Origin of the sequence: Nostoc sp. (genome assembly GCF_036917555.1) — a bacterium.
Lineage (GTDB): Bacteria > Cyanobacteriota > Cyanobacteriia > Cyanobacteriales > Nostocaceae > Nostoc.
Genome location: NZ_JBALDD010000051.1, coordinates 1 through 90,381 on the forward strand (window position 1 = coordinate 1; position 90,381 = coordinate 90,381).

At 42.2% G+C, this 90,381-nt stretch carries 78 protein-coding genes and 3 pseudogenes; 37 read left to right on the top strand and 44 right to left on the bottom strand.

Annotated features, from left to right (window positions below):
* Positions 1-70: 70 nt before the first annotated feature.
* From V7K60_RS19920 to V7K60_RS19930, 3 genes are all read right to left on the bottom strand, one after another.
* Entirely contained in the window at positions 71-256 is a 186-nt protein-coding gene (locus tag V7K60_RS19920) for a hypothetical protein (protein WP_334927604.1), read from the bottom strand.
* A 152-nt stretch (positions 257-408) separates the two neighbouring features.
* The gene (locus V7K60_RS19925; protein ID WP_334927606.1) at positions 409-933 is read right to left on the bottom strand and encodes a hypothetical protein; all 525 of its coding nucleotides are present in this window, start codon (positions 931-933) and stop codon (positions 409-411) included.
* A 354-nt stretch (positions 934-1,287) separates the two neighbouring features.
* Positions 1,288-1,602 carry an RNA recognition motif domain-containing protein gene (locus tag V7K60_RS19930; protein ID WP_334927608.1) on the bottom strand — a complete coding sequence of 105 codons (315 nt, stop codon included), beginning with the start codon at positions 1,600-1,602 and terminating at the stop codon, positions 1,288-1,290.
* Between the two features lie 403 nt (positions 1,603-2,005).
* Between V7K60_RS19930 and ilvA the strand changes: the two genes are divergently transcribed.
* Positions 2,006-3,517 carry a threonine ammonia-lyase, biosynthetic gene (gene ilvA, locus V7K60_RS19935; protein WP_334927610.1) on the top strand — a complete coding sequence of 504 codons (1,512 nt, stop codon included), beginning with the start codon at positions 2,006-2,008 and terminating at the stop codon, positions 3,515-3,517.
* Positions 3,518-3,677: 160 nt separating this feature from the next.
* Here the strand turns inward: ilvA and V7K60_RS19940 are convergent, their stop codons facing one another.
* The 3 genes from V7K60_RS19940 to V7K60_RS19950 form a co-directional block, all read right to left on the bottom strand.
* Positions 3,678-4,718, bottom strand: a complete 1,041-nt coding sequence (locus V7K60_RS19940; RefSeq protein WP_334927611.1) for a hypothetical protein — start codon at positions 4,716-4,718, stop codon at positions 3,678-3,680.
* A 10-nt stretch (positions 4,719-4,728) separates the two neighbouring features.
* Entirely contained in the window at positions 4,729-4,974 is a 246-nt protein-coding gene (locus V7K60_RS19945; protein ID WP_334927613.1) for a hypothetical protein, read from the bottom strand.
* A gap of 600 nt (positions 4,975-5,574) precedes the next feature.
* The gene (locus V7K60_RS19950; protein ID WP_334927615.1) at positions 5,575-7,047 is read right to left on the bottom strand and encodes a TonB family protein; all 1,473 of its coding nucleotides are present in this window, start codon (positions 7,045-7,047) and stop codon (positions 5,575-5,577) included.
* 347 nt (positions 7,048-7,394) lie between these two features.
* Here V7K60_RS19950 and V7K60_RS19955 point away from each other — a divergent pair, with 347 nt between their 5' ends.
* From V7K60_RS19955 to V7K60_RS19965, 3 genes are all read left to right on the top strand, one after another.
* Positions 7,395-8,063: a MotA/TolQ/ExbB proton channel family protein gene (locus V7K60_RS19955; RefSeq protein ID WP_334927617.1), complete on the top strand. Its 669-nt coding sequence runs from the start codon at positions 7,395-7,397 to the stop codon at positions 8,061-8,063.
* Positions 8,050-8,454 carry an ExbD/TolR family protein gene (locus tag V7K60_RS19960; protein WP_334927619.1) on the top strand — a complete coding sequence of 135 codons (405 nt, stop codon included), beginning with the start codon at positions 8,050-8,052 and terminating at the stop codon, positions 8,452-8,454. The genes V7K60_RS19955 and V7K60_RS19960 overlap by 14 nt, the downstream gene beginning before the upstream one ends.
* Before the next feature lie 404 nt (positions 8,455-8,858).
* A complete protein-coding gene (locus tag V7K60_RS19965) occupies positions 8,859-10,778 on the top strand; it encodes a hypothetical protein (RefSeq protein ID WP_334927621.1) in 1,920 nt (639 codons plus the stop codon).
* Positions 10,779-10,780: 2 nt separating this feature from the next.
* Here the strand turns inward: V7K60_RS19965 and V7K60_RS19970 are convergent, their stop codons facing one another.
* Positions 10,781-11,368 (bottom strand): Uma2 family endonuclease, encoded by a 588-nt coding sequence (locus V7K60_RS19970; protein ID WP_334927622.1) that lies wholly within the window; start codon positions 11,366-11,368, stop codon positions 10,781-10,783.
* Complete coding sequence (locus V7K60_RS19975; RefSeq protein WP_334927624.1) at positions 11,319-11,690, bottom strand: hypothetical protein; 372 nt, start codon at positions 11,688-11,690, stop codon at positions 11,319-11,321. The genes V7K60_RS19970 and V7K60_RS19975 overlap by 50 nt, the downstream gene beginning before the upstream one ends.
* A 15-nt stretch (positions 11,691-11,705) precedes the next feature.
* On the opposite strand from V7K60_RS19975, the gene V7K60_RS19980 reads away from it, so the two are divergent.
* The 3 genes from V7K60_RS19980 (at position 11,706) to V7K60_RS19990 (ending at position 15,403) form a co-directional block, all read left to right on the top strand.
* Positions 11,706-12,524, top strand: a complete 819-nt coding sequence (locus V7K60_RS19980) for a PD-(D/E)XK nuclease family protein (protein ID WP_334927625.1) — start codon at positions 11,706-11,708, stop codon at positions 12,522-12,524.
* Between the two features lie 80 nt (positions 12,525-12,604).
* Complete coding sequence (locus V7K60_RS19985) at positions 12,605-14,809, top strand: Piwi domain-containing protein (RefSeq protein WP_334927627.1); 2,205 nt, start codon at positions 12,605-12,607, stop codon at positions 14,807-14,809.
* Positions 14,810-15,031: 222 nt separating this feature from the next.
* Complete coding sequence (locus V7K60_RS19990; protein WP_334927629.1) at positions 15,032-15,403, top strand: nuclear transport factor 2 family protein; 372 nt, start codon at positions 15,032-15,034, stop codon at positions 15,401-15,403.
* A 505-nt stretch (positions 15,404-15,908) separates the two neighbouring features.
* Here the strand turns inward: V7K60_RS19990 and V7K60_RS19995 are convergent.
* From V7K60_RS19995 to V7K60_RS20025, 7 genes and pseudogenes are all read right to left on the bottom strand, one after another.
* Entirely contained in the window at positions 15,909-16,271 is a 363-nt protein-coding gene (locus V7K60_RS19995; protein ID WP_334927631.1) for a hypothetical protein, read from the bottom strand.
* Positions 16,272-16,299: 28 nt separating this feature from the next.
* Complete coding sequence (locus V7K60_RS20000; protein WP_334927633.1) at positions 16,300-16,509, bottom strand: hypothetical protein; 210 nt, start codon at positions 16,507-16,509, stop codon at positions 16,300-16,302.
* A gap of 626 nt (positions 16,510-17,135) precedes the next feature.
* Positions 17,136-17,623, bottom strand: a pseudogene (locus V7K60_RS20005) (ketosteroid isomerase family protein); the annotation flags it as partial.
* A gap of 41 nt (positions 17,624-17,664) precedes the next feature.
* Positions 17,665-19,194 carry an anthranilate synthase component I gene (trpE, locus tag V7K60_RS20010; protein WP_334927634.1) on the bottom strand — a complete coding sequence of 510 codons (1,530 nt, stop codon included), beginning with the start codon at positions 19,192-19,194 and terminating at the stop codon, positions 17,665-17,667.
* A gap of 95 nt (positions 19,195-19,289) precedes the next feature.
* On the bottom strand, positions 19,290-19,715 hold the full coding sequence (locus tag V7K60_RS20015) for a photosystem I reaction center subunit II PsaD (RefSeq protein ID WP_334927636.1): 426 nt from the start codon (positions 19,713-19,715) through the stop codon (positions 19,290-19,292).
* A gap of 242 nt (positions 19,716-19,957) precedes the next feature.
* Positions 19,958-21,967, bottom strand: a complete 2,010-nt coding sequence (locus tag V7K60_RS20020; protein ID WP_334927638.1) for a DICT sensory domain-containing protein — start codon at positions 21,965-21,967, stop codon at positions 19,958-19,960.
* Between the two features lie 653 nt (positions 21,968-22,620).
* Positions 22,621-22,779, bottom strand: coding sequence for a hypothetical protein (locus V7K60_RS20025; RefSeq protein ID WP_334927640.1), 159 nt, complete (start codon positions 22,777-22,779; stop codon positions 22,621-22,623).
* 95 nt (positions 22,780-22,874) lie between these two features.
* Here V7K60_RS20025 and V7K60_RS20030 point away from each other — a divergent pair, with 95 nt between their 5' ends.
* The 3 genes from V7K60_RS20030 to V7K60_RS20040 all read left to right on the top strand — a co-directional run bounded on the left by V7K60_RS20030 (position 22,875) and on the right by V7K60_RS20040 (position 26,944).
* The gene (locus V7K60_RS20030) at positions 22,875-23,423 is read left to right on the top strand and encodes an RNA-guided endonuclease InsQ/TnpB family protein (RefSeq protein ID WP_334927642.1); all 549 of its coding nucleotides are present in this window, start codon (positions 22,875-22,877) and stop codon (positions 23,421-23,423) included.
* Positions 23,424-24,131, top strand: a complete 708-nt coding sequence (locus V7K60_RS20035; protein WP_334927644.1) for an RNA-guided endonuclease InsQ/TnpB family protein — start codon at positions 23,424-23,426, stop codon at positions 24,129-24,131.
* Between the two features lie 521 nt (positions 24,132-24,652).
* Positions 24,653-26,944 (top strand): amylo-alpha-1,6-glucosidase, encoded by a 2,292-nt coding sequence (locus tag V7K60_RS20040; RefSeq protein ID WP_334927646.1) that lies wholly within the window; start codon positions 24,653-24,655, stop codon positions 26,942-26,944.
* Positions 26,945-27,052: 108 nt separating this feature from the next.
* Here the strand turns inward: V7K60_RS20040 and V7K60_RS20045 are convergent, their stop codons facing one another.
* The 4 genes from V7K60_RS20045 to V7K60_RS20060 form a co-directional block, all read right to left on the bottom strand.
* On the bottom strand, positions 27,053-27,733 hold the full coding sequence (locus V7K60_RS20045; RefSeq protein ID WP_334927648.1) for a hypothetical protein: 681 nt from the start codon (positions 27,731-27,733) through the stop codon (positions 27,053-27,055).
* The gene (locus V7K60_RS20050) at positions 27,733-28,146 is read right to left on the bottom strand and encodes a RusA family crossover junction endodeoxyribonuclease (RefSeq protein ID WP_334927650.1); all 414 of its coding nucleotides are present in this window, start codon (positions 28,144-28,146) and stop codon (positions 27,733-27,735) included. Before V7K60_RS20050 ends, V7K60_RS20045 begins: the two co-directional genes overlap by 1 nt.
* Positions 28,147-28,253: 107 nt before the next feature.
* Positions 28,254-28,550, bottom strand: coding sequence for a hypothetical protein (locus V7K60_RS20055; protein WP_334927652.1), 297 nt, complete (start codon positions 28,548-28,550; stop codon positions 28,254-28,256).
* The gene (locus V7K60_RS20060; RefSeq protein WP_334927654.1) at positions 28,540-28,836 is read right to left on the bottom strand and encodes a BrnT family toxin; all 297 of its coding nucleotides are present in this window, start codon (positions 28,834-28,836) and stop codon (positions 28,540-28,542) included. The genes V7K60_RS20055 and V7K60_RS20060 overlap by 11 nt, the downstream gene beginning before the upstream one ends.
* A 390-nt stretch (positions 28,837-29,226) precedes the next feature.
* Between V7K60_RS20060 and V7K60_RS20065 the strand changes: the two genes are divergently transcribed.
* The 4 genes from V7K60_RS20065 to V7K60_RS20080 all read left to right on the top strand — a co-directional run bounded on the left by V7K60_RS20065 (position 29,227) and on the right by V7K60_RS20080 (position 32,644).
* A complete protein-coding gene (locus V7K60_RS20065) occupies positions 29,227-30,285 on the top strand; it encodes a chlorophyll a/b binding light-harvesting protein (RefSeq protein WP_334927655.1) in 1,059 nt (352 codons plus the stop codon).
* 83 nt (positions 30,286-30,368) lie between these two features.
* Complete coding sequence (locus V7K60_RS20070) at positions 30,369-31,892, top strand: chlorophyll a/b binding light-harvesting protein (protein ID WP_334927657.1); 1,524 nt, start codon at positions 30,369-30,371, stop codon at positions 31,890-31,892.
* A 184-nt stretch (positions 31,893-32,076) separates the two neighbouring features.
* Complete coding sequence (locus V7K60_RS20075) at positions 32,077-32,352, top strand: hypothetical protein (RefSeq protein WP_334927659.1); 276 nt, start codon at positions 32,077-32,079, stop codon at positions 32,350-32,352.
* Between the two features lie 46 nt (positions 32,353-32,398).
* Positions 32,399-32,644, top strand: coding sequence for a DUF7219 family protein (locus V7K60_RS20080; protein ID WP_334927661.1), 246 nt, complete (start codon positions 32,399-32,401; stop codon positions 32,642-32,644).
* Positions 32,645-32,646: 2 nt separating this feature from the next.
* Here the strand turns inward: V7K60_RS20080 and V7K60_RS20085 are convergent.
* The 3 genes and pseudogenes from V7K60_RS20085 to V7K60_RS20095 all read right to left on the bottom strand — a co-directional run.
* Positions 32,647-32,845: pseudogene (locus V7K60_RS20085) on the bottom strand (hypothetical protein); the annotation flags it as partial.
* Between the two features lie 155 nt (positions 32,846-33,000).
* Positions 33,001-33,330 (bottom strand): DUF2973 domain-containing protein, encoded by a 330-nt coding sequence (locus V7K60_RS20090; RefSeq protein ID WP_104905415.1) that lies wholly within the window; start codon positions 33,328-33,330, stop codon positions 33,001-33,003.
* A gap of 308 nt (positions 33,331-33,638) precedes the next feature.
* On the bottom strand, positions 33,639-33,956 hold the full coding sequence (locus V7K60_RS20095) for a DUF2605 domain-containing protein (RefSeq protein WP_334927663.1): 318 nt from the start codon (positions 33,954-33,956) through the stop codon (positions 33,639-33,641).
* Positions 33,957-34,539: 583 nt separating this feature from the next.
* Here V7K60_RS20095 and thrS point away from each other — a divergent pair.
* Positions 34,540-36,375, top strand: coding sequence for a threonine--tRNA ligase (thrS, locus tag V7K60_RS20100; RefSeq protein WP_334927665.1), 1,836 nt, complete (start codon positions 34,540-34,542; stop codon positions 36,373-36,375).
* A gap of 141 nt (positions 36,376-36,516) precedes the next feature.
* Here thrS and V7K60_RS20105 read toward each other — a convergent pair whose 3' ends face one another.
* A complete protein-coding gene (locus V7K60_RS20105; RefSeq protein ID WP_334927667.1) occupies positions 36,517-36,834 on the bottom strand; it encodes a hypothetical protein in 318 nt (105 codons plus the stop codon).
* A gap of 201 nt (positions 36,835-37,035) precedes the next feature.
* Between V7K60_RS20105 and V7K60_RS20110 the strand changes: the two genes are divergently transcribed.
* Positions 37,036-37,575 (top strand): hypothetical protein, encoded by a 540-nt coding sequence (locus tag V7K60_RS20110; protein ID WP_334927669.1) that lies wholly within the window; start codon positions 37,036-37,038, stop codon positions 37,573-37,575.
* A 250-nt stretch (positions 37,576-37,825) separates the two neighbouring features.
* A pseudogene (locus tag V7K60_RS20115) lies at positions 37,826-38,020 on the top strand (GMC oxidoreductase); the annotation flags it as partial.
* Here V7K60_RS20115 and V7K60_RS20120 read toward each other — a convergent pair.
* Both V7K60_RS20120 and V7K60_RS20125 read right to left on the bottom strand, forming a co-directional pair.
* On the bottom strand, positions 37,998-38,264 hold the full coding sequence (locus tag V7K60_RS20120; protein WP_334927671.1) for a hypothetical protein: 267 nt from the start codon (positions 38,262-38,264) through the stop codon (positions 37,998-38,000). The pseudogene V7K60_RS20115 and the gene V7K60_RS20120 sit on opposite strands and share 23 nt — an antisense overlap.
* 99 nt (positions 38,265-38,363) lie before the next feature.
* The gene (locus V7K60_RS20125; protein WP_334927672.1) at positions 38,364-41,249 is read right to left on the bottom strand and encodes a HEAT repeat domain-containing protein; all 2,886 of its coding nucleotides are present in this window, start codon (positions 41,247-41,249) and stop codon (positions 38,364-38,366) included.
* 337 nt (positions 41,250-41,586) lie between these two features.
* Between V7K60_RS20125 and V7K60_RS20130 the strand changes: the two genes are divergently transcribed.
* Complete coding sequence (locus tag V7K60_RS20130; RefSeq protein WP_334927674.1) at positions 41,587-42,468, top strand: Rpn family recombination-promoting nuclease/putative transposase; 882 nt, start codon at positions 41,587-41,589, stop codon at positions 42,466-42,468.
* 166 nt (positions 42,469-42,634) lie between these two features.
* On the opposite strand, the gene V7K60_RS20135 is transcribed toward V7K60_RS20130, so the two are convergent.
* Together V7K60_RS20135 and V7K60_RS20140 are read right to left on the bottom strand one after the other, a co-directional pair.
* Positions 42,635-42,973: a hypothetical protein gene (locus V7K60_RS20135; RefSeq protein WP_334927676.1), complete on the bottom strand. Its 339-nt coding sequence runs from the start codon at positions 42,971-42,973 to the stop codon at positions 42,635-42,637.
* Positions 42,974-43,114: 141 nt separating this feature from the next.
* Entirely contained in the window at positions 43,115-45,664 is a 2,550-nt protein-coding gene (locus V7K60_RS20140) for a sigma 54-interacting transcriptional regulator (protein WP_334927678.1), read from the bottom strand.
* Between the two features lie 303 nt (positions 45,665-45,967).
* Here V7K60_RS20140 and V7K60_RS20145 point away from each other — a divergent pair, with 303 nt between their 5' ends.
* Positions 45,968-46,189 (top strand): hypothetical protein, encoded by a 222-nt coding sequence (locus V7K60_RS20145; RefSeq protein WP_334927680.1) that lies wholly within the window; start codon positions 45,968-45,970, stop codon positions 46,187-46,189.
* Between the two features lie 21 nt (positions 46,190-46,210).
* Here V7K60_RS20145 and V7K60_RS20150 read toward each other — a convergent pair whose 3' ends face one another.
* Together V7K60_RS20150 and V7K60_RS20155 are read right to left on the bottom strand one after the other, a co-directional pair.
* Positions 46,211-46,858: a response regulator transcription factor gene (locus V7K60_RS20150; protein WP_334927682.1), complete on the bottom strand. Its 648-nt coding sequence runs from the start codon at positions 46,856-46,858 to the stop codon at positions 46,211-46,213.
* Complete coding sequence (locus V7K60_RS20155) at positions 46,836-48,071, bottom strand: sensor histidine kinase (RefSeq protein ID WP_334927684.1); 1,236 nt, start codon at positions 48,069-48,071, stop codon at positions 46,836-46,838. Before V7K60_RS20155 ends, V7K60_RS20150 begins: the two co-directional genes overlap by 23 nt.
* Before the next feature lie 371 nt (positions 48,072-48,442).
* On the opposite strand from V7K60_RS20155, the gene V7K60_RS20160 reads away from it, so the two are divergent.
* The 8 genes from V7K60_RS20160 (at position 48,443) to V7K60_RS20195 (ending at position 60,619) form a co-directional block, all read left to right on the top strand.
* On the top strand, positions 48,443-48,826 hold the full coding sequence (locus V7K60_RS20160) for a hypothetical protein (RefSeq protein ID WP_334927686.1): 384 nt from the start codon (positions 48,443-48,445) through the stop codon (positions 48,824-48,826).
* Positions 48,827-49,011: 185 nt separating this feature from the next.
* Positions 49,012-50,292, top strand: coding sequence for a S41 family peptidase (locus V7K60_RS20165; RefSeq protein WP_334927688.1), 1,281 nt, complete (start codon positions 49,012-49,014; stop codon positions 50,290-50,292).
* A 39-nt stretch (positions 50,293-50,331) separates the two neighbouring features.
* On the top strand, positions 50,332-51,240 hold the full coding sequence (locus V7K60_RS20170; protein ID WP_334927690.1) for a hypothetical protein: 909 nt from the start codon (positions 50,332-50,334) through the stop codon (positions 51,238-51,240).
* A 20-nt stretch (positions 51,241-51,260) separates the two neighbouring features.
* A complete protein-coding gene (locus tag V7K60_RS20175; RefSeq protein WP_334927692.1) occupies positions 51,261-52,238 on the top strand; it encodes an RNA polymerase sigma factor, RpoD/SigA family in 978 nt (325 codons plus the stop codon).
* A gap of 239 nt (positions 52,239-52,477) precedes the next feature.
* Positions 52,478-54,067: an efflux RND transporter periplasmic adaptor subunit gene (locus tag V7K60_RS20180; protein ID WP_334927694.1), complete on the top strand. Its 1,590-nt coding sequence runs from the start codon at positions 52,478-52,480 to the stop codon at positions 54,065-54,067.
* Entirely contained in the window at positions 54,064-57,186 is a 3,123-nt protein-coding gene (locus V7K60_RS20185; RefSeq protein WP_334927696.1) for an efflux RND transporter permease subunit, read from the top strand. The genes V7K60_RS20180 and V7K60_RS20185 overlap by 4 nt, the downstream gene beginning before the upstream one ends.
* A 56-nt stretch (positions 57,187-57,242) precedes the next feature.
* Positions 57,243-57,425, top strand: a complete 183-nt coding sequence (locus V7K60_RS20190) for a hypothetical protein (RefSeq protein ID WP_334927698.1) — start codon at positions 57,243-57,245, stop codon at positions 57,423-57,425.
* A gap of 68 nt (positions 57,426-57,493) precedes the next feature.
* Positions 57,494-60,619: an efflux RND transporter permease subunit gene (locus tag V7K60_RS20195; protein ID WP_334927700.1), complete on the top strand. Its 3,126-nt coding sequence runs from the start codon at positions 57,494-57,496 to the stop codon at positions 60,617-60,619.
* A 310-nt stretch (positions 60,620-60,929) separates the two neighbouring features.
* Here the strand turns inward: V7K60_RS20195 and V7K60_RS20200 are convergent, their stop codons facing one another.
* Entirely contained in the window at positions 60,930-64,796 is a 3,867-nt protein-coding gene (locus tag V7K60_RS20200) for a beta strand repeat-containing protein (protein WP_334927702.1), read from the bottom strand.
* Between the two features lie 797 nt (positions 64,797-65,593).
* On the opposite strand from V7K60_RS20200, the gene V7K60_RS20205 reads away from it, so the two are divergent.
* Positions 65,594-66,052, top strand: coding sequence for a M67 family metallopeptidase (locus V7K60_RS20205; protein WP_334927704.1), 459 nt, complete (start codon positions 65,594-65,596; stop codon positions 66,050-66,052).
* Positions 66,053-66,192: 140 nt separating this feature from the next.
* A complete protein-coding gene (gene moeB, locus V7K60_RS20210) occupies positions 66,193-67,365 on the top strand; it encodes a molybdopterin-synthase adenylyltransferase MoeB (protein WP_334927706.1) in 1,173 nt (390 codons plus the stop codon).
* Positions 67,366-67,451: 86 nt separating this feature from the next.
* Here moeB and ftsH4 read toward each other — a convergent pair whose 3' ends face one another.
* From ftsH4 to V7K60_RS35345, 3 genes are all read right to left on the bottom strand, one after another.
* A complete protein-coding gene (ftsH4, locus tag V7K60_RS20215; protein ID WP_334927708.1) occupies positions 67,452-69,317 on the bottom strand; it encodes an ATP-dependent zinc metalloprotease FtsH4 in 1,866 nt (621 codons plus the stop codon).
* 559 nt (positions 69,318-69,876) lie between these two features.
* Positions 69,877-70,959, bottom strand: a complete 1,083-nt coding sequence (locus V7K60_RS20220; protein ID WP_334927710.1) for a peptidoglycan-binding domain-containing protein — start codon at positions 70,957-70,959, stop codon at positions 69,877-69,879.
* Positions 70,960-71,131: 172 nt separating this feature from the next.
* Positions 71,132-71,344 (bottom strand): hypothetical protein, encoded by a 213-nt coding sequence (locus V7K60_RS35345; RefSeq protein WP_442944432.1) that lies wholly within the window; start codon positions 71,342-71,344, stop codon positions 71,132-71,134.
* Positions 71,345-71,618: 274 nt separating this feature from the next.
* Between V7K60_RS35345 and V7K60_RS20230 the strand changes: the two genes are divergently transcribed.
* Positions 71,619-72,275 carry a class I SAM-dependent methyltransferase gene (locus V7K60_RS20230; protein WP_334927712.1) on the top strand — a complete coding sequence of 219 codons (657 nt, stop codon included), beginning with the start codon at positions 71,619-71,621 and terminating at the stop codon, positions 72,273-72,275.
* 85 nt (positions 72,276-72,360) lie between these two features.
* On the opposite strand, the gene V7K60_RS20235 is transcribed toward V7K60_RS20230, so the two are convergent.
* Positions 72,361-73,317, bottom strand: a complete 957-nt coding sequence (locus tag V7K60_RS20235; RefSeq protein WP_334927713.1) for an aldo/keto reductase — start codon at positions 73,315-73,317, stop codon at positions 72,361-72,363.
* A 204-nt stretch (positions 73,318-73,521) separates the two neighbouring features.
* Between V7K60_RS20235 and V7K60_RS20240 the strand changes: the two genes are divergently transcribed.
* A complete protein-coding gene (locus V7K60_RS20240; protein ID WP_334927715.1) occupies positions 73,522-74,262 on the top strand; it encodes an SDR family oxidoreductase in 741 nt (246 codons plus the stop codon).
* 112 nt (positions 74,263-74,374) lie between these two features.
* Here the strand turns inward: V7K60_RS20240 and V7K60_RS20245 are convergent, their stop codons facing one another.
* Together V7K60_RS20245 and V7K60_RS20250 are read right to left on the bottom strand one after the other, a co-directional pair.
* Entirely contained in the window at positions 74,375-76,126 is a 1,752-nt protein-coding gene (locus tag V7K60_RS20245; RefSeq protein ID WP_334927716.1) for a serine/threonine-protein kinase, read from the bottom strand.
* A gap of 383 nt (positions 76,127-76,509) precedes the next feature.
* On the bottom strand, positions 76,510-77,436 hold the full coding sequence (locus V7K60_RS20250; protein WP_334927718.1) for an AraC family transcriptional regulator: 927 nt from the start codon (positions 77,434-77,436) through the stop codon (positions 76,510-76,512).
* Positions 77,437-77,623: 187 nt separating this feature from the next.
* Here V7K60_RS20250 and V7K60_RS20255 point away from each other — a divergent pair, with 187 nt between their 5' ends.
* Positions 77,624-78,394, top strand: a complete 771-nt coding sequence (locus V7K60_RS20255; RefSeq protein ID WP_334927720.1) for a glucose 1-dehydrogenase — start codon at positions 77,624-77,626, stop codon at positions 78,392-78,394.
* A gap of 195 nt (positions 78,395-78,589) precedes the next feature.
* Positions 78,590-79,756 (top strand): alpha/beta hydrolase, encoded by a 1,167-nt coding sequence (locus V7K60_RS20260; RefSeq protein ID WP_334927722.1) that lies wholly within the window; start codon positions 78,590-78,592, stop codon positions 79,754-79,756.
* Between the two features lie 257 nt (positions 79,757-80,013).
* Here V7K60_RS20260 and V7K60_RS20265 read toward each other — a convergent pair whose 3' ends face one another.
* Positions 80,014-81,567 carry a YcjF family protein gene (locus V7K60_RS20265; protein ID WP_334927724.1) on the bottom strand — a complete coding sequence of 518 codons (1,554 nt, stop codon included), beginning with the start codon at positions 81,565-81,567 and terminating at the stop codon, positions 80,014-80,016.
* A gap of 510 nt (positions 81,568-82,077) precedes the next feature.
* On the opposite strand from V7K60_RS20265, the gene V7K60_RS20270 reads away from it, so the two are divergent.
* From V7K60_RS20270 to V7K60_RS20280, 3 genes are all read left to right on the top strand, one after another.
* The gene (locus V7K60_RS20270) at positions 82,078-83,514 is read left to right on the top strand and encodes a carotenoid oxygenase family protein (RefSeq protein ID WP_334927726.1); all 1,437 of its coding nucleotides are present in this window, start codon (positions 82,078-82,080) and stop codon (positions 83,512-83,514) included.
* A 237-nt stretch (positions 83,515-83,751) separates the two neighbouring features.
* On the top strand, positions 83,752-84,234 hold the full coding sequence (locus tag V7K60_RS20275) for a hypothetical protein (RefSeq protein WP_334927728.1): 483 nt from the start codon (positions 83,752-83,754) through the stop codon (positions 84,232-84,234).
* Between the two features lie 274 nt (positions 84,235-84,508).
* Complete coding sequence (locus tag V7K60_RS20280; RefSeq protein ID WP_334927730.1) at positions 84,509-85,366, top strand: lysophospholipid acyltransferase family protein; 858 nt, start codon at positions 84,509-84,511, stop codon at positions 85,364-85,366.
* A 68-nt stretch (positions 85,367-85,434) separates the two neighbouring features.
* Here V7K60_RS20280 and V7K60_RS20285 read toward each other — a convergent pair whose 3' ends face one another.
* The 5 genes from V7K60_RS20285 to V7K60_RS20305 all read right to left on the bottom strand — a co-directional run bounded on the left by V7K60_RS20285 (position 85,435) and on the right by V7K60_RS20305 (position 87,654).
* Entirely contained in the window at positions 85,435-85,695 is a 261-nt protein-coding gene (locus V7K60_RS20285; protein WP_099103963.1) for a MoaD/ThiS family protein, read from the bottom strand.
* Between the two features lie 136 nt (positions 85,696-85,831).
* Positions 85,832-86,122 carry an Asp-tRNA(Asn)/Glu-tRNA(Gln) amidotransferase subunit GatC gene (gene gatC / locus V7K60_RS20290; protein ID WP_334927731.1) on the bottom strand — a complete coding sequence of 97 codons (291 nt, stop codon included), beginning with the start codon at positions 86,120-86,122 and terminating at the stop codon, positions 85,832-85,834.
* Between the two features lie 91 nt (positions 86,123-86,213).
* Positions 86,214-86,735 carry a photosystem I assembly protein Ycf3 gene (locus V7K60_RS20295; protein ID WP_334927733.1) on the bottom strand — a complete coding sequence of 174 codons (522 nt, stop codon included), beginning with the start codon at positions 86,733-86,735 and terminating at the stop codon, positions 86,214-86,216.
* On the bottom strand, positions 86,710-86,949 hold the full coding sequence (locus V7K60_RS20300; protein WP_334927735.1) for a hypothetical protein: 240 nt from the start codon (positions 86,947-86,949) through the stop codon (positions 86,710-86,712). The genes V7K60_RS20295 and V7K60_RS20300 overlap by 26 nt, the downstream gene beginning before the upstream one ends.
* A gap of 3 nt (positions 86,950-86,952) precedes the next feature.
* A complete protein-coding gene (locus tag V7K60_RS20305) occupies positions 86,953-87,654 on the bottom strand; it encodes an SOS response-associated peptidase (RefSeq protein ID WP_334927743.1) in 702 nt (233 codons plus the stop codon).
* 197 nt (positions 87,655-87,851) lie between these two features.
* Between V7K60_RS20305 and V7K60_RS20310 the strand changes: the two genes are divergently transcribed.
* Positions 87,852-88,463, top strand: a complete 612-nt coding sequence (locus tag V7K60_RS20310) for a glutathione S-transferase family protein (protein ID WP_334927738.1) — start codon at positions 87,852-87,854, stop codon at positions 88,461-88,463.
* A 121-nt stretch (positions 88,464-88,584) separates the two neighbouring features.
* Here the strand turns inward: V7K60_RS20310 and V7K60_RS20315 are convergent, their stop codons facing one another.
* Both V7K60_RS20315 and V7K60_RS20320 read right to left on the bottom strand, forming a co-directional pair.
* On the bottom strand, positions 88,585-88,812 hold the full coding sequence (locus V7K60_RS20315; RefSeq protein WP_334927740.1) for a DUF167 domain-containing protein: 228 nt from the start codon (positions 88,810-88,812) through the stop codon (positions 88,585-88,587).
* Entirely contained in the window at positions 88,790-89,206 is a 417-nt protein-coding gene (locus V7K60_RS20320) for a ribosomal maturation YjgA family protein (RefSeq protein WP_334927742.1), read from the bottom strand. The genes V7K60_RS20315 and V7K60_RS20320 overlap by 23 nt, the downstream gene beginning before the upstream one ends.
* Between the last annotated feature and the right edge of the window lie 1,175 nt (positions 89,207-90,381).

Genomic DNA, 90,381 nt, shown 5'->3' on the forward strand with positions numbered 1-90,381 from the left:
AGTTTTAACTCAGATTCTGAATGAGCAAATCTCCTCTGACGATTCTTGGGGTTGGTTTGTCCACTGTAGTCTATTCATCTGAAAACTGCTGTAAGCTGAAACTCCTTTTCAAATCTCGTTTCCAGCCAGAGGCTGGAAATACTACTCCTGGCGGCAGAGCCGCCAGCAAGGGAGGCGGAGCCTCAAGGATAAGCATTCCCAGTCGGAGACTGGGAACGAGACAATATCTAAAAGCTTGTTCTCGGCTGGCTTTCACGTTAAGTTGACACCAATGGGCACTGCCGTGCCCCTACACCCCACGATATAATGTTGTACCGCATCTGAGTGGGAACCGCTATATAGCAGTCCGAAATCATTCGTGAAAATTTGAGATAGTTATAACCACCTTATAGTCCTGATTCATCAATTTCAAGTTAACAGACTACTATTGGGGGATATTGTCGAATTTGCTAAGAGCCAAGCTGTTTCAGTCCAGGCGTTATTAAATAATCTGACCTCTGACACTTTTAATTCAAATGAATGGGGTGGTGATTCTAGCAACAAGGGCGAACCTTTATCATGGGCCTCAACTAAGTTAACTATCCAGGGAAGAAAGTCTAAGATTTCTTTTGGTAGTACAGTTAACTCGAAATCCCACAACAAATTTAGACCTCGGCAGACTTGTCCTTTTCTGGTCACTGTCACTCTACCAGCACTCTTGTTAATAGCCACTCGCAGAATGAATGGGCGGAATGGGACAAATTCATCGGGTGCTGTATAAGCATATATATTTATATAGTTGAGTCTCTGCCTATGATCCATCCAAGATGCGATCGGTGAATTACTACTATAAGATGTACCAGTTACGATCACCGGCATATTCATAGCAGTAGCAAAGTTAGAGTAGAACTTATGCCTTAGTTCGTTAACAATATGTTTAACTTCTGGGTTCATGGTTGCTATACCTATTACAAAAACGATACCTGCGGTAAGCTACCCTAACGCATGGCTTCATAAAAATTATTTCTTAAAACCTCCTGCATCTTGCTCTCTGCCTTTCTTCGTTTAACCGAAGCACAAAAAAGGCAGACAAGAAGTCTGCCTTCAAGACCTGAGAGTTAAATTTTTGGTTTTATATCAAGTTCGGGTAATTACTTATAATAAAATCTATCAATGTAGGTTGGGTTGAACGGCAGTGAAACCCAACATAAAGAAGGAAAATGTTGGTTTACCCTTCGCGGATCTTGCTACGTTCCTCAACCCAACCTACAGATATTATAAGTGTTTAACCGAACCTGATATTAGACTTTAATAGCGGCCACCACCACCACCACCACCACCACCATAGTTTCCTCGTCTACCACCAGAGGAACCGCCGTCTGTCTTGGGCTTGGCTTTATTAACTTTTAAGCTTCGACCCATCCATTCAGCATTATCAAGAGCATCAATTGCTGCTTGTTCTTGTGCGTCTGATTCCAATTCCACAAAGCCAAAACCCCTCATCCGACCTGTTTCTCGGTCGATTGGCAATTGAACATTTTTTACAGTTCCATATTCTGCAAAGACTTGCCGGAGGTCATCTTCTTTAACCTCATAAGATAGATTACCAACGTAAATTGACATAGAATGTCTCCAGAATCAGGGGATATAGAAATTTAGATCCGGAGAGGTCTGTAATACAAGTATATATAAAAACAAACTGTACAGCCGAATTTCATCTTCCACGCATACTTTAACATAAATTGAGAAGTTATGTTCTTAAGTAACACTATACTTAATCTATCAATCTAAATACTCGGATAGTTGGCAAAACTAGTTTAAAATCAACCTACCAGCGATCGCATGAAATTTGCAGTCATCAAAAAATTTCCATAACTGAACTTATTTCTCTTCAAAGAGTATTAATTAGTAATTTTTAGATTTTATTCAATCAAAATTTCGAGAGAGAACAATTCAATAAAAGCAGTGCGATCGCTTGTAACGTAAAATTAATTTCCATCCAGCATTTGCTAACAGCTTGACGCCCATGTTTTGCGACTACCTCATCCAAATCCTCACTGCCCGTGTGTATGATGTTGCCCAGGAAACACCACTGGAGTATGCTCCAAATTTGTCTGCGCGGCTGAATAATCAACTCCTGTTGAAACGTGAGGATATGCAGTCAGTATTTTCCTTTAAACTGCGGGGTGCTTATAACAAGATGGTGCAACTGCCACCAGATATATTGGCAAAGGGTGTAATTGCAGCGTCTGCGGGGAACCATGCTCAGGGAGTCGCCCTTGCAGCCCAACGCTTAGGAACCAAAGCGATTATCGTCATGCCAGTAACCACACCCCAAGTCAAGGTAGATGCAGTGAGAATGAGGGGTGGAGCAGTCGTGTTACATGGAAACACTTATGACGATGCTTATAGCTATGCCCGTGAATTAGAAGTAGAAAAAGGATTGACCTTTATTCATCCCTTTGACGATCCCCATGTAATTGCTGGACAGGGAACGATTGGGATGGAAATTTTACGGCAATATCAACAACCCATCCATGCAATTTTTGTCGCAATTGGGGGCGGCGGATTAATTTCTGGAATTGGGGCTTATGTGAAACGGTTGCGTCCCGAAATCAAGATTATTGGGGTTGAGCCAGTAGATGCTGATGCGATGTCTCAATCACTAAAAGCCGGACATCGGGTGCGCTTGTCCCAAGTCGGGTTATTTGCTGATGGCGTGGCGGTGCGGGAAGTAGGTGAAGAAACCTTCCGTTTATGTCAGCAGTATGTAGATGAAATTATTTTGGTGGGTACAGACCATACTTGTGCTGCGATTAAAGACGTGTTTGAGGATACGCGATCCATTTTAGAACCAGCTGGTGCATTAGCGATCGCAGCTGCCAAAGCCTACGCCGAACGAGAACAAATCGAGGGACAAACCTTAATTGCTGTCGCCTGTGGTGCAAACATGAATTTTGATCGCCTCCGCTTTGTAGCAGAACGCGCAGAGTTGGGCGAACGCCGCGAAGCGATCTTTGCAGTCACAATTCCAGAGCAACGGGGAAGTATTCGCCAGTTTTGTGAATGTATTGGCAACCGTAATCTGACCGAGTTTAATTATCGCATTGCCGATGAAAAAACAGCCCATATTTTTGTCGGTGTGCAAATTCAAAACCGTGCTGATGCTGTAAAAATGGTAGAAACCTTTGAAGCTCATGGATTTGAAACCCTTGATTTAACCGACGACGAACTAACTAAACTACATCTGCGGCACATGGTAGGTGGACACTCTCCCCTAGCTCATAATGAATTGCTCTACCGTTTTGAGTTTCCCGAACGTCCCGGCGCATTGATGAAGTTTGTTACTTCCATGAGTCCCGACTGGAATATTAGTCTTTTTCACTACCGCAACAATGGTGCAGACTACGGACGAATCGTTGTTGGTATTCAGGTTCCCCCCCATGAGATGCAAGATTGGCAAGCTTTTCTCGACCACCTGGGCTATCGCTATTGGGATGAGAATAAGAATCCGGCATACAAGCTGTTTTTGGGATAGGAGAGGACTGGGGACTGGGGAGATGAGGGAGATGAGGAGAAAAGGGAGACAAGAGGACAAGGGGACAAGGAGATAAACAGAACTCTTAACTCCTAACTCTTAACTCTTAACTCCTAACTCAGCACTCAGCACTTCTAACGCCCAATCCCCAATGCCCAATTTAACGAGAACTCCCCTTCAATATCAGATTTGAGTCCCAAGTATAGAAGCCGATTTGATTAGGAACTCTAGCGAATCTACCTGTCCGATAGCCTCTAGATAGTTCATTCAGCACTTTATTTTTGATCTCTCTAATTTGCTGAGAATCTAGTTCTCCATAAATTCCGGCGATCACTTCAGCAACGCTGAAAACTTTACCTGGATTTTCTTCCAAGAGAGAGGTGAGGGCATCAATTAAGAATTGACCCTCAAAGGGTTTGAGCATCAGTACTGTTTTTGTCGGGGGTACGAAAGGTTTCTTGTTTTTGTTCTTGATACTCCTAGAAGCACCATTACGATTACTTGGGGCTACCAAACTTAAATCCAGAGTATAACAACCTGGCTCATCGGGAATAGTTACCCAGTAATTCCTTTCTCTGCCTTGGGTGAGGGAAGATTGCACCCTACCTTTAACTACTTTAAATAAATGGGAATCTAACTCTCCATAGAGCGATCGCACGATAAAATCGATATGACAAACAGTACCTATCTGTTCTTGCAATAGCTGTTTTATGGCTTCCATGCGCGAGATAGCGTGCTGATACTGAGGTAGCATCGGAATTTCCACTACCTTCGTTGAACTATCGTTGTTCTCTAGGGCGATCTTTGGATCTGTTGATGTCGTTAGAGATTGGCTCTCTTTTGTATCAACAGCAGCAGAAAAAGAATTATTTATCTCAACTCGATCTGAGTCATTTCGTACTGACTCTAAAGATTCCAGCAAGTTGATTTCGCCGATGTCATCAAGGGGTGATAAAAACCGCAGAGAACTTTCCCCAGAAAGATTTGAGGTTTCATCAGTCGCCGTTAATCTTGATATCTGCTTATTGGTATCAGAAAAAGACCAGTTAGACAACAACGCTTCTACATGATCGAGCTGCGATCGCGCCTGCACAAAGAGGCGTTCATACTCTTCTGTAAGGCGAGCATAATAGTCTCGTAATTCCAAGAGTGGTGAGACAAAGGTGCCTGGAGGCGGTTCTAATTGTCCATTTTGAGTCATAGGGCTTTAATCAATTTAAATCGATGTCACTTTTATAAGACATTGCTCTGGGTTTTGCTTTGTGAGATGCTGGCTGGGATTTCTTAGGCGGTTGGGGAGGGCGACATTTCTCACAATATAAGGGTCGAGGTCCGAAAGTCTCGCGCTTTGTCAGATCGTTACACTCTTTACAGACAAACTGAAAAACACGAGTATGAATCTGTCTTTTGTGCGCCCTGACAGTATATTCCCTAACATCAATAAATTTACTTGCCATAATCAGGAATTGTGAATTGCCGTCGGATCAATGTCTTATCAATATAGCTATTCAAGCAAATCAAACCGCATCAGTGTGTGTTTATGTAGAAGTTTTATTCAAATCAGTGAATTTGACGCCTAGCGTCAAGTGCAGATGAGCAACTTGAGAGTTAGCCATTGACTATATCTCTCAGCATATAATTAGTGATGAGCAAACATTACTCCCATTCTTTAGGCGCAGGCGATTTACATTGCCCTGATCAGAAAAATGGGTAGGGGAAAGTGCAGGATTATTCACTTCCACTTCTATTAATTGATCAATCAAGCGATCGCCAGCCTATCTAATTGCCCATCATAAAATTACCGCACTCCTAACCCCTCTTCCTCATGGTAGATGGGTAATGGTTAATGAAGCCATTTCTATCTAAAGAACAACCGCCTCCTAAAAACAGGAGGCGGCGATCGTTGTTAATCAAAGTATGATTCTAATAAGTTTTATCCCTCTACTAGTAGTCTGTCAAGCAAACTTCACTAGGTCAATAAGTTCGTAGTCAGGACTTTAGTCCTTTGTTAAGCGCTCAAGCGCTGATTACTAACCCATCAATTTCAACTTGACAGACTACTGCTGACTGGGAGCAGCAGGTTGCGATTGAGGTTGTTGGCGTAAACGGCGCAAAGAGTCCCGCAATTTATTCTGGCTAGTGTTATCTCTTCGCCGCCGCCGATTTGTAGTTTCTTGTGGCTTTTGTGATGAATCGGTAGCCGTTTGCTCACGCCGGATGCGGCGTAAGGACTCTCTTGCACTTCCTTGAGTGCCAGTTGTCCTAGCTCCAGATGATGAGTTTCTCGCAGGACTTTCCGTTCTTTGAGGTTCCAGTCGCCGACTAAATCCAGATATTGCTGGTCTTGTGGCTCTAGCTTCATTAGATGAGGGTGGTGTAAACTCTCGTCGCCTACGTCTTGAAGTTTCCTGTGTGGAGTTAGCAGCTGCTGTCTGCTGGGTTTTCTCTTCTGCTTGTCTTTGTGCTTGCCGTTCTTGAACTTGGCGCGATCGTCGTGAACCTTTTATGGCAAATTCAGTTGCTATAGATACCCCTTGTCTACCACCTTCTACGGGTTTTAATTTCCAGTCACGCGCTTGTCTCTTAGTTTCTTCATCCAAGTCGCGGTTTCCACTGGAGCGAGCAATCCGCACATTAGTAACATTGCCTTGTGCATCAGTATCTACAGCTACTTCTACTCTGCCTTCAACTCCTCGCCGTCTTGCTCCTTCTGGATACTTGGCATTACATTCGCGGCAGGCTGCACGACCATTAGCATTACCTGAACTGTTAATTTTTGGAGGTGTTGGCGCTGTTGGTGCTGTTGCTACTGTTGGACGGTTTCCTACTCCATTGCCTATACCAGTGCCGCTACCAATTCCACTGCCAGTCCCACTACCGATGCCACTGCCAGTTCCACTGCCAGTCCCACTACCAATGCCGCTACCAATGCCAGTGCCAGTCCCACTACCAATGCCACCGCCAGTACCAGTACCAGTACCTCCACCGGGGCCAGTACCGCTGCTTGTACCTACAGCAATACCACTACCTGAGCCTAAACCAACACCAGAGCCGCCGCCACCACCACCACCGCCACCGCCACCTGCCGAACTTGCTTTGGAATCTTCAGACAGAGGCGATCGTGGAACAGATGCAGATTTCACAGCAACTTCCGGCTTGGTAGCAATTGCTTTTGGCGGCGTATTTATCGGCTGTGGCTTCTGAGCAACTGCTGTAATCTGTTCTTGCTGCTGAATTTTTTCTACTGGTGGAGTTTCTATAGGCTGTTTTTGGACAACTTCTGGTTCTTTTTTTATTTCTTCTGGAATCTCTGCGATTGGTTTTTCTGGTTCCGCAGTCGGAGCATCAACGATCGCCACCTCTATTGGTTCTTCTTCTCCTGTAGGCACTCTCGTCAAATAATGACTTATACCAGAAGACAGTACGCCGATATGCAGCGCCAGTGAACCTATCAGACTGTAAGTCAGAAAAGACTTGAGAGCCTCAACTTCTTTGGAACGTTGCTCGACAGTAGTGCCGGAAAAACTCATAGCTATTGCTACCTATTCTCACTAATTCTAGTTATATTAGAATGCATGGTTACAAATATCAAGTAAAAAATTAAAATTATTTCGGGCACTGTTACGAACAGCATACTTAATAAAAATATCTTTGAAAAATACTGTTGATTAAACCGATTTTTAGATAATATTAATTTTTGTGTTATGTATTAATTAAATTAATTTATGTAAAACAAAAAAAGATTAAATAAAAATAATGATAATTATGTTTGAAAAAACTACCATTATATTTTAAACTTTCTTGAGAAAAAGTTTCATTTTTGCGCTTGATTCTGGTAGTCTGATTTTGTATTGTTGATGACGTTTAGAGGCACTACATGGGAATTCAGAATTTGTTTGAAGCAGGCGGTGTGGTCATGTTGCCCCTGCTGGCGTTTTCGGTGTTGGCAGGGGCACTAATGATTGAGCGGGCGAAGTTTTGGATACAGATTGGTAAGCGTCAAAACCGGGTGGTGCGAGAGGTTTTAAATCTTTATCGACTTGATAATCTCGTTAGTGCTGTGGATAAGCTGCAAAAAAATGTAGATTTACCCATAGCACGCATTTTTCTGGCTGGACTACAGCTAGAAAGACCGACTCCAGAAAAATTTCGTTTGGCTTTGAAAAGCGAGGCACAAGCAGAAATCCCTACGCTCAAGCGGTTTCAAGCTGTATTTGACACGATTATCGGTTTAGCGCCTCTGTTGGGACTTCTCGGCACAATTTTAGGATTAATTCGCTCATTTGCTGGACTGAATATTGGTGATGTCGGAGGTACTAAAACTAGTGCAGTCACTAGTGGTATTAGTGAAGCTTTAGTTGCTACCGCCTCAGGATTGGTTGTGGCTATCTTTGTGCTTTTAGGAGCCAGCATTTTCCGGGGACTATACCAGCGGCAGATAACAATGATTCAAGAGTACGGCGGACAGCTAGAAATACTGTTTCTTGACCGTTATGACCAACTCGATCGCTACGAACAACAGGAGAAGTCCTATGGATCTAGATGATAATGAACCAGATTTACAACCATTTATAAATGTAGTACCTCTGATTGATGTAATGTTTGCCCTTTTGACATTTTTTATTATGTCAACGCTGTTTTTAACACGATCGGAAGGGTTGCCAGTAAATCTACCGAAGGCAGCCACGGCGAAGGAACAGCAAATTCCCACTAAAGTTACCATCACAGTAGATGAAAAAGGTCAGGTAAGCCTAAATCGCGATCCAATAGCAGTTAATGATTTAGCAGCGCGAGTGCGGACTTTAGTTGGTTCTAACCAAGATACATTGGTGATTATTAATGCCGATCAAAAAGTCTTGCACGGTGAGATAGTGGGGATAATGGATCAAGTACGTCAGGTGAAGGGTGCAAGGCTAGCGATCGCTACCCAAAGATAAGAAATAGATATATTCTGCATAAGAAGTTCAGAGAGTCAGAAAAATTCTCTATTCTGACTCCTTCTTGTCTAATAGACATAGGAGTGAAATTAATTATGTGTTGCCTGAAATCCTTGCTATGCACAATTCATGTAGCCGAAGGCTTCCCGTACCAGTTCGTGGAAGCAAGCTACGCGTAGCGGCGATTTTAAGAGAAGGGTATTTTGCCTACCTCATTTTCACCAGATGTTTGATTCTAACGGAAGTAAATTTTCTTGGTATATGTTTTGCCAAGGTCAAGTTTAAGACGAATGCTTCCATTCTAGTATCTACAATCACGACATAATCCAAACTGACTTGATAAATTGCTAATTACACGAACAAAATAAGGCATAGCAAATTTATACAAGCAGGTAGATTATCTGATGACTATTCCAGAGTCAATTAAAAAATTCATTACATGGATACAAGGTTTTGACCATCGTGTTTTACGAAATGAAGATGATGTAAAAGAAAAGTTGATTTTGCCAATGTTTCACTATCTCTGCTATCCAGAGATATGTCATTGTGAATACTCTTTGAAAACATATCAATCAGAAACCTACGCCAGAAATCCAGAAATTGCTCAGATTTATTTTGCAACAGATGATGTTAAAAAACAAAATACAGACACATCACTGATTTTTGTAGCGATAGAACCGCAAAAAACCAAGTTAAATGAGGCTATTGAGCAAGCTAAATTTTATAGTAATCATTTTAAAACACTATTTTTTATTGTCACTAATGGATATGAAATCAAGGTTTTTCAGCGTCTGTATTACAATCAAGAAAAATTAGTATTTGATCTAAATATAGATACTTTAAAAAATAAAGATGTTGCCTCAAAATTTTATAATAAACTCAATTTTGATTTAGTTAAAAATATCGATAAAAATACAGCAGATATTTTTACGTATACTAAATGTAACTTAATAGTATGCAATCCAGATTTACAGGATTTTTTAGAAAAATGTGATTTTGAGCCTTCTATAACGCGAGAAGGCTGCCACTTAGTTGTTGTTAAACCAAAAGTAGCGATCGCCTGTAATTTACCCAAAGCTTTTGGAGAAGGTAATTGTCAAATAGAATTCAGTAGTATTCTTTTTAAAGGTCTAAAAATTCGCTTAAATCATCAAGATATTTTAGGTCAATTAATGACTGGATTACACACCCAGCCTGATTGGGGTTGTCGTCGTTTTTTGAAAGAATTAGATAAAGATAATTTTACAGTAAATTTTGGTCAAATAACAGTCAATTTATCAAAACTAGAAGCAACAGACTTGTGTTTGTGTGTTGATGAAATTTGTCAAGAATATCAAAATTTAATAATTGAATTTGAGAATGCTTTAGAAACATGGGATTTTGAATTCGTAAACTTTTCAGAAATTCGCGGTTTTATCCTTTTTTCTGTAAGACAAGAATTATGGGAGTTCATGCAGCAGTTCGCTAATGAATTTGATTATAAAAAAGGCAAGTCAGAATGGCATCTATTTCATAGAGAAAATATATCGATTCGAGTGAGTCGAGGAATTTGCGATCATGCATTTGTCTTCCCCAAATTTGACAGAGATTTATCTTTATTACCTAGCAATAAAGTTAATATAATCTACGAACTCAATGATATAAATTTACAATCTATTGAAACAGCTAAATTTAGTTTATGTCTGCAAAATATTGGAGTAAGAGGAACTTGGACAGCTAAATATACCAAACAGTGGTTATTAAATAAATGTCTTCTCAAGGTTATTGATTACTATTCAGAAAAATCTCAATTATCTGAAGCTGAATTGCTAGCAAAAATAATAAATTACAGAAGTGAACGTACACTGATTAAAGAAATTGATAATATCAAAGACTTAGTACCTTATCTTCGTGATATCCAATCTTGGCTACATATCTATGTGGAAAATATTGCAGCTTCGCAATTGAAACCATATTACCAAGCCTATACAAATTTAGTGCGTAACACAGATTCTTCCATAACAGGCATAGACTATATTTTCAGAAATTTGCGGAGAGTTGAGTGGAAAAATACGCCAGAAGAAAATTATAGCAATTCCACAGACTGGAAAAACTTGACTTTTAAATATGCTATAGATTGCTTAGATCGGCAAGTAGTAAGAATAAATAATAGTGAATACGAGAATAGTTTCAAGGCAGATTTAATAACTCGGATATTTATTTGGATTATAGAAAATGGTAAAATATCTTTTTCACAAGCTCAGTTAAATGCTGCTAAACAGGCTTTAATACCACTTTGGGAACAAAGTCGCTTTGAAATGCGCTATATCTATCCTAATCGATAAAACTACATAATCTGCTGTAAATCTAACACAAACCCAGGTAGTACATTTTCTCCTGATAAACTAGCAGGATTGTCTAATACCTCTACATCTTTACCTGGACGATAAATTTCTACTCGCTTGTTTTTCCGGTCAATTAACCAGCCTAATTGAGTGCCATTTTCGATATACTCTTGCATTTTCTCTTGCAATTCTTTCAAGGAATCAGTACGAGAACGCAACTCTACTACAAAATCAGGACAAATGGGGGCAAATTTTTCTTGTTGTTCTGGGGTTAAAGCATTCCATCGCTCAATTTTCACCCAAGAAGCATCAGGAGAACGTTCTGCACCATTGGATAGGGTGAAACCAGTTGAAGAGTCAAAACCTTTGCCTAATTTAGTCTGTTTATTCCAGATTCCTAATTCAACAACCATATCAAAGTTACGATTGCCAGTATCACTACCTGTAGGTGGCATAATTAATAATTCCCCTGATGCTGTACGCTCAAATCGATAATCGCGGTTTTTCTGACACATTTGGAAAAATTGCTCATCAGTCAAGTCAATTTTCAATTTGAGTGTAGAAGGGAAAGTGGTTGTAGTAGCGTTCATAGGCTATTCTGAGCATCTTACTTTCTAGTGTAATGCTGTGTGGGGTGCGATCGCTGCCAGGAGATGATGGAGTGCGATCGCACCACACAACTTGCAACAAAACGTAAAGTACTAACATACACAAGCGTAGTATTAGTGATGGAATTACATAAATAATTATTGGCAAAAATTCAATTTCCAAATATAGCATATAGTTTTTGTTGCTAAAAGTTTTGATCGCTAACCATAAGATGGTGTATAGTTTCTTGTTAACTAAATACAGAGAAATTCTGTCTATGATTCGAGATTTAGTGCAGGTAAGCCAAACACCAGCTTGCATCATAGGAAATTGAAACTTATGAGACAAGCTCGGCTACCATCTGCAAGTTATAATCTTTGGTCTTTATCAGATTCACGAGTGGGTCAAGAATTCTGGTTTTGTGATATGAGGCGAGGCTTTAGCAAGGTTCGTAACAAAGAACCCCAAGTTAAAGCTTTGTTAGAAGACAACAAACATCAGCGAATTGGTAAATTAGCACAAGCGGGGATTTATGAATTTTATCAAGATCCTCAACTTTTGTCCCAGTCTGAGGGTGTGGAACAAGTTGCAGCTATTCTAAAACTAAATCAGGAGCCAGAGGAAGTTCAAGAGAAAATTATTGGCATTCTGAACAAGTATTATAAAAAACCTATTTTAGTTGGCAAGCAAATTACTCAGTTGAGCAAAGGTGATGAGGGGTTTCCTATACCGATAACTATCCAAGAAGGTAATTATTCTTTCGCTCTATATGCACCAACTGACTGCACTTTTAAACAGCAAGATGGTACTATTCATATTTTAGATTTCAAGACAGGTAAATCAGACTTTGACCGACGACAGGCTTATGTCTACCTTTTAGCCGCTAGCTATCTCTATCCTCAACAACCATCTGTTGCGTCTTTCTACAACTTAGAATCTGACTTGGCATCTGACATCATTACAGCCACTCCTGAACAACTTAAATTTGTGCAGATAGAGTTAGCAGATATAGCAAAACGGTATGAGCTTGAAAAAATACATCATGGGAAAAACCCAAATGATTTTGATACAATATTCCCTCCTAATCCTGGTATTGCCTGTAGGTACTGTACCTTTAATTCAGTTTGTGAATTTTCTGTAAGTGAGGTTTCTAGGTGATTGCTACCGCAAATTTTCGTGAAATAAAAACCCTTTCCTCTAGCGAGATTTTCCGTTTAAATTTTTCAAATATCAATATAATGTGCTTTCAACTTAAACCTGAGATTGAACAGGACGAAGGCATTAGTTTGAGCTTCCATCTTAGTCGTATTTTACCCCACATGGTCGTCATTTGGGATAAGCCATATTTTTATGCTCTTGGTAAATTCAAGAAAGATATGAGGTATTGGCAGATTTTTAAGATAGAGTGGGAATCTATACTAGAACAAATTGCTGCGGAAGGAATAAAAGATTTTAGCGATCGCACTTGGCAATTCCAAGAAGTTCCACTCACTAAAACAGTCTCAGCAAATGTCATTTCCCTATTAGCTTATCAGGTACTAAAGACATCTAAACCATATCCCTTTTCATCCATAACTGCTCTGTCTAAAAATGGTGTGCAAGTAAGACGTGAGGCAAAATTTTGGGCAGAACCTATCGAAATAGATGGAACTTCACAAGCGGCTATTACTTTAACCTTTAAAAGCAAGTTCTTATTAACAAAAACTTTAGCTGATTTTTATCTTAATCATCCTAATAAGGATAATCCAGAGAAGCTTTTAATTGATTTGAATGTCCGCTCTCTTTCTGGTGATATCCAAGGTAATGGTACTATCACACAGCTTATTAAAGAGCCTTCTTTGATACACAAGCAAAAACTTATTCATCTAGCCAAGAGTGAAATTAGTAAGCAAGCTCTGCAAGATAATCTATCTAATAAACTCCTGGTAGCTGTGAAATTTGGTAAAGGTAAAAAGCTGTATGAATATGGCATCACTGCTTTGCGTCCCTGTGTTACACCTGAAACAGCTAGTAAGTTTGGGGTTAACTGGGGAGACTTGCTTAAGGAAGCCAAAATTCCTTACAAAAAACGAACAGAATTATTAGCTATTTACAAAGAAGAAGCTGAAAATGCTTTAAATAATTATGGATTTGAGTTAGGACTCAGCATCAACAGCCGTCACTATCCAGAGTTATTTTGGCAACCACAAGTTCCGATTGAAAATACACCCCTGCTGTTTGGCAATGGATTTATTGGCGTTCAAAGTAAAATTCTCACAGGTCTTTCTAGAGGTGGTGTTTACCGCCGTCACAATAAATTTTCTGATCCATCCAGACCAATTCGGATTACTGTTCTGAATTTTTGTGAGATGGGGTTAGATTACTTTGTAGAACAACTTAAACAACGGTTAAAAAGCTATAAATTTGATAGCCTATTTGTTACCAACCCAATATCGCTAAAAAATTTCAGTGGGACTAAGGCAAGAGCAACAGTGGAGGAAGTAGTTAATGAATTAGAAGTAGTCAATGAATTAATAGAAATTCGACCTGACATAGTTTTGGCGTTTTTGCCCCAGAGTGATCGTAACGGTGATGAGGAAGAGGGTGGTAGTCTTTATCACAAAATATATGATCTATTGCTTCGTCGCCAGATAGCTAGCCAGATGATTTATGAGGATACATTGAAGAATCCTGATTATTACAAATACAAAAATATTCTCAATCAGGTGGTTCCAGGAATTCTCGCCAAGGTAGGTAATTTACCTTTTGTTCTGGCTGAACCTCTAGCAATAGCTGACTATTTCATTGGTTTGGATATTTCTAGAGAATCTAAGTCAAGACTGGCTGGAACGGTTAATGCTTGTGCAAGTATTCGTCTTCATGGGAAGCAAGGAGAGTTTATTCGCTATCATCTAGAAGATGCTTTGATTGAAGGTGAAGAAATCCCTAAAAGAGTACTAGAAAAATTGTTACCAGCAAAGGAACTAGTAGGAAAAACCGTACTTATTCATCGTGATGGGCGCTTTTGCGGACAAGAAGTTGCTAATCTCCTAGAATGGGCTGAAGCTATTGGCTGTAAATTAATATTAGTAGAGTGTAGAAAGTCTGGTAGTCCTCGACTATATAATTTTGTTAATAAAACCATAGCTGCACCAGAAAAAGGTTTGGCGTTGCGTATTTGTTCTACTGAAGCAGTTCTGGTAACTACTCAAGTAACTGAAGAGATGGGTCTTGCTGATCCTTTACGCTTGACAGTTATCACTGGAAACCACCCAGCTTTAATTTCTCCTCCCATAGAACAAGTGATTGAAACTACTTTGAAACTGACCTTACTGCATCATGGAGCATTAAAAATGCCTCGCTTACCAATGCCAGTATATGGAGCGCATAAGACTGCTAAGTTACGATTAAGGGGGATTTATCCAAGCAGTATGTTAGAAGGCGATCGCCAGTTTTGGTTGTAGAATTAAAATCAACGCTACAGACATTCTGCATCCAATCAAAACCTGACTTTTTGCAAGAGCGATCGCAATGGAAACAACTTCTGGTTAAATGTTACAAATGCTCTATAGCTTGATACTTGAAAGAGTAAAAAAATCTAGATGTTTTGGTTATCTCAATGGCTAGTGTTAGGAACTATATTTGTTAGCTTAACTTTTAGCACACCTTTATTTGTCATTCAGTCTATGAACCAACAAGATATGCAGATATTAATAGAAAAAGCTAAAGATGCATGGGTTGCTCAAGATGTCGATGCTCTTGTACAATTGTTTACAGTTGATGGAGAATTAATCGTGCCTGGTCAATGCTGGCGGGGGCAAGAAGGAATTCAAGAAGGACTTACCCATTTTAAACAACAGTATTTAGATATCAAAATAGATATCCAGCGGATTATCATTGGAGCAAGTCAGGCAGCAGTAGAGTGGTACTACGAAGATACAGAAAAGGCAACAGGTCTTCGTAATAAAGCTGATGACGTAATTGTTGTAGATTTCAAGGATAGTCAAATTAGTCGTTGGCGTGAATATTTTGACACACAAACGCCAACTAACAGATAGTTGCACTAGTCGTGACACTTCAATCTCTTTAGTTCAAAATGAATTAAGGAGATTGAAGTGCAAAAATTAAGTTGTAATGTAAAAAACACAAGACGTTTATCACCTCAGACCGCTCTGATAAAGAATTTAACCTTCCCTTGGTGATAATGAAGTGGAGGAAGCGACAAAAACTCCACACCGTCAACGCATTTAATTTACACTGTTCAAACATCTGCGGTCGCTCTCCTTCGATGTTTGATGATGGGCCACAGCGGCATAACACCCATACAGTGTTGTTTGTTTTCATAAATTAGAATAGCTGACAGTTGGATGAAAAACTCTCTCTCTCAAGTATAAACACTAGCTAGCCAAGAGATATAGCTATATTGTTTATACAAACTTGTCTAAAGTAAGATTTTAATTCTTTATAACTTTAGCTAGTCATTTGACGCCGTTGGGACTGTGCTTGGTTAAACTGCTTTTGTTGTGGTGTTAATTGGTTATAATCACTTGAAGATTGCATATCTCATTGTAATTCTGCTAGTAACAATAAGCTAACGGTCATAATTAGCCCCGTTGAGAGAAATTGCATGACACCGCAGTACGGCAAAACTAAAATTCCTAGCAAATGAATAAACCCCATCAAAATAAATGTGCGTGAACGCATTCCTACCCCGGTGCAAAGGTAGCTGATGGCACTTAATCCTAACCACAGTGGACACAAACGGATCAATACCTCTCCCCATCCCAAAAAAATGCTCAGATCGGTCAAGATTAAACCCGTTATGATTAAAATCGCCCAGCTATAAACAACCCAGCGTAGCTGTTCTACAGTTGCCCAAAACCAAGTTAAACTTACCATACCGACTGCACCGAATAAGGTAAGCACTGACCACAAAATCGCTTGAATACTCCAGCTAATAGGTAGAAACTGGGCGGTTACGAAAATCCCAGATTGAAATTAGTCCCCAAACAATAAATGCTTGATCGACGCGAGTATAAAACTTTGAAAAGAGGATGAAATTTCCAATTTGGTAGTTTAGACAGACTAGACCTTGAATATCTTGAAAATCTAGCTCTTGCTGTTTTTCACGCAGGAGCGGCTCAGAGAAATTGAAAAAAGTCATTGATAATCTATTACTCTTGGTAGATGAATAAATTATTACTCTATCCAAAGATATATTATTATTTAAATATAAATAAGTAAAGAATAGTTGAAATGCTCTTGAGCGAGAAAGGTTCTAGAAGTTAATACTACTTGTTCTAATTTCGTATATTCTGAGACTTAAAAAAACTCCACATTCACCTGAAAACTATTTAATAATCTTTTAAAAGATCGCTGATCGAATCGGTTGTTTTCAATAGCAATCGCAACATAAAGATACCAAAAAAGCCGTTATCAGTTTCTTTTGCTTAAGCGTGGTGAAGTAGCGATGTCTATGACAGGCTAGGCTTACTAGTCTGTCAAATTTAAATTGATGGGTAAGCAAGTTCGTAGTAAGCACTTTAGTCCTTGATTTTCTAAGCACTAAAGTGCTTACTACAAACTTTTCATTACTAGCTTAGACATTGTACTACGCCCGTTTACTCATCCACGCTTAAGCAGCAACTAATTTAGTGGTTTGTCCCAAAAGTTTTGATAGGTAAATCAGTTTTAAATTTATCTTCTTTACCTCTTTTAATTCGCGCTCTTTGCGTCCTTTGCAATTCGTTCTCTTATCCATCAAAACTAATGGGACAGACTACTAGTCCTCTATTTACGTACTAGGTTCAGCAGTTCTTTAAGAGAAGCCAGCAAGTCAATCGCTACAAAGAATATTTTGCCTTGAGGATCTACCAAAAACCGCCATGCAATATTCATGCCCACACTGGCACTGAACCAAGGGGTTTGGACTTTGCCTGTAACTTGTAACTTGGGTATAGCCATCTTCCACAGGCTCAGATACGCTGCGCTCTGGCAGCATCTTCAATCCCTGGCATTCTTCACGCATATAAGCGAATTGCGTCTTGACCAACAATTGGTCTCTCAAAGGGAGGTTGCAAAGCACCTTCGGAGGTAAAAAGAGAAACCGCAGCGTCAAAGTCATTGGCATTCATGTTGTTGATATAGCCCAACACTGTAGGATTATTGATGCCCTCAATGGTGACTTTAGTCTGAAATGCTGGTGCAGTAGGAGGAGCCACGGGTTCTAAAACTTTTTTATAACTACCAGGAGCATTCGGGTCAAATCCCATGCTAATAGCGAATAATCTGTACCCTATTCCCTTCTTCAGTCCCTACTTCAACGCAAACAACGAATCGCCTCTAATAGACCTCTAGCTTTATTCAGCGTCTCTTCGTATTCTTTCTCTGGCTCAGAATCAGCTACCAAACCTGCACCTGCTTGTACACTGACCGTCTGATCATGCACTACCATTGTGCGAATTGCGATCGCAGTATTTAATTGTCCTTCAAAATCGTAATATCCATACACACCGGAATAAACACCCCGACGACTAGACTCTAACTCGTGGATAATTTCCATCGCCCTAATCTTGGGTGCGCCACTTACCGTACCTGCTGGGAAGGAAGCTTTCAGTAAATCCCATGCTGTTTTACCAACTGCTAATTTACCCACAACATTGCTAACAATGTGCATCACATGGGAGTAGCGTTCAACCACCATTAATTCATCGACTTTGACGCTACCACTTTGACAAACACGCCCCAAATCATTCCGCCCTAAATCTACAAGCATCACGTGTTCGGCAATTTCTTTGGGGTCTTGGAGTAAATCTTGAGCGAAGGCTGCATCTTCCTTAGTGGTTTTACCCCGTGGACGCGTCCCAGCAATTGGGCGTACTGTCGCTATTACTCCACCATCTGAATCGGTTTCGGCTTTCACCATTACTTCGGGACTGGAACCGATAATTTGCCAATCTTGGAAGTTAAAGTAAGCCATGTAAGGCGAAGGATTTATCTGACGTAGCGACCGATAAAGGGCAAAAGGGTCGCCTGTGTATCCTGTTGATAGTCGCTGGGAAATTACTACTTGAAAAATATCACCCGCTTTAATGTAATCTTTCGCCTTTTCAACGCTGGCACAAAAATCAGGGCGGGTTAAATTACTCTGATACTCCTCTGCGCCTCTGCTCCCCTGCTCCTCTGCTCCTCTGCTCCCTGGCGGTTTCCATTCCAATCGAGTTTTTTCTGGCGATAGGGGTAGAGATAGCTTTTCGAGCATTTGGGTGACGCGATCGCTAGCTTGTTGATATGCTGCTTTGAAATCTACATTCGGGTCACGTAAATCAGCATAAGCGAGCGCCCAAATTTTCCGCTTCACCTGGTCAAAAATCAACAAGTGGTCTACCTGCATCCACAACCCATCAGGAATATTCCGCTCATCTTGTGGATAAATGGGCACACGCGGCTCAATCCACTGAATTAATTCATAGCCCCAAAACCCAAATAAACCGCCAATTCCTGGCGGCAGCTGTGGTAATTTTACTGGGTGATAAGGTGCTAAACATTTCGCTAAAGCTGTAAAAGGGTCGCCAGCAAAAACCACTTGCGAACCATCGCGGTTTTTCTGAGTCGTGCGATCGCCCCTTGCTTCCAAAACCCACACCGGATCGCAGCCCACTAAACTATAGCGTCCCAGCTTTTCCCCACCTTCTATCGATTCCAACAAAAAGCTATAGGGCTGACCCGCACAGACTTTATACCAAGCGGATACGGGCGTGTCTAAGTCTGCCACCCATTCTTGATATACCGGGACGAAGTTGCCTTGTTGCGCTAGGGTAGAAAACTCGGAGAAATCTGGAAACATCATTATTTTTCAAAGGTAATTGGTAATTGATAATGGGTAATGTGTAATTCTCTTACCATTTACCCATTACTAATTACCCATTAGCTACTAACAGCTAGTTATGGAGCGTCGTAAGTATTAATACCGCTAAACTTAAGTTTAGAGGGACTGGGGTTTTGTCCGATACGGCGGTCTACATAACGCACTTTGTCACGACCTTCAGTTACCTTTTCGGGGAATACACCATCGGCTGGGTGAATTAAAGTAGTTTCTCCGTTGGGTAAAATCCGGTAAACTTTGTAATCTGTGATTTTGAGTTTACGAAGTTGCTGACCGCCCAAAAAGATGCCATATTCTTTACGAGCTATATACAGCAGGTTTTCACCTTTCCGCATAGTAGCAGCACCACCTGTAGGCAATTCAAATACTTGCTCTTTCGGGCTAGTCCAAGTGATAGCGTACTTTTCTTCCACTTCTGCTTTGTTTAGCAAGCCACCAGTGCTGCCAGCAAATAGCGGGGTTTGTCCAGAGAGTGTTTCTGCCATAAAGTCTGTTCTCTCAACGTTTTTAGGGAATCCTAACACTGCAACCAGGATCATATTGCGATCGCGTCATAGACTGTAACAGTTTTTAGTCATTTGTCCTTTGTTCTTTGTCATTTGTTAAAAACCTATACCCTTCAGGAGTGCTGAGTGCTAAGTGGGAAATCTTACTTAGCACTCAGCACTCGGAACGGGCTAAACCCTAGCTATCCGCTAACAGAACTGCTTTGCCCCATACCCTATGCCTATTTACTCCTGACTTTTGTCCGCTTTTCCTCTTGGCTAGTCCGAACAATCGGGATAGTGAAGTGAAACTGACTACCCTGGTCTTTACCAGTTGACTCTGCCCAAATTTCCCCACCCCAGCCATTAACAATTTGACGGCAAATTGCTAAACCAAGTCCAGTCCCGCCAGTGGTGCGGCGCAGCGCTCCCTCTTCTTGATAGAAGCGGTCAAAAACCACTTCTAAACGATTTGGTTCAATACCACGTCCAGTGTCAGCTACAGTCACCTCGACCATCTGACGGCTGTTGTAAATCGCTTTAATCGTGATTTCTCCTTGGGGTGGCGTAAATTTCAAAGCATTGTCCATGAGTTTTGCCAGTACCTCGACTAGCCAATCACCGTCAGCTCTGACCAGAGGTAGGTTTTCGGCAATTTGAGTCTTAATTTGGGGCGGCTTTTCCGTTGAAGAACGTGTGCGATTTCGGCTGAGTGCTAAATCCACACACTCTTGTAAGGTGAGGGATTCTGGATGCCATTCCACGCGGCCGCTTTCCAAGTTGGAAAGTGTAAGGAAATCTTGTACCAGTTTTCGCATCCGTTCCGAGTCGGAAAGAGCGGTGTTGAGCATCACCTGCTGCAATTCCAAGGGCATATCCGGTTCGCTAGCGAGACTTTCCAGGCACACTTGAATCGTAGATAGGGGGGTACGCAGTTCGTGTCCGGTGATGGCTATGAGGTTGCTGCGGGTGCGATCTAGAGCTTCTAGTTGCTGGTTAAGTTCTTCTAGATTAGCGTAAGCTTCTGCTTGGATGAGAGCTGCTCCTACTTGGGTCGCAATCGCTTCTACCAAATCCAATTCCCCAGGTTGGCACTCGTGCGGTGGCATCCGGCAGTAATGTAACTCCACAATCCCCAACAATCGCCCCTGATAGAATACTGGTTCCATCAGCCAAGAACGAATGGCAAACTTTTTGGCGATCATGGAAAGTTCTGGCGATTTGGTAACACGGGGGTCACTCAGCGTATCACTTACACAAATACCTTCGCCTTGTTCCACGATGTCCCGAAATAGGGAATTTTTCTCTAACTCCCAGGTTTGCCCACAAACAGATAAAACACCGGGAGTTAAAAACTCGTGTTCAATTATGGCTTGGCTATCTGTAGCTTGAGCGCGGTAAATTAAACAGCGACAAGCTTCTAGGTGTTGCCCTAATTCTTGTGCCGCCACCTGGAGAACTTCGTGAGGATCGAGCGATCGCCGAATGGCAGTACTAATAGAGTTGACTAATCGTTCTTTTCGTGCCTGGGCAGCAATAGAACGGTAGGCTTTGTGCAATTTGTACTGACTAGCTTGCAAATAAGTTACTAAACGCTGCACAAAGGGGTCTGTATCAATGTCACAGGCATATTCATTGTCCTGTTCTGCTCCAGAGTGGTTTCGTGGCTCCCCGATGCCAAACCTCTGACGTGCCTGTTGAATTTTACTTGCTAGTTCTGGTCTGTAAACCAAAATCCGATCTAACAGCAATTCGGCTGCTTTGAGGCTAACTCCCCTTTCCGATGTCCAAATTCCCTCAAATCTTCGGGCTGTGTCTATATCCAGATTAGGGCTTAGTTCCGGTAGTTGCTTGTTTTTGGCAAGAGAACCAAGGTTTTCTCGGCAAACCAGACAAGTAGCATAATTGTCAGCAATCACTACCAAATGCCACTCCTGACTTAAGCCATCCGTTGGCTCAAAAGCCACTTTTTCGTAGTGTTCCGAACTGTTTGTGAAATCCGTTTCTGGAGCAGATAATACGTATAGTTGATTACTTCGTAAAGCAAGTCGCTGGTAGCGATGAGCTTCTTGGCGGTAGAATCGCTCTCGCTGGAAACTAGCAATTACAAGGGGTTGAGCTAAAGTCGCAGCCAAAACTTGATCTTCCATCGCGTGGGAGAGCGCCGTTAGTGAAGCCTTAAAATATAGCTGGGGCCGCAAGTAGGGTAGGGACTTTAGCAGATCACTCAGCAGAAAAGTCGAAATGCTCATGAATTATTGTTAAACGCTCAACCTCGATCAGATCCACGTCACAGCTGCATTGTACAAATTCCAAGGGACTCTCAAGTTAAATAGACAGCTGCAATATGTAAAGAACGCTAAAAAGCGCTTTTCACCAAAGCAGTCGCAATACTTTGTTACCAACTAAGGGGCGTGGGTACACTTGATTTGTTGATTGACAACCTATTACGCCCAATATACATTCTCGACAACTGATGCTTTTGCTTGTACAGGTAAAATCTTTCAGGAATAAGTACTAAAACATTAATTATTGTATGGTTTTAACTACTGTGTTTGCTAATAACCACGGATGATCGATTTACAGTCCATAGGTCAGCAAAATAGCCTGTCGTAGACATCAGCTACTTTGCCGACGTTGATTTCTGCTCACTAAATAAATTTTCTTAGCCAAAAATCGTGACTGCGATATTCACATAACTTAATCCATGATTAGTGATTCAACTTAATCAATTAATTATTATAAATTAGGCTAATCAAATATCAAAGATTATTTAAAACAAAATCGTATACTAAATAAATGTTCTTTATATTCAACAAAAACTGTCAATTTCACGTTTTTGCTGAGTATACTAGATATCTTGTGTTTTTTAAAGTTCAACGGCTAATAAATTATCTTAAAATCCTCAGTTTTCAGTCTTGGTTTGACACTTATAAAATATAAATTTATCGACAAAAGACAGTTTTTGCTGTTCGCGCAGCGTGTCGTAGACAGGGCAGTCTGACTGTCGCCTCCTGCGGCTCGACTGAGCGATCGCTGAACGTCCTTCTACATCCTTCAACAAAATTTGTTTATCAAAAATTTGGGTTTCAAACCCCGTCCTGAGAGCGTAGGGGAGGACGGCTTTACACAGATATGTGTCTGATGTAAAATATTTTCATGCTAAACATGACATGGGAATTCAAGCTAGAACCAACTTCAGAACAAGCGATACGAATCGAGCAAATCCTCGCTGTGTGTCGTAGCGTGTGGAACTTTGCCTTGCGGGAACGCAAGGACTGGTTGAATTCCCGCAAGTCCCCTGTTAACGCCTGTTCTATCAAGCAAGAGTACATTCTTAGAGCTGATGAACCGTACCCTAGCTACCACACTCAAGCCAAGCGATTAACTCTTGCTAAAGAGCAATTTCCAAAACTAAAGGAAGTACATTCTCAAGTACTGCAACAGGTTTTGAGGACGCTAGATAGGGCTTTTGAGGATATGAGGGCAAAAAAGCTGGGCTTTCCTCGCTTCAAAAACAAATACCGAATGCAGTCGTTTGTGTTTCCTCAATTGGGCAAGAACCCGTTAACTGGAAACGTACTTAAGCTTCCTCAACTGGGGCATATACGCCTACGCTTGTCCCGCTCAATTCCAGAAGGTTTTGAGATTAAGCAAGTCAGGATTGTGCGACGGGCATCGGGATATTTTGTCATGTTGGCTTTGTAGTTGAATGTATCAGTACCAGATACACCCATATCTGGTCATCCGCGAGGTTTGGATTTGGGATTTGATAAATTTGTTGCTACTAGCGATAACAAGCAAATCAATAGACCTCGATTCTTGCAAACTCTACACCGCGAGTTTAAATTACTGCAACGTAGACTAAAGCATAAACAAAAAAGGTCTAATAACAGACATAAACTCAATCGCAAAATAGCTAGAATTCATCAACGAATTATCGATACGAGAAAAGACTGGCATTTCAAGTTGGCTCATCGTATGAGTGACGGCGCAGGAATGGTGTTTGTAGAAGACATCGACTTTCGCTCTTGGGCAAGGGGAATGTTGAGTAAACATAGTGCTGATGCTGGCTTCGGTCAATTCGTCAACATATTGCAATGGGTGTGCTTCAAGCGAGGTGTGTTCTTTGCCAAAGTAGACAAGAACTACACTTCGCAGCAATGTCCTGAGTGTGGAACGTATACAGGCAAGAAGGAGTTAGATGAACGTATTCATTCTTGTCCAGTGTGTTTCTATACTGCATCGCGTGACGTGGCAGCAGCGCAGGTAATTAGAAATCGCGGATTAGAACTAGTTTCTGAGTCAGGGCATGACTTGGAAGTAAAACAAACTGTCTGTGGACTGGATGCAGCGGGGACTGGCGGTAACGTCAGTCTAGCTGGCACGGGACGAAGCAGAAAACTCAAGAAGTGATTCTTGGGAATCCCCGCACCTTTCAGGTCGGGGAGGATGTCAAATAGATATAAGCGCTGCTATTTTGTCAGCAATATGTCAGGATTATTTTGGCTCGAATAGCTCAAACGAGTTTTAAAGAGCATCTTTTTTTCGAAAATTGTGAGGATGAACAAGAAGGAAAGAGATGGGGGCAAAAGGAAAACCCTATACTTACAGTGATTTTCAGCTATTTAGACTACGACTGAGACGGGGAGTAGAGAGTGGGGAGTGGGGGGTAGTGTAGTTCAATTAATTGAAAAGCGCTGTCAAAGCAGGGCAAGATAAGTGACTTGACTCCGTACTTTATATCTCTCTACGATACGCTATTCTTTGTTTAAACTACGTGTCGAGACACAAATCTTTCTTTTTTCGACCTAAATAAATTTAGTTGCTCTGTCCCAAAGCAAGAGGGTATTTCTTCTTTCCTCTCTGCCTCTTGGGTAAGAGACTTCTACTCAAAAGACCACAAAAATATAGACCTGTAAACGGAATTTTGTCTAATGACACCGGATACGCTAATGACCCCAGAAAAAATTTTTCTGGATGGAAAAACTTTTATTCCTGCCGAACAATTACCGATTCCGGAGTGGCCTTGTGTTCTGGCTGAAAGATCGCAACCGACACTAACGGTTAAAGATGATGATTTATTTTTTGTGACAGATACTATCGGGAATATTTCTGGCTGTTCCATCAACGATGGCAATCCCAGTATGGGACTGTTTTGTTGTGATACGAGATTTCTGAATCGCTTGGAGTTACAAATTGAAGGGCGATCGCCTGTACTCCTCAGTAGTACTGCCGAAAAAGGGTTTTCACTCTCAGTTTTATGTACCAACCCCAGAATTGAGGAACGCCTAAAAGCCGAAACCGTAGGAATTCGCCGAGAAATCGTGCTGAATGGAGCATTATTTGAAGAAATAGAAATATCTAACTACAGCACAACTACTGTCAATTTTGAACTAACCATCAGCTTTGATGCGGATTTTCTTGATTTATTTGAAGTCCGGGGCTATGACAGAGAAAAACGAGGTCGGCTTTTACGCCTAGTAGAACCGACGACTGAGGAAGGAGCATCTTCTCACATCGATGGTGTTGCACCAGTACCTAAAGAGCCATCTGCCTATAAAGAAGAATCCTTAACACTCGCCTATCAAGGTTTGGATGGCTCAGTGATGGAATCCCGAATTCTATTCCAGCATCGGCAACCAGACTATTTCAAAGGTTACACTGCGGTTTGGCAGCTAGAGTTGGCTTCTCACGAAACTCAAAAGCTGGGCTACCGAGTGAATATGTTGAGAAACAACCAGTCCAGTTCAACCGTGAGCGCCGCCACCACATTAGGACAGGCAAAAGCTGCTGAGTGGATGGAGGAACAACACTGGGTACAACAAATCACCCGTATTAGCTCAGATAAGAGTACCTTCAATCGAGTGATTGAGCGGGCTGAACAAGATATGTATTTGTTGCGCCAGTCTTTTGGTAAGCATAAGACTGTTTCCGCTGGAGTACCTTGGTTTTCAACATTATTTGGGCGAGATTCGCTGATTACAGCTTCTCAAAGCCTGATGTTAAACTCGCAAATCGCTAAGGAAACTCTGATATTACTGGCGACATACCAAGGTAAAATCGATGACGAATGGCGCGAAGAAGAACCGGGTAAGATTTTGCACGAGTTACGTTTGGGAGAAATGGCTCGTTGTCAAGAAATTCCCCATACACCTTACTACGGTACAGTTGATGCCACTCCTTTGTGGCTGCTGCTCTATGCCGAACATTATGCTTGGACTCACGATAAAGAACTCCTAGAGCAACTTTGGCCCAATGCTCTAGCTGCAATGGAGTGGATCGATCGCAATACCAAAGAAACCAGCTACCTCAGCTACTTCCGTAGATCCAAACGCGGTCTTGTTAACCAAGGTTGGAAAGATTCCGGCGACTGTATTGTAGACCGCAAGGGAGAATTAGCCAACGGCCCAATTGCCCTCTGTGAGGTGCAAGCTTACGTCTATGCTGCAAAAATGCGTCTAGCAGAAATAGCTAGGATGAAGAAGCGGCTTGATCTGGCAGATCGTTGGCAAGAGGAGGCGAGAAATCTTAAGGTTCGTTTTAATCGAGATTTTTGGGTAGAAGATCAAGATTTCTGCGCTCTGGCTTTGGATGGAGAAGGCAAGCCAGTAGACAGTATTACCTCAAATCCTGGTCATTGTCTGCATCTGGGACTCTTCACAGACGAAAAAGCTCATAGTGTAGCAGAACGGTTACGGGCACCAGATATGTTTAATGGTTGGGGTATTCGGACTTTGAGTAGTTTGTCACCCGCTTATAATCCGATGGGTTATCACATTGGTTCGGTTTGGCCCCATGATAACGCTCTGATTGCAATGGGATTGCGATCGCTCGGTCTTATCGATCAAGCCCTAGAAATATTTCAAGGTTTATTCGATATGACTCAGCAGCAACCCTATCAACGTCCTCCAGAACTTTTCTGCGGCTACGAACGGAACGGTGATAATGCCCCTGTGCAGTATCCGGTTGCTTGCACTCCCCAAGCTTGGGCTACGGGTAGTGTTTTCCAACTACTGCAAATGATGGTCAACTTGGTGCCTGATGCTCAAAATAACTGCTTGCGAATAATCGACCCTGCTTTGCCAGAATCGATTAATCGCCTGTCATTTCATAATTTGCGAGTCGGCCCCACCATTCTCGATTTGGAATTTGAGCGTTCTGGGACTACGACTGCTTGTCGCGTTGCCAGAAAACGGGGTAATCTTCGAGTAGTTATTGAAGCATAGGAAGGGAGTAGGGAGTAGGAAACTCACCACTCCCTATTTTATGCTTAGTGCGTAGGCATAGCCTGTCGTAGACATCACGCAGTGCCATCCACTCCAACCAACGCAGTGTTAGCCTGCTTCATCGCCAGTGTGTAGAGTTCTCAAGAGTTGTTCTGTAAGCTCGATCAATTCATATACAGAATTTGGCGTAATTTGTGTAGTTTTGAAGCCATGAGCAATGGAATTACGTAATGGGAGTGCATTCATTAGTAACTGATACTCAGATTTTGAAATTACACCTTCAGTTGCTAATTGCTTTACTAAGTAGCGTGGATCAAATCTTTGTAAACTTAGCTCTTCCTTTTGGGCAATAAGTCTCAAAGTTGCTTCTACTAAAGACCAAGAAGATAAGAGAGCTAATTCTGGATGTTGCGTTGTAAGTTGCCTTGCTACTTGCAACTGTGATTCTATTTCATGTTCTTGAAGAGAACCCTCTGCTTTCGGAGAATACGTTGTATCCTCTGGGTTGGTCATTACTAATTCAAATCTCCAACCAGGATGTTTTTCTACCGCTTGAGCTAAATTACCTAAGTATTGATTAGAAGAAGAGTTAAGTGAGGAGCGTGACTTGACTTCAATAACTACATTTTCTTCTCCCCGACGTACTATCATGTCAGGGCGATAGTTATTAAGGAAGTCAGGCAAATCTTCTGGATTTGGATGAAAAAAAACTTCGTAACCCTTCTGGCGATACTCCTCTGCTAGTTTCAGCAATCGCTCTCTTTCTAAATTTGCGGTTGAAGTTGCCATCAAGTAAGTACCTCCTGGTTAGAAGCATTAATTACGACAATATGTAAGAACTCATTACCACGGGCAAAACCTTCCGCCAATGTCGAGGTCATGTTTTCTATTCTAAAGTTACCTGACAAATTCCTCTTTCTAACTACGAGATCGCTTACTTGATTATCATCAACGTGGGCTAATCCTTTAATTGCATCTTGAATAGGTTTCACTATATTGTCCACATCTATTTGAACAGAATCATAGAAATAGGTTATCTGGAGCATAACCAACCCAGTAGCTGTTTTTTGTTCCGAAGACCAGTATTTTTCAGCCTCTTGTCGCACTGTCTTTTTCCAATCTTGGAGCCGATTGCCCTTACCGCGCTTACGAGCCTGTTGTGATACTGGTGACCCATCTACTATGAACTCAAATCTGGTCAATGCACTTTTAAATAATAGATCAAAGGTTATTCTATACTAGTAACCTAGAACACAAGCAGATAACTCTCACTACTCAGCTGGATTTAGCTTTTCTTTTACTGCCATTACTAACTGTTGCTGTGTTGCCCAGTAGCTTCGCTGAGTGCTTCACGAATTATCTCATCACTCACACCATGCCGTTTCAGGCTGGCAATCAATGTAGAAACAGTATCACCCTCAAGTCGCTCAAGATCAACTCGGAGTCCTTGTCCGATGTAAACACGAACTAATGGCTGATAACCAGAAAACCCTAACAATGGTGCTACTCGCTTCAAATCCTCAATCACATCTTCGGGAATACGAATTGTAATTGTTGTCATTGGACGATTTTTATCAAGTCGCTTTCTTAAATCTTCAGCTTTCATAGTATTCACGTTCCTTGTGCGTCGCTTTCCGAGCCGATATGAGCCTAATCATGTCATTTTCAGGCTCAATATAGACGACGTACAGAAGATTCCATCGTCTGTCCAAGCCAATCACAGCATCTCGCTCCTCATCATTGCGGCTTCGATCAACCACTACTAGAAACGGATCGAAGAAAGCTTCTACAGCTTGCTGAAATGTTATGCCGTCATGATTGCTGGGATTAATCCGAGCTTTCTCCTCGTTCCAAACGAAGGTGACACCATTAGGCACGAAAAACACATCCATCTCTACATAGTTTAGGCAAGATGTATTTACGTTGTCAATACGCTTTCTTGTAAAAGTTTACAATTACAATTCAAGACTGAATCTTGATGTGTGCCAGAACCTTGCAATACTTACCTGTTTCTTGTCTTCCTCAACCCAATAAATAATACGATAGGCAGTTTAAGCACTATTACTTATTGACAAATTATCCATGATGCTAAATGTGACTGATAAAGTTAGGGAGAATCTTCCAGAGTCAAACATCACCAACACGAAGCCTATTGAGATGTAATTAATTTTTCATTTGCATTCAAAATTATTAATGACACTTTCTTTCATTAATTGAGATTTTAGTGTAGACTCTTTTTTAAGAGCTATTGAATAAGATTCTCAATAGAGGATAGATGTAAAATGACAACTTCTACAAGTCCGCTGTCGGTGGAGCAAGACCTCACTGACTCGCCTTGGTGGGCAGGTAACGCCAGACTCACCAGCTTATCAGGGAAATTACTAGGCGCTCACGTCGCTCATTCTGGTCTGATCGTTTTCTGGGCAGGAGCTATGACTTTATTTGAGCTAGCCCACTTTAATCCAGCAGAACCAATGTACTCACAAGGCTTAATTTTGCTACCTCATCTAGCTACTGAAGGTTGGGGTGTTGGCGCAAATGGTGCAGTCGTGGATACTTATCCCTACTTTGTAATTGGAGCTTTGCATCTAATTTCTTCAGCCTTTTTGGGTTTCGGAGGAATCTTTCATTCCCTGCGTGGCCCGGAAAAATTGGAAGGTAGAGTTCCTTTCTTTGGCTACGACTGGTCAGACACCGGGAAAATGACCACAATCCTTGGTATTCACCTGGTTTTACTGGGTTGTGGTGCATTCTTGTTAGTCGCCAAAGCAATGTACTTTGGGGGTTTGTATGACCCAAATGTTGAAAATGTGCGGGTAATTACAAATCCGACATTAAACCCAGCCGTCATTTTTGGTTATCTGTTTGGCGCAATTAGGAAATTCTGGATTGCTGGCGTTGACAACCTAGAAGACGTGGTTGGCGGACACATTTGGGTTGGTGCAATGTTGATTATTGGTGGACTTTTCCACATAGCTACTAAGCCCTTTACCTGGACGCATCCACTATTTGTTTGGTCTGGAGAAGCTTACCTTTCTTACAGTCTGGGCGCTTTGGCACTGATGGGCTTTATTGCAACTCTCTTTGTATCAGTAAACACCACTGTATATCCTGAAGTTTTTTATGGACCGGCGCTCGTGGTTAGACAGAATATCGTGCCGTACTTTTCATCACCTGACCCTGACCTTGTAACTGCCCGGACTTGGTTAGCTAATGCCCATTTTTGGTTAGCTTTCTTCTTTCTCCAAGGTCATATCTGGCACGCCTTGCGAGCGCGTGGGTTCGATTTTCGCAAAGGTAGGGTGAGTCAGGAGGCGGTAATTCCGCAACCAATTAGCTAAATTCAATTTAATGCAATAGATTTGCAATTGCCTGGAAGCATAAGCTCAACAATATTGCTAAATATTCTCAAGGAGTTTTGGAAATGACAGCAGTAATTGAAGATAGCCCATATAAGCAACAAATACCTGATGTTGGTTGGTGGGCTGGTAACTTTCGTCTCACTAATTTATCGGGAAAATTACTAGGCGCTCATATTGCCCATTCTGCATTGATTTTGTTATGGGCTGGAGGGATGACGCTGTTTGAATTGTCACGCTTCAACCCTAATGAGCCAATGTATGAGCAAGGATTAATCATACTGCCTCATCTAGCGACTCTGGGTTTGGGTGTCGGTGCTGGTGGGCAAGTTATTAGCACCTATCCCTACTTTGTAATCAGCGTCTTACATCTGATACCTTCAGTGATTCTGGCTGCTGGTGGTCTTTATCACTCTCTGCTGGGGCCAGAGGTGTTACAAGATAATCCCACTTGGGCTGGCTTTTTTGGCTACGACTGGAAAGATAAGGACAAGATGACTACCATCTTGGGCATTCACTTAACGCTTTTAGGTTTGGGTGCTTTGGCTTTAGTTGCCAAGGCGATGTTTTGGGGTGGACTGTTTGATCCTTGGGCTGCTGGCGGTGGAGATGTCAGGATAATCAATCATCCGACGCTCAACCCATTCCGCATCTTTGGCTACCTATTTGGGGCTTGGGGACCAGAGGGATTGGCTGCTGTTGATAACTTGGAAGATGTTGTTGGCGGTCACATCTGGGTTGGTTTGATGTTAATTGGTGGTGGTATTTTCCACATCTTGACTAAGCCATTTGCTTGGGCACGCCGAATTTTGATTTACTCAGGAGAAGCGTATTTATCTTACAGCATTGGTGCTGTAGCATACATGGGCTTTTTAGCAGCATATTTTGCTTCAGTTAATAACACCGTCTATCCCGAAGTTTTTTATGGCCCAGTTAAAGCTATAGAAACTTCTGTTGGTATAGTTTCTGCTCGTGGTTGGTTGGTAACTTTCCATTTTGTCCTAGCGCTCATGTTTCTGTTAGGTCACATTTGGCACGCTCTCCGCGCTCGTGCGATCGCAGGCGGATTTGATTTTAAAAATGGTGATATGGTTCAGCCTCCACGTGTAGAACGCCAAACGAGTAATCAAGTAACCGTAGTCAATTCTTCCGATCTGACGCTGAAGTTCCTCAAATACTTGCCAATTTACCGCCCTGGTATATCTGCTTTGTGGCGGGGATTAGAAATTGGCATGGCTCATGGTTACTGGCTAGTTGGCCCCTTTGCGACATTAGGTTCATTGGGTTTATTACGCAATTCTAATGTGGGCAGCTTGGTTGGTTTACTAGCCACAGGCAGTTTGATTATCATCCTGACAATTGGTTTTTCGCTTTATGGCACTACTAGCTACGAAAGACAACAGGAAATCTATTCACGATCGGTTTCGGTTGCAACAGTTGCCAAAGTGCCACAGAGCATCAATACTGTCGCCGAATGGAGTCAATTTACTGAGGGCTTTTTGATTGGTGGAATTGGTGGAGCAATCTTCGCTTATCTGCTATTGACTAGTATTGCTTTATTCGGTGCGATCGCAATTAACTCGATTTAATCATGTAGTGATTTAGTACCCATGATGTAAAGACGTAGCATTCTACGTCTTTAATATTGATTCATGTCTACTTACTGACTTAGTTAATTTAGTTTCACTCAACACCAGCTAAATAATATTTCATGCCTGCGGTTAAAAGCAGTTGACTGCGGGCACTTTTTTCTAATCTTTAGGAGGATAACTTATGCTGGCTACAATTTTTTGTGCTTCATTTGCTTGGGCCACTTTGATTTTCTTTATTTTGAGTATCTGGTTTACCTTCAAACAAGGGATAAATCATTTAAAAAAGCTACATGAAATTCCTTGTCATGCTTGTGAATATTTCACTAACGACTATCGCCTTAAGTGTACTGTACATCCAATTAAAGCTTGTTCTGAGGAAGCATTCGGCTGTATTGACTTTAAACCTCAAACTTCTTTCTGTAATGCTTGTCAAAAGGGTCGGCAAAAGCTTTGTTAAAATTTTCCAATTAGATAATTTATAATCCGTAATACTCTAAATACTTATGAACCGACAATCTGATTTGCTATCCGAACTATGCGATTTTCTATATCCTCGTAGTCCATATTATGGACAATTTAAACCAGAGTATCTAGTATTTAACGCTAATCTTCAAGACTTTTCTCAACGGGTGAACTACATTTGCAGCCTCCAAACTAGTGGTAAACTTTCCCCAGAAGAGGCTTACAAACAAATTCACATCCTCTGGAGACAGTTAAAAAGTGCCAAAAAAGAATTGGAAATTCGCTAAATAGAAACAGTATTACCCTCAAGTCGCTCAAGATCATCTCTGAGTCTTTATTTTGATACAAGCACGAACTAATGGCTGATAACCAGAAAATCCTAACAACAGTGCTACTGGTTTCAAATCCTCAATCACATCTTCAAGAATGAAAATTGTATCCGCTTGCGATCGCAATCCTTGCAACCATGAGTTCGGTTGTCCACCTATTGAGTATTTTTAACAAAATGTAAAAAAGCTACATTCACTCGATTGATATGGGAATAAATTTTTGCTAAGAAAAAGGTTAAGGATGTAAAAACAACAATAATTTACATCCTAACTCCTAACAGACGCGATTAATCGCGTCTCTACTCCTAACTTTGTTATGCTTCTTCTGAATTTTCTCTTTTATGTCCTGGGGATGCTTCGTAAAGTGCATCGAGATGTTGACGCGCATCTTCAACGTTAATTGAACGCATTACCAAAAGTGGCTCTTTAATTAAGTTGCCTGCACTATCTAATAACTCTGGATGGGGTACAAACTGTTTTTTTGACGAATAATAACCATAGTTGCCTTGATTATTCATTGGCGAGGAATTCGTCGGGTAAGTTCGCTCCCGATCAAAACTGAACATAATCAGGTTACGAATTAAGTTGCCAACAGCTATAAATGCAAGGATTGTAAAAGCTAGAATGTAAAGCAGATGTAACATTGGATTTTCCTCCAGAACAGCAATTTTTAAAACTTTATTTTGTAACGCTTTGTTTCGCCGATACTGTGACTCACAGTTAAGACGAGTATTCTACGCACTTTTCAATGCGCTTACATTTATATGGAGCTATTTGTCAACCGTTATTCCACTTACGGTAGCATAGGATACATTATTTTGCTAATCCAGTTAATGCTAAGAAATTGTTAAGAATTTTTTACTATCTTTTTAACGACTGATTTACCATCTTGCGTAGACGCTTGCTTGGTAAGTCAAAAGACATCGCTAAGTAGTCTGCCGAAATCTAGCGCTTAGACTTCACGTCCTTGACGAAAGCGCATTGCGACATTCCAGCATTCTGTTACTAATTCATGCCAAGGGATTAACGTTGCCATATCAATCCCGACTTGTTTATCAGTTGCATTAAATAGCATCTTCGCCGTATTTAGTTCATCTTGCGCTTGCTTAACCCGCAAGAGCAAGTCAGATTGCTCTTGGTGACTCATAAATGATAGTTCCTCAGTTTCGAGTAAATGGCGCGATCGCGTAAACCAATGCTGAAAATCTTCCAGCAGCGGATCTAAAACCGTTTTCAGCAACTCTGTCCCTGGTAAATTTGAGTCTGGCATAAATAAGAGGCATATTTCAAACTTGCTTACTAATATTAACGTTATTTACGTTTCTTAATACTTTTTTGGTTTCTCTCATAATTAATTGATGTAAAATTTTGTAACAAGGGGCACATAATTTATTATATAGTCTTGATATCTGGTTTGTACAGTGCCTTTGGACAGGCATCTATAGGTATATATGACATGGAGTTGCAATTCATAAGATAATTTAGCGATCGCGGGCGATCCTGAATTTAACACTCAGGTAACAAGTCAAAAATTTATCTTTATCTTTGGATTGAAGAATAATTCAGGAGTCAAAATTCAGGACTCAGAATCAAAATAGTAGGGGATTCAAACCCGCCACCTAGAAACACCATTAAAGAAAACATATTTAGCGGAGTCTTAAACCCCTTTATTCATTACGCCAGTACTTCGACAAACTCAGTAACCATCGGATTCCAATTCATTCTGAATTCTGACTCCTGAATTCTTTGTTGATAGCTTAACTGGCAAAAACCAAAGTCGTTATAGTTGAATAAGCCTACAGATTCAGATAAATCAACTTTTGTAAATCACTTCGCCAACGGTTCAGCAGCCAATGTCGCCAAATTCATCAAATCAGTCACAACAGTCAGAACAAGTTGAAAAAATTTATTTACCGCGTACCAGCGAATCGGAGAACTTAAAAAAGATTCGCCACACTGCTTCCCATGTTATGGCAATGGCAGTACAAAAGCTGTTTCCCAAGGCACAAGTTACAATCGGCCCTTGGATTGAAAACGGTTTTTACTACGACTTCGATAATCCAGAACCATTTAGCGAAAACGATCTTAAAGCCATCAAGAAAGAGATGGCGAAGATTATCAATCGCAAACTGGCAGTAATTCGGGAAGAAGTCAGCCGCGAAGAAGCCGAACGCCGGATTCAGGAAATTAAGGAACCTTACAAGCTAGAAATCCTAGGAGATATCAAAGAGGAACCAATCACGATTTACCACGTGGGGAATGAATGGTGGGATTTGTGTGCGGGGCCTCATCTGGAAAATCTCAGTGAATTAAACCCGAAAGCAATTGAACTAGAAAGCGTTGCTGGCGCTTATTGGCGTGGAGATGAAACTAAAGCCCAATTACAACGCATCTATGCCACCGCCTGGGAAAGTCCAGAACAACTCGCTGAATATAAGCGACGTAAAGAAGAAGCGTTGCGGCGAGATCACCGGAAACTGGGTAAGGAACTGGGATTATTTATATTTTCTGACCAAGTGGGGCCGGGTTTACCTTTATGGACACCCAAAGGCACTTTGTTGCGGAGTACTTTAGAAGACTTCCTCAAACAAGAACAGATCAAACGTGGCTACCAGCAGGTTGTTACCCCTCACATTGGCAGAGTGGATTTATTTAAAACCTCTGGACACTGGCAGAAATATAAAGACGATTTGTTCCCGATGATGGCAGAAAATGAGGAAGCTGCTGCACAGGAACAAGGCTTTGTTCTCAAAGCCATGAATTGCCCCTTTCACATCCAAATATATAAGAGTGAGTTGCGTTCCTATCGGGAACTACCGATGCGGCTAGCAGAATTTGGTACTGTTTACCGCTACGAACAATCAGGAGAATTGGGCGGTTTAACAAGGGTGCGGGGTTTCACTCAAGATGATGCCCACATATTTGTTACCCCAGAACAGTTAGACAGCGAATTCCTGAAGGTAGTCGATTTAATATTGTCAGTGATTAAGACTTTGCAATTGGGGAATTTCAAAGCACGACTGAGTTTCCGCGATCCAGCTAGTGATAAGTATATTGGTTCCGATGAAGCTTGGAATCAGGCTGAGAACGCTATTCGTCGGGCTGTTGAAACCTTGGGGATGGAACATTTTGAGGGAATTGGGGAAGCGGCTTTCTACGGGCCCAAACTAGATTTTATTGTCAGTGATGCCCTAGAACGGGAGTGGCAATTAGGAACTGTACAAGTAGATTACAATTTGCCAGAACGCTTCGATTTAGAGTACGTTGCCGAAGATGGTGTTCGCAAACGCCCAGTGATGATTCACCGTGCGCCTTTTGGTTCTCTGGAACGGCTAATTGGGATCTTAATTGAAGAATATGCAGGTGATTTCCCTTTGTGGTTAGCGCCAGTACAAGCTAGATTACTGCCGGTGGGTGATACACAGCTAGACTTTGCTAAAAATGTGGTGACGAAGATGAGAGCGTTAGGCATCCGTGCAGAAGTTGATACCAGTGGCGATCGCTTGGGTAAACAGATTCGCAATGCAGAGAAAGAAAAGATACCCGTGATGGCAGTAGTAGGAGCTAAAGAAGTGGAAACCAACACCTTGAGCATCCGTACCCGCGCCTCTGGAGAATTGGGAGTTATCCCTGTCGATGAGGTGGTGGATAAGATGAAGGATGCGATCGCTAAGTTCGAGAATTTTTAAAATCTAACCGCAGACGCACACTAATTATAATTGGTGTGCGTTTTGTTTAGTAGGGCCTGAGGCTGATTGTGATTTGATCATCGCCTAGCTGTTAGGTTTTGGCAAAGGTGCGATGTCTATGACGAGCTTCTCTACGAGACGCTACGCGTAGCTTGCTTCCCGAAGGGTACGCTTAGGCAGCGTACTTAATATCAAAAACTCATTAATGGAGTTCAAAGACTCATTAATGGAGTTCAAAGGCTCATTAATGGAGTTCAAAGACTCATTAACGGAGTTCAAAGGCTCATTAATGGAGTTCAAAGCCTCATTAATGGAGTTCAAAGGCTCATTAACGGAGTTCAAAGGCTCATTAACGAAGTTCAAAGACTCATTCACGAGTATAAAAGACTCGTGAACGGAGTTCAGAGGTGGATTCATCCGGTTCAAAGACTCGTTAACGGGGTTCAGAGGTAGATTCATCCAGTTCAAATACTCATTTTAATTTTAAATTTTCACGGGATCTAGAAGGTCAGAAAGTATCACAGACAACAAAACTTTTCTGAATCACCGCACTCAAGAAAACTTTTCGAGTTATTCAAGACTGATAAAATTGATTTAAAGACTTGTGGAATCTGCTCTTCCTAAACAGACTGGACTTGCATAAATTACTATCAACAATTTTTGACTGACATCATGAACCGCTTTGCCTCTATTTTGCTCGCAGGCTTGATAGCATCTGCTTCAGCTTTGGCTATTTCTCCAAAAGCTGATGCTAATACACCAGTGGATTATCTTGCTGGATTAGATAGCTACGGCTATCAACACAACGATAATGGTAACTACGAACTTCAGAGTCGTCACCACAGAAATGGTGATTATGACCGCCAGAACGACCTTCGCAACATTCGTGACGATAACAATCGCTATGAGCGCGAAAATAACCGTCGCTATGAACGCGATCATAATCGTCGCTATGAGCGCGAAAATAACCGTCGTTATGAGCGCGATCATAACCGTCGCTATGAGCGTGACAATAACCGCCGCTATGAACGCGAAAATAACCGCCGCTATGAGCGCGGAAATAACCTTCGCTACATTCTTGACAATAATCGCCGTTATGAGCGCGAAAATAACCACCGCTATGAGCGTGAAAATAACCACCGCAACATTCGTGACAATAACCATCGCTATGAGCGCGATCGCCACTGGGGTCGTGGCTAATACCTTTGCCTATTTATTAAGCTTAGTTCCAGGTGAACTGAGCATTGATTCTACTTGGCAGTAGGACAAACACAATCTCTTTTTCCACTCATTCTAATATCTGACTTTTCACTCTTATCTAGAAAACTTCGCTTCCATTCCTTAGTAAGAAAGCTTGCTCATTGCTCAGGTTTAGCGTTAGCTTTTCTATATGACGTTAAAAGTCAGATTTTTATTACAGCTATTTTCAGGTAAATAGACCACGCGGTAGGGGCACAAGGCGTTGCATGTTGTAGATGCATCAATTATGCCAACTATTAGCACAAGAAACACCAATGCACCCACAATTATGATTGGCGAAAAGGCAGCGGATTTGATTAAAGCTACCAATCAGGTTTTAACGCAAGTGCCGTTAGCAACTGGCGTAGATGCAAAGCGGCTTGTCACCAGACATTGCTCTGCCTAAATTTATATGTTTTTAGCTGCGATCGCAATATATTTAATATCAAAGACTCGTTGACGGAGTTCAGAGGTGGATTCATCCAGTTCAAATACTCGTTAACGGAGTTCAGAGGTGGATTCATCCAGTTCAAATACTCGTTAACGGAGTTCAGAGGTGGATTCATCCAGTTCAAAGACTCGTTAACGGAGTTCAGAGGTGGATTCATCCAGTTCAAAGACTCGTTAACGGAGTTCAGAGGTAGATTCATCTAGTTCAAATACTCATTCACGAGTATCAAAGACTCATTTTAATTGAATCAAGAATTTGCCCTCAGCCTATAAGTCTCTTTATTAATTATGAATTTATCTCACGACCTTGGTCGCAACAATTGCACGAAGGTATCACTCACAGTATGATCTTTGGTATCGGCGGCGTATTGAACTAATTTTTCCTTCAGTTCTTTCGCTGCATCTAACGGGAGTAAGGTTGCTAGCAAAAAGTAGACACCACGAAAACGGGGGTCGTCCATGTGGTCAATGAGGCGGTTTTTAGCTTCCCCACTCTCGCCGAGAAAGTTCTGCACCAAAAAGAAATCCATAATCTTATCGTGGCGGAAGTACCATTCTCTCTTAGCTTCACCTTTTTCGTCTTGCCACTGACGGCTGACAACCATTTTATATTTATCGTCTTCCAATGACTGTAATACCTGGTAAAATTCATCCGCCTGTAACGCTTGCTTATCCTTCAGCCGCATTTGATAGACAGCGTCGGAGAATTTTTTCAGGGGAAATTCCTGATTCCATTCTTGCAAATATTCTGCTGCCATCAATTGATATTGATGTTGTTGCAAGTGAAACAAATCGGGGTATTCGCCTTGGGATAGCATCAGGGCTACTACAGTTAAATCCATTGGATTAGAGAGAACCTTCTCGATAGCGGTTAATTCTTGTGGTGATTGCTGATTACTGAGGGCTTTGGTTAAAAAACTAGCAGTGGCTTGCTCATAATTAGTACCTTGAACTTTGGCATTTTTGGGCAGTCGTGGCTGACGGGAAATCAGAAATTGCTGAATTTGTGGTTCCTCAAGGGGGAGCAATTTATATATTTTGGCTGTTGAGGGTGGTGTCCACTCAAGCGGCTGGGTGGTCATGATGATGTTACCCCGGAAATAGCTTTCGGCAAATTGGCAGATTTTTGCCCTGGTGTCGGCGGTAACTTCATTGAGTCCGTCAATGCAGATATCTAATGCACCACTGTAAATTAAATTCTTGAGAAAATCAGCATCTTGTGCTTGTCCGTGCAGCTTGGCTTGAATTGCCTCAATTACCCCTTTGTCACACTTGTGTGCAGGTAGATAAACCACAAGCCGCCCAGAAGTTTTTACCAAATAGCGCAGAAACATTGACTTACCCAAGCCAGAATCACCTTCCAAGATGACTTGTCCTTTGATGCTAGGTAGCACTTGAGTAATTGGTACGGGTTCGTCTACACCGGGAACTTTCACTTTAGAATTTGGGAAGTAAGCTTCGGGGTTAAAATTATCTAACCCGGCATCGGCTAGCAGGGAAGGCTTGAAGGGTTCAAATAACTTTTCGCGGAAAAAGGGAACCCAGGTGAGAATTAAGCCGACGTAGCCGACACCGAGAATACGCCTCACCCAAGGGTTCCAGAAGAAGATGGCTTGGACTTGGGGAAATTTGGGATAAGCAAAGATGAGGGCAAGCCAAAAGGCAGCATGAATCAAAATAGTAGTTCTGGCGTTGAACAACCACTGCCAAGTTTTGACGTTAACTATGACTGATTGCAGCGAATCAGCTTCGTTGTAGCCAGCGTTTTTGAGGTTGTTGTAGTGAGTTTCTAAAATCACAATATCTTGTCGTTGCCAATGGACTTTTCTGGCAACTACAGCAATTTTCTTTGCTAAATCTTCGCGTAACCGTGCTAAATCTCGACTCGGTTCCCAGGCTTGGGTAAATATTTTGAGAGTTTTATTACCGCGATCGTGGCTTAATGAAACAGGAATTGTTTTAGTGTCAGGAAAACCCAGCCATGTAAGCAGTGTTTTGACTTCATCAGTGCCACCACCCAGGAAATATGTCAAAAACCGCCACTGTTCAAATTCTGATTGACCTGCGTAATAGATGCTATCCAGAATTACAACAATATTATTCAGGTTGAGTTGTTCTATTTTTCCCAATGCCTCTGCTGCACTGGAACGAACATCTTTGTCAACGGTTTTATCCTTGAGGAAGTCGAGGATGTCTTTGACGTAGGGTTTGGCTGCCTCTCCGAGATTTCTTAATCTCGATGCTGCAATGGAACGAACATTTGAGTCAACGGTTTTATCCTTGAGGAAATCGAGGATGTCTTTAACGTAGGGTTTGGCTGCTTCCCCCAGATTTTCCAATGCCTCTGCTGCACCTCCACGAACATATTTGTCAGCGGTTTTATCCTTGAGGATGTCAGCGATGTCTTTGACGTAGGGTTTGGCTGCCTCCCCCAGATTTCCCAATGCCGATGCTGCACTGGAACGAACAGAGGGGTCAACGGATTTATCCTTGAGGAAGTCGAGGATGTCTTTGACGTAGGGTTTGGCTGCCTCCCCCAGATTTCCCAATGCCGATGCTGCACTGGAACGAACATATTTGTCAGCGGTTTTATCGTTGAGGATGTCTTTGACATAGGGTTTGGCTGCCTCCCCCAGATTTCCTAATGCCGATGCTGCACTGGAACGAACAGAGGGGTCAACGGTTTTATCCTTGAGGAAGTCGAGGATGTCTTTGACGTAGGGTTTGGCTGCCTCCCCCAGATTTCCCAATGCCACTGCTGCACTGGAACGAACAGAGGGGTCAACGGTTTTATTCTTGAGGATGTCAGCGATGTCTTTAACGTAGGGTTTGGCTGCCTCCCCCAGATTTCCCAATGCCGATGCTGCACTGGAACGAACAGAGGGGTCAACGGTTTTATCCTTGAGAATTTTGGCAGCTTTCTGAGCAATATCCTCTGGTTTCTGAACCACCGATTTGAAATTTTTTAGATCATATTCATTGAATTTTTCAAAAGCGAGTTTCTTTACTCCGTCATATCCATCATCAAAGGCAGCAACGATACCGTTAATCTGCCACGCTTCCGGTTTGGGCTTAGGCTGTTCTTTAGCACTCACCCAAGGCAGGGTGAGGAGGAGAGTCAACAGCAGAATAAAGGGAAAAAGGAAAAAGGGCGACGATCGCTTTTTAATTATGTGCAGATACATTTGTATAATTCGTAATTTTATTTAGATATAAAGATTCTTTCTGCCCTTTCTTTAGTAGGGAAAGAGAAGGGAGTTAGGTTTTTTACTAGTAAAACAGGAATCGCTACAGTTATCTTTTTACCGTCTGATAACTCAACCTAGCTAGAAATGGAATATTAATGTAATTATTACAGGAATTTAAAAAGATACGCCCAGAGTATAATAATGAGCTTGCTTGAGCGATGGTGCGTAGGCGTAGCCCGCACTTCGACAAGCTCAGTGACCATCGTAGACATCGCCCACTCAAACCACTACACGAGATAATAACAATACCTCGTTCAATTGTTAGCGATCGTCAATGTCCTTTGATAACCTCTGCAAACTCCTGTCCGAAAAACATCCTGCTACCTTTGCCAGTTGGGTTTTGGGTACACCGCAAACTTCCGTCAAAGTCCTCAAAACCGAATTGAGTATTGAACCGATTCGCGCTGATTATGTAACATTTTTACAGCTACAAGGACGCATTCTCCATCTGGAATTTCAAACCAAACTTGAATCTACGCCACCCCTACCCTTGCGGATGCTAGATTATTGGGTACGCTTGTATCGTTTGTATCGTCTACCAATAACGCAAGTTGTCGTATTATTACTTCCCCCTGCACCAGAAACAGTAATTGAAACTGTCTTTAGTGTCGAAACTACCCGTCATGAATATCGCGTGATTCGCTTATGGGAAGAAAATCCTGAACTATTCCTTAATGACCCAGCTTTGTTACCATTAGCACCACTGGCAGCAAGCACACAACCCCAAGCCTTGTTGCAACAAGTTGTGGTCAAAGTCAATCAACTTGAGCCAAAACAACGACCAGAAATTTCCGCGTATACCCAAATCTTAGCGGGGTTAAAATACAATCAAGACTTGATTCGACAATTATTTCGGGAGGGTATGATGCGCGAGTCAGTAATTTATCAAGAAATTCTTGCTGAAGGCGAACAACGCGGCGAACAACGCGGCGAACAACGTGGACGGGAAGAAGGACGAAAGGCAGAAGGGCAATTGCTGATTCTCCGTCTGCTTACTCGACGTGTGGGAGAATTACCCCAAGAGTTGCTAGACCGTATTGAAACTCTCTCTTTAGAACAATTAGAAAATCTCGGTGAAGCATTGTTGGATTTTCAGGCGATCGCGGATTTAGAAACCTGGTTTGGTACATTAGACATAGGAGTGAAAATGCCGTAGATACAATTTATGAATTATGCCTACCAAGGATTTCGGGCAACGCATAATTAATTTCACTCCTATGTCTATTAGATGAATTTTTCCATTTGAGCCAATGTCTGATGGCGCTAGGGGAAAAAATAGTTTCAAAAGAACGAAAGCGAGTTGAGCTTGTCAGATTGCCACATTAGAGTTCAATTAACTTGAAGCCCCAAGGTTTTAAAGCTGCTAAAGCTATTTCTTCATTTACACCTTCATAAGCCTCCCATTCCAAGGGGTGTTCTTTGGGATGTCCGTCGCCGACATTACCTGCAACTTTAATTATCGGACAGTTGGCGATGCGATCGCGCTCCAGCCCTTTTGGAACTACTAGTTCGATTTTGTGCCCGATAAACTTCGCTGTACTATCATTAGCTACAGATTCACGGATTAAACAAATATCACCAGCAGTCCCCCAAGTAGTTTGGTAAATGTGGAGGAATGATATATAAGTTGCTGGTTTAATGGATCTTTTTAGAACGTGCATTATTTGTAATCCTTACACTATGAGTCAAAAATCATAAATCATACAAGTATTTTCTATCACGTTCGTAGGGAAGAATGTTCTTTACTCACATTTTGCACCAAGCCCAGGCGATTAAAAACCGCCTGGTGGAAGATGTAATGCTCAAAAGACGATAATTGCCCACATACTAACTCCCAAAGCGATCGCTGCGAGGTGTTGCCAAAGCAGCGATAGCCTCGCTAACCCCTTTGGTGTACCCATTGATTGCTTGGCAATTTTTTGCGTTAAAAAAATAGTCAGTAACACGGAGAAGATTATCGTTGTACCTTGCAAAAAGGCAATCACAGCCGGGTGAGCAACCAAGATTGGCAATTGTTCCCCACTCAAGCCAAGAGTAGCAAAGGTAACAGGTAAAATCTGCCCGCCTTCGCCTAAGCCCAAACGTAGATAGTGAGCCAAGTTTCCCCCCAACACTAATGGTAGGTAGCCATAGGCGAGTTCTACAAACGATCTAGGCTTATGGTTAAAATTGAACACTTGGATCAAGCCATAAGCCCCCAAGGTAAGAGCCACTGGAATAATTAACACTAGCAGCGATAATCCCAAGTGCTGCCAAAACTCAGTTAAATCCAGTTGCAGCCCCAACCAAGATTGCAACTCTGGTAAGCGGTGTAGATATATACCACCCAACAGCAAAAACAATAATGCTACTTCATAGCTGCGGGGTACATGAGTTGTCCACAGTTCAATACCAGGGGGACGCAAGTTGAATTCAACGGAACGATGGGGACAGGCTTTCAGGCAAGTCATGCACAGTACGCAATCTCGGTTATCTTCTAACTGGGCTGGGTGTGAGTATAAAGGACATCCATTAGTTTCCAGCCCTTCGCCTTTTTGCGCCCCACCTTTATAACACTGATACGTGGTGCAACTGGCAGAACATATCCCTTGCTGTGCCCGGAGTTCCGTCATTGAGAGTTTGGCAAATAAACCATTCATCCCGCCGATAGGACAGAGATATCGACACCAAAACCGCCGCTCAAAAAGAGCCGAGAAAATCATCGCCCCAGCAGTAATTAATAGCAGCAAACAAGCGCTGAGGTAAGCAGTATTTTCTAAATGCCAAAGTTCTTCCCATAAGAAAATTAGGGTAAATAACCCAAACATGAACCATCCGCCCCATTTCTCAGCTTGTTCTCTCGGCCAGCGCTTGAGTTTTCGAGGCCACAGCCATAAAGAGAGCTTTTGGGTAATTTCCCCGTAAATCATGAAGGGACAAACAGAACACCAGACACGACCCAAAAAGGGAAAGAGAAATAAGAAGAAAGGCCACCACCAAGCCCAAAATAGATTTAAGACGAAATTGCGATCGCGGGTTTGTGGTCCAATAAATAATACTGCAACAATAATTGCAAAAGCCGTTGCAGTAAAACCATAATTAATGCGATCGGGCCACCAGTCACTACGTAAAAACCGCCTTAAAGAAGGATAGGCATTTAACAGATTTACCCGAAATCGTTTTTTCTTAGTTTCGGCTGGCCAGAAAATTTCTTCTGTTAATTCATTCGCACCCTCAGCTTGGACGATCGCTCTTTCTACCAGATTTTTCAATTCTCTGAGGTTGCCAGGAAAATCATAAGACTGGAGGCGACGCAAAGCTTCTGGGGTAATGTGCGGTTTAGAAATGCCTCTAGAGCGAGTGTAAAGATTGGTATAATACTCAACTTGTGTCTGAATATCAGCTTTCCGCACCCGTAGCGGTGGTACTTTAATAATGTGACCAATACAGCGTTCAACTGTCGGCTGAGTTTTTTCTGAAACAATGAGAATTCTGGCTTTACTGGGATGAGGTTGGGCGGCTGAATCTTCAGAACGACTGACGGGGGTATATGTACCAGTTTTGAGCAACTCCGTCACGGCAGGTAATAATTCTTCGGGCAATTCTTGGATGTTGTTGAGAACTAAAGTGCCTTCCCCCAACCATTCCAACAGTCCTGGTTTGCCGCCAGCGCGACCAAATAAATCTGCACCGCTAGTTTGGAGAATACCACAATTTACTTTAATAATTGGTTCTCGCCGTTTGGGAGAACCAAAGTGGATGAGGGCTGCTATATTGTCTTTTTCTAACCCTGGTTCTCCGAAAATATCCACTGATTTGCGGTCAGCAGCCGCTTCTCGAATTTGCTCCCGCAGCCGCACAGCATAGCGACTTGTACCGACAATTCCGCGTTGCGCTTTGGTGACTAAATATGGGCGCAAGGCAATAGAACGTTCTTGTTCATAACCAAGTGCAGATGTTACCTGAGCTAATTCTTGAGCCAATTGACGGGAAAATGCCTGAGCAATTTCGGGGTATTGGGTGACTAATTCTCGAAATTTAGCAGCAGGTACAACCCAGAAGTGACATTCTGTTACCGTAGTAATTGTGAATGCAGTTAATTCTTCCAACAGCAATTCTTTGAGTTCAATCACTGAACCGGGGAGAAATCCACAAGCTAAAGCTGGGTTGCTTTGATTGGTGGTATTGCTTTCGAGTTGACCGTCTACAAGAATATAAAGGGCTTCTGGAGAATTGCCTTCACTAACTAAGTTAGTTTCAGCGGGCACAACTTGTTCTTCAATTACTTGAGCGATCGCATTTAACACTTCCGGTGAGAGAATTCCTAAAGACGTGCGTTCTTTTAACCATATAACCGTTTCTGGAGATGTCATATTTAGTTCTCCCTGTAGGCTGCTGTATAACAAGAATTATCCCTGAAAGGGTATGTCAAAATATCTATATAGCAATCCTAAATGAGATTGTGAAAATTTTTGTTATGGTCGTCCTTGGTCATTTGTCAAGAGTCACTTGTACTGAGCGTTCGCGTAGCGTCTCGTAGAGAAGCCGAAGTATTTGTGACTTCAACGGACAAATGACTTTTGACAAAGGACAACCCTCTCCTGAAGGAGATGCTGCGCGAACACTAGTTATTAATGTGCAATTTTAATGCGTAACAGCTTATCTCTTGACCTGCAATGGCATTGCATCGACTGACAATGGCATTGCATCGACTGACAATGGCATTGTATCAACCGACAATGGCATTGCATCGACCGACAATGGCATTGTATCGACTGACAATGGCATTGTATCGACTGACAATGGCATTGTATCGACTGACAATGGCATTGTATCGACTGACAATGGCATTGCATCGATTGCGTTTCCTAGCTATTTGTATTTCTAGTGAACGATAATATTCCTTGCCCAAGCAGACTCTATTTAAGTCCACTAAACAACGAATGGGCAAACAAAGCGGCTTGAGTGCGATCGCGTAAACTCAAGCGACTGAGAATATTAGTAACATAATTCTTAACAGTATTTTCTGAAAGAAACAGCGATTCGGCAATTTCACGGTTATTGGCTCCACAAGCAATTAACCGCAATACATCTAATTCTCTGGCTGTGAGTTGCGCTAATTCTGGAGGAGTTTGCACAGACGGGACAGGTGCGGTAATCGGCGTGAGTGCTTTCTCAAACAATCCCGGACCGAGTAGGGTTTGTCCCTTGTAGACGGATCGAATTGCCAACATTAATTCATCTGGTTCGGTGTCCTTGAGCAAATAGCCCTTTGCACCCAGCCGCATCGCCTGGAAAACATACTCATCATCATCGAAGGTGGTGAGGACAAGAACCTTAATGTCAGGATATTCTTGAGCGATCGCTTTTGTGGTGGCAACTCCATCCATCACAGGCATCCGAATATCCATTAGCACAATATCGGGTTTCAGTGCGGCAATCAGTTCAAGTGCCCGTTGCCCATTCTCCGCCTCACCGATTACCTGCATCTCTGCATTCGACTCAAGCATACTCTTAAGTCCTTGGCGAATAAGATGCTGATCGTCAACTAATAAAATCCGAATCATAAGCTAGCTTTGATAGTGGCAAAGAAACAGAAATACAACAACCTGTTCCTAGTTGACTGTGGAGATTCAACTGGCCGCCCAGTGCAACCGATCGTTCTCGCATCCCTTGTAGTCCAAAGCCGGTTGTATTTTGAGTGGGGTTAAACCCTTTTCCATTATCTTCGATTGACAGATGAATCATCCCAGCGTGAGCCAGAAGTTTAACGGTGACACTTGTCGCCTGAGCATGTTTGCAAATATTTGTCAGCGATTCTTGCACAATGCGGTAAAGGGCTGTGTTTACTTCTGTTGGTAAAGTGTAGGAGAGATCAATTTTACAGGATGGTTCAATACCTGTGGTTTGCTGAAAATCTATCAACAGCTTTTCAATGGATGATTTGAGAGATTGCCCTTGCAAAGGATTTGAACGCAAAACTGAAAGCGATCGCCGAATTTCTAGCAGCGCCTCAGCCCCCAGTTCTTTTGCCTGTTTGAGAAATGTCAATGCTTTGTCATTATTTGATTGCCAAAACAACAGAGTATTATTAATCTGAATGGTTTGGGCGGCGAGAGTGTGTCCCAACCCATCATGAATTTCGCGGGCAATTCGGTTGCGTTCTTGCAAGGTTGCCTGATCTTCAATCCTTAGCGCATACTGGCACAGTTGTTGATTGGTGATCTCTAATTGCTGATGGGCAATTTCTAATTGCTCTCGACTTTGGCGCTCTGCAAGCAGGGCATTAATTAACAATAAAGCGAATATTAAGGTTAAGCTAAACAATAATATATTACTTAATCGCCAATCCCAGGACATGAGGATCAGCTTATCTGGCAGAAAATTCTCAGGTACAATCGGTCTTGATAAAAGCAGTGTTCCATAAGCAAGCAGAGATAAAATCAAGACAGCCAACTGTCCCGATCGCTTAAATATGAGACAACTCCGCATCACCAGTACCAGACACAGCAGGAAAACAGAGCGAGTCGATAAAGTATGTTGAGTTGCTGGCAGCAAAATTAAACCGAATTCCAGGGCTGTATAAATTAATTTTCTTTCCAACTTCACCATTGGTAGTCTCAAACCCATCAAGCTGAAGGTGGCGATCGCCAGAACTCCTAGCGGCAAAGACCAGGACAACTGAAACGGCAGCAGAACTTCCATGAACACTGCCGTGGCTAATAACAGCCACTCTAGGTAAAGCAACAAACGGAAAGATGGGTAGGTCAAGCTAACCATAGAACTCTTCCAACTCAATGGTCTTTGTAACAAAACCATAGGTATTTTCACTATTTTAGAGGGAAATAGGTACAGAAGGCAGGAAGCTGAGAGATCGGTGCTGTTTAGATAAAACTCTCCTTTCTATATAACGAATCTGTCTCTAGTATTGATAGAGCCGTTCCGACTAATTAATTATTTCTAAATTAGGAAAAAAGTCACAATAACTTGAGTACTTTTTTACTGGTCAGGTTAGGAATTCTAGCTCATGTGCAAACTCATTCCAACTTCTAAGATTAGCTGGTGTGAGTAAAGCAGCAACTTTTTTAACATCTTCTCACCGAAATTGAGTCAAAACAGTTCTATTACACACAAAAAAACAAGAGAAATAAATGATTCAAAAACAGATAATTTTACCAACCCTGCTATTTGCAACTATTCTAATTGCAGGAATAACAGGTTGCACCAGTTCTAAATCTCCAGATGTGTCTCAAGGAAATGATTCTGGCACAAAGGTATCTGATACTTCTACGACAAACTCTCCAGCATCGAATACGCCAGAACGCACTCGAAAGCGCGAAGAAATTCGCAAGCAAGTTGAGGCAGTTCTGACCCCTGATCAGGTAAAGGAATTGTCAACGAAATTACAAAAAGGCGAAAAAATGCGTAAAGCAGTGTTGAGCCTAAATCTTACTGCTGAACAAAAGACTAAAATTCAGGATATTTTTAAGACTGCCTATCCCCACCGCAAAGGAAAATCTCAAGATAATTCCTAGTAGTTTTATCAAAATAGAATTCAGAATTCAGGAGTCAGAATTCAGAAGTAAAATAAGCTTTATACTTGCCTCTAAGACTTAAGTTGTGTACTGAAATCTGCTCTAATTCAAAAGCAATTATCTGCGACTGGGGGTATTCAACCCTTCATTGATTGAATTCTGTATTCTTCTTCAATAATTTAAGTATGTTTAAACAAAAATTTCTCGTCAAGATAGAACTGGCTGTTATAGCTGCAATCATTGTAGGAACTAGTCTCTACACTTCCAAAGCTCTAGGTAAACCACAACCTAGCTCTCAAAAACTGGTGGATGAGGTGTGGCAAATTCTAGATAAGAATTATGTTGATGTCAGCTTTAACCATCAAGATTGGCAAGCAATTCGACAGCAGTATCTTAGCCGTTCTTATAGTTCCAAGAAACAGGCTTATGGAGCGATTGAAGAAATGGTGGCGAAATTAGGCGATCGCTACACCGAGTTTTTTGACCCACAAGAATTTAAAGCCCTAAATAACGATATTTCTGGCAATCTCAGTGGTGTAGGGCTGGAACTGGCAGAGAATGAAAAAACTAAAGCCTTAACCGTTGTCGCCCCAATTCAAGGAACCCCTGCTTTTAAAGCGGGTATTTTGCCGGACGATGTAATTGTCCAAATTAACGGTCAAAAGACTCAGGGGATGAAAATTGAGGATGCGGTGAAGCGGATTCTCGGCCCGGTGGGAACCAAGGTAGTACTTATGATTCAACGGGGTAGCCAATCGCAAACTTTCAAACTTACCCGCGCCAATATTGCTATCCATCCTGTAACTTACAACACGCAAACAACTTCAGCGGGCAAGATTGGTTACATTCGTTTGCCAGAGTTTACGCAAACTGCCCCCGCCCAGATGCATCAGGCAATTCAAGCATTAGAAAAACAACAGGTGCAGGGCTACGTTTTAGATTTGCGTTCCGATCCAGGTGGACTGCTGGATGCAAGTTTGCAAATTGCCAGTATGTGGTTGAAGCAAGGGGCGATCGTGTCTTTGGTAAATCGAGATCAAGTTAAAGAAAGTTACAATGCGTCGGGACATCCTCTCACCGACAAACCCTTAGTGATACTGGTTGATAAGGGATCTGCTAGCGCTAGCGAAATTCTGTCGGGAGCGCTGCAAGATGACAATCGTGCCACCTTAGTAGGGACTCGCACCTTCGGTAAAGGTTTAGTTCAAGCTGTAGAGCCACTAGAGGATGGTTCGGGGCTGAAACTAACGATCGCTAAATACTATACACCAAAAGGTCGAGATATCAATCATGTTGGCATTGCCCCAGATATTAACGTGGCATTAACCGAGGCACAACAGAAAGCCTTAGTGCAAAACCAAACTTTGGGGACATTAGCCGATCCTCAGTATGCTAGCGCCATTGCTGATCTGAGCAAATTGATTCAGTCTGGGGCCAATCATGTGAGTTTGCAACGTGGGGAATAAGTACTGTCATCAACAAGTCAGGAACTGTAGTTTTCTATCATGTCAACCCGCAAAGCCCAACGACTTCAAATTTGTGAACCAGTCCCAGGTTTACAAATCCTGGTTAAACTTAGTAACACTCCTTTAGTGCGGACAATTATAGCTATTATTACCCACCATCAGCTAGCGATCGTTGGGTTTGTATTTGTTGCCACCTTGGTTTTTGCTATGCGGGAAAACGCCCCTTGGCTGACAGTACCTAAACAGGTAGCGATTGAATTCTTTTCTGCTGTATCCCAGTCTTTAGCTGCTTTATTGGGGGTATTAATTGTTTTCCTCACCTTTACTAGTCAGTTGATCGCTCAAAGGAGATATGAGGACTACTATACACTTCAGATTCAGATTGACCAACTGATTCGTCTAACTCAGTCTCTTCCCCCCGAACTCAGTAATTTTGATGAAACTCTGATCGCACTGATTAATTATTTAGTTCCCTTGCATTTAAAGGATTTCCCAATCTGGTCAACTAGCTCCCAGGTGCTTCCTTGGGAAAAGCTTTTAGATAATTTCAAGAATGAACACGAATTGATGCAAGTACAGCAAAAATGCTCCTTAGCCACCCATCTGCACCAACAACAAATTTTACTTGTCATCAATAACATGGAAGAAATTCTGGAGAGATTTTCCCGGCTTTACAATCGCATTTTAGAGATGAGCCGTTTCATTCTTGCAATTGTCAAGTTGTCATTTCTTCTAGGAGTTTCTCTTGTATTTTTGCTGTTATTTGGCATTATCGATTTGCAAAGGAAATTTCCCGATCTCAGCCTACCTGTAATTGTTTCTTTAGCAATTTGGGTATTGATTGCTCTTTTGGAACTAGTACTTGATACTTGGTTTTTTTATAAAAATATCTATGGCTCTTCGAGTCACTATCTACGCTTTTTCCCGAATCAAAAATACCTTAATTAATAGACAGAGGCTAACTCAACATGAGTAACTTAACATCATTTACAGTTACTAAAGCTATTAACACAATTAAAGCTCCAACTGATACAGTACGTGCTTATCTTCAAGAAATTGGGCGGATACCTCTGTTAACCCAGGAGCAAGAAGTTTTTTTTGCCCAACAAGTTCAGCAGATGATGAAAATACTTGCTGAATCCGAAAAACTGACTGTTGAATTAAAGCGGACACCCACACTGTCAGAATGGGCTAACCAGATGCAGTTAAGCGAACAAGAACTACTTCAACAGCTAAATCAAGGGAAAAAAGCCAAGCAGAAAATGATGGCGTCTAATCTCCGGCTTGTGGTGTCAATTGCCAAGCAATATCAGAGACGGAACTTAGAACTGATGGACTTAATTCAAGAAGGTACTTTGGGTCTGGAGAGAGGGATTGAGAAATTCAATCCGGCTCTAGGATATAGATTTTCAACCTACGTTTACTGGTGGATTCGTCAAGGAATTACCAGAGCGATCGCTCAACAAGGACGCGCAATTCGATTACCTATTCATATCAATGAAAAGTTAAATAAAATTAAGCGGGTTCAGCGAGAGTTATCTCAAAAACTGGGTCGTGTTCCTAGTACTACAGAAATTGCTCATGCACTTTCTTTGGAGCCTAGTCAGATTCGGGAATATCTAACTTTGGCTCGTCAAACTATCTCTCTCGACCTTCGAGTTGGCTCAGACAGAGATGTAAAGTTAGAAGATTTAATTGAAGATTACAGATATTCAGAAAATGGCTATACTACTGAGCAATTTCTCAATCAAGAACTTAAAGACTTATTGTCAATTTTGTCTAAACAACAGCAAGAAATCTTAAACTTACACTTTGGCTTAACAGATGGAAATGGACTTTCTCTAGAGCAAATTGGTCAGCGCATGGGTATTAGTCGGGAACGAGTCAGACAGATAGAAAAACAAGCTCTCCAACTTCTATATCGGCAGCTAAGAAGTAATAAGTAAACACAGGTAAAAAGCAAAGTAATTAATTAATATTATAAAATATTTCATATATAATTACTTAAAAAGTGTTATGTTTTTGATTTAAAATCGACGAAATCATCATTTGACAAAGCACATCGAGCAAACTGGAAAAAACTAATTATTCAGATGTACCTTTTCAAATGAAATTAGTATCAGTTAGAGTTGAGGTGTAAAGGGTTTCACAGCTTTTAATTAACTAAAATGCATTGGGGGTTCTGATGAACCATGATATTTCTAACGATTTGACTGAGAATAGTATAAAACCAGAGCTACAGCGATCGCCAAAAAAGAAAAAGATTCGTTTGGTAATTTTGGGGGTGATATTGCTGGCTGGGCTAGGTTTTTTGGGTATTTATACAGGTGCAGCCAAATCAGACAAAGCTGAAAAATCTGGGCGTAATAAACAGCAAGTCACACCTGTAACTGTGGCAATGGTGACACAAAAAACGGTTCCGATCCAATTGCAGGCGATCGGTAATGTGCAATCGGGGTCTACAGTATCGATTACGCCCGAAGCTAGTGGACGGATCATTGGAGTTTATTTTAAGAAAGGTCAAGATGTGAAAAAGGGACAACTTTTATTCACCTTGGATGACCGATCGCAAGCTGCTGCAATCCAGCAAGCCCAAGGAATTGTAGTCAAAGACCAAGCGCAAGTACAACAAGCTAGAGCTACATTAGCTAGAGACTTGGGTCAGGTAGACCAAGCTAGAGCGACCTTAGTCAAAGACCAAGCGTTGGTGCGACAAGCCCAGGCGACTTTGGCCAAGGATCAAGCCCAAGCACAATTTGCTCAAGGACAAAGCGATCGCTATAGTGCGTTGTACAAGAAAGGCGCGATTAGTTTAGATCAAGCACAGCAATACATTTCCAACAGCAAATCGGCGACAGCAACACTACAAGCAGATCGAGAAGCGATCGCTAATGCTGAGGCTGTTTTGAAAAGCGATCGAGTGGCGCTGACTAATGCTGGAGCAGTTGTCAAGGGCGATCAAGCTGCGATCGCGAATGCTCAGGCTGTTGTCGTTTCAGACCAAGGAGCATTAGACAATGCCAAAGTGCAATTGTCTTACGCCAAAATTTATGCCCCAATTGATGGTCGCGCGGGGAATGTTTCGGTGACTCAGGGGAATGTGGTGCAAGCCAACAGCAGTGCTTCGCTGACTCAGGGGAACGCCCTGCAAAGCAACAGTACGTCTGGTACGACTAGCAGCACAACTGCACTTGTTACCATCACCCAAATTCGTCCGATTGAAGTTGCTTTTTCCATTCCCGAAACAAATCTGCCCCAGGTGCAAAAGTATATGCACAATGGCAGGCTGAAGGTAGATGTCACATTCCCCAATAGTCAAGGTCATCCGACACCAGGTGTTTTGATATCTGTCAATAATACGGTTGATAACACTACGGGAACAATTCAACTGATTGGTCAATTTGACAACGCTCAGGGAGATTTGTTTCCCGGTCAATTTGTGAATGCAACGCTGACGTTGACCGAACAACCGAATGCAACGGTTGTTCCCTCCCAAGCCGTGCAGAATGGCCCAGATGGACAGTTTGTCTTTGTAGTTAAGCCAGACATGACAGTACAAAACGTCCCAGTTACAGTTAGCAGCACCATTCAGGGGCTAGATGTAATTCAGAAAGGGCTGCAACCAGGCGATAAAATTGTTACCGATGGTCAAGCGAATCTCGTTTCGGGTAGCAAAATCCGCATCAAAACCGGACGCAATGACTCAAATGCAGGTGAAAATTCCTCGAAATCAAGAAGAAATCATGCCCCCAAGTCAGGCGGAGGTGAATCATGAACCTTTCAGAACCATTTATCCGCCGCCCAATCATGACAACTTTGGTGATGGCAGCGATTTTGATTTTCGGTTTCATGAGTTATCGCTTGCTGCCAATCAGTGATTTACCAAGTGTGGATTATCCCACAATTCAGGTAAGTGCCGCCCGACCGGGAGCCAGCCCCGAAACAATGGCCGCATCGGTTGCGCGTCCTTTAGAAAAGCAATTTTCCAGCATTGCTGGACTTGATTCGCTTAATTCAACTAGCACTCTGGGACAGACTCAAATTACCCTGCAATTTAACCTGAGTCGGAATATTGATGACGCGGCGCAGGATGTGCAAGCCGCGATATCAGGAGCATCGGGGCAAATTGCGACGGATTTACCCAATCCTCCCACCTACAGTAAAGTTAACCCCGCAGATCAACCGATTCTCTACCTTTACCTGGACTCTCCCACTTTGCCACTTTCCCAGGTAGATAATTATGCCGAGACTTATCTGGCGCAAAAGCTATCTACAATCAATGGGGTGGCACAGGTAGCCGTCTATGGTTCCCAAAAGTATGCGGCTCGAATTCAACTCGATCCGCAGCAATTGGCAACGCGGCAAATTGGGCTAGATCAGGTAGCAACGGCGATTCAACAGGGTAACGTCAATTTACCCACCGGCAGTCTTTCGGGAAATCACAAGAATTTTACAGTCCAAACCAACGGGCAACTTGAGGATGCGGCTGCTTATCGCCAGTTGATAGTGTCTTATAAAGATGGAATGCCCATCTATCTCAATCAACTGGGTAGAATTATTGACAGTGTAGAAAATAACAAAGTAGCAAGCTGGTACAACAATACCCGCGCGATTATTCTCACCATTCAAAGACAGCCCGGAACCAATACGGTACAAGTCGTAGACACGATTAAGAAATTACTCCCAAGTTTGCACGAACAGATTCCGGCATCCGTGGAAATTGGGATTCTCTATGATGCGTCTCAGTCAATTCGAGATTCAGTAGATGATGTTAGATTCACGTTGATTCTGACGATCGCTCTAGTTATCTTAGTAATTTTCCTCTTTTTGCGGAACCTCTCAGCGACGGTGATTCCTAGTTTGGCGTTACCTGTTTCGCTGATTGGCACTTTTGCAGTCATGTATTTGCTGCACTACTCGCTAGATAACCTGTCACTGATGGCGTTGACCCTTTCGGTGGGCTTCGTCGTGGATGATGCGATCGTCATGCTAGAAAATATCGTCCGTCACATGGAAATGGGGGAACGTCCCTTAGAAGCGGCGTTAAATGGGTCGAGAGAAATTGGTTTCACAATTTTATCGATGACGCTTTCTTTGGTTGCAGTCTTCATCCCCATGTTGTTCATGAGTGAAGTGCTGGGACGATTATTTCATGAATTTGCTGTAACGATCGCAGTTGCAATTCTCGTATCTGGTTTTGTGTCTTTGAGCCTGACTCCGATGTTGTGCAGCCGTTTTCTGCGTCCTGTAGACCATGCTAATCAAAGTCGGTTATATCAAGCTTCCGAATATGTATTTGATCGCTTCCTCGGTATGTACGATTGGAGTCTCAAAAAAGTCTTAAAGTATCACTTTACGACGATGATTTTATCTGTCGTCCTCTTGGCGGTGACAGTTGGGTTGTTGGTGGTGGTTCCCAAAGGCTTTATTCCTAGCGAAGATACCGGACAAATTACAGGCATTACCCAAGCAGCCCAGGATGCATCCTTTGATAATCTTGTCCAGCATCAGCAGACAGTTGTTAACCTGATCCGCCAAGACCCAAATGTAGATGCAGTCAACTCCAATATCGGGGCGGGAGCGAGTGCTAGTGGCAGTGGGGCAGCAGTTGCAGCCAATTCCGGGAGTTTGTTTATTCGGTTAAAACCGCGATCGCAGCGCCAGCTTGGTGCTGACGAAATCGTGCAAAATTTGCGAACTAAACTCGCCACTGTTCCAGGCATCCAAGTATTCTTACAAAATCCCCCAGCGATTCCCATTGGCGCTCAACAAAGCACAGGACTTTATCAAGTTGCACTTCAGAGTTCTGATGTCAAACCCTTACAGGAATATGTTCCCCAACTTGTTCTTAAGATGAAGGAAATGACAGAACTCCAGGATGTCAACAGCGATTTACAATTTGCTTCCCAGATTCAAATTGACATTGACCGCGATAAAGCCTCAACTTATGGGATTACCGCCGAGCAAATCGAGAATACCCTGAGAAATGCCTACGGTTCCTATCAAGTGTCAACCATCTATGCAGCAACCAATGAGTATCAGGTGATTTTGGAATTAGCACCCCAGTTTCAGCAAGATATCAACGCTCTGTTGACTTTATACATTAACTCCAGCACAGGAGTAGCGGTTCCCCTGAATACATTCGCAAAATTATCTCAGGGAGTCAGCCCGTTAATGGTCAATCATAACGGTCGGATGAACGCCGCCACAATTTCTTTTAACCTCGCTCCCGGTGTTTCCTTGGGAAATGCTAACCAAGAGCTTGAAAAACTGATCGATCAGGTGATTCCTGCCAGCATTACTACCAGCTTTCAGGGCGCAAGCCAGGTATTTCAAAGTTCACTGCCGAGTTTGGGTTTATTATTAGCGATCGCCATCTTAGTGATTTATCTGATTTTGGGCGTTCTCTATGAGGATTTCATTCACCCAATTACGATTCTTTCCGGTTTGCCTTCAGCAGGTTTTGGGGCATTGTTAACGCTGATATTATTCCATGTCGAACTGAATGTTTATTCCTTCATCGGCATAATTCTCTTAGTGGGCATTGTCAAGAAAAACGGGATCATGATGGTGGACTTTGCAATCATTGCCCAGCGAGAAGAATTGAAAAAACCTTCTGAAGCAATTTATCAAGCCTGCTTGGTGCGCTTCCGCCCAATTATGATGACGACGATGGCAGCATTAATGGGAACCTTACCGATAGCGATCGGATTTGGCGCTGGTTCGGAATCCCGCCGTCCTTTAGGTATTGCAGTTGTAGGCGGGCTGGTGTTTTCTCAGATATTGACTTTGTATTTAACACCCGTGTTCTATATCTACATGGAATCATGGCGGAAAAAGCTCAGTCAAGTTAAATTCCGTCGGGTATTTTCATTTTCAGATGAGCGATCGTGATGTTTAATAAGTAACACCATCACATCTACTCGACTGAAAATTTCAATGGCGATATTGTGCGAGGACTATTTCTGTGTCAACCGAATCTTGACTTACTTCGCATTCAGGATGTTGGTTTGCAGGAAGTAGCAATCTTAAATTGGGCAGCAGCGAGCGATCGCATAATCCTCACTCATGACTGTGCAACGATGCCAGATTTCGCTTACGAGCGATTGTTAATTTGCCCTCATGAAATATAAACGCAAAACAATACAGACTGAGCAATTTTATTGCACATAATAACCACATTTCTGGGATAACAAAACCCATGAACCTTTCAGAACTCTTCATCCGTCGTCCAGTCATGACCACCTTGGTGATGATGGGTATCCTCATCTTCGGTCTGATGAGTTATGTACTATTACCCATCAGTGCGTTGCCCAACGTTGAATATCCTTTTATTTCTGTCTCTGCTAGTCTCCCTGGTGCCACCCCGGAAACAATGGCATCTTCAGTCGCCGCACCCCTAGAAAGACAGTTTACCGAAATTGCCGGACTAAATTCATTCAATTCTACCAGTTCAACTGGCAGCACTAACATCTCCCTACAATTTGACTTTAGCCGCAGAGTGGAAGATGCCGCAAAAGATGTGCAGGCAGCCATTTCAGCAGCAGCAGGACAACTGCCCGCCGGAATGCCTCACCCACCTACCTACCGCAAAGTTAACCCGTCTGTCTCACCGATTCTCTTCCTCTATATGTATTCTGAGACACAGCCAATCTCTACAGTAGATGAATACGCGGAGGTAACAGTTGGTCAGCCAATCTCGATGATTGATGGTGTTGCTCAGGTACAGGTCTTTGGTCAACAGCAATATGCAGTCCGCGTTCAGGTTGACCCGCGAGAGTTGGCATCTCGGGGAATTGGTCTAAATCAGGTGAAAACTGCCATTCAACAAGGAAATGTCAACTTACCAATAGGTAGTCTGTCTGGCACTTACAAAAGTTATACGATTCAGGCGAACGGTCAACTCACCGATGCTGCCAGCTATCGCCAGTTGATTGTAACTTACAAAAATGGTGCGCCAGTGCGCCTCCAGGATTTGGGGCAGGTGATTGACAGTGAACAAAACGTTAAAGTCTCGAATTTGTATAGCGATCGCCAGGTGACAAACCGCCATTCCGTTGTTCTCGCTGTACAGCCGCAGCCGGGAGCTAATACTGTAAATATTGTTGATGCCATCAATAAACTTTTACCTACACTCCGTGAACAAGTTCCCAAATCCATAAAGATGGGGATTATGTATGATCGCTCCCAAACAATCCGAGCTTCTGTCAATGATGTGAAATTTACCTTAGTTCTCTCGGTTTGTCTAGTTGTCTTGGTGATTTTCTTATTCTTGCGTGACATCACTGCTACCCTAATTCCCAGTTTGGCGCTACCTGTAGCGATCATTGGCACTTTTGCTGTCATGTATCTGTCGGGTTATTCCCTAGACAACCTTTCACTCATGGCGTTGACCCTCTCCGTGGGGTTTGTCGTGGATGATGCGATCGTGGTGTTAGAAAATATCGTCCGTTATCGGGAAATGGGCGAATCTCCGCTAAACGCGGCATTGAAGGGATCAAAAGAAATCAGCTTTACAATTTTGTCAATGACCCTCTCCCTAGTAGCGGTGTTCATCCCGATCATGTTTATGAGTGGAATAATCGGTAAATTATTTCATGAATTTGCCGTAACGATCGCTGTGGCAATTTTGGTTTCGGGTTTTGTTTCCCTCAGTCTCACTCCCATGTTGTGCAGTCGCTTTCTGGGTTCACATCAGCAAAGACCAAATCTGCTGTATCGAGTCTCAGAACGAGCATTTGATTTACTACTGCGGGGATATGATTTGACGCTCAAACCTGTCTTAAAATACCGCCTGATGACACTCATTGGTTCTGGCATTCTGCTGGTAATGACCGTCTATTTGTTCGTCATCGTTCCCAAAGGATTTATTCCAACCGAAGACACCGGACAACTAATGGGGAACACGAAAGCCGCGCAAGATATTTCTTTTGATGATATGCTGCGTCACCAGCAAACGGTTGTTGACATTATTCGTAAAGATCCCAACATTGAAGCAGTTGACTCAATTGTGGGTGCAAGTGGCCCGAACGGTTCAGTCAACGGTGGGCGAATTACGATTCGGCTCAAACCACGTTCTCAACGTAAACTGAGTGCTGACGAAATCATTCAAGAACTAACTCCCAAGTTGAGACGTACAACTGGGATTAAGACATTTCTCCGCTCTCCGTCAGCCATTCCCATCGGCGGTCAACAAACCAATTCTACTTATCAGTTCACGTTACAGAGCTTGAATTTGCAAGACTTGCGCCAATACGTTCCTAAACTTGTAGATAAAGTCAAAACCCTACCAGGACTCAGGGACGTTGACAGCGATTTACAACTTAGCACTCCCCAAATCCAAGTCCAAGTTGACCATAACAAAGCCGCAACCCTTGGGATTAGCGCCCAACAAGTTGAACAAACCCTTAGTGCTGCCTATGGTTCTAGCCAGGTTTCCACTATTTATACCCCAAATGACCAATTCTATGTAATCTTAGAAGTTAAACCGGAATTTCAGCGAGATATCACCGCCCTATCGATGCTCTATGTGCAATCGAGTACTGGGAAACTTGTTCCTTTGAATGCGATCGCTAATATCACTCAAAATGTCGGCCCTCTCACTGTCACTCACGTTGCTCAACTCCCCTCTGCAACTATCTCTTTTGACACCCTTCCAGGAACGTCTCTAAGTCAAGCTACTGATACCATCAAGCAAGCAGCCAGTGAGGTGCTACCCTCAACAATTACCACCAGCTTTCAGGGTTCAGCCCAAACCTTTCAACAGTCCTTCAATGATTTAGGCGTACTGTTGTTGGTGTCTATTTTAGTCATCTATCTGATTCTCGGTATCCTCTATGAGGATTTCATTCACCCAATCACCATTCTTTCCGGTCTACCTTCGGCGGGTTTTGGCGCATTACTGACGCTGCTGATTTTCCAGGTTGATTTAAATCTTTACTCTTTTATCGGCATTATCCTGCTAGTGGGTATCGTCAAGAAAAACGGCATTATGCTGGTGGATTTTGCCATTGAAGCCCAGCGAAAGGAAGGTAAAAATTCTTTTGATGCCATCTATACCGCTTGCTTGATTCGCTTCCGCCCGATTATGATGACGACGATGGCAGCTTTAATTGGCACGCTCCCCATTGCTTTGGGGACAGGAGTAGGTTCTGAAGCGCGTCGTCCTTTGGGGATTGCGATCGTTGGTGGATTGGTATTCTCTCAGATATTGACTCTCTATCTGACTCCAGTGTTTTACATTTACATGGAGACATGGCGGAAAAAGCTGAGTAGGCAAAATCAAAAAGCTAAAAAAAAGCATCTGCCAGCAGTTAAAAGTGAATGATAGTTTTTGGTAAAACCGAGCATGAGTAAAGCGATCGCTTTGCTCGACTTTATCTATTTTTTCCTTTGGGTGATCACAAAAGTACGCGATCACTAAAAAATGTCGGCGATTAAAATTACGAACGCAGACATAATCAAATTTAGCCAACAACACCTGCAAAGCATCCGCACCCATGTCGAAAGTTGAGAAACAAAACCCAACATCTACTTTATGTTAGAAGTAATTGCATTGAGCAATCGAATGTAAGGTGCTTTTTTTTGTAAGCACCTTGCAACCGTGTCGCTTAACGATCAGAGAATGCTAATTACGATTAAACTACTAGAAAGTTCTTTTCAGTTAGTGTTACACCACCAGATAGTTGTGCAAATTTTACCTGAGTAAATGTACCTGCACTGCCATCAAGGTCAAAATACAGCGCACCTGTAATATTGTCATAGATAAATCGTTGATTGCTTGTTGTTGCAGATGTTCCGATGGTAAACTGACTTGTCTTAAGTGAAGGTGTTGACAACCCGCCACCAAAACCATAAGTCGATACCTGGATCAGTTCATTAGTGGCGTTGAAGTCATAAATATTATCAACACCTTCATTGTAACTATTGAAAACAAAGGTATCAGTACCAGCTCCTCCAATTAGGCTATCATTACCATTGCCACCTGTGAGAGAGTCATTGCCATTGCCACCTGTGAGGATATTCTTACCAGAAGCGCCAAAAATGAAGATATAATCATTGCCGTCGCCCCCAGATAGCAGATTATTGCCTGTTGAAGCGCTAGCATTCAAGTAATCATTTCCTGCACCTCCGTTGAGGGTGTTATTACCAGACGAGCGAGAGTCGGAGTAGTCGTTGGAGTTGTAGCTGTAGTAGTTACCAGAAAGGTCAAGCTCATCATTGCCATCGCCCCCAGAAAGCAGGTTATCACCTGTTAAACCGCCAGCCCTCAAGCGATCGTCACCTGCACCTCCTTCTAGGGTGTTATTGCCTTCCGATCGGGAGTCCTTGGACTCACCGTAGTCGTAGCTGTAAGAGCCAATGAGGTAAAGAAAATCATTGCCATTGCCCCCAGAGAGCAGGTTATCGCCTTTTGAACCGTTAGCATTCAAGGTATCGTCGCCAGCACCTCCGTTGATGGTGTCATTCCCCAAGGAGCGAGAGTCGTAGGAGTAGCCGGGGAAGGGGTAACTGTAGTTGCCAGAGATGTCAAGAGAATCATTGCCATCACTTCCAAAGAGCAAGTTATCGTCTGTTGAACCGCTAGCAGTCAAGGTATCGTTACCCACACCTCCATTGAGGATATTTTTGCCTGTTGAACCGTTAGCATTTAAGCGATCGTCACCAGTATCGCCAATGAGAGTATTATTTCCCACACCGACAATGAGAGTATCATTTCCCACACCACCAATGAGGGTATTGTTACCAGTACCACCTCTCAAAAGATCGTTACCACTTTTGCCGTCGATGATGTCGTCACCCCCCTGACCATTAATGACATCATTGGAGTTGTCAAAACCCGTAATGTTATTGTCGAGGTCATTGAGGAAGGTGACAGTGTTCCTATTGAACAAGCTAGTTTGAGTGGAATTAAGATCAAACACATCAAGGCTGTCGCTGGTGCTGGTTTGTCCATCAAACAGGATATTGCCAATAGCTGGTCGTGAAGAATTTGCTGGCAGATTATCCAGGTTTTCTAACTTGAAGTTTTGCAGAATAACTTTGCTGTCATTACCGAAACCTTCAAAGGTAATTTCTAAGTTGTTACCATTTTGAGTTAATTGCAGATTTTCAGCAGTGAAACCTATAAATTGCAAAGTGTCTAAGGAGGCAATCACGGTTGCTGAAGGATTTGAACCTTTACCTAAGCCACCGAAATCGGTGATAATATCAGTGTTAGTGCCGTCATAGTAGCTGTCGCTCAAGATATAAACAAATTTATCATTGCCCGCGCCACCAGTTAGGATGTCGTCTGCACTCCCACCTGTCAAGATATCATTACCTACACCGCCAATAATCGTATCTTTGCCATAGTCACCGGAGAGAGTATCGTTCCCACTGTTCCCCAGAATGTAGTCGTCATAAGCAGTGCCTGAGATATTTAATCGTTCGATATTCTTGTAGTTAACCCAATTTGTGCCCGCCGTAATTGAGCCAATGTTAGTAGTAGCATTGAATGTCGAAGTGATCCCTACACCAGCATTATTGTAGCCCATGTACTCAACGGACAATACATCGTCACCTACTCCCCCATCGATTGTATCTTTGCCACTATAGCCTGTAGAGAGCGTATCATTTCCATTATTGCCAACAATATTGTCGTCGTAAGCTGTACCTGAGATATTTAATCGTTCGATATTCTTGTAGTTAACCTGATTTGTGCCCGCCGTAATTACTCCCTTGTTTGTAGTGGCATTGAATGTTGTTGTGATACCCTCTGTAGCATTGCTGTAGCTGTAATCAACGGATAACAAATCGTCACCTGCTCCCCCATCGATTGTATCTTTGCCACCATACCCCCCAGAGAGCGTATCATTCGCACTGCTTCCCACAATATTGTCATCATCGGCTGTACCTAAGATATTCAATCGTTCGATATTCTTGTAACTAACCCGAGATTTACCCGCCGTAATTTCTACCTTGTTTATAGTGGCATTGAATGTCGTTGAAATACCCGCTGTAGCGGATCTGTAATCAACAGATAACAAATCATCACCCTTACCCCCATCTACTGTTTGAATTGCTAAATCAGAAGGAGCAGTATTTGGGGATGTGGGGCTTAGATAGAAGGAATCATTGCCATCATCCCCAGAGAAGAAGTTATTTCCTGTTGAAAACTCAGCCTTTAAGGTATCGTCACCAGCACCACCATTAAGGGTGTTATTGCTTGAAGAAGGGTAATAAAACTCTCCACCGCTTGAGGGGATAACATAGCCAGAAAGGTCAAAAGAATCGTTGCCATCGCCCCCAGAAAGTAAGTTATTCCCTGTTGAACCGCGAGCATTTAAGGTATCGTCACCAGCGCCACCATTGAGGGTGTTATTGCCCTCTGAGCTAAAATTAGGCTCCCCTTTATAAGTTCTAATTCCAGAGGTAGAGAGAAAATCATTGCCATCGCCCCCAAAGAGTAAGTTATTCCCTGATGGAGACTCAGCATTTAAGGTATCATCACCAGCGCCACCATTGAGGGTGTTATTGCTTGAGGAGGGGTAATAGATGTATGGGCTGGCGCTGCTATAAACGTTAGAGGTGGAGAGAGAATCATCGCCATCGCCCCCAAAGAGTAAGTTATTCCCGGATGTTGCCCCAGCATCCAAGGTATCATCACCAACGCCACTGTTGAGGGTATTATCGCCTGTTGAAAATTCAACATCTAAGTAATCGTTACCAGTACCACCAACGAGGGAGTCATTGCCCGCACCACCAACGAGGGAGTGATTACCTGTGGAAGAGTCATTACCCGTACCGCCAATGAGAATATCATTCCCCACACCACCAATGAGGGAGTCATTGCCCGCACTACCTCTGAGTATGTCGTTCCCACTTAAGCCGTTAATGATGTCATCGCCGTCCTGACCATTGATGACATCATCTGAGTTGTCAAAGCCGTTAACATTATTATTGAGGTCGTTAAGAAAAGTGACTATATTCAAGTTGAAAATAGTCCTTTGGGTGGAGTTGGCATTGAAGACATCAAAACTATCTATGGTGCTAGTTTGTCCAGAAAACAGGATATTGCCCAAGTCTACAGTCGCCCCTGTAGATTTGCTCAGGTTTTCCAGGTTTTCCAAAGCAAAGTTTTGCAGGATAACTGGGGCATCAAAAAACCTCGTTATATAAGCATCACCTGCAAAGCTGATTTCCAGATTGTTGCCTTTTTGGGTCAACAACAAATTTTGGGCACTGATGCCATCGCCCTCGAATTCTAGGGTGTCCACTTCGGCTATGACTGCTGCTGTCGGCTTTGTCCCTTTACCTATGCCACCAAAATCGATGATGATAGCAGTATTGTTATAATCGAAGTTGGTGGAAACAAATTTATCATTGCCGCCTCCACCACTTAAGGTGTCTTTGCCACCGTTAGGATATATGGTATCGTTGCCTGCAAGACCCTTAATCGTATCCGCGTCATTATAAGTACCCTGTAGGGTATCATCACCGTTTGTTCCAATGATATCTGCCATAACTTTTACCTACCTGAATCGATTTTTTCAGTAACTTCAGTTGTCAATTTGCAGATTGTGCTGTTTAAGGGCGCAAAAATTCACCGAAATCTACATACTTTATGTCACCCTTGAGGAACAGTAAATTTCTCGAATATTCACCTTATTCCAAGGTTTTTACGTGTATACTCTTTTTAAGAGTCTCAAACTATCTAAGTCTTAAGCCAACTGTACAAATTAATTAGCGTGTGAATTTGCGATAACTGGTGATTTCAGGCTTTTTTATCATTCTTTTTGAGTAAAAATCACTCTTCCAAGTATCGAAAAGTTCAACTTCAATAAAATTCATCCTTCATATTTGATATTTGTTTTTTTGCGAGTGCTTAAGTCCTGCTAGAAGAGAAAATAATCAACAGTTGACTCTTAATCAGGAAAAAGATTTTGATGCCTTTTTTGTGGGCTGTTATCCGTGGGTGTCTAGCTTGAAAATAGAGAATATCTCAAGAGCCTCAAAATAACTACATAGTCAATATCATACTTAGGTGTCTATACTTAAATACTCATCTTTGCATACTCTTTACATTCCTTGCTGAAAAATGTATACACAAGTATTGAGCTTTGTATATTCTTCATATTCTACTGGGGTCTAGGCAATAAGAAAGTAGAAGCTAGTAGGCAAATGTTTGAAATAGTGATAAGAAATACATATTTTATTTTATAAAGGCTGCGATCGCCTGCGGTTTTTATTAGCCTACGCGTGTCAATATATTGTATTTAAGCAAGAATTGTTATAAGTTGCTAGAATTACAAACGCAGAGATGATCCAACTTAGCCAAGAACATTTGCAAACTATCCGCACCCATGGCGAAAGCACCTACCCAGATGAGTGCTGTGGTATAATTTTGGGCTATCTGGCTAATGAGGGCAAAACTGTGGTAGAAGTCATGCCAACAGAAAATGCTTGGAATACAGAAGCGGCGGCTGAGTTTCCAGGGGGACGTACAACAGAAAGCAAAAGACGGCAATATACGATCGCACCCGAAGTTCTGTTAAAAACACAAAGGGAAGCACGCGATCGCTCATTGAACATTATCGGGATTTTTCATTCTCATCCAGATCATCCTGCTATACCCTCAGAATGCGATCGCCTATACGCTTGGCAGGGATACTCGTATATAATAGTTTCCGTCCAAAACGGCAAAGCCGGAGAACTCAAAAGTTGGAGCCTTGATGATAGTCATCAGTTTCAAGCAGAGGAAATTGAAAATATAAAATAACTGGCTTAGTTTAAAGACAGTTACTCATCGCGGTTTTCGCCGCTATCACAGATGAAAATCCCTCTTTCCCACTCCTATCCCCATATAAGATCCAGTTTTTCGATAGGATTAATATTCCGCTTTCCCACATCATAACTGCTATGCTCAATCCCAATCTGGACGAAATCCAGTTGACCAAAGACGATTACGAACGCTACTCCCGACACCTGATTTTACCGGAAGTAGGGCTAGAAGGACAGAAGCGCCTGAAAGCCGCTAGTGTAATGTGTATCGGTACAGGTGGATTAGGTTCACCACTACTTTTATATTTGGCGGCAGCAGGTGTTGGACGCATCGGGATTGTCGATTTTGATATTGTCGATACTTCTAATCTCCAACGCCAAGTAATTCATGGGACATCCTGGGTGGGTAAACCCAAGATTGAATCGGCAAAAAACCGCATTCACGAGATTAACCCCTATTGTCAGGTTGATTTATACGAAACTCGTGTAAGTTCCGAAAATGCCCTGGAGCTTATTCAACCTTACGATATCGTAGTGGATGGTACTGATAACTTCCCCACCAGATATCTAGTTAACGACGCCTGCGTATTGCTAAATAAGCCAAACGTCTACGGTTCAATTTTACGCTTTGAAGGGCAAGCTACTGTATTTAATTACGAAGGTGGCCCGAATTATCGTGACCTTTTCCCAGAACCACCACCACCAGGAATGGTTCCTTCTTGTGCAGAAGGTGGCGTATTGGGAATTTTGCCAGGAATTATTGGTTTGATCCAGGCAACCGAAACTGTTAAAATCATTCTGGGACAAGGCAACACTCTCAGTGGGCGATTACTACTATACAACGCCTTGGATATGAAATTTCGGGAGTTAAAGCTGCGTCCGAACCCGATTCGCCCAGTGATTGAAAAGCTGATAGACTACGAAGAATTCTGCGGGATTCCACAAGCTAAGGCAGAGGAGGCAAAACAGCAGATGGAAAGTCAAGAAATGACCGTCAAGGATTTGAAAGAGTTGCTGGATAGCGGTGCGAAGGATTTTGTACTGCTGGATGTCCGCAACCCCCATGAGTACGACATTGCCAAGATTCCAGGTTCAGTGTTGGTGCCCTTACCAGACATTGAAAATGGGAATGGCGTTGCTAAGGTGAAGGAAATATTAAACGGTCATCGTTTAATTGCTCATTGTAAGATGGGCGGGCGATCGGCAAAAGCCCTCGCTATCCTCAAGGAAGCTGGGATTGTGGGGACGAATGTCAAAGGCGGAATTACCGCTTGGAGTAAAGAAATCGATCCTTCAGTTCCAGAGTATTAAAAACGCAAAGTAACGCAGAGGTTTAACGCAGAGGAACGCAAAGTTATTCTCTGCGTTCCTCTGAGTTTAAAACTTGACTTTCTTAATTACGAATTAGCTACGGGTTTCACTTGACTCAACAAACTGTGCAGTTTTTCGCCTTCAATGACCTCTGTTTCTAAGAGTTGAGTAGCGATCGCTTCTAGCAAGTCTCGATTCTGTCTGAGAATCTCTAGGGCTTGTTCGTGGGCTGTTTCCACGATTTCCTTGACTTCGCTATCAATGGCTTTGGATGTGTCTTCACTTACCGCCCGCCGGGGATTAGTAGCACCATTACCCAGGAATGCAGCTTGTTGTCCTTGTTGATAAGCCAATGGCCCTAAGACTTTACTCATACCATAGGCTGTTACCATCCGTTCTGCCAAGTCAGTTGCTCGTTGCAAATCGTTGGAAGCACCTGTGGTAATACTGTTAAACACAATCTCTTCAGCGGAACGTCCACCCAACAGAGTCGCAATCTGACCCCGCAATTCTGCTTCATTCATCAAAAAGCGGTCTTCAGTTGGTAATTGCAGAGTGTAGCCCAAAGCAGCCATTCCACGAGGAATAATCGAAATCTTTTCTACACGACCGTTTCCTGTTGTCAGCGCCCCCACCATTGCATGACCAACTTCATGGTATGCAACAATCTTTTTCTCAGTCTCGTTCATCACGCGACTCTTCTTCTCTAAACCAGCGACTACTCGCTCAATTGCTTCGGCAAAGTCTTCTTGAGCAACCCTTTCACGCAGATTGCGTGCTGCCAATAATGCAGCTTCGTTCACCAAGTTTGCCAAATCTGCACCAGCAAAACCAGGGGTACGAGTAGCGATCGCTCTTAAATCTACATCATCTCCTAATTTTACCTTTTGAGCGTGAATCTTGAGAATTGCCTCACGATCAGATAAATCGGGACGGTCTACCAACACTTGTCGGTCAAAGCGGCCTGGACGCAGCAATGCAGGATCTAATACTTCGGGGCGGTTGGTCGCTGCTAGTACAATCACTGTTGCATCCCCAGCCGCAAATCCATCCATCTCAGTTAGTAACTGGTTGAGGGTTTGTTCGCGCTCATCGTTACCACCGTAGAAGCCGTTACTGCTACGAGACTTACCAATTGCATCTAATTCATCAATGAATACAATACAGGGAGCTTGTTTTTTGGCTTGTTCAAACAAATCCCGGACTCTGGAAGAACCTACACCGACGAACAATTCGACAAACTCCGAACCAGAGATACTGAAGAATGGAACTCCTGCTTCTCCTGCTACGGCTTTCGCTAAAAGTGTCTTACCAGTACCTGGAGGGCCAACTAACAGCACGCCTTTGGGAATCCTAGCGCCAATTTGCGTAAACCGTGCCGGAGTCTTGAGGAAATCTACAATTTCCACTAACTCGGTTTTCGCTTCTTCTACCCCGGCCACATCTGCAAAGGTGATTTTCGCAGATTCGCCTTCAACGTAAACCTTAGCTTTGCTCTTACCAATGGAAAGCGCACCTTGGGGCCCACCGCCACCGCCACGAGCGAGAAAGAACTGCCAAATACCAATAAAAATCAGTGGTGGAATTACCCAACTCAAGAGGGTTGTAAACCAAGTATTCTTGGGTGGCGGTGTAGCAGCGAACTCAACTCCCTTTTCTTCTAAAAGTTTGGGTAACTCTAAATCAAAGATTGGTGTCGTTGCAAACACTTGAGCCGGCTCGGCATTTTCTGGTTTTAATTGGTAGATAATCTGGTTTTGACCAACGGAAACGCGGCTGACTTCCCCTTCCTGTACTTGATGAATAAATAGGCTATAAGGAACACCAGTAGGGCCAGAAGCAAATAAACCAGGCAAAAATAAATTTAAGAGCAGGAATAGCCCTGATACTGCCAGTAATATATTAGCAACGATCCGAAACCGAGGTGACTTAGGCTGTTCTTTAATTGCCATAGATTTTACCAATCCTTAATAGTGAAAACTAACTTGAAAATTGGGCATAGGGCATTGGGCATTGGTTTTCCCCTGCTTCCTTATTTCCCTTAACGCTTTGAGAAACTTGATTAAAGACTGGTCAAAAATGCTGGTATATTCGCCCAATCTGAGCAATATCTACGACGGGCTGTAAGGCTCATGATGCTCATTAGTCCTTGCATCTCTCTTTGGGAGAAGACTCGCTAACGGTAACGCAAAGTTGTTCAGCTTGTCTCGATCTTCAAATATACTACCGCTTCTCATAATTTCTCCCTTTTAGCAATGTATGCAGCATTTTTTTACTTATTTATGTAACTAAACTTAACAATTTAATTAATCTTTGTGAACTAATGAGCAAATACGGTTTACCGTACTCAAAGAATATGCAGAGATTGGGAGACGCAAATAAAAATCCCCCATGAAGAGTTATTCTGGAGCCTTGACGGAGATTTCCTTGCTCCACTCCTAAATTCTTCTTCAATAATTTCACTTTGAACTTTGGAACTGCATTCTCCATATATGCGGTTCCTTCGATCTATTAATGTCCATCATTAGACCAGTGGGGGCGATCGCTAGATAATTTAATCACACCATAAGAACGGCCAACCTGCCATAAAGTAGGATTTTCATAACTCGTTTGTGGCTGATTAATACTAACTATAGTTCCACTAGCGTTTTTGATATTTAAGGTTCCTGACCAAGTAATTTCCCAATCGATTGCTAATCTTTGGGTATGACGAGAGGTAAGAACAGGTCGAAAAGCAATATTATAAGCAGACACCATTTCTTTAGCAGCTTGGACAGAGCCAGCATTGGTGTAATGTAGCCAATTAATATCTACATTAGGCATAGGTGGAACATCTTTGGCAGCAATTTCATTATTACTAATACAGAAAGCATAGTGCATTAAATAAGCTCGTTCTGATGGGCGAAATACTGAAGAGATATCGATATTAGCTCCAGCATTTTTTAAGGCTTGCTCAAAAGCTTGTACTTTTTGACGGAAGGGAGAAGCTAAATCATCAATTAAGTCACTGTCTGGGAAAAAAATAACCCAAGCTTTTCCACTCAGTCGTTGTCTTAATTTTTTGGCGTATTCAGTTATGTTGTCTAAAGCCAACTCCAAATCAATGCCAAGCTTGGTTTTTGTTGTATTAGAAAGCTGTTGAGCTAACTCGGCTCGAAAATTGATGTCTCTTATTTTATAAGTTTCAGCTAGTCCTTTTGTACTGTTGGGGCCAAAGTCCCCATCAGCTACTAACGGCGGATTCAAACGACCGATCGCTGTTAAACTTTTTTGTAAGTCTTTGACCTCATTCTCTCCAAAGTTAAGATAGGTTAATAATTTTTCTCCGGCATTGGTATAAATAGCGAAATAAATTGCAAAACCTTGTTCTAGTGCTTTTTTATAAGTAGCAGTATCGACAATTCCCGTTACTGTTAAAGCATTACTAATCTGATAATCACGAGTTGCTTGAGCTGTAATATTCCCAAAATCCCCATCAACGGCAGCAATAGGGAAGTCATAATCTAAAAGAAATTTTTGCCAAGCAGTTACAATCGGCCCTTCGGATTTTTTCTGGAGAGTAGGAAGTTGCAAAGCTTGAAGTTTAAAGCTCATAGTTTTTCTTGAATGGAATAATTGTTTTTAACTGATTTTTATGTCACTATTCGTTGTACAATTTCAGTCACGTCCGTTGTCAAATTTGGTATCTTGTACTTCATTAGAGCGATTGGAGTCCAATAAACGCTGTCTTGCAAAACCACTTTGGATTATAACATCTGCAGTGATGCTAGCCTTTCTCAGGGATACTTAAAATAGGAACAGCGATATCTTTAACTTGTTGGCAAATGGGGTCAGAAACTTTCTGGAGGTCAGCCACAGCGAATTGCGTAGGCGAGCGTTTACCGCAGGTATTGCCCATGCTATTGTCAAAGATCCGCCAATTTTGATTTGAGATGAGGATATTTCTGCGGTAAATAATGAAACCAAAGCGGCTATTCAAAAATCTCTGGCTATGATTACCCAAAATTGTACAACCATAGCGTAGGCAAAGCCCGCCGTAGGCATCGCTGATCCCTCTATATATAGACGCCTCAAACCTTTTGGCTTTTCTGTGATATCTTGCGGTCAGTCGCTACGCGTAATACATTAATTAAATTCATCCTATCAGGTGAGTCTAATGGGTGAGGTATAAGAAACACGAAGTATTGTACCTTGAGGCTATAAATGGTTGTTTTGCAAACCAATTTATCGGCTCAAAAATTAGGATGTAGATAATGACTGTAAACCAAATTATTGGAGATTCAAAAAATCAGATTTTTGCCAATTTTGGGAAACGTTTTTTTGCTTGGATGATGGCTCCAAGTAACAGCAAATATGATAAAATTGTCAGCGATCGCAAACGTTCTCTTTTTGCTAATCTCCAAGGTAAAGTGTTAGAACTTGACCCCGGAACAGGCGCTAACTTACCCTACTATCCTAAAGATATCCACTGGATAGGAATCGAGCCAAATTCACAGACGCATTCCTCTCTTCAAAAACAAGCAGAAAAACTGGGTTTAAATATCGACCTCCGCATTGGTAATGCTGAATGGTTAGATGCCGAAGATAACAGCATAGATACTGTTGTTAGTATATTGGTTTTGTCCTCAGTGCCAAATATAGATTATACATTGCAGGCAATTTTAAGAGTACTTAAACCAGGTGGACGCTTCTTGTTTATTGAACATATTGCCGCACCTCAAGGAAATTTATTGCGACAACTACAAAACACAATTAGTCTGATTTGGAAAGTGATAGGTGATGGTTGTCATCCAGATAGAGAAACTTGGATAGCATTAGGAAAAGCTGATTTTAGTAGCATCACTTATGAGCGATTTGATGCACAATTGCCAATTGTTAGTCCTTATATTATCGGCATAGCGACAAAGTGAAATAACTTTTAGGGGTTGCTGAATAAAAGTATGAATAAACCCCACGGCTTTAGCGAGGGGTTTGTGAGGTTTTCCACCAGAGATTTTATGGATTCTCGCGCAGGAAAGTGTCAATATCGTTTAGTTCCTGCTGATTGAGGCGAAAGTCTCCAGCACCAATGATTCCTTCCACCTGCTTAGGATTGCGTCCGCCAACAATCGCCGCAGTCACCGCCGGATTATTTAAAGTCCAAGTGATCGCAACCTCACCTGGTGAGCGATCGTATTGTTTACCAATGTGTTGCAACACCTCAACTAACTTCAGGTTACGAGATAGACGTGGCTCTTGAAACTCACTGTTGTTTTTGCGCCAATCATTATCTGGGAAATTGGCAACCCGCTCAGGTGTCATCTTTCCTGTAAGCAAACCAGATTGCATAGGTGAATAAACAATCACACCTATGTTGTTTTCCTTACAAAAAGGCAGAATCTCCTTTTCGACATCGCGCTTCACCAGCGAATAAGGCGGTTGCAATGAAGTGACTGGTGCAATCTCCTGGATACGTTTCAACTGTTCTACATTGAAGTTTGAAACCCCGATATTGCGAACCTTGCCCTCATCCTTGAGCTTGGCGAGAGTCGTCCAGCCTTCTTCAACTTCTGAGTCAGGGTTGGGCCAGTGGATCTGGTAGAGGTCAATGGTTTCAATGTCGAGTCGGCGCAGACTAGCTTCAACCTCCCGCCGCACAGAATCCGCCTTCAGGCTGTGACCAATTTCGCCCTTTTCATCCCAGATTAGTGAACATTTAGTGAAAATGTAGGGGCGATTAGATCGACCTTTGAGCGCCTTAGCAACAACCTCCTCCGAATGCCCCAGACCATAGACAGCTGCGGTGTCAATCCAATTAACGCCGAGGTCAAGAGCGCGATTGATCGCTGCGATCGATTCCTGGTCATTTTGCTCTCCCCAGCCAAAAGCCCATCCACCTCCACCAATCGCCCAGGCTCCAAAGCCGATTGGGGTAATGTTAAGCTCTGAATTGCCAAGCTGTTTGGTTTGCATATCTACTTTCTTCAAGAATTTTTGAGTCAATTGCTACTTTAGGCTGCAAATATTATCTCAACAGCTATCTAAGGTGTGAATTACTACTGGTGCAAACATGACGGCCAATCACTCTTGAATGTTATGTTGATACACACTACTTGTATACTAAACTTGCTCAAAGATAGTAACAGTTGTTAGTGTCGATCAAAATAGAGAAGTAATATGTCAGAAGATTTAAAAGGCAAAGTTGCGCTGATTACAGGTGCAAACAAAGGTATTGGGTATGAGATTGCCCGCCAATTAGGTTCTAGAGGCGCTAGTGTTCTTGTTGGTTCAAGAGATATAGGACGTGGTGAAGAAGCAGCGAATAAACTTCGTCTTAGCCAGATCGATGCCCGAACAATTCAACTTGATGTGAGCAACCAAAAAACAATCGACTCTGTGGGTAAACAAATCGAGAGCGAATTCGGAAAACTTGATATCCTTGTAAACAATGCTGGAATACTAAGTGATGGCGATCGCCTTCCACCTAGTCAAGTTGATATTGAAACACTGCGACATACTTATGAAACGAATGTATTTGGAGTGTTTGCAGTTACCAAAGCGTTGTTACCACTGTTAAAGAAATCAAAAGCAGGGCGAATAGTTAATTTATCAAGTAGTTTAGGTTCTCTGACTCAGAACTCCGATCCAAATTATGAATTCGCTAACTATAAGCTTCTTGCTTATAATTCATCAAAGACAGCAGTGAATGCAATTACAGTTTTATTGGCTGCCGAACTTAAAGATACCTCAATTAAAATCAATGCTGCCGATCCTGGTTTTACAGCAACTGACATTAATCAATACCAAGGGTATCGCACTGTTGAGCAAGGTGCGATCGCAGCAGTAAGACTAGCTACTCTACCTAATGATGGTTCTAGCGGAGGTTTTTTTGATGAAAATGGTGTGGTTCCTTGGTAAAAAGTAGAGGGCATTGGGCATGAGTTATTCCCCTTGTCCCTTTGTCCCCCCTCGTTCCTTTACGGGGAAGCAAGCTAACAAGAGTGTCATTACGAATTACGAATTACTAAATTTACCGAATATTAACTTCTTGAAGATAATTTACTTCTTGAAGATATTTAACCTTAGTAGCTAAGTTTTTTGGGACGAATAAATTTATTCTTTTTGCAGAAGCTATCTTTTGATTGTCAGCTAATACGCGTTGTTTTTGAGTATACTCATTCAATTTGACTTGAGCTTGAGCATAAACTAGAGTATCTTGGGGAATATTTTTGAGAAATTTTACAGCTCGATCGAAATCACCAATAGATGCTTGTTTATAGGCTTTCTGTAAAAAGTAGGCTGCTCTGATCTGCCGCTTTCGATTGTATTCAGCTAACTTGTCTTGAACTAAAGCACCTGCATGACTTTCTTGAGGAATTTGACGCAGATATTGTAAGGCGGCAGAAAAATCTTTTTCAGCAGCTTTTTCGTAAGCTTTTGCTAATAAATCTTGCGTTTGTATTTCAATGTTTACAGATGCTTGCTGAACTATTTTATCTATTTTAGATTGCCAATAGAAAATCTTTGGAACTTTAGCAGCAGCATGAAGAACATCTGACCATCTGCTCTCTTTAAAAGCTGTTTGTGCTATTTCGTATTGGTGTGCAGCTACTTGCCATTGCTCTTGCCATTCTTCAATTGTAGCCTGCGCTTCTGGATAAACATTGCTGTGAGAGGGAATTGATTTAGCGAGTGCGATCGCTTCTTCCAAATCTCCTGCTTGATATTCTTTTGTGGCTTTATATAAAGTATCTGTTTCTGAATATGCAGGTGCAGTATTAACTAAAGAATATACACCAAATCCCATCACTAAAGAATTAGCTGCCAATCCTACTTTCATTCCCGTTAATAATGGGGATGATTTTCCAGATGCAGAATTTTTCGCTACTTCTAGGGAAAATTGAGAATTTTCCTCTAATATTTCTGATGGCTGAGGTTCCCAGATTATTTGTTTGAGTACCCGCAGCACTTCACCCACAGACTGAAAGCGGTCTTGGTAATTATAGCGGATCATTTGGCTGAGAACAGCAGCTAAATAATCGTTAACTGGCGTGTTTGGAGAACGCCAAAAAATTTCATTAGTAGAAGGATCGGTTTTTAATTGTAGTGGTTCTAGCCCTGTTAAAGCCTGGATAGCAATCATACCCAAAGCATAAATATCACTGTTGGGCTGTGTTTGACCAATAAATTGTTCTGGCGGTATGTATCCCAATGAAGTGACGGGAATTCTATAGATGGGCAATTCTGCACCTATACCAAAATCGATCGACTGGATTGAGCCAAAGTCAATCATAACTAACTTGTTATCAACAGTACGTCTAATCAAGTTTTCCGGTTTGATATCGCAATGAATCACGCCTTGAGAGTGGACAAATTCTAGAATACCTAAGACATCGATCAGGAATTCTACAACTTCGCTCTCACTCCACAGACAGCCCGATTGTTGATTGATGGGCAATTCTGCAGTCAGCGCATGTCCTTCAATACACTCTTGCACTAAATAAAATCGCTGGTTTTCTTCAAAGCAGGCGATAAATTCAGGAATTTGGTCATGACTTCCCAGAAGTTTCAAAGTTTGGGTTTCAGTCAGAAACAGTAACCTCAGCATCTCCAAGTAGCCGGATTCGGAACTGTTAACTTTAATCTGCTTAATAACGCATTTGGGATTCTCTGGATAATCTACGTCTACAGCAATGTATGTTTGTCCAAACACCCCTGCACCGAGGCTTTGGACAATTTGGTAACGCCCTTGTAGTAATTTACCGATTATGTGGTAGGTCATGACCTGGTTACTCAGTAAGTCCTTTTATTTAGTTTTTCTGACATTCCCTCCTATTTCCGGAATGCTTGAAAAATATATATCTTGAACTTTTGTTACTAAAATCCAAAATCTATTTATTTAAGTAAAAATACTTAAATTTTAGAAAGAATAAATAATAAGATTCCTATAATAAAATCTATCAATAGAGGTTAGGTTGGACACCAGTGAAACCCAACATAAACCACACAAGCCGAATAAGAAAATAGCTGTTTCGCCCTCACGTCCATTGAATTGTTAGCCCGCGGTTCGGTTTTACCACGCCATTTTTGCTTACGCTCAACGCGGCGAAACAAAAAGCGAGCAACTTTGTATTAGTCCTTTACACCAATAAGCCTGTCCAATTCTTATTGCCCTAAATTGCTGCGCAGCTTGGTAATGTCACGATGCGGGGGAATACCAAATAATTTTTTATATTCACGGCTGAAATATGACGGGTCTTCATAACCGACGCAGAAGCTGGCGATCGCCACGTCCATGTTTTCGCCAAACATCAGACGGCGTGCTTCCTGAAGCCGTATTTGTTTCTGGAACTGCAAAGGACTCATCGCTGTGACAGACTTAAAATGTTGGTGAAAGCCTGACACGCTCATGCCGAGTTCGCGGGCTGTATCTTCGATTTTCAGAGGCTGATCAATGTTCTCGCGGATTTGCCTGACCACCCTGGAGATGCGCTGTGCATCGCCTTCGGTAGTGATAAGCTGGTTGAGCCGCGCGCTCTGTTTTCCTTTTAAAAGCCGATAGATGATCTCGCGGATGATGAGCGGCGCGAGAAACTTCATTTCGTCCGGCGTGTCAAATAGTTTCACCAATTTGACGACCGCTTCCAGCAAATCGGCATCAACCGGGCTAACATCCATCGCCTTGACTCCGGTGCCGCTTTTTTTAGTTTCGATGCCAGATTCAATCATCACCGCAGCAACAAGTGCCGGATCGAGGTCTATCCGAAGATTCAAGTAAGGTTTTTCCTCAGACGCTTCAACGACATTACTCATAATGGGCAAATCAAGCGTCGAGATTAAGTAATGACCGGAATCATAATGAAATAATTCATCATTCAAAAGTACATCCTTGCTGCCCTGGGCGATGACGCAGAAGGCGGGCTTTAATACGGATACCTGACTCTCGGTCGGTTTCGACGATTGATATATGAAAATGGCCGGAAACACTTCCAAAAGGCTATTTTCGGGAGCGAGACGAATCATTCTTTCGATCAGCTCTTCCCGGTTGATCTGCATCTTTCGCTTTTCAAATTCTGCTTCTCTTTGGTTCATAAATTCATCTTAAAGGCTTTGTTTTTCTTCAGCACGTGACGCAGCAGATTTTTGGAGAATTGTCCGGTTTTTTTCGATGAACGTCCTCACGCTATCCGTTTTCACGCCTGCATAATTGAATTCATACAGCAAACGGTAGAAACGCTGCTGATAAAAACCAGATTGATATTTGGAGAATTTAAAGATTATGGAAACGAAAGAAAATAAATTATTTAAAGGCAAGGTTGCCTTTATCACCGGTGGCGGAACAGGTATTGGTGTTGCCACCGCAGTAGCATTTGCAAAAGAAGGTGCCAGTGTGGCGATTGTCGGTTCGTCCGATAAACACCTTGAAGAGGGGCTAAATCGTATCAAACAGGAAGGCGGAGAAGCTCTTGCCATCAAGTGTGATGTGCGACGGGCAGAAGATGTCAAAGCGGCACTTGATCAAACTATCGAGACGTATGGACGGCTGGATTACGCCTTCAATAATGCCGGTGTCGAACATCCGGGAACGCCATTGGCTGATATTACCGAGGAAGAATTTAATCGCCAGATGAATATCAACCTCAAAGGTGTTTTTCTTGGCATGAAGTATCAAATTCCCCTGATCCTCAAAAGCGGCGGTGGTGCCATTGTCAACACATCTTCCGGCGCAGGAGTCAAAGGATTTAAAGGACAGGCAGCTTATACAGCAGTGAAGCATGGGGTCGTTGGTCTAACCCGCTCGGCAGCTCTGGATTATGCAACAGACAATATCAGGATTAATGTCGTGGCTCCGGGCATCATTGATACGCCGATGATGGATCGATTCACGGGCGGAACGGAAGAAGGGCGCAAAGGAGCTATTTCTCAGGAACCTATTGGCAGAGCGGGAACACCGGAAGAGATTGCCAATGCTGTCATCTGGCTATGCTCGGATGCTTCATCCTTTGTGACAGGTCACACGCTAGTAGCTGACGGCGGACAAACGGTATAAAGATTTGGGAAAAGCGTTTTTACTTGCAGAGCTTTCTAAAACTTTTAGCAGCATTGCCGCTATTGCTTACATTCAGAAAACAGGCGTTGCATAAAACAGGGATGAATTATTGAACCGCGAAGACGAGCCAGTGCGTTGCGGGGGTTCCCCCCGTTGTAGCACCTGGCGTGCAAAGTGCGCGAAGGAATTAGGTTTATGAATTCGCAAAAATTAAGAAACATCCCGCAAATATGCAACGCCAGAAAACAAGCAATAAATACAGATTTAGGAGTCAGTAAAATGAAGATTAAATTTATATTAATTTTAACGATGATGACTCTTATGATAAGCGAGCAAGCTTACACACAAACAAAACAAAAAGGACAATCAAAAAAAATAGAAGAAATGGAACAGATAAAACCAGAAAGATATACCACCTTTAAGGTAAGCGATAACGTTACGATGTATAGGGTTACTTTTAAAAACCAATACAAAATGGATGTTGCGGGACATCTATTTATTCCCAAGAATTTAGATCAGAGTAAAAAACATTCGGCGATCATTGTTGGGCATCCTATGGGAGCAGTAAAAGAACAAAGTGCCAACGTGTATGCTGCAAATATGGCTGAACGAGGGTTTGTAACTTTATCTCTTGACTTGTCTTTCTGGGGTGAGAGTGAAGGCGAACCACGCAACGCTGTTGCACCTGATATTTATTCTGAAGATTTCAGTGCAGCAGTTGACTTTCTTGGCACCCGTCCATTTGTTGACAGAAACCGAATTGGAATAATTGGAATTTGTGGTAGCGGAAGCTTTGTTATCAGTGCTGCTAAGATTGATCCACGAATGAAAGCGATCGCAACTGTCAGCATGTATGATATGGGAGCAGCCAGCCGAAATGCACTTAACCATTCGCTGACCCTTGAGCAGAGAAAGAAAATCCAGGAGGAGGCTGCAAAGCAACGTTATGTAGAGTTTACCGATGGTGAAACCAAATACACGAGTGGGACTGTACATAGGTTAGATGAAAACACACACCCTATCCAGCGTGAGTTTTATGATTTCTACCGTACACCGCGAGGTGAATACACTCCAAAAGGAGGGTCGCCGGAACTCACAACGCACCCGACGTTAAGCAGTAACGTTAAGTTTATGAATTTTTACCCGTTTAATGATATAGAAACGATTTCCCCTCGTCCTATGCTTTTCATCACGGGTGATAAGGCTCACTCAAGAGAGTTTAGTGAGGATGCCTACAAACGTGCAGCCGAACCCAAAGAATTGTATATCATTCCGAAAGCAGGACACGTTGATTTATATGACAGAGTTGAGTTAATTCCCTTTGATAAACTCACGTCATTCTTTACCGAACATTTAAAGTAACGTGAGTTTGGGATCAGAACCGAAGAATTATTGAAGAAACCGTCGTTTGAGATACAACGACGGTTTCTTTTCAAGTAATTTCAAAAATAATTGAAACAAATCTTTGTCACGATGATTGAATTCGTGTTTGCACTCATTGGAGTGCAAATAAAAGTTCTGTTAAAGATTGACTCTCGATTTTCGTTAACCCTCTGAACGGTTACAAATCAACTGTAATTTACCAAAAATAAATATTACCCTCCTATTCTCAGAATCTCCTAACCCTTAGCTTCCGTATCTTCCTCAACCACCTCAGATTTTTCTGTTAACGGCTTCACCACTCGTGCGATCGCTTCTTGAATAAAAGCCTTTATAAATTCATCTCGGCGATTAATCTGAAACTGTCGTTGTACAACTTCTGTCATTCCACCATCACCCCAATCTTGGTCATGACGAAAATATTCAATAAAACTTTTACCGGCAATTCGCGTTAAATAAGCTGCTGTCACGCCTTGAATTGCTCTACCAATAATAAAGGTGGCAACATTGAGTTGCAACGCTGTAGATAATAATTGAATTGCTCCTTTAACAATGCCCAAACTAGCGATGGTTTTCGCTAAAGAAAGGGCTAATTCTCGTCCCCGTTCCATATTCAATTCACAGCCATACACTCTGCCAATTTCCACAACCATTTGAGCATTAACAGCAGCTGTCGCCAATAAATCTACAACTGGTATCGGCGTGACTGATACCACACCAGCACCAATCCATTGAAACCGTTCTACAATTTTGTCAGCTTGACGGCGACGCTGGCCATCGATGAGTTTTCGCGCTTCGTCTCCCAATCGCAGAGATTGCAAAAGAATATTATCCGCCACCAAATCTTCACCTTCGGCGCGTAAAACCGCAGCCGTGCGCCGCAGCAACGGAATAATATCAGGTTCCGGTTGGAAGGTTTCACCAGTTTCTAGTTGTGCAGGTTGGGGATTAGCAGCGATCGCTACCACATCATTAGTAGCAATAAATCCCCGTACCCGTTGACGCAATCTCGCCAGGATGGATTCTTTATCTTCATCTGTATATAAATCAGTTTTGTTCAGCACCAAAAGCGATCGCTTGCCAATTTCTGCTAACCCCCGCAGTGGCTCATATTCTGAGCGTCGTAAATCATTATCCACTACAAACAACAGTAAATCGGCTTCTGTTGCCAGTTCTCGCGCCATCTGTTCCCGTTCCGTTCCCGCCACCCCTGCTTCTAAAATCCCCGGCGTATCTGTAATTAAAATTTTGCGTTCTAATCCCTTCAACCGCAGACAATAGGTTTCTCCAACCTGAGTTGTACCCATCGGTGCATCTACCTGACCGACCATGCGTCCCATAATCGCATTAACTAGGGAAGTTTTGCCAGCACTCCCCGTACCAAATACTACTACTTGAATTTCGCCCCGTGCTAAGTTTGCTTCAATCTCTCGCGATCGACTTAATAAAGCTTGGCGTGTTACTTCATCTTGAATTTGCGCTACCTGTTGCCGCACAGCTTGTAGAGTTGTAGAAGCAGCATCAGATTTAGCAGCCGGAATTTGCGCCGCAGTTACTCGCTTCGGGTTGCGGCGCGATCGCTTTTCCCCGGATCTAATCACCAATACATAATAAACGAAAGCGGCAACCAAGGCTCCAATCAGGACAATCAGCAGCAACAGCAACAAATTGCCTAGCAACGGCGAATAGGACAATTGCCAATAGAGGCGTGATAGGGAATCAATTAGCCACAGGACTAGCCCCAAAATGACGATTAGACCGACAATCAGCGTTACTATGCGTGACAGAGGCATGGGTGGGAAAGATTAGTAAGTATTCAGTAGGCAGATGCTTCTAATCTTAATAGTTTCAGCATTTTTTACCAGAGTAGTGAGAAGGAGCTTTCGATAAACTAACAACGCTCATATCATGTACGCATAATTTAGTTACGCTAACCATAGTTATTACACCCCAAAGAGCCAAAGCGTCGCTTTGTCTCCGATTACCTAAGAGCAAGTCTACAGTGGTGTGACACAAGTCCTAAAAACCTAGCTTGATGAAGCTTGACTCGTTACCATGCTCTGCATGAGAACAAGAAAAATGCCATTGTCAGTCGAAACAATACCATTGTCAGTCAAAACAATGCCATTGTCAGTCGAAACAATACCATTGTCAGTCGAAACAATACCATTGTCAGTTGAAACAATGCCATTGCACGTCAAGAGACTTGTGTGTACACCGTAGCTACTAGGGGAGGGGATTAAAAAATTGCAACAATGTAAGAATGCAATAGTCTACATCAATGTATTAAGCAAGATTTTAATATGCATACTATTACTAAAAAGTCAACCAAAAAAGCCTGGGCGAGTGCGATCGCAGAACCAGCAAAAGAATTTCCCCTTACTCAACTGTCAATTATTTCTGGCAAAGTCCCAGATGGCCTGCGTGGCACACTTTACCGCAACGGCCCTGCACGGCTAGAACGCGGTGGCGTTCTTGTGGGACACTGGTTTGATGGAGATGGGGCAATTCTCGGCGTTCATTTCACAGATGCAGGAGTTAGCGGAGTCTATCGCTATGTGCAAACAGCAGAATATCTAGCTGAAACTGAAGCGGATAGGTTTCTTTATGGTGTCTATGGGATGCATCCGCCAGGCCCTATTTGGAAGCGCTGGGGTCAACAAATCAAGAATGCAGCGAATACCTCAGTGTTAGCTTTACCTGATAAATTGTTGGCTCTATGGGAAGTCAGCAATCCTTATGCTCTTGATTTGCATACTTTAGAAACGAAGGGATTGGATGATTTAGGTGCTTTGGACAACGGATTACCTTATTCGGCTCATTACAAGCGTGATTCACAAACAGGTGAGATTTTTAACTTTGGAATCAGCATTGGAAGTTCTGTACAATTGAATCTCTACAAAAGCGATGCTACTGGCAAAATTATCCAAAAAACTGCTTTTAAGCTAGATCGCGGCTCTATAATGCATGATTTTGTTTTAACTCAAAGGTATCTGGTGTTTTTCATGCCACCAATGCGGATGAAAATGCTCTCACTTTTGCTAGGTGTGACTACCTTTAGTGAATCTCTGTTGTGGGAACCTCAATTAGGAACCCAGGTGTTAATCTTTGACCGGGAAAACTTATCCTTAGTTAGTCGTAGCGAAACCGATGCCTGGTTTAATTGGCATTTTGGCAATGGCTATGAAGATGAAGACGGTTCCGTGGTTTTGGACATGGTGCGATATTCAGATTTTCAACAAACTAATGAATATCTCAGAGAATTTGCAAGTGGTGAGACGCACACAGTTTTTAGAGGAACATTGTGGCAAGTACGCCTCAATCCCCAAATTGGTAAAGTGACAGCAATACAGGAAGTTGTCAACCGGATTTGTGAATTTCCCGGCGTGCAGCGATCGCAAGTTGGGCAACCTTGGCGCTATACTTACATATCATTAATGCCCCAAAGAACGGATACAGACAAAGAATCTTTCAGTGCGATCGCCCGCTTCGACTACAAAACTGAAACCCTCACTGAAGCAGACTTAGGAAAAAACCGCTATGCTTCAGAACCCATCCCCGCCCAAGATGCCCAAAACCCTGAGCAAGGCTGGGTGCTAACTGTGGTATACGATGGTAATTCTCATAGTAGTGAAGTTTGGGTATTTGATAGCGATCGCCTGGATGCAGAACCCGTTTGCAAACTAAGATTACCTAGCGTCATTCCCCACAGCTTCCACGGCACTTGGAACCCAGCTTAACAATTCGATTGGGGAATGGGGAAGAAGCAAGAGAGCAGGGAGCAGGCAGCAAGGGAGACAAGGGGATAAAAAAGCGTTTTCCCAATGCCCAATGACGCCAGTCGCCTCAAGTCGGGAAACCCGCCCACAGCGCTGGCTCCCCAATGCCCAATGCCTAATTCACTCTAATCTTTGATAATTGCTAAGTGTAAAAACGTAGTATCCTACATATTGGTATTTAAAAATCAGTCCAAAATCATGAGGAGAAACCCTATAGCATTACTACTTAGCGGAGTGATTGTCAGCTTTGGACTGTCATCATTGTTAGCTCAAGCACAACAAAAGGTTTCTGATGCCCAAGTCGTGGCAATGGTAGAGGCACTGCGACTAGCTGCACCGCAGACCGGCATCGCCAATGATGGACTTTACAGTGAATGGCAAGTTAAACCAGAAACCTTAAAAGGCTGGTCGAAATATTGTCTCAAACAAGAACTAACACCAACGCAGTTTGAAAATAGCCCCGCGAAGGCACGCCAAGTTGTATCTTGCATTACGCGCCGTGAGTTTAACAAGCAATTTATCACCAGCAATAATAATGAAACAGCTGCTGTACATGGGGTAGGTTGTTGGTGGATGACTGGCAGCTATACAGGCTGCAACAGCGGATTTACTGCTACATATCTTCAAAAAGTTGTGGGTTTTTACCAGCAGCAGCGTTCAAAACCAACAACTACTCCATAGACATCACCAAATTAATCGCCGCAATGTGGCAATAGAAATATGAGTGAAAAGTAATGTAGAGACATAGTACTACTACATCTCTACATGGGTTATGGATAACGCATATTTAATTTCACCAAATGTTTAATTGATTAAGCGATCGCAATTAAGGAAAATCAACTCCTATGCGTCCACGTTGATTTTAATAACAGAGTTTTAGCCTTAACCCAACCGTATTGAGTTATATCTAAACAAAGGATTGTTTGAACTTTGCCAATGCTGTTAGAATGCCTCGATGTCAAAAAAACAATATTTTTTAAACAAAAAACCCGGTTGGTCTTTGGATGAGCGAGATCCAAAGTTCATAGAATCTCTAATGCCCCTGTTTGGCTTTTTGTATCACTACTATTTTCGAGTTCAAACTAGTGGCTGGGAGAATATTCCACCCCAAGAAAAAGTCTTATTTGTTGGTTCGCACAATGGGGGACTCGCGGCCCCTGATATGTCAATGATGATGTACGACTGGTTCCGAAGATTTGGTGTAGAGAAACCAGTTTATGGTTTGATGCATCCCAAGGTTTGGCAAGTTAGCACGCCACTAGCGCAACTAGTCGCTAAGGCTGGAGCAATCATCGCCCATCCGAAAATGGCTTACACTGCCTTACGCTCTGGAGCGAGTGTGCTAGTTTATCCCGGTGGAGCCGAAGATCTCTTCCGACCGAATTATTTACGTGACAAAATTTACTTGGCAGGGCGACAAGGATTTATTAAGTTAGCGTTACGGGAAAATGTGCCGATTGTACCTGTGATTTCCTGGGGCGCTCACGATACACTGATTATAATTGCTGACTGTTATAAAGTTGTGCAGCAACTTCATGAGTGGGGAATGCCTTGGCTATTAGGTATCGATCCAGAAGTTTTTCCAATTTATCTCGGACTGCCGTGGGGATTAGGAATTGGCCCATTGCCCAATATTCCATTACCAGTGCCCATCTACACGCGGGTTTGTCCGCCAATTGTATTTGAACGCTACGGCCGTGAAGCAGCTAGCGATCGCTACTATGTCAATGAATGTTATGAATTAGTTGTTAGTCAAATGCAGCAAGAGTTAGATAACTTAATAAAGCTAACTGCTAAGGCCAATTCTCTTTGAATAGTTATGAGTTAGAAGTTTTGAATCTTTAATTTATCACTCCTAACTCATAACTCCTAACTGTTTTCCTAGCCGCCGCTGACTGGTGGAATCAACACAACCTCATCCCCATCTTGTAGTAGGGTATCTGGTTCGACAAATATCAAATTAATCCCAAAACGGGTTATATCACGCCATTGGGAGAGTTCTGGGTGTTCAGCTATGAGGCGATCGCATACTGCTTTGACTGGCATACTATTAGGAAATTCCAGCACTAGTTCCGAAACCCTAAAGGCTTCTTGATAAGCAGCGAACAATTTGACGGTAACGGTGATTACAGATTTAGACATATAACATACTTTGGCAGTACGAGCAAGGGTTTTAATAGTTGCCAATAATGTAGACAAATGTTCAACACAACTTATGTATGTTTTGCTTCCCTGCCCCTTGTGCGTGAAACAAATCTAAAATCCCAAATTCATTTGACTATTCAGCACTGAGGATTTTCGGTACTTTAAAAAATTCGCCTTCCTGTTCCGGTGCACTGTTGAGAATACTTTCCCGGTCAGGATAGGGTTGCAATTCATCCTCTCGTGTGATATTGCTGACATCAATTGCCCGTGTTGTTGGCAGCACATTACTGACATCAAGTTCATTCAATTGTTCGATATAGTCCAGAATACTTCCCAACTGTGTAGTAAATTGTTCCTCTTCTTCTGGAGTCAATTCTAAACGAGCAAGATTAGCTACTTTGTGAACTTGTTCTTGGTCAATCATCTTTTTTTAGTTAGGAGTTAGAGACGCGATTAATTATCGCGTCTGCACAGAAGTTAGCAGTGATTGATTAATAATTTCTAACTCATCACTTTTAGAAGAATACGTCAATTTGCGATCGCCCGGTGGTTTTGAGCCAGTTTTGGGCTTCGATGTAGTTATTGGGAGCCATGCGAATAGCACGAATCCAATAGTCTGCTGCTTGGTCAAAAAGTGCTTCGCCGGCCTCGTTATCTCCAGCTTCTTTCTCCTTTTCGCCTTGGTAGTGATAAATCACAGCGATGTTGTTCAAGGCTTGGGGCATACGTGGGTTCAACTCAATTGCCTTGTGATATAGTTCTAAAGCCTTGTCGTGGTCGCCATTGCTGGCATAGATTAGCCCCATATTGTAGAAAATATAGCCGCGATCGTTGGTATCTTCCTCTAGTGTTAGAGCTTCTTCATAGTATTCCAATGCCTCAGCATATTCCCCTTCCGCTTGGGCCGACATACCATCTCGATAATAAACAAACGCTTCTTTAGCTTTTTTGTTGGTTGGCAGGATCTTCAGAATGATATCCGCCATCACAGTAAAGGATTTGTCAATAAAATTATCGTTTTTTTGTGTTCTTGGCATATTTCTCTCTGGGTATTGGGCATTGGGTGTGGGCATTAGCATGGGGCATGGGGCACTTGTACTGAGCGAAGGTGAGTGCGTCTCGTAGAGAAGCCGTTAGCGCAGCCTCTCGTAGATAAGTATTGGGCATGGAACATTGGGAAAACGCTTTTTTATCCCCTTGTCCCCCTGCTCTCCCTGCTTCCTCATCTCCCCAATCCCCTAGTTCACTCAATAGTTAATTTAACTGATTTGCGGGGGCATTCTTCTCGCTAAAGGGTACGATACATTCTGAACTATTATGTCGGGAGTTGTTTACCAAGGTGCTAACTGGATATGCAATCATTGCTGGCGCTGGATAGGGACGCAATAGCTGCTGTAGGGTTTGGGGCGTTTCCACTTGGGAATCTAGCCATAAATCGTAATCTTGTGGCTCCAGAATTACTGGCATCCGCTCGTGGATGGGTTGGAGTAATTCGTTAGCTGCCGTTGTCAAAATTGTACAAGAGATTATTTCTTCGTTAGCAGGCGAACGCCATCTCTCCCACAAACCTGCAAAACCGAAGGGTTGCCCATCTTGAAGATGAAAATAAAATGGCTGCTTCTTACCTTGTTGGCGTTGCCACTCATAAAAGCCATCAGCTAGCACTAAACAGCGTCTGTGCTTAAAAGCCGAACGAAAAGCAGGTTTTTCGGCGACAGTTTCTGCCCTAGCATTAATCAGCTTTGCCCCCATTCCTGCATCTTTCGCCCATGACGGAATTAATCCCCAATGCAACTGCTTAAATTCCCGCTTTTCGCTTTCGGGATTTTGTAACACTGTCGCCACCATTTGCGTAGGTGCAATGTTATATTCGGCTGCCAAATCGGGAACTGACTCGACATGGAAAACTTCAGACAATCCTGCTGCCGACTGGTTTAGAGTAAATCTTCCACACATAGTTTTATTTTCGACCATTAACTAAATTAAACATCTAAATCTAGAAATAAATAAGATTTTTTTATTTTTTCGAATAATTTTATGTAGTATGTTCAGATACTAAATACAAAAAAAATATCCGGTTTTGGGAAAATCTTTTGGTAAGATATTGTATTTTGAACCTTCATTTCTCAAGATATTCCTAACTGTATTTTAACATGGAACTACTGCATCTGTACGATTTTTTACCTTCTGGTCATGGTTATAAGATACGTCTTTTATTGACACAACTAGGTATACCTTTTGAAAGGATAGAGCTTAACATCTTAAAAGGTGAGACTCGAACACCAGAATTTTTAAGTAAAAATCCTAACGGTCAGATACCTGTTTTGGAAATCGAGCCAGGGAAATATTTAGCAGAATCAAATGCCATATTGGTGTATCTAAGTGAAGGTACAGAGTTTTTACCTTATGACCGCTTTTTACGAGCGCAGGTGCTGCAATGGTTATGTTTTGAACAATATAGCCATGAGCCTTTTATTGCTATATCAAGATTTTGGATTTCTATTTTAGGTAAAACTGAAGAATATAGTGAAGCTATCAAACAAAAACGTGAACCAGGTTATGCAGCACTTAACTTGATGAATAAACACTTAACTTCTCAAGATTTTTTTGTCGGAGAACGTTATACGATTGCTGATATTGCCTTGTTCGCTTACACTCATGTAGCTGATGAAGGTGGGTTTGATTTAACACAATATTCTGCTATCCAAGCTTGGATAGAAAGAGTCAAAACTCAACCCAGATATATCAGTATTACAGAGGCATAAAATTAGATTTTGCAAGTTTCTATCTCTGGTTTCTTGTCTCTAGTAGAGAATGTACTGGGTGGAATGTAGCTCATATTAAGAAGGCAGCAAAGTCTTCAAAAAAGGTATTATTAAGCAGCAGTTAGGTATTCGTATCAATTTCCATCAACTTTTGCCGAGAGGAGAAACCTGACTTAATTCTGATATGAGACTTGGGTACATCAAATTTATCTGCTAGTAGTTTAATTAACTCTTCATTAGCCTTACCATCAACTGGGGGCGATTTTAAATAAACAGTCAAATTGCCATCAGGTTGTTCTTCAATTTTTTGCTGTTTTGAATTAGGTTTAACCTTGACTTTTTTTTGCATAACCTATTCCGTGTAATTGTCGCAGCCATAACCAGCCTAAAACAGAACCCAATACATAATGAGGAAAATCCCACCAAACAAAGGTCGTACCAAGTAACAATTTACCTATCAAGGTGGCGCGAGTTTGCTCTAATAGTGGCGGATGCCAAAGTTGCAAGAATTCTAATATACAGGTGATGACAAAAACCCATATAGGAATTTGGATTACCGCTGCCCGACTTCTGAAAAACCAAAATGCGAACAGACACCAAAATATCTCGTAAAATACAGCTGCTCCGTAATCATTAAACCAGTGATGGGCAGGCCCATTATAATACTTAAACAAAAATCCTATCGGTACAACGATGAACGCAGAAATAATAATAAATATTGTTTGGTCACGGTATCGAAGCATTTTCTATAGACTAGAGACTATGCAAGATTTTAGCAGCGGAACGACTATAAGTCTCCTCTGGGTACTAGGGAAAAAAATATAAGTAAGATTTGGTTGAGGTCTGAATCTCCATTCAAATTTTTAAGAGTCCCCCCAATTTACGCGCTCTGGTTTGGTTTCAGTCCCCTTTTAATCCTACATAGGCTATTGCTCCAAATACAGATTTGGGATGTATTGAGCTATAGGAAAGCAATATATGACTCAATATTCATATTTATCATCCCACAGCTTGGTGCATGAGTTTTTATCTGCAATTAGTACTTTTCTATTACTTTCGTTAGTACACAATTTGAAACATCTGTTTGAGATCGGCTTTTCTTCATTGACATTTGTTTAGATGGTTTTTGTGGGTATGCGTAGACTAGCAAAAACCGCAGAGATCGCTAATTTCCAAAAAAGCATATAAAATTTATGTAAAGCTCAAGTGTTATTAAGCATAAAAATCTTCTGGATATACATTAATTTAACTTATCTATTTAAAAAATTATTTCTTTAGTTCTTTAACAAAAAAAATGATCTCGAAACCTAACTTAATGACAAACCCCATCAAGCTAAAAAAAACTGGCAACATTAACCAAACAAATCAGTAGATTTTAAAAAATATTTCATTTAAAGTTTACAAACATATATCAATGTATTATGAATCGGATTTATTAAGTATTTTGAAGATTTAGTAAAGAAGTGTATGTAACCTTGTACTTCATGATAATTGAATAATTACAGCATGGGTTTAAAAAATTGGAAAAAAACCAAAATATTTGACCTAATTACTTAATCATTTGCGTAATCAATTTAATGGATTGTTAGGGAATAAATTATCTGATTTCTTAGTTATGCATTTCGCTCACAACCAAGGGCTGGCTTTTCGGATCAGCCCACAGTAAGTAGTTGGATATTTTTTCTTGAGCAGCTACTAACCAAATAGTTAATGTTTTTTAACATGAAATTACGCAAATGACAAGTAATCTACATTGAACTAATAAATAGTTCTTTGATTGATGCTGAACTTACATATTTAGTGAGAAATTTAGGAGAGATAATTCTGATTTCTTAGTTATGCATTTCGCTCACAACCAAGGGCTGGCTTTTCGGATCAGCCCACAGTAAGTAGTTGGATATTTTTTCTTGAGCAGCTA

Bases quoted from the DNA above. Each gene is read 5' to 3' on its own strand.
- V7K60_RS19925 (WP_334927606.1), bottom strand. From the start codon at position 933: ATGAACCCAGAAGTTAAACATATTGTTAACGAACTAAGGCATAAGTTC.
- V7K60_RS19930 (WP_334927608.1), bottom strand. From the start codon at position 1,602: ATGTCAATTTACGTTGGTAATCTATCTTATGAGGTTAAAGAAGATGAC.
- ilvA (WP_334927610.1), top strand. From the start codon at position 2,006: ATGTTTTGCGACTACCTCATCCAAATCCTCACTGCCCGTGTGTATGAT.
- V7K60_RS19940 (WP_334927611.1), bottom strand. From the start codon at position 4,718: ATGACTCAAAATGGACAATTAGAACCGCCTCCAGGCACCTTTGTCTCA.
- V7K60_RS19945 (WP_334927613.1), bottom strand. From the start codon at position 4,974: ATGGCAAGTAAATTTATTGATGTTAGGGAATATACTGTCAGGGCGCAC.
- V7K60_RS19950 (WP_334927615.1), bottom strand. From the start codon at position 7,047: ATGAGTTTTTCCGGCACTACTGTCGAGCAACGTTCCAAAGAAGTTGAG.
- V7K60_RS19955 (WP_334927617.1), top strand. From the start codon at position 7,395: ATGGGAATTCAGAATTTGTTTGAAGCAGGCGGTGTGGTCATGTTGCCC.
- V7K60_RS19960 (WP_334927619.1), top strand. From the start codon at position 8,050: ATGGATCTAGATGATAATGAACCAGATTTACAACCATTTATAAATGTA.
- V7K60_RS19965 (WP_334927621.1), top strand. From the start codon at position 8,859: ATGACTATTCCAGAGTCAATTAAAAAATTCATTACATGGATACAAGGT.
- V7K60_RS19970 (WP_334927622.1), bottom strand. From the start codon at position 11,368: ATGAACGCTACTACAACCACTTTCCCTTCTACACTCAAATTGAAAATT.
- V7K60_RS19975 (WP_334927624.1), bottom strand. From the start codon at position 11,690: ATGATGCAAGCTGGTGTTTGGCTTACCTGCACTAAATCTCGAATCATA.
- V7K60_RS19980 (WP_334927625.1), top strand. From the start codon at position 11,706: ATGAGACAAGCTCGGCTACCATCTGCAAGTTATAATCTTTGGTCTTTA.
- V7K60_RS19985 (WP_334927627.1), top strand. From the start codon at position 12,605: ATGTGCTTTCAACTTAAACCTGAGATTGAACAGGACGAAGGCATTAGT.
- V7K60_RS19990 (WP_334927629.1), top strand. From the start codon at position 15,032: ATGAACCAACAAGATATGCAGATATTAATAGAAAAAGCTAAAGATGCA.
- V7K60_RS20000 (WP_334927633.1), bottom strand. From the start codon at position 16,509: ATGACTTTTTTCAATTTCTCTGAGCCGCTCCTGCGTGAAAAACAGCAA.
- trpE (WP_334927634.1), bottom strand. From the start codon at position 19,194: ATGATGTTTCCAGATTTCTCCGAGTTTTCTACCCTAGCGCAACAAGGC.
- V7K60_RS20015 (WP_334927636.1), bottom strand. From the start codon at position 19,715: ATGGCAGAAACACTCTCTGGACAAACCCCGCTATTTGCTGGCAGCACT.
- V7K60_RS20020 (WP_334927638.1), bottom strand. From the start codon at position 21,967: ATGAGCATTTCGACTTTTCTGCTGAGTGATCTGCTAAAGTCCCTACCC.
- V7K60_RS20030 (WP_334927642.1), top strand. From the start codon at position 22,875: ATGCTAAACATGACATGGGAATTCAAGCTAGAACCAACTTCAGAACAA.
- V7K60_RS20040 (WP_334927646.1), top strand. From the start codon at position 24,653: ATGACACCGGATACGCTAATGACCCCAGAAAAAATTTTTCTGGATGGA.
- V7K60_RS20045 (WP_334927648.1), bottom strand. From the start codon at position 27,733: ATGGCAACTTCAACCGCAAATTTAGAAAGAGAGCGATTGCTGAAACTA.
- V7K60_RS20055 (WP_334927652.1), bottom strand. From the start codon at position 28,550: ATGAAAGCTGAAGATTTAAGAAAGCGACTTGATAAAAATCGTCCAATG.
- V7K60_RS20060 (WP_334927654.1), bottom strand. From the start codon at position 28,836: ATGGATGTGTTTTTCGTGCCTAATGGTGTCACCTTCGTTTGGAACGAG.
- V7K60_RS20065 (WP_334927655.1), top strand. From the start codon at position 29,227: ATGACAACTTCTACAAGTCCGCTGTCGGTGGAGCAAGACCTCACTGAC.
- V7K60_RS20070 (WP_334927657.1), top strand. From the start codon at position 30,369: ATGACAGCAGTAATTGAAGATAGCCCATATAAGCAACAAATACCTGAT.
- V7K60_RS20075 (WP_334927659.1), top strand. From the start codon at position 32,077: ATGCTGGCTACAATTTTTTGTGCTTCATTTGCTTGGGCCACTTTGATT.
- V7K60_RS20080 (WP_334927661.1), top strand. From the start codon at position 32,399: ATGAACCGACAATCTGATTTGCTATCCGAACTATGCGATTTTCTATAT.
- V7K60_RS20090 (WP_104905415.1), bottom strand. From the start codon at position 33,330: ATGTTACATCTGCTTTACATTCTAGCTTTTACAATCCTTGCATTTATA.
- V7K60_RS20095 (WP_334927663.1), bottom strand. From the start codon at position 33,956: ATGCCAGACTCAAATTTACCAGGGACAGAGTTGCTGAAAACGGTTTTA.
- thrS (WP_334927665.1), top strand. From the start codon at position 34,540: ATGTCGCCAAATTCATCAAATCAGTCACAACAGTCAGAACAAGTTGAA.
- V7K60_RS20105 (WP_334927667.1), bottom strand. From the start codon at position 36,834: ATGAATCTACCTCTGAACCCCGTTAACGAGTCTTTGAACCGGATGAAT.
- V7K60_RS20120 (WP_334927671.1), bottom strand. From the start codon at position 38,264: ATGAATCTACCTCTGAACTCCGTTAACGAGTCTTTGAACTGGATGAAT.
- V7K60_RS20125 (WP_334927672.1), bottom strand. From the start codon at position 41,249: ATGTATCTGCACATAATTAAAAAGCGATCGTCGCCCTTTTTCCTTTTT.
- V7K60_RS20130 (WP_334927674.1), top strand. From the start codon at position 41,587: ATGTCCTTTGATAACCTCTGCAAACTCCTGTCCGAAAAACATCCTGCT.
- V7K60_RS20135 (WP_334927676.1), bottom strand. From the start codon at position 42,973: ATGCACGTTCTAAAAAGATCCATTAAACCAGCAACTTATATATCATTC.
- V7K60_RS20140 (WP_334927678.1), bottom strand. From the start codon at position 45,664: ATGACATCTCCAGAAACGGTTATATGGTTAAAAGAACGCACGTCTTTA.
- V7K60_RS20145 (WP_334927680.1), top strand. From the start codon at position 45,968: ATGGCATTGCATCGACTGACAATGGCATTGCATCGACTGACAATGGCA.
- V7K60_RS20150 (WP_334927682.1), bottom strand. From the start codon at position 46,858: ATGATTCGGATTTTATTAGTTGACGATCAGCATCTTATTCGCCAAGGA.
- V7K60_RS20155 (WP_334927684.1), bottom strand. From the start codon at position 48,071: ATGGTTAGCTTGACCTACCCATCTTTCCGTTTGTTGCTTTACCTAGAG.
- V7K60_RS20160 (WP_334927686.1), top strand. From the start codon at position 48,443: ATGATTCAAAAACAGATAATTTTACCAACCCTGCTATTTGCAACTATT.
- V7K60_RS20165 (WP_334927688.1), top strand. From the start codon at position 49,012: ATGTTTAAACAAAAATTTCTCGTCAAGATAGAACTGGCTGTTATAGCT.
- V7K60_RS20170 (WP_334927690.1), top strand. From the start codon at position 50,332: ATGTCAACCCGCAAAGCCCAACGACTTCAAATTTGTGAACCAGTCCCA.
- V7K60_RS20175 (WP_334927692.1), top strand. From the start codon at position 51,261: ATGAGTAACTTAACATCATTTACAGTTACTAAAGCTATTAACACAATT.
- V7K60_RS20180 (WP_334927694.1), top strand. From the start codon at position 52,478: ATGAACCATGATATTTCTAACGATTTGACTGAGAATAGTATAAAACCA.
- V7K60_RS20185 (WP_334927696.1), top strand. From the start codon at position 54,064: ATGAACCTTTCAGAACCATTTATCCGCCGCCCAATCATGACAACTTTG.
- V7K60_RS20195 (WP_334927700.1), top strand. From the start codon at position 57,494: ATGAACCTTTCAGAACTCTTCATCCGTCGTCCAGTCATGACCACCTTG.
- V7K60_RS20200 (WP_334927702.1), bottom strand. From the start codon at position 64,796: ATGGCAGATATCATTGGAACAAACGGTGATGATACCCTACAGGGTACT.
- V7K60_RS20205 (WP_334927704.1), top strand. From the start codon at position 65,594: ATGATCCAACTTAGCCAAGAACATTTGCAAACTATCCGCACCCATGGC.
- moeB (WP_334927706.1), top strand. From the start codon at position 66,193: ATGCTCAATCCCAATCTGGACGAAATCCAGTTGACCAAAGACGATTAC.
- ftsH4 (WP_334927708.1), bottom strand. From the start codon at position 69,317: ATGGCAATTAAAGAACAGCCTAAGTCACCTCGGTTTCGGATCGTTGCT.
- V7K60_RS20220 (WP_334927710.1), bottom strand. From the start codon at position 70,959: ATGAGCTTTAAACTTCAAGCTTTGCAACTTCCTACTCTCCAGAAAAAA.
- V7K60_RS20230 (WP_334927712.1), top strand. From the start codon at position 71,619: ATGACTGTAAACCAAATTATTGGAGATTCAAAAAATCAGATTTTTGCC.
- V7K60_RS20235 (WP_334927713.1), bottom strand. From the start codon at position 73,317: ATGCAAACCAAACAGCTTGGCAATTCAGAGCTTAACATTACCCCAATC.
- V7K60_RS20240 (WP_334927715.1), top strand. From the start codon at position 73,522: ATGTCAGAAGATTTAAAAGGCAAAGTTGCGCTGATTACAGGTGCAAAC.
- V7K60_RS20245 (WP_334927716.1), bottom strand. From the start codon at position 76,126: ATGACCTACCACATAATCGGTAAATTACTACAAGGGCGTTACCAAATT.
- V7K60_RS20250 (WP_334927718.1), bottom strand. From the start codon at position 77,436: ATGAACCAAAGAGAAGCAGAATTTGAAAAGCGAAAGATGCAGATCAAC.
- V7K60_RS20255 (WP_334927720.1), top strand. From the start codon at position 77,624: ATGGAAACGAAAGAAAATAAATTATTTAAAGGCAAGGTTGCCTTTATC.
- V7K60_RS20260 (WP_334927722.1), top strand. From the start codon at position 78,590: ATGAATTCGCAAAAATTAAGAAACATCCCGCAAATATGCAACGCCAGA.
- V7K60_RS20265 (WP_334927724.1), bottom strand. From the start codon at position 81,567: ATGCCTCTGTCACGCATAGTAACGCTGATTGTCGGTCTAATCGTCATT.
- V7K60_RS20270 (WP_334927726.1), top strand. From the start codon at position 82,078: ATGCATACTATTACTAAAAAGTCAACCAAAAAAGCCTGGGCGAGTGCG.
- V7K60_RS20275 (WP_334927728.1), top strand. From the start codon at position 83,752: ATGAGGAGAAACCCTATAGCATTACTACTTAGCGGAGTGATTGTCAGC.
- V7K60_RS20280 (WP_334927730.1), top strand. From the start codon at position 84,509: ATGTCAAAAAAACAATATTTTTTAAACAAAAAACCCGGTTGGTCTTTG.
- V7K60_RS20285 (WP_099103963.1), bottom strand. From the start codon at position 85,695: ATGTCTAAATCTGTAATCACCGTTACCGTCAAATTGTTCGCTGCTTAT.
- gatC (WP_334927731.1), bottom strand. From the start codon at position 86,122: ATGATTGACCAAGAACAAGTTCACAAAGTAGCTAATCTTGCTCGTTTA.
- V7K60_RS20295 (WP_334927733.1), bottom strand. From the start codon at position 86,735: ATGCCAAGAACACAAAAAAACGATAATTTTATTGACAAATCCTTTACT.
- V7K60_RS20305 (WP_334927743.1), bottom strand. From the start codon at position 87,654: ATGTGTGGAAGATTTACTCTAAACCAGTCGGCAGCAGGATTGTCTGAA.
- V7K60_RS20310 (WP_334927738.1), top strand. From the start codon at position 87,852: ATGGAACTACTGCATCTGTACGATTTTTTACCTTCTGGTCATGGTTAT.
- V7K60_RS20315 (WP_334927740.1), bottom strand. From the start codon at position 88,812: ATGCAAAAAAAAGTCAAGGTTAAACCTAATTCAAAACAGCAAAAAATT.
- V7K60_RS20320 (WP_334927742.1), bottom strand. From the start codon at position 89,206: ATGCTTCGATACCGTGACCAAACAATATTTATTATTATTTCTGCGTTC.